This window comes from Amycolatopsis mediterranei (genome assembly GCF_026017845.1).
In the GTDB taxonomy this organism is placed as follows: Bacteria; Actinomycetota; Actinomycetes; order Mycobacteriales; family Pseudonocardiaceae; genus Amycolatopsis; species Amycolatopsis mediterranei.
The window spans coordinates 670995-778302 of record NZ_CP100416.1 but is presented as its reverse complement, the minus strand read 5'-3'; the positions used below and the strand labels follow the sequence as shown (position 1 = coordinate 778302).

Sequence of the window (107308 nt, the reverse complement as noted above, 5' to 3'; positions counted from 1 at the left end):
CGGCCCGCCCCCCCCCCACCCGGCTCTGTGTGTCTGGGTCGGCGGGGGGGTGGGGGGGCGCGGGGCGCGCCGCGGCCCCCCCCCCCCCCCACCCCCGTCCGTGTGCCGGCTTCGGATCGGGGTGGCGGGGGAGGTCTGGGTGGGGCGCCGGTCATGCCGTCAGCGTGCCGTTCACTGCCGGTGAGGCAGCTGGAGCGCTGGGACTTTGCCGGAACCGTGGCGGGTGGGGTGACCGCGAGCCGAGCGTTGCGGCGCGCCGGGGCGGCGGGCGAGCCGCGGCGGGGGTCGCACAGTAGGGTTCCGGACATGGCCAGCAAGCCCAAGCAGCTGCTCGCGGAGTTGACGCACCCGGGTCCGCACGAGGTCCTGCGCGGCGACCTCGCCCTGGTCGGGCTGCCCGGCGTGGTCTACACGCCGCGCGCCGGGCTCGGGTTGCCGGCCGTCGCCTTCGGGCACGGCTGGCTGCAGCCGCCCGATCGGTACCGGGAGCTGCTGCGCCACCTCGCGAGCTGGGGCATCGTCGCCGCCGCGCCGGCCACCCAGCGCGGGCCGCTGCCCTCGCACCGGCTGCTCGCCGCCGACCTCTTGACCACCCTCGACGTCGTCACGACCGTCCGGCTCGGCCCGGACGGCATCAGCGTCGACCCCGCCAAGCTCGGCCTCGCCGGCCACTCGACCGGCGGTGGCTCCGCCGTGCTCGCCGCGGCGCAGGACGCGCGGAGTGACCACCCGCGGATCAAGGCCGTCGCCACCATCACGGCAGCCCAGACGCTGCCGCCGGCCACCGAGTCGGCGCAAGCGATCACCGTCCCCGGCCTGCACCTCGCCGCCGAAGACGACCTGGTCGCCCCCGCTGTCGCGCACGCCGAAGCCATCGCGGGCGCCTGGGGCGGTGACGACGTCCAGCTGCGGTTCCTCGGCAAGGCGTCCCACCTGGGCGTCACCGAGGGCAGGCACTGGTCGCAGCTGTTCATGCACGGCAAGCCGCACCGCAAGACGCAGCAGCTCACCCGCGCGCTGTTCACGGCCTTCTTCCTGACCCACCTGACCGGCACCGGCAAGTACCGGCCCCTGCTCGAGGCGGACGTCAAGCGCGCCCCCATCGAGCGGGAAGAGGAACCCGCCCACTGACGCGGAAAGGGCCCGGCCAGAGCCGGGCCCTTTTCCTTTCAGACCAGCCAGCTGGTGCTGGAGAAGTCGTCCTCGTCGTCGGGCTGACGCGCGTGCCGCCCACGCTTCGGCGGTTCGGGTGCCGTCGGCGGTGGTTCCGGTGCCGGTTCCGGCCGGGGCTGGACCGCCACGGCCGGGGTTCCGTAGTTCGGCGTCGGGTAGTTCGTGTAGCCGGTGTCCGCCTCTTCCTCGTGGACGCCGAACTCCATCAGCGACTCGCGGGACTTGTCGGCCAGCGTCTTCTCCGTCGCCCAGCCGCCCGCGCTCTGCTTGCGCTTGTTGAGCTCGTCCATGTGCTCGGCGTACTTCTGCGCGGCGGCCAGCTCCTTCTGCATGCCCTCGCTGGCCTGCTGCTGGGCCTCGGCGAGCCGGCGTTCACGCAGCCCCCGCTGCTCGTCCTGCTCCCGCGCCGCCGCTTCCATCGTCGAAATCGCCGCCCGGTACCGGTCTTCGGCGCTGCTCATCGGCCCTCCTCGGCCCTCGTCACCGGTCGTACCGGATCGAACGGTCACCCTCGTCGTCGAGCGAGCCGCTGATGCGGCCCTTCGCGCCACTCGTCTCGAACACGCCGCCCTCGATGCGGTACTGGCTGGGCCCGCGCTGCTGGTCACCGCCGCCACCGCCGGGCGCGCCGCCCATGCCGCCCATCATCCCCATGCCGCCCATGCCCGACATCGCGCTCGAGCTCGACGAGCTCGCGGCCGCCTGGTGCACGCCGGGGTCGACCGGAGTCGCGCCGAGCCCGCCGCCGCCGTCGGACATCGGCAGCGAGGCGTCGCTGCCCGTCTGGGCACCCGGGTCGAGCGAGACGGCACCGGCGAAGTCCGGCGACCCGCCGCCGGTGACGGCCGAGCCGAAGTCGCTCGCGCCAGCCGTCGTGGTCGCGTCTGCGGAGGCGGCACCCGTCCCGGCTCCGACGCCCGCATCGGCCGTCGCCACCGCGGGCTCGGCCCCGACACCGCTCCCGCCGCCGAGGTCGCCCTCGAAGCCGCCGGGTGCGCTGAACCCGCCGGTCGCCGAGGCTGCATCGCTGCGCGTGAAGCCCGGGTCGGGGTTGGCCGGCGCGGGGTCCTTCGCCGGCGCGGACTCGGCGTTCGCGTCGTGCCGGATGTCCGAGCCCGCACCGTCGGACACCGGCTTGACGTCCGCCTTGAGGTCGTCCGCTTTGAGGTCGCCTGCCTTCGGGTCGTGCTTCTCGTCCAGGGTGTAGGTGGTCGGCTCGCCCTTTCCGTCGTCGACGGTCACGATCGTCGGCCCGTCCGGGCCCTCCGGCCGCTCGGCGGTGATCTTGAGGTTGCCGTCCTGGATGTGGATCTTGCCGTCCGCGCCCGGCTTGTAGGAGCCGTCGGCCGCGGGCTGTCCGTCCTTGACCGCCTGCTGGCTGCCCTGCGGCCCGAAGGAGGCCTTGTCCCCGGCGGCGGCGTCCTTGCCTGCGCCGTCCTTGGCCTTGTCGTCGTCACCCCAGTCGAGGTGGTAGTCCTTCTTGTGGCCGTGGCCGTCGTCCACGGAGATGTCCTGCTTGCCCTCCTTGTCGGGCTCGGACATCGAGATCGTGTTGTCGCCCTTCTTGACCGACACCGTGTCGGTGTCGTCGAGGTCCTTGATGGCCTCGCCGGTCTTCGGGTCGATCGGGTACGGCTGGCCGGTCGACGGGTCGACCTCCAGCGGCTTCCCGGTGATCGGGTTCTTGCCGTCTTCCGGCTTGGGCGGCTCTTCGGCCTTCGGTGGCTCGGCCGCCGACGGCGTCGTCGCGCCGCCACCGGTGCCACCGCCCCCGGTTCCGGTGCTGCCCGTCCCGGTGCTCCCGGTGTTTCCCGTGTTCCCGGTGTTGCCCGTGTTGCCGGTCTTGTCGCCGCCGCCTTCGTTCTTGGCCTCGGTCAGCTGGTTGCGGTAGCCGTCCATGTACCGCGCCAGCGCGCCGAACTGCTGGTCGATGGTCTGCTTGGCCGCCTGGCAGGAACCGTCGAACGCGGTGATCAGGCTCTTGTACTCGGTCGCGAACGCGCCATCGCGCCAGTAGCGGCAGACGTTGCGGCCGTATTCCTTGTTCTCGTCGTTGAAGCCGCAGTCGTCGTTCTGCAGGCGCTCGGCGAGGTTCGACGGATTGCCGTTCTTCGCGTTGACGGCGTCGATCCAGCCGGCGACCTTCATGAAGTCGTCGAATTCCCCGGTGTCGCCGTTGGCGATCTTGAGGACGTCCTTGGCCATCGGGATGTCGGCCTCGGCGATCACCGGGCGGTGCAGCTGCAGGACCTCGTCGACCTTCTTCTTGACCGCGGTGAAGACCTGCGTCACGGTCTGCGGGATCAGCTTCGCCGCCCCGTCGATCTGCTGCGACAGCTCCTTGGCGTGCGGCTTGATCGTCTCGTCGTACTTGATCTCCGCGGCGTTGGCGCCCTTGCCCTTCCACTCGCCGAAGAGGGTCTGGAGCTCGGTGTCGCTCTTGCCGAGGGTGTCCTCGACGACCTTGTGCGCCTTGCTCAGGTCGTCGGCGTCGCTGAGGAACTTCTGGTACTGGATCCCGCGGTTCTCGTGGAACTTGTCCTTGAGGTCGGTCTGGGAGTTCTTCTTTTCGCCCTCGCCGCCCTTGATCTGGTTCCAGACCTCGTCGGTCCACTTCGCCAGCAGGTCGACCGCGACATTGCCCTGGTCGAGCTGTTCGTCGGAACTCTTCGCGCCGACCCCCAGCGTCGGCGTGGCGATTCCGTCGAGGTTCTTCTTCGCCTGGTCGCGTTCGGCGGTCTGGCGCTGGTGTTCCTGGTTCTTGGCGGCCGACTCCTGCTTCGCCTCGGAGACGATCTCGTCGGTGTCGTCCGAGTCGAACGCGTCCCAGCCGCCGGCACCGTCGGAATAGTTTTCGATGTACTTCTTCGCGTACTCTTCTTCTTCGTCGTTGAAGTTGAAGGTGTTGCGGTCGTACTCCTCCATGAGCTTCGTCTTGGTGTCCATGGAGACGTTCGGGTCGTCGAGGACCTTCTTGATCTCAGCCCATTCGGCCATCAGCGGTTACCCCCGGCCTGGTTCGCGGTCGCGCCGGCGTTCGCTTCCTGCGTGGTGTACTTGCCGCCCGCGGTCCCGATTCCGCCGCCGAGGTTCATCAGCGCGTTCGACAATCCCGTCAGGCCCGCGCCGATCTCGTCCATCCCGGCCTTGTACTTGCCGAAGCTCTCCTGGTGCACGCGGCCGAAGTCCGCGGCGACGATCTCGGTCGGCGCGACCTTCTTGGCCTCGGCCGCCGGGTCGTCGGCGACGTCCGCCAGGCGGACCTGCGCCCGCGTCATCGCCTCCGAACTCGCTTCATACCCGTTCGGCATGGTCGCTGCCCCCTTCGATCCCCACAGGTCCCTACTGACGTTCCGGGACTGTGACGCGCCCGGACACCATTCGGTGCCGTCGCAGATGCACACAGAGTCTAGCGGTCGGCCGAGCGGCGGACCTGGGGTTCCGTCAACTGCACCCGGCCGGGACCTACCCGCCGGCGCGCTGCGCCGCGACCGCCTCGGAGATCACCTCGGCGACGCCGCGGATGTCCACCAGCCGGTCGAGCTCGTCGAGGTCGACCGACACGCCGTAGTTCACCTCGACCCGCGCCAGCAGCTGGATCCGCTGCCGGGACGTCATGCCGAGGTCGTCGAACGGCGTCGTGTCGGCGAGCCGCTCGGGCGGGAGCTCCAGGGCGAAGCTGATGATCCGCCGGATCTCGTCGACGTAGGTGCCCGGGTCAGCCATGCCGCTCATTCTCGCCCCACCAGCGCTCGCGGGCGGCGGTGCGGGACACCTTGCCGCTGGAGGTCCGCGGCACCTCGCCCGGTCGGACCAGCCACAGGGCGCGCAATGGCAGGTCGTGGGCGGCCGAGACGGCCCGCCGCACGGCCGTTTCGACCGAGGCGTCCGGCGCCGTGCACCCGGCCACGACCGCGACGCCTTCGCCGTGGCCGTCCCGCACGGCGAACGCGGCGACGCGCCGGATACCGGGGTGCGCGGCCTCGACGGTGGCTTCGATGTCCTGCGGGTGGTGGTTGCGGCCGTCGACGATGATCAGGTCCTTGAGCCGTCCGGTGACGTAGAGCTCGCCGTCGTGGACGAAGCCGAGGTCGCCGGTGCGCAGCCAGCCGCCGGGGGCGATCACGTCGTCCCGCCCCCAGTATCCGTCGGCGACGTTGGGCCCGGACACCTGGATCTCTTTGTCGACAATGCGAACGCGCTGACCGTACGGCCGCCCGACCGAGACGCGCTGCTCGCCGTCGAACACCCGTACGGTGGGCCCCTCGGCACCCGCGCTCGTGACGAACACCGTCGCCTCGGCCAGCCCGTAACACGGCTTGTGCGCGGCCCGCGGCAGCCCGAAGGGGGCGAAGGCCCGCTCGAAGGCCTCGACGGTGGCCGCGCGGACCGGCTCGCTGCCGTTGAGCACCGAGTTCACCCGCGAGAGGTCGACGGCTTCGAGGTCCTCCGCCGCTTCGGCAGCCAGGTCGAAGGCGAAGTTGGGCGCAGCGCTGACGACGCCCGGGAGCCCGGCCAGCAACCGGATCCAGCGCAGCGGGTCGCGCACGAACTCCATCGGTGTGAAGAAAACCGACCGCGAGCCGAGGAAGACCGGCGTGCCGATGAGCAGCACCAGGCCCATGTCGTGGAAGAACGGCACCCAGCCGGCCAGCGGCGTCGACGCGTCGGCGTGGTAGCACCGGGTGGTCTGCCAGCAGGCCGCCACCAGCGCGCGGTGCGAGATCACCGCGCCGGCCGGGCGGCGGGTCGAGCCGGAGGTGTACTGCAGGTACGCGGGATCGGTCATCGCCACGGCGGCGGGCGGCTCGGCGTCGCCGGGCTCGACGTCCGCGATGTCCTCGACGGCGAGCACGGTGGCCGGCGGGACCTGGTCCAGGAAGTCCTTCGAGGTCAGGCAGGCCGCGGGGGTGGCGTCCGCGAAGGCCGACTCGATCCGGGCGCGGCCGGTGCGGCCGGTCGGGACGGACAGCGGCACCGCGACGCGCCCGGCGTAGAGCGTCCCGAGGAAGGCGGTGACGTAGCCGAGGTCCTGCCGGGCGACGATCGCCACCCGGTCGCCCGGCCGGGTGACGCGCCGCAGCTCGCGGGCGACCCCGCGGACGCGCGCGAGCACCTGCGGCCAGGTCAGCGTGTGGTCGGCGGGCCCCGGGAAGGTGCGGCAGGTGAAGGCGGGGCGCTCAACGCCGGCGTTGCGGAGCAGGTAGTCCGTGAACGGCGTGGTGAGGACGTCATCCGGGACAGCTGCGGGCGGCACGGCCCCATCCTGCCCTACCGTGTCGAAGCGATGGACGAGTTCGAACGGCACGGCATCGAGGTGGTCTCCGGCCGCGACGCCTGCGCGCGAGCCCTGCGGTCGCCCGAGCTGACGTCGGATCCCGGCGGCGGCTCGCCCAGCGTGCTGCTGCGGGACGGCGCCGAGCACACCCGCCTGCGCGCGGTGCTGCGGGAGATCATCGCCGGGGTGGAGCCGTTTCCCGAGCCGCTGCGAGCCGGGATCGAAACGACCGTGGCCGGGCTGGGGACGTCGTTCGACCTGGTGCGCGACTTCGCGCGGCCAGTAGCGGGCGCGGTGACGTCGGCGGTCCTGGGCGTGCCCCTCGACGACGTGTTCCTGGACCACCTCGAGGCGACGACGGCGAACCTCGACGTCTCCGGCGGCACCGACCGGGCCGGGCAGGCGTCGGCGTTCCGGCTGGCGGTGCAGCTCAGCCGCACCCCGGCCGGGCCGGGCGGCCTGACGGCGCTGCGGGAGGCGCACGCGGCCGGCCGGCTGGACGACGACGAGCTGGCGCTGAACCCGGTGGTGCTGGCGCACGCGGCGTACGAGAACTCGCTGAACTTCCTGGCGTGCGCCGGCCTCGAACTCGCGAATTCTGGTCCGCGGAGCGTGCGGGAACTGGTGACGGCGATCTGCCCGGCCCGGTACGTCCTCCGGTTCGGCCCGGACGGCCCGGTGGCGATCTCCCTGGCCGGCGGCCTGCCGTTCGGCCTCGGCCGGCACGCGTGCCCCGGCTCCGGGGTCGCGGTGGCCGAAGGGGAGATCGCGCTCACGGCGCTGGCGAAAGTCCTCGCCGGCGGCTGCCGGGTGGGCGAAGTCCGCTGGAAGACCCACCCGGTGTTCCACGGCCTCGAGAAGGCCGTGGTCACCCTCGCGTCAGGAAACCGCTGAGACGACGCCGGCCAAGCGGTCGGCCGCGGCCTGCGCGGTGGACTGCGCCGGCGCCTCGACCATCACGCGGACCAGCTGCTCGGTACCGGACGGGCGCAGCAGCACCCGGCCCTCCTCGCCCAGCTCGGCCTCGACCTCGCCGACGGCGTCGCGGACCTCGGCCGAGCCCGCGACCGCGGCCTTGTCGGCGACCGGGACGTTGACCAGCACCTGCGGCAGCCGGTTCATCACGGCCGCCAGGTCGGCCAGGGACTTGCCCGTCTCGGCCATGCGGCTCATCAGCCGCAGCGCGGTCAGCAGGCCGTCGCCGGTGGTGGCGTGGGCCGGGAGCACGACGTGGCCGGACTGCTCGCCGCCGAGCGCGAACCCGCCGGCGCGCAGCTCCTCCAGGACGTACCGGTCGCCCACCGCGGCGGTGACGACCGCGATGCCGTGCGCCTTCATGGCCAGGTGCAGGCCGAGGTTGCTCATCACGGTCGCGACCAGGGTGTCCTTGGTCAGCTCGCCGGCCTCGGCCAGCGCGAGCGCCAGGACGGCCATGATCTGGTCGCCGTCGATCAGCTCGCCGGCGGAGTCGACGGCCACGCAGCGGTCGGCGTCGCCGTCGTGCGCGATGCCGAGGTCGGCGCCGTGGGCGACGACCGCTTCGCGCAGCTTCTCCGGGTGGTTGGAGCCGCAGTGCTGGTTGATGTTGATGCCGTCCGGGTCGGCGTGCAGCGCGACGACCTCGGCGCCGGCGCGGCGGTAGACCTCGGGCGCGGCGGCCGACGAAGCGCCATTGGCGCAGTCGACGACCACCTTGAGCCCGGCGAGCGGGCTCGGCGTGGCGTCGAGCAGGTGGGCGGCGTAGCGGTCGAGGGCGTCTTCGACGTCCGTGACGCGCCCCACACCCGCACCCGTCGGGCGGACGGCGTCGGCGGACACGCCGGCTTCGATCTCGTCCTCGATGCCGTCGGGGAGCTTGTGCCCGCCCGCGGCGAAGAGCTTGATGCCGTTGTCGGGCATCGGGTTGTGCGACGCGGAGATCATCACGCCGAGGTCGGCCTCGAGCGCGCCGACCAGGTATGCGACGGCCGGTGTGGGCAGCACCCCGACGCGGCGCACGTCGGCCCCGGCGGACGTGAGGCCCGCCACGACCGCGGCTTCCAGCATCTCGCCGCTGGCGCGCGGGTCGCGGCCGACGACCGCGACCGGCCGGTGGGAGCGGTCGTGCGCGGCGAGCACGCGGGCGGCGCTGGCCGCCAGCGCCAGCGCGAGCTCCGGCGTCAGCTCGGCGTTGGCCAGGCCACGGACCCCGTCGGTTCCGAACAGGCGTGCCATCGATCGACCTCCTCTGCGCGGTCACACCGGTGCGACCGCCACGACAACCTAGCGATCCCGGCGGACCGCGTTCCCCCACCCCGATGATGTCGCTGCCCGTCTGGAAAACGACACAGAGCCGAAGGACGAACACCGCCGGAAAAACGCCGGAGCGCCCATCCGATGGACGGATGGGCGCTCCGGTGGTTCGCGCCTGGAGGGCGCGATCAGCGCTTGCTGTACTGCGGGGCCTTGCGGGCCTTCTTGAGGCCGTACTTCTTCCGCTCCGTGGCGCGCGCGTCACGGGTCAGGAAGCCGGCCTTCTTGAGGGCCGGGCGGTCGTCTGCGTCGACCTCGATGAGCGCACGGGCGATCGCCAGGCGCAGCGCGCCCGCCTGACCCGAGACGCCGCCACCGTGGAGGTTGGCGAAGATGTCGAACGAGTCCGGCTTCTCGACCAGGACCAGCGGGTCCTTGATGAGCTGCTGGTGCACCTTGTTCGGGAAGTACTCCTCGAGGGTGCGGCCGTTGAGCTTGAACTGGCCGGTGCCCGGGACGACGCGCACGCGGACGACGGCTTCCTTGCGGCGGCCGACGGTCTGCGCGTTGCCACCCGCGGCGCGCGACGGGCGCGGCGCGGCGGCGCTCTCGCTCGTGGCGACCGGGGTCTCGCTGGTCGCAGCGGGGGTTTCGCTGGTCGCGACCGGGGTCTCGCTGGTCGCGGCGGCGCCGGACTCGGTCGCCTCGGGGGCCTCGACGACCTCGGGGGTCTCGGTCTCGGTGCTGGTCACAGACTGTTCCTCACTCACTGCGCGACCTGCGCGATCTTGGTGATCTCGCGCGCCTGCGGCTGCTGCGCGGCGTGCGGGTGCTGCGGGCCGGCGTACACCTTCAGCTTCTTCGCCTGAGCGCGGCCGAGCTTGTTCTTCGGCAGCATGCCCTTGACGACCTTCTCGACAAGGTGCTCGGGCTTGGTGTCCAGCAGCTCGCCGAACGAGCGCTTCCGCAGACCGCCCGGGTAACCGCTGTGCCGGTAGGCGAACTTCTGCTCGCGCTTGTTACCGGTGAGCGCGACCTTCTCGGCGTTGACGATGATGACGAAGTCACCGGTGTCCACGTGCGGGGCGTAGGTCGGCTTGTGCTTGCCGCGCAGCAGCGTGGCGACCTCGGTCGCCAGCCGTCCGAGCACGACATCCTCGGCGTCGATCACGTGCCAGGCACGAGTGACGTCGCCGGGCTTGGGGCTGTACGTGGGCAAGGGTCTACCTCGTCGTCAACATTGCGTGTGGGTTCTGTGCGGGCCTAGCGCTTACGCGCCGCAGCGCACAACGACATATGAAGATACCCCCACGGTCACCGCACCCGCGCATGGGGGGTGGTGGATGCGCCCATATTAGGCTCTCAGCGGCCCGGGCGCAGCCGGGACCCTACCGGATTTTTCCCGCCGAAGCGCCTGCGAACGCCACCGCGACACGCGAGGATGGGGCCATCCGGAGGCACCACGCGAGCAGGGGACGGCATGAGCAAACGACCGACGGCGATCTTCGTCATGGGCGCCCTGCTGGCCCTGGTCAGCGCCTGCGGCCAGGCGAAGGCGGGCACCGCGCTGCCGAAGGGCGACGACGCGGCGGACTACGTCGGCGCCAAGTTCGAGCAGGTCATCGGCAAGCTCTCCGACGCCATCACCGACACGCGCGACGTCACCAACTCGCTGGACGCCTACTTCAAGTTCGACGACAAGTGGATCCACAGCACCGTGACGTCGGCGCGCACCGGCAGCCCGGAGAGCCGCGCGGTGCGGCACCGGTCGCAGAAGAACCCCGACGAGATCATCGACACCTACACCCCCGCGGACGGCGCGGTCGAGTACACCTACCTCGGCCCGATGTACGTGCAGAAGGGCGTCTCGCCGACGGCGTGGGTCTCGATGCCGAAGCCGGAGGGCGGGCTGGTCGTGCCGTGCGCCTGGGGCGGCGTGCTGACGCCGTGCCGGATGGCGGACTCGACCGTCGAGGCGTACCAGGCCGACAAGCGGGCCGTCCGCGGGGCCAAGAGCCTCGGCGACGGCAAGACCGCGCTGACGGTGAACGTGCCGTTCGGGATCTTCGTCAAGGACAAGGTCGAGATCCTGCCGCCGAGCATCACCGGCCAGATCGGGCCGGAGCTGAAGAAGGCCGCGGTCCCGGCCACGATCACGCTGAACCCCGACGGCAGCCTCGTCTCCTTCGTGATGGAGGCCAAGTTCGCCGGCGACGGGCACCAGCTCGAACTCAAGTACGAGTTCCGGTTCACCGGCAAGGCGAGCGTGCAGGACATGCCGAAGCTGCCGGACGCGAGCCAGATCACGGTGCTGCCCGACCGGGCGGCGATGGACGACTTCTACCGCCGGCTCGGCGAAGCGCAGGGCAGCTGAGGCGTGACCACGACCCGAGGTGAGCTCCGATGACGCCACAGTCACCACCGTCCCAGCCACCCGACCCGCGGCAGCCGCAGTGGTGGCAGCCACCGTCGAGCCCGCCCGGCGCTCCCGCCGGATGGGCGCCGGAACAGCAGGCGACCGGCCCGCACACCGGGCAGTGGCAGCAGAACGCCGACCCGGGCGCGCCTCCCGGCTCCGGCACCACGGGGGCCTACACCGGCCAGTGGAACCCGGGACAGCCGTCGGGCTCGTTCTCCGGGCCCTGGCAGCCGGGACAACCGGGCGGCGGGCCGTGGCCGCCGCCGTCCCAGCCGACGCCGCACCAGCAGCCGCCGACGCCCGGGCACGGGCAGCAGTACGGCGGCGGGTTCCAGCCCACGCAGTACGGCGGTCTCGGCGCCTTCGCCGTCGAGCCGGAGAAGAAGCCGAAGTCGAAGAAGCCGTTGCTGATCGCTGCGGCGGCGGTCCTGGTGCTCGCGCTGGGCGGCGGCGCGGCCTGGCTGCTGGGCGCGTTCCGCGGAGACGTCCTGGCGCAACAGTCCCTTGAGGACGGTGTGGTCAAGGTCCTCAACGAGAACTACGGCGAGCCGGACGTGAAGGACGCGCAGTGCCCGGCGAACGAAGCCGCGAAGAACGGCACGACGTTCGACTGCACGGTGACCATCGGCGGGCAGCAGAAGAAGGTGACCGTGCGGGTGCTCAACGACCGGCCCGAGTACGAGGTCGGCGCGCCGCACTGAGCTTTCCGGCGGTCTCCGCCGGGTTGCCGTTGCCGCACAAAAGAAAACGGCGGGCCCCGCACCGGAGTGCGGGCCCGCCGTGGTTTCCGGGGCTACCGGCTCAGAACAGACCCTCGACGGCGCTGTCCGTGGACTGGTAACCGTCGGCGATCTGCGGCAGGGCGGCGGCGATCTGCGCCAGAACCTGCTTCAGGTCCTCGAACTTCTGGTCCCAGGTGCGCTGGGCGGCGTCGTACTGCTCCTTGGCGGAACCGGTCCAGGTGGTGGTCAGCGGCCTCAGGTCGTCCTTGAGGCGGTCGAAGGCGGACTGCAGCTCGCCCCCGGTCTGCGTGCAGTCATCCGCGGCCGCGCGGATGGTGGCGTAATTGACGACAATGCCGGCGCCATCAGGCATGACTTACTCCTTTTGAGCTGAAGATGCTGGGTGGTGGTGAAGGATTCGGAAAGTGTTCAGCCGAGGGCGTCGAAGCCGCGGTTCACGGCGCCGAGGATCTCCTGCTGCTGCTGCTCGGAACGCTCGTACTTGGAGCCGGCCTCGCGGAGCAGCTCACCGATGCGCTGCAGCGCCTGGTTCATGCCGCGAGCGTCCTCGTCGAAGCGCATCATCACGTGGTCGAAGGCCTTCTGCGCCTCACCCTGCCAGCCGGCGCGGGTGGCCTCGATGCGGTCGCGCAGCGTCGAGAGGTTCTGGTCCATCTGGGCCCGAACCTCGGTGACCTTGCCCTCGGCATCGGTGAACTGGGCAACTGTTCCTTGGAATCCCTGTCCGGCGCTCATACCGGTACCCCCTTCAGAAGAGTGGTGGTTGTCCGTACCAAGCTCGTTCGTACGGCCCTACGACGCAGACACTGCCACGTCCGGTTCCCCCTTGTCGTGGTTTGCCCGGAAGTAGTTGCTTGCGTTAACGCCCCCACCGGGAACCGGTCGCCACGGATATCCGGAGATCGCCCCGAACCAGTGGCGCATCACCCGGAAACGCGTTCCCCACCAGCGGGATTAGCACGCGCACAGCAACCGGCCGCGCAGTTTCACCGATCGCGCTGCATGATTCGCATCTGGGAAAAGTCTTCGTCGTCGTCACCCGATCGAGGGGATCGCGCCGGAGGTTGCGAACGCGAAGGAACCGGATCGGGCTCCGCGGGAACCGCCAGCCCGCGCGCGCGGCGGAATCGTTCGGCGGCCGCACGCAGCGTGCCGGGCGTCGGGTCGCCGGACTTCGTGCCGCGCCCGCTCTGCTTCAGCAGTTCGGCGTTCTCGCTGTGCCGCCGCCGGCTGCGCGCGAGCGCGTTCCCGGTGACGCGCCGGGAATGCGTCACCGCGTCCTGCCCGATCCGCGTGAAGGACGCCGCGGCGCTTTCGAACTCTTCGGACGGCACCGCGTGCCCTCCTCTCAGTTGAGGATTTCGACCGTGCGCACGGCTTGCGCGCAGGCGGCCGCGACACGGTCCCGCAGCGCGGAGGTGGCGTACTGGCAGCCGACGTGGACGCGGATCCGGCCCTTCGCCACGACGTACCAGTCCACCTGGAGATCGGGCCGGTCCTGCTTGCTCTCGTGGTACCCGATCACCGTCTTGCCGGCGTACGACAGGCTCGGGTTGAACGCGCTGTAGAGCGCGGGCTTCTCATCCGCTCTGCGCTTCAGCGCGTCGACGAGCCTCTGCGGGTCGGCGGTCGCGTCGTAGTCCATGACGTACTCCTGCGCGACCAGCAGGTCGTTGCCGTCACGGGACTCCTGCGGGTGGATCACGACCTGCTTGTCGGCGACCCGGTCGTCGGTCTGGACCCAGTCCTCCGGAGCGACGAACTTGAAGTCGTACTGCGAAAGCGTCCGGCCACTCTCGGCCTGGTTCCCCGAGTTCTCGAACACGAGCACCCCGGCGACGACGAGCGCGGCCACGACGACCACCGCGGCCGCGATCAGGCCCCACAGCTTGCGGCGGCTCTTCCCGGCCGGTTCCGGGGCGGGACGGGCACCGGCGGGCGGGCCCGGCGGGTTCGGCCGGGCGGGCGGCCCGGCGGGCGGCGGCCACGGCCGGGCCACCGGCTGACCCGACGGCGGCGACGGCGGGGGCGCCGGGCGGTTCGGGAACCCACCCGGCCCGGAGCGGGGCGGTGCCGGGCGCGGGGCGACGTCGCCGGGGCGGACGACCTCCGTGCGCTGCGCCGCCGGATTGAGGGCGCCGCCCGGGGCCGCGCCCAGCCGGGCCATCGCTTCGCCGGGCAGCGCGCCGGTGCGGTCCGGGTCCACCAGCACCGCCCGCAGCGCGCCGCGCGCGACGACCGTCTCGGGCTGGTCGAGGCTCGTCGGCACGACGCCGGTGCGTTCGTGCACCAGCCGCGAAATCATCGGGATCCGGCTCGACCCGCCGACCAGGAAGATCGCCGTGAGCTGCTTCGGCCGCAGGCCCGCGTCGCCGATCGCGGCGACCGTCAGCTCGACGGTCCGGCCCAGCGGCGCCGCGATCAGCCGCTCGAGGTCCTCGCGCGTGACGTGCGCGTCGGCGAACGGCGGCGGCATCGGCACGTCGGTGTAGGCGTGCCGCGACAACGTCTCCTTCGCGCCCCGCACGTCTTGGCGCAGCACGCGGCGCCGGCGCCGGTCGGCCAGCTCGCGGCCTTCGACCAGCTCGCGCCAGGCGGCCGGATCGGCCGCGGAAACGAGGGAACCGAGGTGCTCCAGCAACGCCTGGTCGATGTCCGCGCCGCCGAAGGCGGGATCGCCGCGGGTGGCGAGCACCTGGAAACCACCGCGCTGGGGACGGCCGGCGCGGTCCCGCGCGGGGTCCGGCGGCAACCGCCGCACCACGCTGACGTCGACCGTGCCGCCGCCGAGGTCCAGCACCGCCAGCGCCTCGCCGGGGCGGCCGCTGAACTCCACGGTGCGATCGTCCTTCACGTCCTGCGGCGCGAACGTCGCCGCGTGGTAGACCGCCGCGGCCACCGGCTCCGGCACCAGCGCGACTTCGCGCGCCAGCCCGCCCGCGGCCTGCCGCAACAGCCTGGTGCGGATCGCGCCCCAGTCCGCGGGGTGGGTCAGCACGAGCAGGTCCACCTCGGCGTCCCCGGCCAGGCGGCGCGCCTCGGACACCGCGCGCCCCAGCACCGCGTGCACGACGTCGGTCACCCGCAGGACGTTCTCGCCGAGCAGCAGCTCGCCCTCGTCGATCCGCCGCTTCGGGTTCGGCTCGTACCGCGACGGGTCGACCGCCGCCTGCCGCTCGGCCTCCTGGCCGACGAACAGCGTGCCGTCCGCCGCCGCGTAGACCGCCGAGGACATCAGCGGCTGGCCGTCGATCACCACGACCTGCGGCTCGCGCCCGTTCACCGAGGCGACGACGCAGGTGCTCGATGTCCCGAAGTCCACCGCAACCCGGACCGTCACCGGCAGCTCCCGCCCACTTCGTCGCGTTCCCCCGCGCCCGGCCGTCGGGGCGCGCCCTCGGAGAGGAACCTACTCACCTCGCCGGGAGCGCGTCCGGCCGCCTGTTCCCGATCCGGCCAAAAGCAGGCCGCCCCGCCGGACCACGTGACCGTTTCACGAAACCGTCCGGCCGTGACTGTGGCCGGATCGGGAACGAACGGCACGGTCAGTCGGGCTGGATCCACGACACCTGGATGAGCTGCTTGCCGTACTTGCGGGTGAGCATGTTGCCCCGGCCCGGCGGCATCGCGCCCGGCTTGATGTTGCCGACCAGCGCGCCTTCGTCGCGCGAGCCGTTCATCACCATGCCCGGCGCCGCGATCTCCTTGAGCTTGCCGATGATCGGGTCGTACATCGCCTTGCTCGCGCCACCGGTGCGCCGCACGACCACCAGGTGCAGGCCGACGTCCTTGGCCTGGGGCAGGAAGTCGGAGATCTTCCGCAGCGGGTTGTTGCTCGAGGTGGCGACCAGGTCGTAGTCGTCGACGAGGATGAACAGCTCCGGGCCCTTCCACCAGGACCGCGTCTTCAGCTGCTCCTGCGTGACGTCCGGGCCCGGCAGGCGGCGCGTCATCGAGTTGAAGACGTCGCCGACCATGCTCTCCAGCTGCGCGGCCGAAACCGCGTATCCGAGCAGCGAATCGCCCTGGATGAAGCCGAGCATCGTGCGCCGGTAGTCGACCAGCAGGATGAGCGCTTCCTTCGCGGTGTAGCGCTCGGAGATGCCCCGGGCGATCTGCCGCAGCAGGTTCGTCTTGCCCGACTCGCCGTCCGCGAAGGCGTAGAAGTGCGGTTCGGCGTTGAAGTCGAGGTAGACCGGCTGCAGGTCTTCTTCGTTGACGCCGATCGGGACGAGCTTGGAGTCCCGGGCGGAGTCGAGCTTGAGCACGTCTTCGTAGGTGATCAGCTCCGGCAGCAGGCGGACCTGCGGCGCGACGCGGCCGCGCCAGGCGCCCTTGATCTTCGCCACCGCGTCGGCCACGCCGGCCGCGACCGTCTCCGGGTCGCTGGAGCCGTCGATCCGCGGCAGGCCGCCCAGCATGTGCAGCTTCTCCCGGGTCAGGCCCCGGCCCGGCCGCCCGGCCGGGATGTTCACCGCGATGCGCCGGTCGATGTCCGACTCGGTCGGGTCACCGAGGCGCAGCTCGAACCGGGTGCCCAGCATGTCCTTGATCGCCGGGCGGATGTCGGCCCACCGGTTGGCGGAGATGATCACGTGCACGCCGTAGGACAGACCCTGCGTGGCGAGCCGGGTGATCGTGGTTTCGAGCTCTTCGAAGTCGTCGCGCAGCGCCCGCCAGTTGTCGACGACCAGGAACGCGTCGCCGAACGGGTCCTGGTCCGGCCGGATCTCGCCGCGGCGCTTGCGGTTGCGGAACTCGGTCATCGAGTCGATGCCCAGCGCCCCGAACCGGCCTTCCCGCTCGGTGAGCAGGGTGGTCAGCTCGGCCACGATCCGGCGGGCCTTGTCCGGCTCGCGCCGCGCGACCGCGACCCCGCCGACGTGCGGCAGGTCGGCCAGCCCGGCCAGGGTGCCACCACCGAGGTCGAGGCAGTAGAACTGCGCCTCCTCCGGCGTGTGCGTCAGCGCCATCGACATGATCAGCGTCCGCAGCATGGTCGACTTGCCGGTCTGCGGGCCGCCGACGATCACGCCGTGCCCCGCCGCACCCGAGAAGTCGGCCCACAGCGGGTCGCGGCGCTGCTCGTACGGCCGGTCGATGATGCCCAGCGGCACCTGCAGCCGCCCGTTGCCGAAGAAGCCGACCGGGGACAGGCCGCGGTCGTCGGTCGGGTTCAGGTTGGGCAGCAGGGTGTCGAGCGAGTTCGGGTCCTTCAGCGGCGGCAGCCACACCTCGTGCGCCGGCGGGCCCTGCCCGACCAGGCGCGACACGATGACGTCGAGCTCGCTGGGTTCGACCGCCTCTTCGGACTGCCGCTGCTCTTCCTTCGGCGCCGCCTCGATGAACTGCGGTTCCGGTTCCTTCGGCAGCTCGACGAAGTCCGGGACGAACAGCTGCGGCCGCTTGTCCGCGCGGACCACGGTCGCCGCCGGGCCCGCCGCCTTGAGGCCGGCCGGCCGGTACGGACCCGAGACGTAGGCGGCTTTGAACCGCACCAGGGTCGAGGTGTCGTACTTCAGGTAGCCACCACCGGGGACCGACGGCAGCTCGAACGCGTCCGGCACGCCGATCGCGGCGCGGGACTCCGCCGCCGAGAACGTCTTGAGGCCGATCCGGTACGACAGGTGCGAGTCGAGGCCGCGCAGCTTGCCTTCCTCGAGGCGCTGCGAAGCGAGCAGCATGTGCATCTGCAGCGACCGGCCCAGCCGGCCGATGGCGACGAACAGGTCGATGAAGTCCGGCTTCGCGCTCAGCAGCTCGGAGAACTCGTCGCAGACGATGAACAGCGCGGGCAGCGGGTCGAGGTCCGCGCCGTTTTCGCGCGCCTTCTCGTATTCCCAGACGTTCTTGAAGTTGCCGCCGTTCTTCAGCGCCTCCTGGCGCCGGTTCATCTCGCCGGCCAGCGCGTCCTTCATGCGGTCGACCAGCGTGACCTCGTCCGCGAGGTTGGTGATGACCGCGGAGACGTGCGGGGCCTTGTCCAGGCCCATGAACGTGGCGCCACCCTTGAAGTCGACAAGGACGAAGTTCAGCGTGCTCGACGAGTGCGTGGACAGCAGGCCCAGCACCAGGGTGCGGAGGAACTCCGACTTGCCGGAACCGGTCGCCCCGATGCAGAGGCCGTGCGGGCCCATGCCTTCGGCGGCGGCTTCCTTGATGTCCAGCTCGACCGGCTGGCCGTACTCGCCGACGCCGAAGGGGACGCGGTAGCGGTCGCGGATCGGCCGCGGCCGCCACGCCTGCTGGACGTCGAAGGTCATCGGGTCGCCGGGGATGCCGAGCAGCTCCAGCAGCGAGGGGTTGGACAGCAGCGGCTCTTCGTCGCCGACGTCCTGGCCGGCGGCGCCGCCGACGCGGTACGGCGAGATGAGCCGGGCCAGCGACTCGGTCTCGACCAGGCTGAGGGTGTCCGGGCGGCCGAACCACTCGACGCCGCCGGCGCTGCGGGCGCCCAGCCGGTCGGCTTCGACGACCAGCCGGAGGCCGCGGCGGGCGGCGAGGTTGCCGAGGGACTCGGACAGGTCGATCAGCGTGACGCCGACCAGGCCCTCCTCCAGCACGATCTGCTCTTCGCGGGTGACCTCGGCGTCGTCGATGATGATGACGACGTGCGGCTGGTCCGGCGCCGGCGTGGCGTTGCGGGAGAAGCGCTGGCGGTCACGCAGTTCTTCGTCGAGCCAGTCTTCGATCTGGGCCAGCGAGCCGGCCATCATCCGGAGCTGGCCGATGCCGTCGGACAGCGTGGGGTGCTGGACGTGCGGCAGCCACTTCGCCCACTCCCACTCCTCCTTCGCCCGGCCCGCGGTGGCGACCGCGATCAGCACGTCGTCGGGGCTGTGGAAGGAAACGAGCTGCGCGAGCATCGCGCGGGTCAGGCCCCGGGTCAGCGCGCGGTCGCCCTGCATGCTGACCGCGGCGAACCCGCGGAGGGTGATCTGGGTCGGCAGGTCGGGGACGATCGAGTGCGCGCGCACGAACCGGCGCAGCGCGAGGGTGGCGATCGGTTCCAGCTCGTCGACGGGCCCGGTCTGCGGCGGGACCAGGCGCGTGGCGAGCCGGTGCGAGCTGCGCCCGACGCGCAGGTGCAGGAAGTCCTGGTCGTTCTGGCGGCGTTCCCACATGCGGCGGCTGGCGGCCAGCGACCAGAGGGACTGCGGGTCGGGGTGCACCCATTCCAGGGCGGCGCGCTGGTCGACCATGGCCTCGCGGGCGCGGTCGCGCATCTGGCCCAGGTAGCGGAGGTAGTCCTTGCGGTCCTCGTCCATCTCGGCGCGCTTGGCGCCGCCGCCCTTGCCACCGCCGCCCGCCATCATCCCGAGCGTCCCGACGACCATCATGCCGCCCATGGCCATCATCATCGGGTTCCGGTTGCTGGCCTGGAACATGAAGACCATCATCCCGAGCGACGCGACGATCATGACGACCGGAAGCGCCTTCATGACGATGTTCCCGGGGATGACGCGCGGAACCTCGGGCGGCGGCTCGAGGTGCACCTCACCGCCCGGCGGCCGCGGTGCCGCCAGCCGCGGCGACTTCTTGAACTGCAGCGTGCTCATCGAAGGACCCCTCTTCAAACTCGACGATGGCGGCCACCGTTTAGTGCGCAAGGTGCGCGGAACAACCTATCGAACGCCGCGGTGGAATTCCGGCGGATGCCGTAACGCCCTCGTGAACCGGTCCTGACCTCGCTTGACGAGTGTACGGCGCAGCACCGACAGTAATCCCGTCGTCGGCACCGCGAGCTGCGGTCGGCGGCCGGTGCAGCCCGGGCGGCCCAGGCCAGGAGCTGCGGCTGCCGGTGAATTTCGGACGTTCGATGATGCCCATGCCGGGGTTCGGTATAAGTTCCCCCGGGAGCAGTATCGACCGAGCGGGGGCAGTGCAGTGGCTACGGGCACGACAGTATTCAGCAGGGTGACGGTCGTCGCGCCGTCCACCCGGATCGACGTGGCGCTGCCCGCCGACGTCGCGGTGGCCGATCTGCTGCCGATGCTGCTGGACATGGCCAAGGAGACCGCGCCCGACGGGGGTGCCCGCCACGGCGGCTGGGCGCTGGCCAAGCTCGGGGACGCGCCGCTCGATCCGAGCCGCACCCTCGCCTCGCTCGGCGTGGTCGACGGCGAACTGCTCCAGCTGCGCAAGCGCAACGAAAACCCGCCGCCACCGCTGTACGACGACGTCGTCGACGCCATCGCCGAGTCGTCCCCGGACAGCTTCCGGCCGTGGACGAAGGAGACCGCGAACCGGTTCGGGCACGTCGCGGGCGGGCTGGCGCTGTTCGCCGCCGCCGTCGCGCTGTTCATGAGCGGCTCGTTCTACGGCGGGAGCGCGCTGGGCGCGGCCATCGCCGGCGGGATCGGCGCGGTCGCCTGCGTCGCGATCGGCGCCACGCTCGCCAAGGGCTACCAGGCGGAGCCGACCGGCGTGCTGATCGCCGCGGCGGGTGGCCTCCCGCTGGCGTTCGTCAGCGGCTTCTACATCGTGCCCGGGCTGTCCCTGCGGGCGAACCTGCTGCTCGGCGCGGTCCTGGTGATCATCGTCGCCTCGGTCTGCATCATGGTCATCGGCGCCGGCATCACCACGTTCATCGCCGCGGCCACCGCGGGCACCTTCGGCGCGCTGGCCTTCCTGTTCGGCACGCTCGTCGCGCACCCGGCGGCCGGGATCGCGGCCGGCACCGTCGCGGTCGCCCTCGCCTGCATCTCGATCCTGCCCCGCGCCACGATCTGGCTCGCGAAGCTGCCGCTGCCGCACGTCCCGAGCAACGCCGAAGAGCTGAAGGAAGACTCCGGCTTCCCCGACTACCGGGCGATCGAGCGCCGCACGGCGATCGCGCACAACTACATGACCGGCCTGATGGTCGGCTGCGGCGCCACGGTGGCCGTCTCGGCGATCATCGCCGCGAGCGCGCCCGGGACGTTCGGGATCATCCTCGGCGTCGTCGCGACGCTCGTCCTGCTGCTGCGCGCCCGCGCGTACGCCAACGGCAGCCAGGCGATCGCCCTGCTCACCACCGGCCTGGTCTCGGCCACCGGGATCGCCGTCGGCTGGCTGATCTCGGCGAGCGCCCAGAACCGCCTGCTCTACGTCTTCGGCGTGCTGATCCTGCTCGCCGCGGGCGCGCTCGTCGTCGGCGTGATCTTCCCGAACCAGCGGTTCTCGCCGCCGCTGCGGCGCACGGTGGAGATCATCGAAGCGATCTGCATCGCCTCCGTGCTGCCCCTCGCCCTGGGTGTGATGGACCTCTACACCACCCTGCGGCACCTGAACTTCAAGTGACCGGATCGGGTGAATCTCCGATGGCAGCAGCACGGCGTCCCGGCGCCACTCGAAGGACCGCGACGGCCCTGCTGGCCGGCACGATCGGCCTCCTGTCGCCGCTGACGCTCGCGGTGCCGGCGTGGGCGCAGGCCGCACCGGCCGACGGCTACTTCGGGACGCCGCCGCCGGTCGACATGGACAAGCTGATCCCCGACACGCGCCAGCCCGACAAGACGTACACGCAAACGAAGGGCTGCGTGCAGCGCAGCACCCTCGGCCAGGACATCCAGATCAAGAACCGGCCGTGGGGCCAGGAGTACCTGCAGATCTCCAAGGCGCAGGAGATCGTCAAGGCGGTCAGGGGCAGCGCCGGCGGCGGCGTCCGCGTCGCGGTGATCGACACCGGCGTGACGAAGCACCCGTGGTTCCAGGACCGGCTCAAGTCCGGCGGCGACTACGTGGCCACGCCGACGAAGAACCAGCCACCGGGGCTCGAGGACTGCGACGGCCACGGCACCGAGGTCGCCGGGATCATCGGGGCGAAGCCGGACAACCCCGAGGTCGGGTTCGTCGGCGTCGCGCCGGACGCGACGATCGTGTCCTACCGCCAGCTCAGCGAAAACTACGAGCCCGCCAAGCAGAACTCGACCGCCAACTCGAGCACGCCGCCGTCGTCGAGCACCAACCCGCCGTCCGGGTCGAGCACGGAACTGCCGCCGGGCGGTGGCGGCGGCACCGCCGAAGGCGACGGGACGTCGCCCGGGCAGTCCAACGGCGGGCGGCAGCTGGAAAAGGCCGGCACCGCGGGCACGCTGAGGACGCTGGCCGAGATCATCCACGGCATCGCCGAGCGGCACGAGGCCGACGTCATCAACATGTCGGTCGACAACTGCCGCCCGGCCAGCGGGTCGATCACCGAAGGCGAGCAGCAGGTCCAGGCGGCCGTGCGGTTCGCGGCGGACGCCGGCATCGTGATCGTCGCCGCCGCCGGCAACGCGACCGACACCTGCCCCCAGAACGACCAGCCGGACGCGCGGAAGCCGAAGACGATCGTGACGCCGCCGTGGTTCGCCGACGACGTGCTGTCGGTCGGGGCGATCGACGAGTTCGGCAGCGTGGCGCCGTTCAGCGTGCACGGCCCGTGGGTCGGCGTCGCGGCCCCCGGCACGAAGATCGTCTCGCTCGACCCCGCCGAGGGGTCCGGAAGCTTGGCGAACCTGACGTTCGAGAACGGCGACAAGGCCAGCGAAATCCAGGGCACCAGCTTCGCGTCTCCGTACGTGGCGGGCCTGGCGGCGCTGGTCAAGGCGATGTACCCGAAGCTCACCGCCAAGGGCATCGTCAACCGGATCAAGGAGACGGCCCAGCACCCGGCGGCCCCGGGCGGCCGCGACAACTTCGTCGGCTACGGCGTGATCGACCCGGTGGCGGCGCTGACGCAGGTGCTGCCGTCGGAGGTCGGGAACCAGGCACCCATCCCGCCCCCGCAGATGGCCCAGCTCCCCCCGGCGAACGACCACAACTCGACGCCGATGATCGTGGCGCTGGCCGGCACGGCGGGCGGCGTGCTCGCCCTGCTGATCACGTTGTTCGTGATGCACACGATCCGCCGCAACCGCCCGGCCGAAACCGAGACCTCCCGCCGCTGACCCCCGAGGTCACGTCGCGGGCGGGGCCGTCGGTTTCTTCTGCTGCGGGGTTTCGTCCTCGCCGATCACCGGGGGTGCGACCAGGCCGGGCTCGCCCAGCAGGTCGGACGACGTCGTGGCGGGGCGGGTCTTCGACGGGCGGCGAACCTGGCCGCCCGAGCCGAACGCCCCGAACCCCATCATCGGCATCATCGGGACCCCGCCCGACGCGCTGTGGTCCTGCTCCGCGGGCGGCGCCTGCGGGACGGCGGCATCGGCGGGCTGGGCGGGGTCGGGAGTGCCCGCGCCGGTGTGCCGTCCCTCCGCCTGCCCCGCGGCCGAAGACGGCGTCAGGACCTCGTCGGCCGACGAGGGTGTCATGGCTTCATCGCCCGGCGACGGCGACGAAGCCGCGTCCGTGGCCTGCTCGCCCGCTTCGTTCAGGGCGTCGTCGTGCAGCTTGAAGCGCTCCGGCGGGTACCGGTGCCGGATCTCGATGGTGCGGGACGCCGCGTCCGGGTCGTCGACGCCGTCGCACAGCCGGTCGAACGCCTCCATGACGTCACGCGCGGTCTCGTGCAGCGCCTTCGCCGACTCCTGCGTCTCCTCCAGCTGGGCCCGCGCCCGCTTGGGGCCGCCGGCCGGGAGCAGCATCGTCTCCGACGTCAGCTCCGCCGCGTCCACCAGCACCTCGACGAGGTCGACGACCACGTGCCGCACGGTCGTCACCATCTCGTCCAGCGCGCCGGCCAGGATGTCGAGCGCCTCGTGGAGGTCACCGCCCGCCGCGCCGATCGCGCGGATGTAGGTGACGAACGAGTCCGCGTCCCGGCCCGCCCAGCCTGCGTCGAGCCGGCCGAGTTCGTCGTCCAGGCGCGCCGAAACCTCCGCCGCGACCGAAGCCGCCTGGCGCAGGCGATCCGCTTCGGCACCGAGATCGGCCCAGCGGCCGAGCAGCGGGCGGAAGTACGTCTCGACGGGGTCGATGACGCCGAGTTCCTGCGCCAGCTCCGTGAGGTACGCCAGGTACGGCTCGGCCGCCGCGGTGATGTCCTCGCCCGCGGGCACGGGCACCGAAGCCGCCAGGGAGTCGCTTCCGGCGCTCATCCGTCGAGCCTTCCGGCCCGCTTGATCAGCTCCGCGGCTTCCGCGTCCTGCCCGCCGTGGCGGATCGCCACCTGCCGCAGCGCCTCCGCGGCCGAACGCAGCGCCTCGGCGCCGTCGGCCAGCTGCCGCCGCAACGCCCCGGAGGCGCGCCCGTAGGACTCGGCGAGGCCGATCTGCGCGCCCAGCGTCCCGTAGGACTCCGCGGTGACGTCCCCGCCGACCTCGGCCGCCGCCGCGTCCAGGTCGGCCGCGGCGCCCTCGGCCGTTTCGGCGTACCGGGCGACGACGACGCCGTCCATCCTCAAGCCGGCCACGGCACCTCCGCTCACGAAAAAGACTTACGAGCGTGGGACGCCCACCGAGGTCCGGCGGTTCCGCTCAGTTCCCCGGCTGCGGGGTCGGGTACGCGCCGGCGTTCGGGTCGATCGGCACCGCGTCGAACTGCCGCAGCACGTCCTGGGTGTTCAGCGACGCCCCGGTCGGCAGCAGCCCGATGATCGACTCGGGCGCCGGCTGCCGGTTGTTCATGCCGATCGCGTCCGCGGTCTGGGCGTCCGGGACGCTGTAGCGGACACCCCGGTCGGAGATCAGCTGGATCTGGCCCTTGCCGAAGCTGGCCTTCCCGGTGGCCGACTGGACGACCGCGGCGAACCCGGGCTTGAGGTAGAACCCGTTGAGCGGCACCCGGTTCGGGCCCGGCGTGGTCACCGTCATCGGGACGAACTTTTCGCCGCCGGTCTTCTGGCCGGGCAGCTGCGTGTCGACGTACACCGAGGTGTGCGCGTCCTGGTCGGGGCCGGACCCCGCCAGCGACCAGCCCAGGCACGCGACCGACGAGTTCTTCGTCGCGTCGAGGACCGTCGGCACCGAGCGCGGGAAGTCGTCGACCGGGATGTAGTCGGGGTCGGTGGGCTGCATGGTGTGCACCCCGGCGAGCTTGTCGAGGCCCAGCGTCTGGATCCGGCCGGAGCTGCCGTTCTTCGCGACGCGGATGATGTCGGCGACGGCGTTGGAGACCCGCTGGATGCCGCTGCGGGTGATCGCCCAGTAGTTCAGCGTCGTCTCGCCGGCCTGCTGCGTGGCGAAGACGTCGCCCGCGGTCAGGCCGTCGAAGTCCCCCGGGGCCTGGCCGTTCTGGATCTTCGGCGGCGTCAGCTTCGCGACCTCGGGGATCGCGTTGAGCAGCCCCTGCGTGATCTTCCGCGGCGACGGCGGCAGCTGCAGCGCCGTCCGGACCGCGTCATTCGGGTTGTCGACGTCGATCTCGGCGCGCACGGTGTTCGCGTTCGGCCGGTTCCGGGAGCTCGGCAGCCGGTAGACGAGGTAGGTCTTCCCGTTGTCCGCCTTCGCCAGCAGCGCCTCGTTTTCGCGCAGCTCGGTGCCCAGGCCGCTCGGCGCGATGCCGCCGAAGACGTAGGTGTTGGTCCGGCCGGTGTCGGGGTTCGGCAGCGACGGATCCAGCTGAACCTGGTCGCAGACGGCCCAATTGGGGGAAATCCGCTGGGAATCGGTCGGGATCAGCTGCGGACCGTCCGGAATTCCGGTCAGTTTCTCGCGCGGAATGTCCTTCAGCTGCTCGTCGGAAACGACCGTGGGATTCTTCACACTCGCCGGGCTCGCCGCGGCGGGGGCCGGGGTAGCGGCCGCGCCGCCGGCGGCCGCGCCCGCAGCGGACGACTTCTGCTGGGCCAGCAGAAGTAGCCGCGCCGACGCGAGGTTGAACGTCGGGATCAGCTTCTTCGGGTTGCCCGTCACCACGTAGACCGTGCCGGACTGCTCGCCGATCACGATGTTCCCGGCCTCGGGCACCGAAGGCGCCGGGCTGAGCAGGCCCCAGACGACGAACACGATCATGCCGAGCGCGCCCAGCACGACCCCGACGATCGTGGCCCGCGTGTGGGTGCGCATCGGGTCGTGCAGCATCACGGCGTCCCGCCGGACCAGCGCCGACTGCATCCGCCGTAGGACGAACTGATACGCCTGGACCTGAGACTTAGTCGTCGGTGTTGATGGCATTCTCGACCTACAGCTCTCCCCGTCGCGGTACGGTTCCGCAGGATAGCCGTACGGGGACCGTCTGGTGTGGGGTTTCTACCAACTCCAGCTAGGGTCGGGCTCCCCGGGACCCGGCTTCCGGGTACGCAGCAAGCACGAGGGGAAGAGAAAGCGCGGATGTCCGTCACCACTCCTCCACGTCCGCCTGGCCCGCCCGGGCCCCCGCCGCCCGGTGGCCGTCCGCCGGGCCCGCCGCCGCGTCCCGGCAGACCCGGTGGTCCCGGCGGTCCGGGTGGCGTTCCCGGTGGCCCTGGCGGACCCGGTGGCCTTCCCGGCGGTGTGCCCGGCGGACCCGGTGGCGGTCCCGGCGGACCCGGCATGCCCCCGCGCGGTCCCGGCGGTCCCGGTCCCGGTCCCGGTCCCGGTCCGGGTGGGCCTGGAGGACGTCCGGGCGGCCCGGGTGGTCCCGGAGGCGGCGGTCCCGGTGGCCCGGGTGGTCCCGGTGGCCCTGGCGGCCCCGGAGGCGGCGGTCCCGGCGGTCCTGGCGGCGGTGGCCCGGGCGGTCCCGGTGGTGGCCCCGGCGGCCCTCAAGGGCCCGACGACAGCGGTTCCGCCACTCCCCCGCCCGGCCCGGCCCGGGTGGCTCCGCCCGCGCGGCGGCGCTCCGCCGGCGTCACCCTCGGCCCGCTGCCCGTGGCCAACCTGGTCGTGCTCGAAGTCGGCCTCGCGATCGGCCTGGTCCTGCTCGCGATCGACATGTCGCTCAAGTACGTCGGCATCGGCATCGCCGGCTTCGCCCTCATCGTCGCGCTGCTGCGCTGGCGCGGCCGCTGGTTCACCCAGTGGGTCGGCCTGACGCTGCGCTACACCTTCCGCTCGCACGACCGGGTCGCGGACCCGCTGCCGCCGAGCACCGTCGAAGCCATGACCGCCGAAGAGACCACGGTCACCGGCCCCGACGACGCCCGCGTGAACCTGCTCCGCATCGCCGTGCCGGACCTCGTCGTCGCGCACGGCGTCGACCACGAGCGCCAGCAGGTCGGCCTCGCCTGGAACGACGGCACGTGGACGGCGGTGCTGCTCGTCGAGCCGGCGCCGGCGTTGATCACCCAGGCCGACGGCGCGCCGAGCCTGCCGCTGTCGGCGCTGGCGCCCTGCCTCGAAGACCGCGGCGTGGTCCTCGACTCGATCCAGATGATCTGGCACTGCTACCCGGGCAGCGCGGCGCTGCCGTCGGACTCGCCGGCGCTGAGCTCCTACATGGAGGTGCTGGGGCCGCTGCCCGCGGCGGCCCGGCGCACGACGTGGGTGGCGATCCGGCTCGACCCGCGGCGGTGCCCGGCGGCGATCCGCGAGCGTGGCGGCGGCGTCGTCGGCGCCCACCGCGCGCTGATCGGGGCGCTGTCGCGGGTGCGCAACGCGCTGGAGTCCCAGGGCGTGCCGACCCGGCCGCTCGACCCGGACGAACTGCTGCGGGCGGGCATTTCCGCCGCGGAGCTGACGTCGGTGGCGGGCTCGCCCACCAAGGTGACGATGCAGGAACGCTGGTCCGGCGTGACCGCGGCCGGGATCGGCCACGCGAGCTACGCCATCACCGGCTGGCCGAAGGGCAAGGTCACCAACAGCCTGAACGCGCTGACGAGCGTCCGTGCGCTGTCGGCAACGCTCGCGATGTCGATTTCCCCGGCGTCCGACGAGGGCAAGATCGGGCTGCGCGGCGTGGTCCGGTTGAGCGCGCGCAACCCGCGTGAGCTCGACGCCGCCGACCAGCGGCTGCAGGGGCTGGCCGAGCGGCTGGGCGTGGACCTGACACCGCTGCGCGGCTTGCAGGTCTCCGCGTTCGCCGCGACTTTGCCGATCGGAGGGACAGCATGAGGGAGCTTGCGACCGAATCATTCAACACTGCGTCTTCGGCGAAGGCCGCGCCGAGCGTCAGCGAGGTGTGCGCATGAGTTCGCGCGTCCGCGATGCGGGGCAGAACAGCGGTGTGGCGCCGGAATTCACGGTGGATCCGGCGATGCTCGACGCGATCAGCCCCTCGGGTGACCGCGGCGGCATCGTGCTCGGCTCGGGCCTCAAGGGCGAGCCGCTGACGATCTCGGCGTTGCGCTCGACCCCCACCCGGATCGTGCTCGTGGGCGGGCTCTACCTGGCCCGCCAGGTGGCCATGCGCGCGATGGCGGTCGGCGCCTGGGTCGTCGTCGCCACCGGGCGCCCGACCGAGTGGCAGGTGCTCTCCCGGGCGGCCGGCCTCCGCGACGGGCGGCCGTCGCCGCTGGTGCAGATCCGGCGGCTGTCGCCGGTCGAGCTGCCGCGGCCGTCGGAGGACGCGCCGCTGCTGGTGGTGACCGACGGCGGCCCGACGCCGCAGGACCTGTTCCCGCCCCGCTCGCCCTGGCAGACGACGATCTACGTGCTCCCGTACCTGCACCCCCAGGCGGGCATGACGGCCAACGCGGCGGACCTGGTGCTGATGCAGCGCCTCCCGGCCGGCCAGGCCGAGCTGGCGGGCCGGATCTGGAACCTGCCGCCCCAGATGATGCGCCAGCTGACGACGTTGAAGGACGACCAGGTGGTGGCCTTGGGCCGCAACCTCTGGCGGCCGTTGCGGCTGGTCACGACGGGCAAGGAGCAGCAGCTCCTCGGCCCGGTCCGCCGCGGCGACTGACCCATGCAGTGAATGACTCATTCCTGGCGTCTGACGTCAGGAATGAGTCATTCACTGCATCGGGACGGGCTAGAGCGAGGTGCGGACGTTGCGGGTTTGCTCCGCGCGCGCGGCCAGTTCGGCGTCCGGGGGGTAGTCCACGCCCAGGAGGGTGAGGCCGTGGGCGGGCGCGACCGCGCTGTCGCGGATGCCACTCTCCAGGACCTTCGCGGGCCACGCGTCGGTGCGGCGGCCGTCGCCGACCAGGAGGAGCACGCCCACCAGGCTGCGGACCATCGAGTGGCAGAACGCGTCCGCCGAGACCCGGACCTCCAGCAGGTGCTCGTCCACCCGCGTCCATTCCAGGCGCTGCAGCTCACGGATCGTCGTGCCCGTCTCGCGCTGCTTGCAGTAGGCCGCGAAGTCGTGCAGGCCCAGCAGTTCCGCGGCGGCGGCGTTCATCGCGTCCGTCGAGAGTGGACGGTTCCAGGCCAGGGTGTCGTGGCGGCGCAACGGGTCCACGCCCCACGGGGCGTCCGAGACGCGGTAGCGGTAGTGCCGCCGCACCGCGGAGAACCGGGCGTCGAAGCCCTCGGGAGCGATCCGGGCACCCAGCACGCGCACATCTCCCGGCAGCAGGCGGTTCCAGCGGCCCGCCATGCGCGTCAGGTCCGGGATGCCCTCGGCGAAGACCGGAACCCGGCCTGCGGAGCCCGGAGCGAGCGGCACGACGTCGACGTGGACCACCTGGCCGGTGGCGTGCACCCCGGCGTCCGTACGGCCCGCCACGACGACGGACTTCGGCACCCCGGCCCCCGGTGGCTGCCGCTGCAGGGCCTCCTCCAGGACGCCTTGGACCGTCCGGCGGCCCGGCTGCCGGGCCCAGCCCGAGAAGCCCGTGCCGTCGTAGGAGACGTCCAGGCGCAGACGAACGAGCCCGCCCTCCCCGAGGGGAGTGGCGGGCTCGTCCGGTGTCGAATCGGCCGTCAGGACGTCAGTCCTTCTTGGCGTCGGCGTCGGTCTCCTCCGAGGCCGGAGCCTCGGTGGTCTCCTCGGCCTTGGCCTCCTCGGCAGCGGGAGCCTCCTCGGCCGGAGCCTCGGTGGTCTCCTCGGCAACCGGGGCGGCGGCCTTCTCGTCCTTGGCGAACTTCGTCTTGCGGGCGCGCTCGGCCTCGGACGTCACGGTCTTCTCGGACACCAGCTCGATGACGGCCATGGCGGCGTTGTCGCCCTTGCGCGCCATCGTCTTGGTGATCCGGGTGTAGCCGCCCGGACGCTCCGCGAAGTGCGGACCGATCTCGGCGAACAGCTTGTGCACGACGTCCTTGTCACGGACGACCTTCTGCACCTGACGGCGGTTGTGCAGGTCGCCCCGCTTCGCCTTCGTGATCAGCTTCTCGGCCAGCGGGCGGACCCGGCGGGCCTTCGCCTCGGTGGTCGTGATCTTGCCGTGCTCGAACAGCTGCGTGGCCAAGTTGGCCAGGATCAGCCGCTCGTGCGCGGACGACCCGCCGAGCCGGGCTCCCTTGGTAGGGGTGGGCATTGGTTCTCCTACTAGTTCAGCTCGCAGCGTCCAGGCACAGAGCCCTAGAGCTGCTCGGTCTCTGCGTAGTCCTGGCCATCGTCGTGGCCGTCCGAAATCCCGTCGGCGATGCCACCGACACCCTCCGACCAGCCTTCACCGTCGTAGCTGGCCGCAGCCGCGGTCGGGTCGAACCCGGGCGGGCTGTCCTTCAGCGCGAGACCGAGACCGACGAGCTTGAGCTTGACCTCGTCGATCGACTTGGCGCCGAAGTTGCGGATGTCGAGCAGGTCCGCCTCGCTGCGCGAGACGAGCTCGCCCACCGTGTGGATGCCTTCGCGCTTGAGGCAGTTGTACGACCGGACGGTGAGGTCCAGGTCCTCGATCGGCATCGCGTAGGCGGCGATGGTGTCCGCTTCCTGCGGCGACGGGCCGATCTCGATGCCCTCGGCGTCGACGTTCAGCTCGCGGGCGAGGCCGAACAGCTCCACCAGCGTCTTGCCGGCCGACGCGACCGCGTCGCGCGGCGTGATCGACGGCTTGGTCTCGACGTCCAGGATCAGCTTGTCGAAGTCGGTGCGCTGCTCGACACGGGTAGCCTCGACCTTGTAGGTCACCTTGAGCACCGGCGAGTAGATCGAGTCGACCGGGATCCGGCCGATCTCCGCGCCCGCCTGCTTGTTCTGCAGGGCCGGAACGTAACCGCGGCCGCGCTCGACGACGAGCTCGATCTCGAGCTTGCCCTTGCCGTTCAGCGACGCGATGTGCAGATCCGGGTTGTGCACGGTGACACCCGCCGGCGGCACGATGTCGGCCGCCGTGACCTCACCGGGGCCCTGCTTGCGCAGGTACATGGTGACCGGCTCGTCCTCTTCCGAGGACACCACGAGCTCCTTGAGGTTCAGGATGATGTCGGTGACGTCTTCCTTCACCCCGGGAACGGTGGTGAACTCGTGCAGCACGCCGTCGATGCGGATGCTCGTCACGGCCGCGCCCGGGATGGACGACAGCAGCGTACGACGCAGCGAGTTGCCGAGCGTGTAGCCGAAGCCGGGCTCCAGCGGTTCGATGGTGAACCGGGAGCGGGTCTCGTTGACCGTCTCTTCGCCGAGAGCCGGCCGCTGGGAAATCAGCATTTCTTCCTAATTCCTTTCCAGACGACGCCCGCCATATGACGTCGAAGGGATGGCGCGGCGGCGGCGCACCTGTTGCGCCGCCGCCCGTACTCCAGCCGAGGGCCAGACTACTTCGAGTAGAGCTCGACGATCAGCTGTTCCTGGACCGGAACGTCGATCTGCGCACGCTCCGGCAGCTGGTGGACCAGCACGCGGAGGTTGGACTGGACGACCTGCAGCCACGCCGGGATCGGGCGGTCGCCGAAGGACTCCTTGGCCACGACGAAGGGCAGCATCGAGAACGACTTCGGCCGCACGTCGATGATGTCCCACTTGGTGACCTGGTACGACGGGACGTTGACCTTGACGCCGTTGACCAGGAAGTGGCCGTGGCTCACCAGCTGACGCGCCTGACGGCGGGTGCGGGCGATGCCGGCGCGGTAGATCACGTTGTCCAGGCGGGACTCGAGGATCTGGAGCAGGTTCTCACCGGTCTTGCCAGGACGCCGGACGGCTTCCTTGTAATACCGGACGAACTGACGCTCGAGAACGCCGTAGGTGTAGCGAGCCTTCTGCTTCTCCTGCGACTGCAGGAGGTACTCGGACTCCTTGATGCGCCCGCGGCCGTGCTGGCCCGGCGGGTAGGGGCGACGCTCGAAAGCCTGGTCGCCGCCGATGAGGTCAACCTTGAGGCGACGCGAAATACGCGTCGCGGGGCCGGTGTAACGAGCCATTTCTTCTTACTCCTCCCCGTTCCTCAGACCCGGCGCCGCTTGGGCGGGCGGCAGCCGTTGTGAGGCTGCGGGGTCACGTCCTGGATGGTGCCGACCTCGAGGCCGGCCGCCTGCAGCGAGCGGATCGCCGTCTCGCGGCCCGAACCCGGGCCCTTCACGAAGACGTCGACCTTCTTCATGCCGTGTTCGGCGGCCTTGCGAGCAGCGTTCTCGGCGGCCATCTGCGCGGCGAACGGGGTGGACTTGCGGGAGCCCTTGAAGCCCACGTGCCCACTCGACGCCCACGCGATCACGGCACCGGTCGGGTCCGTGATCGAGACGATGGTGTTGTTGAAGGTGCTCTTGATGTGCGCGTGACCGTGCGCAACATTCTTCTTTTCCTTGCGGCGGACCTTCTTGGCCCCGGCCGCAGTACGAGACTTCGGTGGCATGTTGTGAGGGATCTCCTGTTAGCGCGCGTTCTCTTGGTGAGCGGCGACCGCTTCGGCCTGTCCGCGCCGGATGATCGAACCGGCGTCGGTGTACAGGTTGCGGAGCGCCATCGGGCGGGCGTAGAGCGCCTTGGGCGAGACACAAGCCGAGCCGCGGCGCTGAACGCCACCCATCTGCACGACCTTCTTGCCCTGGACGCTCACTTCTTGCCAGCCTTCTTCTTGCCGGCGACCGTCTTCTTCGGACCCTTGCGGGTACGGGCGTTGGTCTTCGTGCGCTGACCACGGACGGGAAGTCCGCGGCGCCAGCGAAGGCCCTCGTAGCACCCGATCTCGATCTTCCGACGGATGTCGGCGTTCACCTCACGGCGAAGGTCACCCTCGACCTTGAAGTTCTCTTCGATGTACACACGCAGCTTCGCGAGGTCGTCATCGCTGAGGTCTTTGACGCGGGTGTCCGCGTTGAGCTCGGCAGCCTTGATGAGCTGCTTCGAGCGGGTACGGCCGATGCCGTAGATGTAGGTAAGCGCGATCTCCAACCGCTTTTCGCGGGGGAGGTCTACGCCAGCGAGTCGTGCCATTGGCGTTGATGCTCCTTCTTCGGTTTCCTCTTCAGGTCTGCTCCCCGTCCGGTTCCGGGACCGACTCGCCTGTCGTGCCCTCGGCTTGCGCTTCGGGTGTCCCGGCCCCGGCCTGAAGCCCGGGGGTGAACCGGACCACTCGCGTGGCCCGGCAGGTGCGGGGAGGGTGTGTAGCCGTCAAGCCACTCTGCTTCGAGTGCTGGAGATCAGCCCTGCCGCTGCTTGTGCCGCAGGTTCTCGCAGATCACCATGATCCGGCCGTGACGGCGGATCACCTTGCACTTGTCGCAGATCTTCTTGACGCTCGGCTGGACCTTCACGTCTTCTGCTCTCCTGCTGTTGAGCTGCTCTTCGTGATCACTTGTAGCGGTAGACGATGCGACCACGAGAGAGGTCGTAGGGCGAGAGCTCCACGACAACCCTGTCCTCCGGCAGGATGCGGATGTAGTGCTGCCGCATCTTGCCGCTGATGTGTGCCAGGACCTTGTGGCCGTTCTCCAACTCGACGCGGAACATCGCGTTGGGGAGCGGCTCGACTACGCGGCCTTCGACCTCGATGGCCCCGTCTTTCTTCGCCATGTCCTCCGCATTTCCTTAGTCGACACTGCCTGTCGCTACACCTTGTGATCAACTTCGAGCACTAGTGCTGGGTTGGGTGTTGCGTGACACACTGGTGCCCGAGTCCCAGTACCGTGAATTCACGAGCGCGCAGGATCCGGGCGCGATAAGTGCGCCGACTTGACAGTGTACGCACGTCGTGTCGCGACCCCCAAACCGGGGGTGAACATGGTAGGAGATCACGGCGGCCAGGCGCCCCGAATGGGTGAAAGCGCAGGTCAGGCGTCTTCGGGGGCCGTGAGCACCCAGGGGCCGTCTTCGGTGATGGCGACGGTGTGCTCCCAGTGGGCCGCGCGGGAGCCGTCGGCCGTGACGACCGTCCAGCCGTCGTCCAGCTCGCGGGTTTCGCCGCCGCCGCCGGTCAGCATCGGCTCGATCGCCAGCGCCATGCCGGGCTTCAGCCGCGGGCCCTTGCCGGGCTTGCCGACGTTGGGCAGGAACGGGTCCATGTGCATCTGGCGGCCGATGCCGTGGCCGCCGTACTCGACGATCATCCCGTACTCGATGCCGTCGTCGCGGGCCGCGCGCTCGGCGGCGGACTGGACGGCGTAGGAGATGTCGGTGAGCCGGCCGCCGGCGCGGACCGCCTCGATGCCGGCCCACATCGCCGCCTCGGTCGCCGCGGACAGCGCCAGGTCGGCGTCGGAGACCTGGCCGATGGCCAGCGTCACCGCGGAGTCGCCGTGCCAGCCGTCGAGGATGGCGCCGCAGTCGACGGAGATGATGTCGCCGTCGGCCAGCACCTGGGTCTTCGCCGGGATGCCGTGGACGATCTGCTCGTTCACCGACGCGCAGATCGACGCCGGGAAACCGTGGTAGCCCTTGAACGACGGCACCGCGCCGGCGTCCCGGATCGTCTGCTCGGCCAGCTCGTCGAGCTCGGCGGTGCTGACGCCCGGCTTCGCCGCGGCACGGACCGACGCGAGCGTGCGGGCGACCACGAGGCCCGCGGCCCGCATCGCCTGCAGCTCGTCCGGGGTCTTGACTTCGATCATGCGCCCACGCCGGAGCACTTGCAGAACACGCAATCCTCCGAGGTTCACGTGCGGTCGCGCAGCGCTTTCAGCACCCGGCCGGAGATCTCTTCGACACTGCCGACACCGTCGACGGTCACCAGGATGTCGGCGTAGTACTCCAGCAGCGGCGCGGTGTCCGACACGTAGATCTGCTGACGGCGGCGGATGACCTCTTCGGTGTCGTCCGCGCGGCCGCGCGACATGAGCCGCCCGACGACGACGTCCTCCGGGACCTGCAGCTGGATCACCGCGTCGAGCGAGACGTCCGCGTCGCCCAGGATCTCGCCGAGGACCTCGGCCTGCTTGGTGTTGCGGGGGAAGCCGTCGAGCAGGAAGCCGACCTTGGCGTCCGGCTCGGCGAGCCGCTCGCGGACCATTTCGTTGGTCACCGAGTCCGGCACGAGCTCACCCGAGTCCAGGTAGCGCTTCGCTTCCTGGCCGAGCGGGGTCTCCTGGCCGACGTGCGCGCGGAACAGGTCACCGGTGGAGATGTGCGGGACACGCAGCTGCTCGGACAGGGCCACCGCCTGCGTGCCCTTGCCCGCGCCGGGCGGGCCCACGAGAACCAGGCGCGTCACTTCAAGAACCCTTCGTAGTTGCGCTGCATCAGCTGGCTCTCGATCTGCTTGACGGTGTCGAGACCGACACCGACCATGATCAGCACAGCCGTGCCACCGAACGGGAAGTTCTGGTTGTTCCCGCTACCGGTCAACGACAGGAAGAAGTTCGGAAGAATCGCGATGATGCCCAGGTAGAGCGAACCCGGCAGGGTGATCCGGCCGAGCACGAAGCTCAGGTACTCCGCGGTCGGGCGGCCCGGGCGGATGCCCGGGATGAAGCCGCCGAACTTCTTCATCTCTTCCGCACGCTCGTCCACGTTGAACGTGATCGTGATGTAGAAGTACGTGAAGAAGATGATCAGGGCGAAGTACAGCGCGATGTGCACCCAGCTGGACTGGTTCACGATGTAGTTCTTGATGAACACCTGCCAGCCGGAGTTGGCGTTCTGGTCGCCGACGAGGCGGCTGATCAGGTCCGGCAGGTACAGCAGGGACGACGCGAAGATGACCGGGATGACGCCGGCCTGGTTCACCTTGATCGGCAGGTAGGTCGACGTGCCGCCGTACATCCGGCGGCCGATCATGCGCTTGGCGTACTGCACCGGGATCCGGCGCTGCCCCTGCTCGACGAAGATGACGCTGGCGATGATCACCAGGCCGAAGACGCAGACGATCGCCAGGCCGACGCCACCGGCGTTGCTGAGGATGTTGCCGCCCTCGACCGGGATGCGCGCCGCGATGTTCAGGAAGATCAGGACGGACATGCCGTTGCCGACGCCGCGCTCGGTGATCAGCTCGCCCAGCCACATCATGACGGCGGTGCCCGCGGTCATCGTGATGACGATGATGGCCAGCGAGTAGACGCTGTTGTCCGGGATGATCGGCGACTGGCAGTCGGGGAAGAGCTGCTTGCGGTCCGCGAGCGCGACCACACCGGTGGCCTGCAGGATCGCCAGCGCGATCGTCAGGTACCGGGTGTACTGGGTCAGCTTGCCCTGGCCGGACTGCCCTTCCTTCTTCAGCTCCTCGAACCGCGGGATGACCACGGTGAGCAGCTGGATGATGATGCTCGCCGTGATGTACGGCATGATGCCGGTCGAGAAGAGCGACAGCTGCAGCAGCGCACCACCGCTGAACAGGTTCAGCAGCTGGTAGACGCCCTCCTGCTGCGCCTGTGAGCTACAGGCCTGTACGGCACCGTACGAGATGCCGGGCGCCGGAATGGTCGCACCGATTCGGTAAACCGCGACGATGGCTAGCGTGAACAGGATCTTCTTGCGTAGATCCGGCGTCGCGAGAGCCGAGCGGAAGGCGCTGAGCACGCGGGGGACCTCCTCGGCGTCGTCGGCTGTCCTAACCGACGATCGGCTTGGCCGGCACGGGGCCGGCAGGAACACACAGCACTACTGGCACGCAAGCCAGGAACGCTTCGGGGCACACTCGTCCCGAAGCGTGTCGCCGACTCTAACAGCTTCACAGGGCGTGTCCGCAGTCCGTGTGGGTTTTCCGTACCAAGGTTGCTCCGGCGGGTTGATCCACATCGCCGGACCCGCCGGAATCCTTGACAGATTGTGGATCAAGCGCTGGACGTCGCGAGCACGCCGGCCAGGCCGACGAGGACCACGCCGGTGCCTCGATCGACGTTGCGCCGGGCCCGCCGGGTGAGCTTGATCGTCTTCACCGCGGCGCCGGCGAAGACGTAGACCGAGCCGGCCAGGAACTCGGCCAGCAGGTAGCCCGCGCCGAGCAGCGCGAGCTGCCCCGAAAACGACCCGCGACCTGGGTCGATGAACTGCGGGACGAAGGCCGTGAAGATCAGGATCGCCTTCGGATTGGTGAGCGCGACACCGAACTCCTTGCGGGTGACACGCCACGCCGTCATGGGTGTCGCGGGCAGCTCGGTGGCACTGCTTTTCCCCCGAAAGGTGGACCAGAGCAGGCGGACGCCGAGGTAGAGCAGGTAGGCGGCGCCGGCCCACTTGATGATCGTCAGCGCGGTCTCGGACGCGGCCAGGAGCTGCCCCAGCCCGGCCGCCACGGCGGCGATCAACAGGGTGAAAGCGGCCAGCCGGCCGCCGAGCCCGGCGAGGCCACGGCGAACACCGTGCGTCATGCCGTGGTGGAGGCCGAGCAGGTTGTTCGCCCCTGGCGTAAGAGCGACGAGCACGGACGCGCCGAAGAAGACCCACACACCGCCACGGTAGCGGCGATCAGGGCTGTTCGTCGTCCGGCGGCAGGACGGTGATGGCGACCCCGGAGGGCGGCGTCGGGGTGTCGGCGTAGGCGAGCGCCGGATCGGCCCAGCCGGGCTGCTGCCGCCGGGGCAGGTACGCGACGACCGCGGCGGCCGCGGCCGCGACGGTGCCGCCGATCAGCAGCCACATGCCCGGCGCCGTGGTGACCGTCAGCTCGTCCCGACGGGCGAGGACGGACCACCCGATCCCGTTCGTGCCGACGGTGATCACCACGCCGGCGGTGAAGACGGCCCCCGCGGACACCAGCCACCGGCCGAGCCGGTGCTCCGGGCGCGTGAAGGCGGCGAGCGCGGCGGCGACCAGGAGGACGGCGGCGAAGAGGAGCGGGGCGCCGACCGGTGCGCCGGGCTGGTCGGTGACTTCCTGGTTCGGCATCACGTAGGTGTGGCCCCAGGCGGTCTCGGTGATGAGCAAGTCGGTGTCCAGGAACCGCTGGCCGTTGCCGATGTGTTCACGGATCTGGAAGAGCGGGAGGAACGACCCGAGCGCGGTCATGAAGGCGGCGACGACGGCGAGGACGGGCGGGGCGAACCGCAGGACGGATGCCGGGACGGGAGTCGGCAGCAGCTCGGCGGCCGGCGGCAGCAGCAGCGGAGGCGGCTCGGCGCCGGGCACGGCCCCTGCTCCCGATCCCGGGAGCTGGGCGACGGGGTACGGCAGCTCGGCGGGGTGGAAGGGCGCTCCGGTGGGCGCAGACGCGGCGCCGGGGAATGGGAGGGGCGGGGCTTGGAGCGGCGCATCGGCGGACGGGAATGCGGATTGCAGGGGCGCTTCGGGCCGCGGCGGCTCGGCGGGAACCCACAGCGGCTCATCGGCAGGCTGCGCAGCGCCGGGCGAGGATGCTTCAGGCCGCGAAGCCTCCGCCGGGAACCGCAGCGGCTCGGCCTGCGGCACGCCCGCTCCCGGCTCGAGGCCGGCGGGCGGCGGTGCCTCGACCGGGAAGCTCAGCGGCGACTCGGCGTCGTCGGGCTGTGCTGCGGGCTCCTGCGGCGGTCTGTCCACCCTGCGATCTTCCGTCCGGATTCCCTTCCCGGCAAGGAACCGCCGTCAGGAGCAGACGGCGAAGGCCCGCCTGGCAGAGCCAGACGGGCCTTCGAAACCAACGACCTCAGTTGGTGGTGGCGGAGCCACCGGCCGCTTCGAGCTTCTCCTTGGCGGAGCCGGAGAACGCGTCGGCGGTGATGTCCAGCTTGACGCCGTTCACGTCGCCGTTGCCGAGCACCTTCACCAGCTTGCCCTTGCGGACCAGACCGCCCTTGACCAGCTCGTCGGCGCCGATGGTGCCGCCGTCCGGGAAGACGCGGGCGATGTCGCCCACGTTCACCGGCTGGTACTCGGTGCGGAAGCGGTTCTTGAAGCCGCGCAGCTTCGGGAGCCGCATCTGGATGGGCATCTGCCCACCCTCGAACCGGGCCGGCACGTTCTTCCGGGCCTTGGTGCCCTTCGTACCGCGACCGGCCGTCTTACCCTTCGAACCCTCACCACGACCGACGCGGATCTTGTCGCGCTTGGCGCCCGGAGCCGGACGCAGGTGGTGGATCTTGATGGCCGTCATGCCTGGACCTCCTCGACCTCCACCAGGTGGCGGACGGTGTGGATCAGGCCGCGCACCTGGGGGGTGTCATCACGCACGACGCTCTGGCGGATCTTGCGCAGCCCGAGGGTGCGCAGCGACTCGCGGTGAGCGTGCTTCGTGCCGATCTTGCTCTTGACCTGGGTGACCTTGAGCTGAGCCATGTCAGACCCCCTGGCCCGCGCGCTGGCGCAGCATCCGGGCCGGAGCGACGTCCTCGAGCGGGAGACCGCGGCGGGCCGCGACCTCTTCGGGACGCTGCAGACCCTTCAGGGCCGCCACGGTCGCGTGCACGATGTTGATCGCGTTGTCGGAGCCGAGCGACTTCGACAGCACGTCGTGGACACCCGCGCACTCCAGCACGGCACGCACCGGGCCACCGGCGATGACGCCGGTACCGGCGGAAGCCGGGCGGAGCAGGACGACACCAGCGGCTTCCTCACCCGTGATCGGGTGGGGAATGGTGCCGCCGACGCGGGGAACGCGGAAGAAGTTCTTCTTCGCTTCCTCGACGCCCTTGGCGATCGCCGCGGGAACTTCCTTGGCCTTGCCGTAGCCGACGCCGACCTGACCGTCGCCGTCGCCGACGACCACCAGGGCGGTGAAGCTGAAGCGACGACCACCCTTGACGACCTTGGCGACGCGGTTGATCGTCACGACCTTCTCGAGGTGCGGGGTCTTGTCCTGGCCGGCCCCGCCACGGCCGCTGTCGCGCCGGTCCCGGCCGCCACCGCGACGTTCATTGCGGTCGTTGCCGCCCTGCCCGCCGGGTCCGCCCTGTCCGCCGCCGAATTGCCGTGTACGTCCCGGCATCAGGCTTTCCTTCCATTAACGAGCATCTGCATCAGAACTCCAACCCCGCCTCACGGGCGGCGTCGGCGAGCGCGGCGATGCGGCCGTGGTAGGCGTTGCCCCCACGGTCGAACACCACAGCCGAGATCCCGGCGTTCTTGGCCCGCGCCGCGACGAGTTCCCCGACCTTGGCGGCCTTGGCCTTCTTGTCGCCGTCGAACGACCGGATGTCCGCCTCGAGGGTGGACGCCGACACCAGCGTGTGGCCGGCGAGGTCGTCGATGACCTGCACGGCGATGTGCCGCGAGGACCGCTTGACGACCAGGCGCGGACGCTGCTCGGTGCCCGAGACCTTCTTGCGGAGCCGGAAGTGCCGACGGGCCTTCGCGACGCGGCGGCGGGTCGAGATGTCCTTGCCCACCGGCTTGCGCTTCGTAGTCGTGTCGCTCATGATCACTTACCCGTCTTTCCGACCTTGCGGCGGATCTTCTCACCCTCGTAGCGCAGGCCCTTGCCCTTGTACGGGTCCGGGCGCCGCAGCTTGCGGATGACGGCCGAGATCTGGCCGACCTTCTGCTTGTCGATGCCCGAGACCGAGAACCGGGTGGGGGTCTCCACCTTGAAGGTGATGCCCTCCGGGGCCTCGATCTTGACCGGGTGCGAGTAACCGAGGGCGAACTCGAGGTCCGAACCCTTGGCCTGCACGCGGTAACCCACGCCGTGGATTTCCATCTTCTTCTCGTAGCCGGCGGTGACGCCGACGACGAGGTTGTTCACCAGCGTGCGGGTGAGTCCGTGCAGCGCCTTGCTGGTGCGCTCGTCATCCGGGCGCTTGACCAGCAGCGTGCCGTCCTCGTCGCGCTCGACGGTGATCGGCTCGGCGACGGTGTGCTCGAGGGTGCCCTTGGGCCCCTTGACCTTGATCTGCTGACCGTCGATGGTCACCTCGACCCCGGAAGGGACGGCGACCGGCAGCTTTCCGATGCGTGACATGCCTGTTCCCCTTCCCTTACCAGACGTAGGCGAGGACTTCGCCGCCCACGCTGTTGCGCTTGGCCTGCCGGTCCGTCTGCAGGCCACCGGACGTCGAGATGATCGCGATGCCCAGGCCGCCGAGCACGGACGGCAGTTCGGTCGATTTTGCGTAGACCCGCAGACCGGGCTTGGAGACGCGCCGCAGGCCGGCGATGCTCCGCTCACGGTTGGGGCCGTACTTGAGCTCGACGACGAGGTTCTTGTGCTTCTCGCCCGGCTCGTCGTGGTAACCCGCGATGTAGCCCTCGCGCTTGAGGATCTCGGCGATGTTCGCCTTGAGCTTCGAGTGCGGGAGCTTGACCTCGTCGTGGTACGCCGAGTTCGCGTTGCGCAGACGCGTCAAGAAGTCTGCGATGGGGTCGGTCATCGTCATGGTGACCTGTCAACCTTTCTCGCCTGGTTCCCCGCCGCCCGGTGCACGGGCGGCGGGGCCTGTGGCGAAGTGGGAGTTAAGAAAGAAGCTCTTACCAGCTGGACTTGCGGACGCCGGGCAGCTCGCCCGCGTGCGCCATCTCGCGAAGGCAGATCCGGCAGAGCCCGAACTTGCGGAACACGGCGTGCGGGCGGCCGCACCGCTGGCAGCGGGTGTAGGCGCGCACGGCGAACTTCGGCTTCTTCGCGGCCTTGTGGACCAGTGCTTTCTTGGCCATCGGCTCAGTTCTCCTTGAACGGGAAGCCGAGCTTGCGCAGCAGCGCCCGGCCCTCGTCGTCGTTCGTGGCGGTCGTGACGACGGTGACGTCCATGCCGCGCGGGCGGTCGATGGAGTCGGGGTCGATCTCGTGGAACATCGACTGCTCGTTGAGACCGAAGGTGTAGTTGCCGTGGCCGTCGAACTGCTTCGGCGAAAGCCCGCGGAAGTCGCGGATACGCGGCAGCGCGATGGTCAGCAGCCGGTCGAGGAACTCCCACATGCGGTCGCCGCGCAGCGTGACGCGCGCACCGATCGGCTGGCCTTCACGCAGCTTGAACTGCGCGATGGACTTGCGGGCCTTCCGGACTTCCGGCTTCTGGCCGGTGATCAGCGCGAGGTCCTTGACCGCGCCCTCGATCAGCTTGCTGTCGCGGGCGGCGTCGCCGACGCCCATGTTCACGACGACCTTCGTCACGCCCGGGATCTGGTGGACGTTGGCGAAGGAGAACTCAGCCTGCAGCTGGCCCTTGATTTCCTCGCGGTAGCGCACCTTGAGGCGCGGCGAGGTCTTCTCTGCGGTGGTCATCAGATGTCCTTACCGTTCCGGCGCGAGATCCGGACCTTCTTGCCGTCCTCGCCGATGCGGTAACCCACCCGGGCCGGCTTGCCGTCCGAGTCGACGACCATCACGTTCGAGACGTGGATGGGCGCCTCCTGCGTGACGATGCCGCCGGACTGCGCGCCGCGCTGGGTCTGGCTGATCCGCGTGTGCTTCTTGATCCGGTTCACGCCCTCGACCAGCACGCGCTCGCGCTCCGGGTAAGCCTGGATGACCTTGCCCTTGGCGCCCTTGTCCTTGCCGGCGATGACGACGACCGTGTCGCCCTTCTTCACCTTCATCACAGCACCTCCGGCGCGAGCGAAATGATCTTCATGAACTTTCGGTCGCGCAGCTCACGGCCCACCGGGCCGAAGATGCGGGTGCCGCGGGGCTCGTTGTCGTTCTTGATGAGCACGGCGGCGTTCTCGTCGAACCGGATGTAGGAACCGTCCGGACGACGGCGCTCCTTGACCGTGCGGACGATGACGGCCTTGACGACGTCGCCCTTCTTCACCCCGGCAGCCGGGATGGCGTCCTTCACGGTGGCGACGATGATGTCGCCGATGCCGGCGTAGCGCCGCCCGGAGCCACCGAGAACGCGGATGCAGAGGATTTCCTTCGCACCCGTGTTGTCGGCTACCCGAAGCCGCGACTCCTGCTGGATCACGTCAACTCCTGTATGTCGCGCCGGTTCTCGCCCGCTTGTGAGGTTTCACGGTTTGTGAGCCTCACAGTGGCGAGCCTTGCGGAACTAAAGACTCTCGATGAGAGCCCTGCTTACTTGGCCTTCTCCACGATCTGCACCAGGCGCCACCGCTTCGTCGCCGACAGCGGGCGGGTCTCCATCAGGGTGACCCGGTCGCCCACGCCCGCCTCGTTGTTCTCGTCGTGCACCTTCACCTTGGTGGTGGAGCGGACGACCTTCGAGTAACGGGGGTGCTTCTTGCGGTCCTCAAGCTCGACCACGATCGTCTTGTTCATCTTGTCCGAGACGACGTAGCCCTCGCGGACCTTACGGTCGTTCCGGGCCGGCGTCTCGGTGGTGGGCTCGCTCATGCGGCACCTTCACTCTCGGCGTCGGGGGCAACGGACAGGCCGAGTTCGCGCTCGCGCATGACCGTGTAGATCCGCGCGATGTCCGTGCGGACGGTGCGCAGACGGCGGTTGTTGTCGAGCTGCCCGGTCGCCATCTGGAAGCGGAGGTTGAACAGCTCCTCCTTGTATTCCTTCAGACGCAGGACGAGCTCTTCCGCGGTGAGCTCACGCAGCTCCGATGCCTGTGCGGCACCTGCGTTAGCCATCAGAACTCACCACCTTCACGGGTCACGATGCGGCACTTCATGGGCAGCTTGTGGATCGCGCGGCGCAGCGCCTCGCGAGCCGTCTCCTCGTTCGGGAACGAGATCTCGAACATCACGCGACCCGGCTTCACGTTGGCGATCCACCACTCGGGCGAACCCTTACCGGAACCCATCCGGGTCTCGGCCGGCTTCTTGGTCAGCGGGCGGTCCGGGTAGATCGTCGTCCACACCTTGCCACCACGCTTGATGTGACGGGTCATGGCGATACGAGCGGACTCGATCTGCCGGTTCGTCACGTAGCTGTGCTCAAGCGCCTGGATGCCGTACTCGCCGAAGCTGACCTTCGTGCCACCCTTGGCGGCGCCGTGGCGCTTCGGGGAGTGCTGCTTCCGGTGCTTGACCCTGCGCGGGATGAGCACGTCTCAGCCCTCCGTCTTTTCTGCGGTCTCGGTGGCCGGAGCCGCCGGGGCCTCGGTCGTGGCCGCAGCGGCGGCGCGACCGGCTTCGGTCGAGGTGGCGGTCGTGCCCGAGGCGCCGGAACGACGCGGACGGGACGGCCGGTCGCTGCGGTCACGGTCGCGACCACCGCGCGGCGCGCGCTCGGCGGCGTCGCGGGCTTCGCGGGCCTTCAGGCCACCGACGAGCTCACCCTTGTAGATCCACACCTTGACGCCGATGCGACCGAACGTCGTCTTGGCCTCGAAGAAGCCGTAGTCGATGTCGGCGCGCAGCGTGTGCAGCGGGACGCGGCCATCGCGGTAGTGCTCGGAGCGGGACATCTCGGCACCGCCGAGACGACCGCCGCACTGCACGCGGATGCCCTTGACCTGCGGCGAGCGCATGGAGGTCTGGATCGCCTTCCGCATCGCGCGGCGGAACGCCACCCGGTTGGAGAGCTGCTCCGCGACCGCCTGGGCGACCAGCTGGGCGTCGGCCTCGGGGTTCTTGACCTCGAGGATGTTCAGCTGGACCTGCTTCTTGGTCAGCTTCTCCAGCGCGCCGCGGATCCGGTCGGCCTCCGCGCCGCGGCGGCCGATGACGATGCCCGGCCGGGCGGTGTGGATGTCCACGCGGACGCGGTCACGGGTGCGCTCGATCTCGACCTTGGAGATCCCGGCGCGCTCCATGCCCGTGGCGAGGAGCTTGCGGATCTTGACGTCCTCGGCCACGTACTCGGCGTACTGCTTGTCGGCGTACCAGCGCGACTTCCAGTCCGTGGTGATACCCAGGCGGAAACCGTGCGGGTTGATCTTCTGGCCCACTACCGGCCACCTGCCTTCTTCTTGCTCTGAGCCTTCTGCGCGACGGCCGGACGCGACTCCACCTCGACGGTGATGTGGCTGGTCCGCTTGCGGATCCGGTACGCGCGGCCCTGGGCCCGCGGGCGGATGCGCTTGAGGGTGGGGCCCTCGTCGGCGTACGCGTTCTTGACCCAGAGCGTCTCCGGGTCCAGCTGAAGGTTGTTCTCGGCGTTGGCCACGGCGCTGGCGAGCACCTTCGCGACCGGCTCGCTGGCCGCCTGCGGGGCGAACCGGAGCACGGCCAAGGCGTCGGCGGCGCTACGTCCCTTGATGAGCTCGATCACCCGGCGCACCTTGGTGGGCGAGTCCCGGACGAAGCGAGCCCGCGCGTACGCCGTAGGCAGTTCAGCCTCGGTCGTCGCGTCGTTCTGGGCGTTCATCGCTACTTCCCTTGTCTCTTATCGTGCCCGCTCAGCGGCGGCGCGACTTGCGGTCGTCCTTGATGTGGCCCTTGAAGGTCCGCGTCGGGGCGAACTCGCCCAGCTTGTGACCCACCATCGCCTCGGTGACGAACACCGGGACGTGCTTGCGGCCGTCGTGCACCGCGATCGTGTGCCCCAGGAAATCCGGGATGATCGTGGAACGCCGCGACCAAGTCTTGATCACGGTCTTCTTGCCCGATTCGTTCAGCGCGTCCACCTTCTTGAGCAGGTGGTCGTCCACGAACGGGCCCTTTTTGAGGCTACGTGGCATTTGGTTCTACCTCCCTGCTCAGCGCTTGTTCTTGCCGGTACGCCGGCGGCGGACGATGAGGGCGTCGGACGCCTTGCGGCGACGCGTGCGGCCCTCGGGCTTACCGTTCGGGTTGACCGGGTGGCGACCACCGGAGGTCTTACCCTCACCACCACCGTGCGGGTGGTCGACCGGGTTCATGACGACACCACGGACCGTGGGGCGCTTGCCGCGCCAGCGGTTGCGGCCGGCCTTGCCCCAGTTGATGTTGGCGTGCTCGGAGTTGCCGACCTCGCCGACCGTGGCGCGGTTGCGCACGTCCACGTTGCGGATCTCACCCGAGGGGAGACGCAGCTGGGCGTACGGACCGTCCTTGGCGACGAGCTGCACCTTCGCGCCGGCGGACCGCGCCATCTTCGCGCCGCCACCGGGGCGGAGCTCGATCGCGTGGATCACGGTGCCGACCGGGATGTTGCGCAGCGGCAGGTTGTTGCCCGGCTTGATGTCGGCCCGGGGGCCGTTCTCGACGGTGTCGCCCTGCTTCAGCTTCTCCGGCGCGATGATGTAGCGCTTCTCGCCGTCGGCGTAGTGCAGCAGCGCGATGCGAGCGGACCGGTTGGGGTCGTACTCGATGTGCGCCACCTTGGCGGGGATGCCGTCCTTGTCATTGCGACGGAAGTCGATGACGCGGTAAGCGCGCTTGTGGCCGCCACCCTTGTGCCGGGTGGTGATCTTGCCGGACGAGTTGCGACCGCCCGAACCGCTCAGCGGACGAAGCAGCGACTTCTCCGGAGTGGAGCGGGTGATCTCGGCGAAGTCCGAGACGCTCGAACCGCGACGACCCGGGGTCGTCGGCTTGTACTTGCGGATGCCCATTGTCAGCTCAGTCCTTTACGCGGTGGGTCCGCCGAAGATCTCGATCGCCTTGCTCTCGGGCGAAAGAGTCACGATGGCGCGCTTGGTGTCCTTGCGCTTGCCGAAGCCTGCGCGAGTCCGCTTCCGCTTGCCCTGGCGGTTGGCCGTGTTGACGCTGACCACCTTGACGCCGAACACCTTCTCGACCGCGATCTTGATCTGGGTCTTGTTGGCGTCCGGGCGGACGATGAACGTGTACTTGTGGTCCTCGAGCAGCCCGTAGGACTTCTCGGAGATGACCGGCGCGAGCAGGATGTCGCGGGGGTCCGGAATGGCGACCGAACTCACTTCTCGTCACTCCCTTCCGTGACCTCGCCCGACCGCGCGGAAGCCTTGACGGTCTTACCGCGGACGGGGCCGGCGACGAACGCGTCGTACGCGGCCTTGGTGAACACGACGTCGTCGTTGACCAGCACGTCGTAGGTGTTGAGCTGGTCGGCCCAGAGGATGTGCACCTCGGGCAGGTTCCGCAGGGAAACCCAGCTCAGCTCGTCGTCCCGGTGCAGCACCACGAGCACGCGCTTCGCCAGCGTGACCGCGGCGAGGGCGGCCTTGGCGACCTTGGTGTTCGGCTTCTCACCGGTCACCAGCTCGGTGACGACGTGCAGCTGGCCGGCGCGGGCCCGGTCGGAGAGAGCGCCACGCAGGGCGGCGGCCTTCATCTTCTTCGGGGTGCGCTGCGAGTAGTCACGCGGCGTGGGGCCGTGGACGACGCCACCGCCGGCGAACTGCGGCGCGCGGGTCGAACCCTGGCGGGCACGGCCGGTGCCCTTCTGCCGGTACGGCTTCTTGCCGCCACCGCGAACTTCGCCACGGGTCTTCGTGTCGTGCGTGCCCTGGCGCGCGGCGGCCTGCTGGGCCACCACGACCTGGTGCATCAGCGCGACATTGGCCTGCACGTCGAAGATCTCCTCGGGGAGGTCCACGGTGCCGTCGGCTTTACCGGCCGGGGTCTTCAGCTCGACGCTTGTCATTCGGAGTTACCACCCTTCGCGGCGCTGCGAACGAACAGCACGCCGCCCTTGGGACCGGGCACGGCGCCCTTGATCAGCAGCAGGCCGTCGTCGGCACGCACGGCGTGCACGGTCAGGTTCTGCGTGGTGACCCGGTCGTTGCCCATCCGGCCCGCCATGCGCAGGCCCTTGAAGACGCGGCCGGGGGTGGCACAGCCACCGATGGAACCCGGCTTGCGGTGCACGGCCTGGGCACCGTGGCTCGCGCCCTGGCCCTTGAAGCCGTGGCGCTTCATGACGCCCGCGTAGCCCTTGCCCTTGCTGGTCCCGGTCACGTCGACCTCGACACCGGCGGCGAACACCTCGGCGGTGATCTCCTGGCCGACCTCGTAGGTCTCGGCGTCGGTGGTGCGCAGCTCGGCGAGGAACCGGCGCGGCGTCACGCCCGCCTTGTCGAAGTGGCCGGTGCGCGGCTTGTTCACCTTGCGCGGGTCGACCGCGCCGAACGCCAGCTGCACGGCCGTGTAGCCGTCCTTGTCCTGGGTCCGAACCTGGGTGACCACGTTCGGACCGGCCTTCACGACGGTGACCGGGACAACCCGGTTCTGTTCGTCGAAGACCTGGGTCATGCCGAGCTTGGTGCCCAGGATGCCCTTCATCTGCCTGTCAGACATGAGTCTCTTACTCTCCGCCGCTCGCCCGCCGCTACTACTGGATGTTGACGTCGACGCTCGCCGGCAGGTCGATGCGCATGAGCGCGTCGACCGTCTTCGGCGTCGGGTCGAGGATGTCGATCAGACGCTTGTGCGTGCGCATCTCGAAGTGCTCGCGCGAGTCCTTGTACTTGTGCGGCGAGCGGATGACGCAGTAAACGTTCTTCTCGGTGGGCAGCGGCACCGGCCCGACAACACGGGCGCCGGTGCGCGTGACCGTCTCCACGATCTTGCGCGCCGAGGTGTCGATCGCCTCGTGGTCGTAGGCCTTGAGCCGGATGCGGATCTTCTGTCCCGCCATGGTGGCTGCTCGTTCCTTGTCGTCTCGTGCCGCTATCTCACAAACCCCGCTGGGTGTTGCCACCCTGAGCCTGGGTTTCCGCAGTTCAACGGCCCTGTCCCCGGTCCACGCGGTCGGGCGTGTCGCGCCCGACGCACAGACGGATCCCGCGGGATCGTCGTCTTGCCTGGTCTTCCTCAACGTGAGGAGGCTATGAGCCGGCTGACCGTCTCACCGCCCTTGCCCGCTCGCCTCACCCGAAGGAAAGAGCTCCGCGGACCGTGGCCACTCGCACCGGAGCGGCCGGATCCCCGAAGGGATCGGCCGCCCCAGGACGAGCAACCTGAATAGTGTCGCACACGTGATTTGACGCCCCGAACCCGGGGGTGTATTGCCCCCGGTGGGGCGCCTGAATCACTTGATGATCTTGGTAACCTGGCCCGCGCCGACGGTCCGGCCACCCTCGCGGATGGCGAAGCGCAGACCCTCGTCCATCGCGACCGGCTGGATCAGCGCGACCGTGATGTCGGTGTTGTCGCCCGGCATGACCATCTCGGTGCCCTCGGGGAGGGTCACGACGCCGGTCACGTCGGTGGTGCGGAAGTAGAACTGCGGGCGGTAGTTGTTGAAGAACGGGGTGTGACGGCCACCCTCGTCCTTCGACAGGATGTAGACCCGGCCCTCGAAGTCGGTGTGCGGGGTGGTGGTGCCCGGCTTCACGACGACCTGACCGCGCTCGACGTCCTCGCGCTTGATGCCGCGGACCAGCAGGCCGACGTTGTCGCCCGCCTGGCCCGAGTCGAGCAGCTTGCGGAACATCTCGACACCGGTGACGGTGGTCTTGGTCGACTTCTCGCGGATACCCACGATCTCGACCTCTTCGTTGACGTTGATCTGGCCGCGCTCGACGCGACCGGTCACCACGGTGCCACGACCGGTGATGGTGAAGACGTCCTCGATCGGCATCAGGAACGGCTTGTCGAGCTCGCGCACCGGGTCCGGCACGTTGTTGTCGACGGCGCTCATCAGCTCGAGAACGGCCTCGGACCACTTCTCGTCGCCCTCGAGGGCCTTCAGGCCGGAAACGCGCACGACCGGCGCGTCGTCGCCCGGGAACTCCTGCGAGGACAGCAGCTCGCGGACCTCCAGCTCGACGAGCTCGAGGATCTCCTCGTCGTCGACCATGTCGGCCTTGTTCAGCGCGACCACGATGTAGGGCACGCCGACCTGGCGGGCGAGCAGCACGTGCTCACGGGTCTGCGGCATCGGGCCGTCGGTGGCGGCCACGACCAGGATCGCGCCGTCCATCTGGGCGGCACCGGTGATCATGTTCTTGATGTAGTCCGCGTGACCGGGGGCGTCGACGTGCGCGTAGTGACGCTTCTCGGTCTGGTACTCGACGTGCGAGATGTTGATCGTGATGCCGCGCTGCTTCTCTTCCGGCGCGTTGTCGATCTGGTCGAACGCCCGCGACTCGTTCAGCTCCGGGTACTTGTCGTGCAGCACCTTGGTGATCGCCGCGGTCAGAGTCGTCTTGCCGTGGTCAACGTGACCGATGGTGCCGATGTTGACGTGCGGCTTGGTCCGCTCGAATTTCGCCTTCGCCACTGGAATGTCCTCCTGGACTGATTTCGCTTTGTGCTCGTGGGGCGGCGTGGCTGCCGCCCCACGATTGTTCCTTCGTCGGTGCTGCGGACGTTCAGGAGAGTCCCTTAATGCCCGCGAGCGCTGGGGGGAGAGTTACTCCCCCGTCGCCTTCGCGATGATTTCCTTCGCGACGTTCGCGGGAACCTCGGCGTAGGAGTCGAACACCATGGAGTAGTTCGCCCGGCCCTGGGTGCGGGACCGCAGGTCGCCGACGTAGCCGAACATCTCCGACAGCGGGACCAGCGCCTTCACGACGCGAGTGCCCGCCCGCTCCTCCATGGCCTGGATCTGACCACGACGGGAGTTGAGGTCACCGATGACGTCACCCATGTAGTCCTCGGGCGTGGTCACCTCGACCGCCATCATCGGCTCCAGGATCACCGGGCCGGCCTTCTTCGCGGCTTCCTTCATCGCCATGGAACCGGCGATCTTGAACGCCATCTCCGAAGAGTCGACCTCGTGGTAAGCACCGTCCAACAGGGTGAACTTCAACCCGACGAGCGGGTAGCCGGCCAGGACGCCGTACTGCATCGCGTCCTGCGCGCCCGCGTCCACCGACGGGATGTACTCCCGCGGCACGCGACCACCGGTCACCTTGTTGTCGAACTCGTAGAGCGCGCCGTCGGTGCGCTCGAGCGGCTCCAGCTTCACGATGACCTTCGCGAACTGGCCGGAACCACCGGTCTGCTTCTTGTGGACGTAGTCGAGCTTGTCGACCGTCTTCTTGATCGTCTCACGGTAGGCGACCTGCGGCTTGCCGATGTTCGCCTCGACCTTGTAGTCGGACTTCATCCGGTTCACCAGCACCTCGAGGTGCAGCTCGCCCATGCCCGCGATGATCGTCTGGCCGGTGTCCTCGTCCAGCTTGACCTGGAACGTCGGGTCCTCTTCGGCCAGCTTCTGGATCGCCAGGGACAGCTTCTCCTGGTCGGCCTTCGTCTTCGGTTCGATCGCGACCCGGATGACCGGCTCGGGGAACGTCATCGACTCCAGCACGATCGGGTTCTGCGGATCCGCCAGGGTGTCACCCGTGGTGGTGTCCTTCAGCCCGATGACCGCGTAGATGTGGCCGACCTGGGCGTCGTCGACCGGGTTCTCCTTGTTGGAGTGCATCTGGAAGATCTTCCCGATGCGCTCCTTGCGCTCCTTGGTCGCGTTGATGACCTGCGCGCCGGCGGCGACCTTGCCCGAGTACACCCGGATGTAGGTCAGCTTGCCGAAGAACGGGTGCGCGGCGATCTTGAACGCGAGCGCGGCGAACGGCTCGTCGACCGACGCCTTGCGGGAAGCCACGGTCTCGCCGTCGGGCAGCAGGCCCTCGACGGCCGGGACGTCCAGCGGGGTCGGCAGGTAGTCGATGACCGCGTCGAGCATGGGCTGCACGCCCTTGTTCTTGAACGCGGAACCGGCCAGCACCGGGAAGACCTGGCTGGTGATGGTGAGCTTCCGGATGCCGGCCTTGATCTCGGCCTCCGTCAGCTCCTCACCCTCGAGGAACTTCTCCATCAGCGCGTCGTCCGCCTCGGCGACGGTCTCGACGAGCTTCTCGCGGTACTCCGCGGCCTTCTCGGCCAGCTCGGCGGGGATGTCCTCGACCGAGTAGTCCTCGCCCTTCTGGACCTCGCCGCGCCAGGTCAGCGCCTTCATGCGGACCAGGTCGACGACGCCTTCGAAGTCGTTCTCGGCGCCGATCGGCAGCTGGATGACCAGCGGGCGCACGCCGAGGCGGTCCACGATGGTCTTCACGGTGTAGTAGAAGTCCGCGCCCAGCTTGTCCATCTTGTTGACGAAGCAGATGCGCGGGACGTCGTACTTGTCCGCCTGCCGCCAGACCTGCTCGGACTGCGGCTCGACGCCTTCCTTGCCGTCGAAGACGGCGACCGCACCGTCGAGCACCCGGAGGTTGCGCTCCACCTCGACGGTGAAGTCGACGTGGCCCGGGGTGTCGATGATGTTGATCTGGTGGTCGTCCCAGAAGGTGGTGGTGGCAGCCGAGGTGATGGTGATACCCCGCTTCTGCTCCTCCTCCATCCAGTCCATGGTGGCGGCGCCGTCGTGGACTTCACCGATCTTGTAGTTGACCCCGGTGTAGAACAGGATCCGCTCGGTGGTGGTCGTCTTGCCGGCGTCGATGTGGGCCATGATGCCGATGTTGCGGACCTTGTTCAGGTCGGTCAGCACTTCACGTGCCACGAGAGTGTTCCCCTGTTCTCAAGCTTGGGGCCCGGCATGGCTTGGTCGACAGCCGGGCGGTCATCACCAGCGGTAGTGCGCGAAGGCCCGGTTGGACTCGGCCATCTTGTGCGTGTCCTCGCGACGCTTCACGGAGGCACCGAGGCCGTTGGAAGCGTCCAGGAGCTCGTTCTGCAGGCGCTCGATCATCGTCTTCTCGCGGCGAGCCTGCGAGAAGGAGACCAGCCAGCGCAGCGCCAGCGTCGTGGAGCGGCCCGGCTTGACCTCGATCGGCACCTGGTAGGTGGCACCACCGACACGGCGGCTCTTCACCTCGATGGTGGGCTTCACGTTGTCGAGGGCGCGCTTCAGCGTGACGACCGGGTCGGTGCCGGTCTTCTCGCGAGCGCCTTCGAGCGCGCCGTACACGATGCGCTCGGCCAGGGACCGCTTCCCGTCCTTCAGCACCTTGTTCACCAGCTGGGTGACCAGCGGGGAGGCGTAGACGGGGTCGGAGATCAGCGGCCGCTTCGGGGCCGGACCCTTGCGGGGCATTAGCTCTTCTCCTTCTTCGCGCCGTACCGGCTGCGCGCCTGCTTGCGGTTCTTGACACCCTGCGTGTCGAGCGAACCGCGGATGATCTTGTAACGGACACCCGGAAGGTCCTTCACACGACCACCACGCACGAGCACCATCGAGTGCTCCTGCAGGTTGTGGCCCTCACCGGGGATGTAGGCGGTGACCTCGATGCCGCTGGTCAGCTTCACACGCGCGACCTTGCGAAGCGCCGAGTTCGGCTTCTTGGGGGTCGTGGTGTACACGCGAGTGCACACGCCACGCCGCTGCGGGCTCCCCTTGAGGGCCGCGGTCTTCTGCTTGGCAGCCTTGTCCTGGCGGCCCTTGCGGACCAGCTGCTGGATCGTGGGCAATGGACCAGCTTCCTGTCGTGATCTGCTTCTTCGTGTCTTCACCGGCCCCCGCGGTCGGGCGTGTCGGCCCGCGTCACGGTCTCGCGACCGGTAACTTCCCGGAGGGATTTCCGTCGGAACCCCGACCTGCCGAAGCCGGTGACCGGGTGCCTGAGCACCCCGTCCATGCGCACGGCACGCGGAGCGGCCCGACGCATGCCGGGCACGGTCTCCAAAGATACCCGCCCGGGTCCGGGAGGAACGCGGCGGGGGGTCTGTAGGTCGGCGAACCTCCAGCGTACCTCTCAACGGCCCGGTGCTGCGGGACATTCCACGCCTCGGGTCGCGACCGCTCGCCCGGGCGCCGAGGTGGTGGCCGGGTGCGGTCGGTTCGGTCCATCGCCGGAGCGGTCCGCTCTGGTTTCAACGCCCGGCGGGCGCGGGAGATTCCCCGGGTGGGGCGACGGTCTTGCTCGGCTGCCGGGGGGTTGGCTGCCGGGGGGTTGGCTGCCAGTGGGTTGGCTGCGCCGGGTGATGAGTGGTTCCGGGGAAAGCGGGCGACTTCGGCGGGGCCAGTGACGTGGCGCACCTCGCCCCGGTTCGCGGCGCCTCCGCATGGTGCGCGGCCGCCCAGACCGGGCGGACCGGGAAGGCCTCGCGCTCGCCGGCCGGCGAGCCGGTGCTCCGCGCCGAGCGGGTTGTCCGCCTCGCCGGCATCGAGCCGGCCGTCCGGCCGGAGCCGGGCGCCAGATCGCCGGCGGCGAGTGCTCCGCGAGCCGGCTCGCGCCGCCAAGACCTTCGGCGAGCGGGGGTTGGCCCGCTCGCCGACCCATCAGCCGATGCGCGGTCGCCGGAGCCGCCGTCGGGAGCGGTGGCGGGCGGCGCAGGCCCCCTCGGCGCGCCGCCTTTTCCGGCCCCGCTCCCCTCAGTCCTCGTCCGGCTTGGCGTGGTCCGGCTTGCCCGGGTTCGGGTCGCGGGACAGGTCGATCAGGGGGTGCACGCCGGCGCCCTCCGGGGCCGCGTGGCTGCCCGTCGACTTGGGTTCTTCGGCCGGGCCTGCGGCCCCTTCGGTGCTGGTCATCACACACTCCTCAAGCGTTGTCCCCTGCTTCCCTCTCGAGCCGAAACCTACCCATTACCCGGTCGGGTGATGCAGTGGGATCGGATCGGCCGTTCCGTGCGTCACAGTGCGGCCGGAGGGTCACGATGGGTGCACCACAAAACGGAGAGGCGGGTGCATGCCGGGCGAGTTCGAGCAGCTGGTCGCCGAATACGAGCGGTTCCAGGCGGGCGTCCGCCACGTCGACGACCGGTTCGCCGGGCTGGGCGCGATGCAGCAGCAGCTGACCGGGCTGCGGGCGAGCGCCGCGTCGGCGGACGGGGGCGTCACCGTCGTGACCGGGCCCGGCGGTGCCGTCCTGGACGTCGAGCTCACCGAGGCCGCGCTGGCCAAGGGCCCGCACGCCCTGTCGGCCACCTTGCTGGCGACGCTGCGGGAGGGCAGCTCAACAGCATGCTGATGAGCTTCGCCGAAGACTTGGTCAAGGCCATCCTCACCGAGTTCGTGACCTGGCTGATCCTGCTGTGGGTGCCCGCACTGGCCGCCGCGGTGCCGACCTGCGGGGCTTCGCTGTCCGCCGCTGCTCCGGTGACCGAGGTCAAGGCGGCGCAGACGACGGCGAAGACCACCCGAAAGGTGAACAAGCTGCGCGAGCTCCTGCAGAAGGTGCTCGACTGGCTCCGAAGCTGCAGCAGAAGTTCGCCTCGACGACGCTGGGCAAGTCGCTCACGAAGATCGCGGAGGAGAACGAGGGCACAGACCTCCTCCAGAAGGCCGTGGGCGACAAGGGCTTGATCGGCAAGCGCTGGGCGAAGGCCTTCGAGAACCCGGTGCTCGACGCCGCCGGCAAGGTCGGCTACCGGAAGACGATGCTGCAGGCGGGCGCCACCGAGGCGCTGAAGAAGGGCGGCGAAGCGGCGGTCCTACCGGAACTTCGACGACCACATCCGCTTCCGCGACCTCCACGTCACCCAGGTGCGCGTGCCGGCCGGCCCGGAGCTGTGGATCGGCCCGGGCCGGCCGGTGTCCATGCCGACGCTCCCGCCGGACTCGGCGCTCGACGCCGAGCTGGCCCGCCGGCTGGCGGCGAACCCGCGGTTCGGGCAGCGGGAGGTCGTCGTCGAAAACGGCTCCGCGCGCACCTGGGGGCCGGGCTGTGCGACGCGGCAGAACCTCACCGCCGAGGCCTCCTACCTCGCCGAGCTGGCCGATCACCTGCCCGCGGCGCTGTGGAACGTCAGCGGCGGCGCGTCGTGAGGTGGGTCAGGCCCGCCGACAGGGCGAACACCAGCCCGAGGCCGACGACGTAGGGCCCGGCCAGCAGGGCGAACCCCGCGCCGATGTTGGCGTCGGGCTGATCCGACGTCGCCCGGAAGCCGATCGCTCCCACCGCGAGCAGGACCGCGCCGGCCGTGATCAGCACGACGGCGACCACCGTGAGGCGTTTGGTGACGGGCGTCATGCCTCCATGGTGCCCGGGGCCGCGCGGATCCGCCGGATCAGCGGGCCCGCGCGGCCGGGCACTCCCCTACTGCTGGTTGCGCAGCTTCGCGGCCAGCCGGTCGATCTCGGCGTCCAGGTCCGACTCCCGCCGCGCCCGGGCGGAGCGATCGGCCTCCTCGATGCTGTCGACCCTGGTCCGGAGGTTGTACTCGGTCCGCTGCAGCCAGACGTCGTTGTCCGCGGTGTCCTGCCGCTCCCGCAGCGTCACGTGCTTCTCGTGCAGCCGGCGGGCGACCTCGATCTGCCGGGAAACGAGCACGTCGTACGCCGTCGAGCCGCTCATCAGCTTCGTCAGCACCGGCATGCAGTCGATCGCGATCAGCAGCAGCCGCACGAGCCACTGGGCCGCGAACACGAGCACGCTGCGGTCCGACAGCCGCCCGAGCGCTTCGTCCTCGTCGAGGATGCCGATCACGCCCTGGTGCTCGCGCATCGACGTGACCTTCGCGGTGATCGCGTCGCTGACCTGCTGGCCGGCGGTCTGTCGGGCGCTGCCCAGCTTCGCGGTCAACCCATCGATGTTCGTGTTGGCCGCGGTCAGGTCGGCCTGCCGCTTCTCGAGCTGGTTGTCGGTGCGGAAGCGGTCCGCCACCTGCCGGTTCCGATCGCACTCGGGACCGTCGCCCGCCACGCCGGTGAGGCCCTCGCCCCGGGCGCCGCTGCACTCCGCACGCGCCAGCTTCTCCAGCTGGTCCCACTGCGCGTAGAGGAAGTCGTACTCCGTCTTCGCCGCGTCCCGGTTCTTGCTCGCCTTGTCCAGCTCCTGCTGCGCCGCGTCCGGCGAGTTCTTGATGGTCAGCTGGAAGTTGGCGCACTCGGGGGTCTTGAGCGCCGGCGCCCCCTCGGGGTTGCAGGAACGGTACTGGCTTTCGTAGGCGGACAGCTCGTTCTGCCTGCCGTCGAGGACTTCCTTGTGGATGGCGGGCTGGAAGATCCACAGCAGCAACGGTTCCGCGATCACGGCCCCCATCAGCAGCGAGATCACCAGCCGGGGCACGAACACCCGGGTCTTGCCCGCGCCGAGCATGCCGTGCGTGCTGGAGATCAGCCAGCCGTCGAAGCTGATGATGACGTAGGCCCACAGCGCACCGGCGGGCAGCAGGAAGATCCACGGCACGGTCGACAGATCGCTGAGCGCCACCAGCAGCGACAACCCGGCCAGCAGGCCGGTGTTGAAGATGATCGCGCCGAGCCGCGTGTAGCGCGGCCGCTCTTCCGGCACCCAGTCGAGGATCTCTTCGCGGATCCCGGCCAGTGCCCGCAGCCGCCTGCCGAGCCCGCGGTGGGGGTCCACCGGCCGGTAGGTCCCCAGCGGGACGTCGGGGGGAAGGGCGCCCCGGGTGGGCGCCTCGGTCTCAACTGACATCCTCTTCCCTCACCCCGGTGTCGTCGTCTTCGGTGTCTTCCGGCTCGGCCCGCGGAGCGGACGAAGCCTGGTCCCCGGCGGCCGGCTCCGCCTTGCCGCCGCCCTCGAGCTGCTCCCGGGGCGGGGCGCCGGTCAGCTTGGTGATCAGCAGGTTCGGGTCGAGGTTCGTCATGTCGAGGTAGCCGTGCTTGCCGAGCTCCCGGATGACCTCGAGGGTGATCTCCTCCTTGCGCCGGGTTTCGGCGCGGGCCAGGCCGTGGTCTTCGCGCCGCCACTTGCGTTCCTCGCGGGACTGCTCGCGGCTCCAGCGGCGCTGCTCGTTCCGGTGCTCGATTTCGTAGAGCCGCGCTTCGTGCCGCCGGTCGAACTCGGCCTGCCGCTCGGTGCGCTCGACCTCGCCGCGGTAGCGGTTTTCGACGAGCAGCCGCTCGGCCATCTCGGTCGCGTCGAGCGAGCCGGCCACGTACGCGTTCGCCAGCGCGCTGTCCGGGTTGTTGCGGATGATCTCGGCCAGCGCGGTCATCTCCTCGCGGTCCTGCCCGCGCTGGTGCCGGTCGAACGCCTTCCGGTCGGCCAATCGGTCGAGCTCGTACCGCTGCTGCTCGATCCCGACGACCCCGGAGTGGTGCACGCGTTCCCACTCCAGCCGCTGCTCGTGCGCCAGCCGTTCGGTGGTCTGCCGGTGGTCGTGCCCGCTCCGGTCGCGCTCGAGGTACTGGTCGTGGTGCTGGCGTTCCGCGGTCAGCGAATGGTCCAGGCGCTGCTGCGTCGTGTTCAGCTCGTGCTGGTATTCGAGGCTGCGGCGGCTGCCCATCAGCTGCCGGTACTCGTCCGGGGTCAGCACCTCGACGCTGCGCAGTTCCACGGCGATGCCGGAGATCACCGGCGGCTTGAGCGTGGTGAAGGCCTTCACCTGCGCGTTGACGTCCCGGCGGACGTCGTTGATCTGCAGGAGCCGGTACTCCAGGCCGAGCTCGAAGATCCGGTGGTGGCTCTTGAGGTAGGCCCGCAGCAGCGTTTGCGCGTCACCCCGCCCCTCGCGCACGACGCTGACGGCGTTCGTCACGGTGCAGACGAAGGTGACGCGCATGGTGAAGTCGTCGGCTTCGGCGGACGGGATGGCCAGCTCGACGATCACCTCGGCGTCGCGGGTCAGGTCCACCAGGCTGACGTGGGTGGCGCGGACGACCTGTTCCTCGTCCAGGCGCCGCTGGGCGCTGTCGAGGACGTATTCGCCGTCGACGCGGTAGACGAAGACCTGGTGCGCGTTCGGCCTCGGCAGTTCGCCGTGTTCGCGGTATTCCTTGCGCCAGAAGAACTTCCCCTTGGTCTGCGCGGGATCCAGCGGGCGTTGTTCGACGATCGGGTACGGCTCGGTCATGGCAGTGCGGCAGCCTCTCGGTGCAGGTGGGAGATCGCGGCGAGCAGGTGCTCGACCAGAGGGGAACTGTCTTTGCGGGTTCGCGCCTCCAGTGCGAAGAAGTCCGCACGGAGGAGGTCGGCTTCGCCCGGGGGCAGGGCCGCCGAAATGGCCAGCCCGAGCGAAGTCGCGACGGCGACGGGGTCGTCGCAGAGGTGCTTGAGGTCGTCGAGGGCGGAGCGCAGGACGCTCAGCGCCCGCTTGCGCGTCGGCCGGTTGCGCAGGACCGTGGCCCAGAGCCGCCCTTGGACGGGCGCGGTCCGGTCCCCCACGCGGCAGAGGTGCGTGGTGGCGGCGTGCCGGCCGGAGATCCGGTCGCGCGCGGCGAGCACGCTGAGGGTCGCCCGGGTGGCCGCCCGGATGTACTCCGGTTTGGTGCCCGGCTTGTCCAGCCGCCGCACTTTTCCGTCGAGCAGCGTCAAGACGACGCCGGCGTCCTCGGTGCGGCGGGTCAACGTGACGAACAGGGCGGCGAGAGCGACGTGCGCGTCTCCCGTGACCGTGTGGCTCTGCAGGATGAGCTGCCAGAGGCGGTTGGCCGCTTCGTGCGGGTAACGGGCGCCGAGCTCGCCGCTCAGCGCGACCGCGCCCGTCCACCGTTCGGCGGGCGTGCCGCGCCCGGCCCACTGCGCCGCCAGCTGGAGCGCTTCCGGGGCGAGGGCTTCGTCGTAGCTCAGCAGCCACAGGACGTGGGTCGCGGTGGTCTGGCCCGGCCAGCCGCTTTTCCCGTCGGCCCACGGCGCCAGGATGTCGTCGACCTCGTCGAAGGCGTACCGCGCGAGTTCGGCGAGCCCGGCGGCGACCCGCAGGCCCTCCTCCGGCATCACCTCGTCGAGCCACGCGGAGACGCCGTCCCAGAAGGGCGCTTCTTCGCGGGCCCACAGCTCGGCGAGCACGAACCGCCGGTACCGCGGCTCCCGGAACCGGGGGCAGTGCCGGGCGACGCCGTCCGAGCCGGCCCGCTCGACCTTGATCAGGCTGTCGGGCGCGTAGAGCTTGAGCCGGTGTTGCCGCAGCAACTCGGGCTGCGGGCGCTCGCCGAGGTCCGGCTCGTCGCCGACGACCGCCTCGGCGAGCTTCGCCTCCAGCTTTCCCAGCGCCGACTCGAAGGTCCGTTGCCGCGCCCCGTCGAGGAAGGCCAGCGCGGTGGCGGCCAGGAAGTCCCGCTCGTCGCGCTCTTCGTCGAACCAGGTGCGGACCCGGTCGTGCAGGGACGCGTCCAGTTTGGGCAGCGCCTCCTCGACCGTCAGCCCCTCGCCGAGGTCGGCCGCGACGGCGACGAGGTCGGTCAGCTGCCCGCCGTCGGGCCAGGCGCGCAGGACCCGTTCGACGATCTCGTCGACGCCGTCGAGGCCGGCCAGCCGGACGCGCAGCACCTGCCGCGGGTCGGGCTGCGCCCACCGCACGTGGGTGACGGCGTCGACTTCGCCGCAAGCGGTCGGCGTGGTCGTGGTGACCACGAGGTAGGCCCCTTGGTCGCGGACGCGGTCGCGGACCGTCCGCCACGTGAAGTCGACGTCGGCGGCTTTTCGCTCCGCGATGCGGTCGGCGATGATGTAGCCGCTTCCCGCCGCGTAGTCGCGTTCGGCCAGGCTCTTGAGCCGGTTCATCGGGGACAGCAGGTACAGCGGCCCGTCGGTGACCTCGCGCAGCAGCGCGATCGCCCCCGCGCGCTTCCCGGTCCCCCGGTCGCCGTGCAGGCCGACGACGTGGTCCTTGCGCAGCGCGCCGAGCGCCGTGTCGTAGCAGGCGGGGGTGACGTAGTGGCTCAAGTCGGCCCGGACGTCGGTGTCGTCGAGCTTGCCGGCCGCCGCTTTCACGCGCGCCGGCCGCTGCGGCCCGATGCCGAACTGGGCGGCATCGGCGTAGATCGTGCCGTTGAACTGGTTCACCACACCCGCGAGCTGTTCGGTGTAGTCGTCGCCGGGTGCGGGCTCCGGCGTCTCGGCCGGCTTTTCCGCCGGTTCTTCCTCGCTCATGAGCCGTGCTTGATCCCGAAGACCGCGTTCGGCGCGTCGACGCTCCCGTTGACCACGGTGATCGCGTCGGCGCGGTAGCTGTGCCCGGCCGCGCCGGTCACCCGGGTGCCTGCCGAATCAGCCGGGACGCGGGGCGGATCGGCCGAGAGCTGCGCGCCGTGCACGTCGTGCCCCGGCACCCGGAGCCAGGCCACGTCGGTGAATTCCTTCTGCCGCACCACGACTTCCCGGAACTCCCCCGGCTTCAGCGAGGTGTGGCGCTGGGCCACGACGTCGGTGTAGATCTGCCGCGACACGAGCACGGCCAGGTCGGCGGCCGGGAACGCGCGGAGGGCGCCGCGGACGGGGGCGCTGTCGACGAGGCGGCTCACGCCCACCACGCCCTGTCCCGTCCAGCCGTTCGCGCCGGGCATCGCGACGCCGTGGTGGATGGCGATCCGGATGCGCATCCGGTTCTCCGCCGCGAGGTCGTGGTTGTGGTCGGCGAGCGCCGTGACCAGCTCACGGACGTAGTCGTCCACGACCGCCGGTTCGGGGGTGCCCGGCGGGAGGATCGCCAGTTCGCCGTCGCCGGCGCCCTGCCGGTGCCAGGTCGTCCGGTCCAGGCCGCACCGGCCGGCGGCGGTGTCCGCCACGGCGAGCAGGCCGGATTGGATCGAAGCGTGCTGCCGGTCGTCCCGGCCGCCGTAGCCTTGCACGTCCATGGAAACGAGGAGATGACGGGAAAAATCGCTGCCGCGAGCCAAGGTCATTGTCCTTTTCGGAGCCATTAGGAGGTGAGCGCAGAGTCTGCCTCCTCTGCGTGACCAAGACTCCGGAAAATTCCGTCATCTGCACCGGTTCGTTAGCCAGGATCAGCGAACGCCGCTAGCCCGTTCAGGTCAAGAATGGTTACTGTCCGGTATCTGTACGCGATGTAGTTCTTCTCCTTCAATTGGCGGACAGCCAATTGGATCGCGTCCCGGCCCGCACCGATCAGCTTGCCGAATTCCGGTTGGGAGAGCTGGATCCCCAGCCTGATCCCGGCCTCCCCGGGCGCACCGTGGTAATCGGCTAGTTCGAGCAGCACCCGGGCGAGCCGCACCGCCGTGTCGTACCCGGCGAAGTCGAGCCGGCGGCGGTTCGCCCAGTCGAGCCGGTCGGCGATCATGTGGCAGACCACCCGCCAGGCTTCTTCCCGGCGCCGCAGGAAGCTCCGGAAGTGCTCGAGCGGGATCCGGTGCACCGTCATCGCCCGGCACACCGTCACCGTGGCCGCGCGAGGGCCGTCCCGCAGCACGCCCATCTCGCCGACGAGATCGCCGCTCACCCTGATGCCCAGCAGGCTTTCGGTGCCGTTCCGGGCCGCCGCGGTGACCTTGACGCAGGCCAGCCTGGGCTGTTTCCCGTGGCCGAGCAGGAAAACGTGCGTGCTGGGTTCGCCCTGGTGCAGCAGCACGGTTCCGGCGGGGCACGGTTTCGGGCTGCCCAGTCTCAGCAGCTCACCGCCCAGCGCACCCGGGAGCCGCGACATGACCGTGCCGCCCGGCCATTCCGTGCCGTTTCCGCTCGCACCGTCGGCAGCCACGCCGCACCCTCCTCCACGAGTGCCGGAACGACCACCGTTCCGGTTCCGTGCCCGCGAGCCCCCCTCGCGCACCCTAGACAAATACCCGCGGCGAAGGCGGTTGTCGATGCCCGGGAAAGAGTACGGCCCGCATCGCGGGCCGCACGGGCAGAATCAGACGGAATTCGTGGGAAAGGGTGGTGATACGCCGGTTTCCGGAGTGGCCCGGCTCAGAGTTTGGTGCCGCAATCGGAGCAGAACAGCGCGTCCGGCTTGTTGCTCTCACTGCCACAGCCGCCGCAGGTCACCTTCATGGCCAGCGACGTGCCGCAGGACGAACAGAACTTGCCGCCGTCCGCTTTCAGGCCGCAGCCCGGGCAGCTGACCTTGGCCCGGGTGTCGAGGTCCAGGCCCGCCGTCCAGTCCTTGTCGCGGGCCTTGTCCCAGATCTGGTCCCGCTGGGCCGCGGCCTGGGCGCGCGAGATCTCCTCCGCGACGCTCGGCGAGCAGCGCAGGCACTGGCCGATCTCCTCGTTCCAGCACTGGTCCTGGCACATCCAGTCGCCGCAGCCGCGGCACTGGCGGAAGCTCGGGGTGATCTCCTCGACCGCCGCGGCCAGTGCCTTGTCCTTGGCCGGCGAGTTCGTCGCGCGATCGTAGCGCCACTGGTCGGCCGAATTGCTCAGGTCGCGCAGCGTCCCGCCGAAGAACGAGCCCACCGCGCGAAGCACGCTTCGGCCGGTCTCGACGTTGTCGCGCTGGAAGGCGGAGCGGAAGCCGTTGCCGCAACGCTCGCAACGGAACTCGAACTGGTACCCCTGCGTGTTCGAGAGGTCCGAAAAGTTGTCCGTGAAGGGCACAGAGTCAGCCACGGCCCATCTTCGCCGCCCGGCGTCGGCCGCCGGGACGAGAGATTTGCCGACAACGGCCCGGTTACCGGCCGTCACGGGCGGCGGAGAACGCCAGCGGGAGCACGGCCAGCACGCCGCCGACCACCGCGACCAGCCCGTACCCGCCGCCGGCGAACAGCGCCCCCGACCCCAGCCCGGCCAGCGCGGACGCCGACCAGACGACCGCGTCGACGGTGCCCTGCACCCGGCTGCGCGTCTCCGGCGCGAGGTCCCGGCTGAGCTGCGCGCTGCCGCCGACGAACACCAGGTTCCAGCCGTAGCCCAGGAGGAACAGCGCGATCGGCAGGCCGGAAGTGTGCGCCGTCGGTGCCGCGAGCGCGGTTGCGGCCGCCAGGGCGAGGACGCCGAGGCCCGCGTTGACGGCGACGTGCGGACCCCAGCGGTCGGCGATCCGCCCCGACAGCGGCGCCAGCGCGAACATCCCGAACAGGTGCGCGCTCAGCACCCAGCCGACGACGCCGAGGTCGTGCCCGTGTGCCTGCAGCTGCACCGGCGTCATCGTCATCACCGCGCTCATCGTGAGCTGCGCGAGGACCATCGCGACCAGCGGCCGCACGAACCCGGCCGGCCGCACCGGGCCGCGAGCGGCCACGGCGGGCTCCCGCGGCGGGCTTTTCGGGGGTTCTGGTGGCGGAGCCCCCGGCCCGGGCCGGAGGCCCGGTTGTCTCGGCGGGGGCACGTGCCGCGGGAGGAACGCCGCCGCCAGCGCCGCGCCCGCCGTGGCCAGGACCGCCACCGCGGCCGGCCCGGACAGCGACGGCCAGCCGAAGCCGGCCGCGGCACCGGCCGCCGGAACCATCAGGGCCGGCCCGGCGAGCGCGCCGACGGTCCCGCCCCAGACGACGGTCGAGAGCGCGCGCCCCCGGCGGTCCTGCGGGTACAGGTCCGCCGCCAGGTACCGCGAGAGCTGCGCACCGCCGTTGCCCAGCCCGACCAGCAGGATGCCCAGCAGCAGCGGCACGACCGACGTCGCCAGTGCGCCCGCGAACGCCACCAGCGCGCCGGCCGCGGCGAGGCCGTAGCCACCGGCCAGCACCCGGCGGCTGCCGTGGACCGGCAGCAGCCTCCCGGCGCCGAGCGCGCCCGCCGCGGTGCCGAGCACGTTCGCCACGCTCGGCAGCCCGCTCCAGACCGCGCCGCTGCCGGCGGCGACGATCAGCGTGGCCGCGGTGCCGAGGCCGACCGTGGCCGTGTTGAGCAGCGCGACACCGGCGAACAGTGCCCCCATCGACCGGGTCCGGCCGGTCACCGTCGAAGTCCCCATGACCGGCAACGTTAGGGAAATCCGGGCACCGTTCGAAGGGGCGGTGAACGGGATTTCGCTCGCCCCGCCCGTGCATCGGAAGGAGAATGAGGCCCATGACCTTCCGTTCGGAAAAGGCGCTGGACGACGTCGACTGGCGGCTGCTGGACCTGCTGCAGGCCGACGGGCGGCTGTCGTTCAAGGAGCTCGGGCGGCGGATCAACCTGTCGGCGCCGGCGGTGGCCGAGCGGGTGCGGCGGCTGGAGGAGACCGGGGTGATCACCGGCTACCGCGCCCAGGTCGACGCGCGGCGCGCGGGCCAGCCGCTGCAGGCGTTCGTCGAGATGCGGTGCGCGCTGAGCAGCTGCCTGCTGAAGACGTCGAAGTCCGAGGACTACCCGGAGGTCGTCGAGATCCACCGGCTGAGCGGCGACCACTGCACGATGCTGAAGATCCGGGCGGCGTCGCTCGAGCACTTCGAGGGGCTGCTGGAACGGCTGGGCAAGCACGGCGAGCTGCGGTCGTCGGTGGTGCTTTCCACGCAGTTCGAGGGACGGCCGGTGCAGCCACCCTCGGACGACTTCCTGCGCGCGACGACGTCCGAAGGCTGGTCGTGAGCGAAGCGCTGCCCGGAAGGCGGCTGTACGCCGGGGACCCGGGCTGCTAGACGAGAGGGATGCCGATCTTCACTCGCCGGGTGCGCGCGCTCGCCGTCACCCTCGCCGCGACGGCCGGTCTCGCCGTCCCCATGCCCGCGCAGGCCGCTCCCTCGAAGGCCTTCGTGGCGCTCTCCGACGTCGCGCCGTCGATCCTGCAGGACATCCGCTACGACACGCGGCACAACTTCGTCGGCCGCCGCATCGACGGGTACCGCCAGCCTCTGTGCATCCTGACCCGGCAGGCCGCCGAAGGCCTCCGGAAAGCACAGGCGGAGCTGCTCCGGCAGGGGTACACGCTCAAGGTGTACGACTGCTACCGGCCGCAGCGCGCCGTCGACCACTTCGTCCGGTGGGCCAAGGACCTCGCCGACGAGAAGATGAAAGCCGAGTTCTACCCGGACGTCGCCAAGGACCGGCTCTTCGCCGACGGGTACATCGCCGAGAAGTCCGGGCACAGCCGCGGCAGCACGATGGACCTCACCCTCGTCCGCCTGCCGCCGCCGTTCCAGCGGCCGTACGTCCCGGGCGAACCGCTCCAGGCGTGCTTCGCGCCGCGGGACCAGCGCTTCCCCGACAACACCGTCGACATGGGCACCGGCTACGACTGCTTCGACCCGCTCGCCCACACCGACAACCCGGCGATCACCGGCACCGCCCGGCAGCACCGCGACCTGCTGCGCTCGACGATGGCCGCGGCGGGTTTCCGCAACCTGCCCGAGGAGTGGTGGCACTTCACGCTGAACGGCGAGCCGTTCCCGGACACCTACTTCGACTTCCCGGTCTCCCGGGGCAGCCTGCACTGAACCGGGCGAAAAGCGCCCCCGGTCCACTGTGGACCGGGGGCGCTTCGCTTTCCTGCGTCAGATCGTGCGACGGCGACGGCGGGCGCCGAACACCAGGCCGCCGCCGAGCGCGAGGGCCAGCAGCGCGAGCGCGCCGAGCCCGATCGCGTCGACGCCGGTACTGGCCAGCCCGGAGCCGCCGCTCTGGCCGCCGCCGGTCCCGCCGTTCGCACCGGCCGCGCCGGTCGACGGTGTCGCCGGGGCGCCCGCCGTGCAGTCGGCCGGGTTGCCGGGTACCTCGGGCAGCGGCGCGTCACCCTGCTCGGCTCCGACCCGGAGCGTGACCGGGCGGTCCGCCGGGCCGCGGACGAAGATCTCCCAGGGGTTCCCGTCCTTGATCTTCCACCCCGCAGGCGGCAGGAAGAACACCCGGTATTCGGGTCCGGGGACCACGTCGTGGAACTCGAAGTGCCCCTTCTCGTCGGTCGTCTGCTCGGCGACGACCGGGCAGTGGCGGTCGGACACCAGCACGACCTTGGTCCCGGCGATGCCCTGCTTCACCTGACCCCGGTCGTCGTAGACGGCCACGTCGCCGACCAAGGTCGCCTTGGCCCCGGGCACCGCCGCCTGGGCGCCCACGTTCGGGTGCTCGTCGGTGCCGACCTCGCGGTAACCGAAGTCGCAGTCCGCCGTGACGATGCCGCTGGTGCGAGCCGCCTCCGGGACCCGCTCGGTGACGTCGAAGGTCCGCGTCTGACCGGGGGCGATCGCCACGCCGTCGGCGAAGGTGTCGAGGTCGCCCCAGCCGGGGCCGCCCTTCAACGCGAAGTCGGAGCCGAAGCGGTCGCACGCGGCCACGATGCCGGTGAGCGGGATCGGGCCGGAGTTGGACAGCGTCACGGTGAGGTGGGCGAGGTCGCCGGCCTGGTAGCTGTCCTGGGTGAACGCCATCGACGCCTTCAGCGCGCCGTGCAGCGGGGGCACCGCGCGGATGAGCAGGTCCGTGGAGTTCGCTCCGATGTGGATGTGCTGGAGCGGGATCAGCCAGTCGCCGACCGGCACGCCACCGAGGTAGTACACGGCCGACGGGACCTTGCCGAAGTCGACCTTCCCGTCGGGGCCGCTCGTGGCCGGGTACCGGTTCGAGCCGTTCAGGTACTGCAGCGCGAGCGGGATGCCGGCCAGCTGCTCGCCGTCGTCGAAGACGCCGTTGCCGTTCCGGTCGCCGTACACCGTGCCCCTGGCGGGCAGGATCTTCTGCTCGACCTTCGCCCGGCCGCCGAAGTCGGTGACGTAGCGGCCGTCGCTGTCGAACGCCTGGCCCTCGACGACCGTCTCGGGCTGGGTGATGTCCCGGATCTTCCCCGTGATCTGCAGCTCGAAGCTCTTCCCCGGGTCGAGGTCGACCCCCGGCTTCCGCACGAGCGGCCCCCAGCCACCGTCGTCGAACAGGACGACCAGGTCGGTCGGCTTGCTCAGGCTCTGGGCGATCTGGAGTCCCTTGGCGGGGACGGTTCCGGTGTTCGTCAGCGTGAAGGTGAAGTGGACGTCCTCATCGGACTGGTACACCTCTTTGCCGAGGACGACCGAGGCCTTGACCTGCGGTCGTTCGTCCGCCGCGGCCTGCGGCTGCGCCGCCGCGGGCTTGTTCTCCGGCTCGGTGGAGCTCGGCGCCGTGGTCGGCGCTTCCGAGGTGGACGGCGCTTCGGACGTCGCCGGTGCGGTGGTGGTCGGCGTCGGCTCGTCCGCGGCCGCCGGGCCGGCGAACACGCTGGTCAGCACGGCTGCGGCGGTGAGCGCGGCAAAACCGCGCGCGAGAGCTCTCGCGCTTCTGGATATGTTCACGAACAGTCACCCCTGATTACCCGTTGGAAACGCGCAAAGCCCCCGAACCGCGTGAACCTGGGTACTGTAGCGATCTCCGACCCGGGTGAATACCTGTTTGGGTGACAATCGCGAAACGCCGAAAGGCCCCCGCCGGAAACCGGCGAGGGCCTTTCGTCGAATCAGCTTCAGCGGAAGTCGCGGCCGAAGTCGTAGTCGTCCAGCGGAACCGCGGCACCGGTACCCGTACCGAACACGTCCGGGGTGTAGTAACCGTCGTCGTAGGACGGGATCGCGTACGCCGCGACCCGGGCCTCCTCGGTCGGCTGCACCTGGATGTTGCGGTACTTGTTGATGCCCGTACCGGCCGGGATCAGCTTACCGATGATCACGTTCTCCTTGAGGCCCACGAGCTTGTCCGAGCGGCCGTTGATCGCCGCGTCGGTCAGGACTCGCGTGGTCTCCTGGAACGACGCCGCCGACAGCCACGAGTCCGTGGTGAGCGACGCCTTCGTGATCCCCATCAGCACCGGACGGCCCGAAGCCGGCTCGCCGCCTTCGGCGACCGCGGCCCGGTTCGTCGCCTCGAACTTGGTCCGCTCGGGCAGCTCGCCCGGCAGGAAGTCCGTGGCCCCGGAGTCGATGATCGTCACCCGGCGCAGCATCTGCCGGACGATGACCTCGATGTGCTTGTCGTGGATCGACACGCCCTGCGCCCGGTACACCTTCTGGACCTCGTCCACCAGGTGGATCTGCGCCTCGCGCGGCCCCATGACCCGCAGCACCTCGTGCGGGTCCGGCGTGCCCTCGAGCAGCTGCTGGCCGACGTGCACGTGGTCACCGTCGCCCAGCGGGCCGTTCGGGGTGTTCGCGAGCCGCTGCCGCTTGGACAGCTTGTCGAAGACGATCTCCTCGCCCCCGTCGTCCGGGATGAGGGTGATCTTCCAGAACCGCTCGCTCTCCTCGATCCGCACGCGGCCGTCGACGTCGGCGATGGGCGCCTTGCCCTTCGGGACGCGGGCCTCGAACAGCTCCTGGACACGCGGCAGACCGGTCGTGATGTCGTCACCGGCCACACCACCCTGGTGGAACGTACGCATCGTCAGCTGCGTACCCGGCTCACCGATCGACTGGGCGGCGACGATACCCACCGCCTCGCCGACGTCGACGAGCAGACCGGTCGCCATCGAGCGGCCGTAGCAGGTCGCGCAGATACCGACGACCGACTCGCAGGTCAGCACCGAGCGGACCTTGACCTTCGAGATGCCGCTGGAGAGCAGCTTGTCGATGGCCGGGTCGCCGATGTCGTCGCCGGCGTTCAGCACGACGTTGCCCTTGGCGTCCACCGCGTCCGTCGCGAGGTTCCGCGCGTACACGGAGGTCTCGACGTGCTGGTCGCGCAGGACCTTGCCGTCGCCGATGTCCTCGCCGATCGGCATCATGATGCCGCGGGTGGTGCCGCAGTCGGTCTCGCGGACGATGACGTCCTGCGAGACGTCCACCAGACGCCGGGTCAGGTAACCCGAGTCGGCGGTCCGCAGCGCCGTGTCCGCCAGGCCCTTCCGGGCACCGTGCGTGGCGATGAAGTACTCCGCCACCGACAGGCCCTCACGGAAGTTGGCCTTGATCGGACGCGGGATGTACTCACCCTTCGGGTTCGACACCAGGCCACGCATACCGGCCAGGGACCGGACCTGCGTCATGTTACCGGCGGCACCCGACTTCACGATCATGGCGATCGGGTTGTCGTCCGGTAGCGCCGTCTCCATGATCTTGTGGACCTCTTCGGTGGCCTGCGTCCACACCTTGACGAGCTCGTTGTTCCGCTCGGCGTGCGACAGCTGACCACGCTGGTAGCGCTTCTCGACCTGGGAGGCCTTGCCCTCGTACTCGTCGAGGATGGCCTTCTTGCCCACCGGGGTGAGCACGTCCGAGATGGCGACGGTGACGCCCGAGCGGGTCGCCCAGTAGAAACCGGCGTCCTTGAGGCGGTCCAGGGTCTGCGCGACCTGCGTCATCGAGTACCGCTCGGCGAGGTCGTTCACGATCGCGGCCTGCCGCTTCTTCGGCATCGGCTCGTTGATGAACGGGTAGTCCGCCGGCAGCAGCTCGTTGAAGAGCACGCGGCCCAGGGTCGTCTCGGCCAGCCACGCCTTGCCCGGCTCCCAGCCCTTCTCCGCGAGCCGCGCCTCGTCGGCCTTCGCCGGCTGACGGTCGGTGATGCGGATCTTGACCGGAGCGTGCAGGCTCAGCGCCTTGCGGTCGTAGGCCATGATCGCCTCGGCCGGCGACGAGTACGCGTTGCCCGCGCCCTCGGCCGTCTCGGTGAGGCGGGTCAGGTGGAACAGGCCGGTGACCATGTCCAGCCGCGGCATGGCGAGCGGGCGGCCCGACGCCGGCGACAGGATGTTGTTCGCCGACAGCATCAGGATCCGGGCCTCGGCCTGCGCCTCGGCCGACAGCGGCAGGTGCACCGCCATCTGGTCACCGTCGAAGTCCGCGTTGAACGCCTCGCAGACCAGCGGGTGCAGCTGGATGGCCTTGCCCTCGACCAGCTGCGGCTCGAAGGCCTGGATGCCGAGGCGGTGCAGCGTCGGCGCGCGGTTCAGCATCACCGGGTGGCCGGTGATGACCTCTTCCAGCACGTCCCACACCTGCGGCCGCGAGCGCTCCACCATCCGCTTGGCGGACTTGATGTTCTGCGCGTGGTTCAGGTCGACCAGCCGCTTCATGACGAACGGCTTGAACAGCTCGAGCGCCATGTCCTTCGGCAGACCGCACTGGTGCAGCTTCAGCTGCGGGCCGACGATGATGACCGAACGGCCCGAGTAGTCGACGCGCTTGCCGAGCAGGTTCTGGCGGAACCGGCCCTGCTTGCCCTTGAGCAGGTCGGACAGCGACTTCAGCGGCCGGTTGCCCGGGCCGGTGACCGGACGCCCGCGGCGGCCGTTGTCGAACAGCGCGTCGACGGCCTCCTGCAGCATCCGCTTCTCGTTGTTGACGATGATCTCGGGCGCGCCGAGGTCGATCAGCCGCTTGAGGCGGTTGTTGCGGTTGATCACGCGGCGGTACAGGTCGTTCAGGTCCGACGTCGCGAACCGGCCACCGTCGAGCTGCACCATCGGGCGCAGGTCCGGCGGGATCACCGGGACGGCGTCGAGCACCATGCCGCGCGGGTCGTTGCCGGTGGCCTGGAAGGCCGCGACGACCTTGAGCCGCTTCAGCGCGCGGAGCTTCTTCTGCCCCTTGCCGTTGCGGATGGTGTCGCGCAGGTTGTCTGCCTCCGCGGAGACGTCGAACTCGGTGGCCAGCTTCTGGATGGCCTCCGCGCCCATGCCGCCGGTGAAGTACTCGCCGTAGCGGTCGACGAGCTCGCGGTAGAGCAGCTCGTCGGCGATCAGCTGGCGGGTGTCGAGCTTCGTGAAGGTCGTCCAGACCTCCTCGAGGCGGTCCAGCTCGCGGCCGGCGCGGTCGCGCAGCTGGCGCATCTCGCGCTCGCCGCCCTCCTTGACCTTGCGGCGGACGTCGGACTTGGCGCCCTCCGCCTCCAGCGCGGCCAGGTCGGCTTCGAGCTTCTGCGCACGCGCCTCGATGTCGGCGTCACGCTTGGTCTCGAGGTTCTTGCGCTCGACGCCGATCTCGTTCTCGAGGGTCGGCAGGTCGTTGTGGCGCAGCTCCGTGTTCACGCCGGTGATGACGTAAGCCGCGAAGTAGATGATCTTCTCGAGGTCCTTCGGCGCCAGGTCCAGCAGGTAGCCCAGGCGGGAGGGAACACCCTTGAAGTACCAGATGTGGGTGACCGGGGCGGCCAGCTCGATGTGGCCCATCCGCTCGCGGCGCACCTTGGCGCGGGTCACCTCGACGCCGCAGCGCTCACAGATGATGCCCTTGAAGCGGACGCGCTTGTACTTGCCGCAGTAGCACTCCCAGTCCCGGGTCGGACCGAAGATCTTCTCGCAGAAGAGGCCGTCCTTCTCGGGCTTGAGCGTCCGGTAGTTGATGGTCTCCGGCTTCTTGACCTCGCCGTACGACCACTGACGGATGTCGTCGGCCGTGGCGAGACCAATGCGGAGCTCATCGAAAAAGTTGACGTCCAGCACGTCTAGATCCCCTTGGGGTTGTTTCGGCTAGAGAGGGGGTGGCGGGCGAGGTGGGCCCTGTGTCTCACTCGGGAGGCAGGGCCCACCTCAGCTCGCGATCAGTGCACGACGTCGTCCACCGAGGGCGACTCGTTGCGGGACAGGTTGATGCCGAGGTTCGCCGCGGCGCGCTCGAGGTCCTCGTCGTCGGAGTCGCGCATCTCGATCGAGGAGCCGTCGCTGGAGAGCACCTCGACGTTGAGGCACAGCGACTGGAGCTCCTTGAGGAGCACCTTGAACGACTCCGGGATGCCCGGCTCGGGGATGTTCTCCCCCTTGACGATGGCCTCGTACACCTTGACGCGGCCGACCACGTCGTCCGACTTGATCGTCAGCAGCTCCTGCAGCGTGTAGGCAGCGCCGTACGCCTGCATCGCCCAGCACTCCATCTCACCGAAGCGCTGGCCACCGAACTGCGCCTTACCACCCAGCGGCTGCTGCGTGATCATCGAGTACGGACCGGTGGAGCGGGCGTGGATCTTGTCGTCGACCAGGTGGTGCAGCTTCAGGATGTACATGTAGCCGACCGCGACCGGGTACGGGTACGGCTCGCCCGAGCGGCCGTCGAACAGGTTGGCCTTCCCGTTCTCCTTGACCATGCGCTCACCGTCGCGGTTCGGCTTGGTCGCGCTGAGCAGCCCGGTGAGCTCCTCTTCCTTCGCGCCGTCGAACACCGGGGTGGCGGTGTTCGTGCCGGGCGCGACGTCGCGGAGCTCGGCCGACAGGTTCTTCGCCCAGTCGGGGTCGCCCTCGATCGTCCAGCCCTGCGACGCCAGCCAGCCCAGGTGCAGCTCGAGGATCTGGCCGATGTTCATCCGTCGCGGGACACCGTGGGTGTTCAGGATGATGTCGACCGGGGTGCCGTCCTCCATGAACGGCATGTCCTCGACCGGCAGGATCTTGCCGATGACACCCTTGTTCCCGTGCCGGCCGGCGAGCTTGTCGCCCGGCTGGATCTTGCGCTTCTGGGCCACGTAGACGCGGACCAGCTCGTTGACGCCCGGGGGCAGCTCGTCGTCGTCCTCGCGGGAGAACACCCGGATGCCGATGACCTTGCCGGTCTCGCCGTGCGGCACCTTCAGGGAGGTGTCGCGGACCTCGCGGGCCTTCTCGCCGAAGATCGCGCGGAGCAGGCGCTCCTCCGGGGTCAGCTCGGTCTCGCCCTTCGGCGTGACCTTGCCGACCAGGATGTCGCCGTCGCGGACCTCGGCACCGATCCGGATGATGCCGCGCTCGTCGAGGTCGGCCAGGACTTCTTCGGAGACGTTCGGGATGTCCCGGGTGATCTCCTCGGCGCCCAGCTTCGTGTCGCGGGCATCGATCTCGTGCTCCTCGATGTGGATCGACGTCAGCACGTCGTCCTGCACCAGGCGCTCGGAGAGGATGATCGCGTCCTCGTAGTTGTGGCCCTCCCACGGCATGACCGCGACCAGCAGGTTCTTGCCGAGCGCCACCTCACCGTTTTCGGTGGACGGGCCGTCGGCGATGACCTGGCCCGCTTCGATCCGGTCGCCCTCGTTGACGATCGGGCGGTGGTTGAAGCAGGTGCCGTGGTTCGAGCGGCGGAACTTGTAGAGGCTGTAGCTCTTCCGCGTGCCGTCGTCGTGCATGACCGTGATCAGGTCCGCCGACAGCTCCTCCACCACGCCCGACTGCTCGGCGACCAGCATGTCGCCGGAGTCGATCGCGGCCCGCAGCTCCACGCCGGTGCCGACGTACGGCGCCTGGCTGCGCAGCAGCGGCACGGCCTGACGCTGCATGTTCGCGCCCATCAGCGCGCGGTTCGCGTCGTCGTGCTCGAGGAACGGGATCATCGCCGTCGCGATCGAGACCATCTGCCGCGGCGACACGTCCATGTAGTCGATGTCGAGCGGGTCGATCAGCTCGACCTCGCCGCCCTTGCGGCGGGCCATGACCCGGTCTTCGATGAAGGTGCCGTCGTCCGAGATCGGCGCGTTGGCCTGGGCCTTGACGAACCGGTCTTCTTCGTCCGCGGTCAGGTAGTCGATCTGGTCGGTGACCCGGCCCTCGACGACCTTGCGGTACGGCGTCTCGATGAAGCCGAACGGGTTGACCCGCGCGTAGGAGCAGAGCGAGCCGATCAGGCCGATGTTCGGGCCTTCCGGCGTCTCGATCGGGCACATCCGGCCGTAGTGCGACGGGTGGACGTCGCGGACCTCCATGCCGGCGCGCTCACGCGACAGACCACCCGGGCCCAGCGCGTTGAGGCGGCGCTTGTGGGTCAGGCCGTCGATCGGGTTCGTCTGCTGCATGAACTGCGACAGCTGCGAGGTGCCGAAGAACTCCTTGATCGCCGCGCCGATCGGGCGGATGTTGATCAGGGTCTGCGGGGTGATCGCCTCGACGTCCTGCGTGGTCATGCGCTCGCGGACGACGCGCTCAGTGCGCGACAGGCCGACCCGGATCTGGTTCTGGATCAGCTCGCCGACGGTCCGGATCCGGCGGTTGCCGAAGTGGTCGATGTCGTCGGTCTCGACCGGGATCTCGGTGTTGTTCGCCGCGGTCATCTTGTCCTCGCCGGCGTGCAGCCGGACCAGGTACTCGATGATCGTGACGATGTCCTCTTCGGTCAGCGTGCCGTTCTCGATCGGGGTCGAGAGGCCCAGCTTCTTGTTGACCTTGTACCGGCCGACCTTGGCCAGGTCGTAGCGCTTCGCCTTGAAGAACAGGTTCTCCAGCAGGGTCTGCGCGCTCTCCTTGGTGGGCGGTTCGCCCGGGCGGAGCTTGCGGTAGATGTCGAGCAGCGCCTCGTCGGTGCCGGCGGTGTGGTCCTTCTCGAGGGTGGCGAGCAGCGTCTCCGAGAAGGAGAAGCGCTCGCGGATCGCCTCGGTGGTCCAGCCGAGCGCCTTCAGCAGCACGGTGACCGGCTGGCGGCGCTTGCGGTCGATGCGGACGCCGACGGTGTCGCGCTTGTCGACGTCGAACTCCAGCCAGGCACCGCGGCTCGGGATGACGCGGACGCTGAAGACGTCCTTGTCGCTCGTCTTGTCGATGTCCTTGGAGTAGTAGACGCCCGGCGAGCGGACCAGCTGGGACACCACGACACGCTCGGTGCCGTTGATGACGAAGGTGCCCTTGTCGGTCATCACCGGGAAGTCGCCCAGGAAGACCGTCTGGCTCTTGATCTCGCCCGTGTTGTTGTTGACGAACTCCGCCGTGACGAACAGCGGGGCCGCGTACGTCATGTCCTTGTCCTTGCACTCCTCGATCGAGGCCTTGACCTCGTCGAAGCGCGGGGCGGAGAAGGACAGGGACATCGAACCGGAGAAGTCTTCGATCGGGGAGATCTCGTTGAGGACCTCTTCGAGGCCGCCGACCGGGTTCTCTTCACCTTCCTCGACACGGCGCTGGAACCACGCTTCGTCCCCGGTGAACCACTGGAACGACTGGATCTGGACGTCGAGCAGGTTGGGGGTGTTCAGGGGTTCGCGAATCTTTGCGAAGGAAACCCGCTTGGGCGCGCCGGGGATTCCCGTGGCCTCCGAGCGAGATTCAGCCGAGGTGGTCGCAGCAGTGGCCTGGTTCGCGGGAGAGACTGCCAAGATGCGTCCTTCCGGGGACAATGAGCGGTGACGGCCGCCATAGCAACAGCTATGAGCGACTGTCAAGGGTGCCGTGTGCCCACTATCCTAACTACCGGCTCCGGGCAGCCTGAAAGAGGGCAGCGCAAAGAGACAGTCTAGCCCGAACGTCGCGGCTTGTCCAGGGGGCGCTCCCGATGGGGCCCAGCCTGCTTCGCAACGTCTTCAGGTATGCCTCCGGGCGAGCCGGTGGTCCCTCCCGCAAGGGCCCCGGTTTCGCCGTCGGGAGTAAGCGTGACCCCACCGGCGCTTCCAGTCAAGATGCCACACGGGGGTCCCGCCGGTTGGCGCAGCGTGGAAGAGGTTCAGCGGAGCGTGAGCGGCCGAATATCATTCCAGCTACCAGCCGGTAACGCCACCTTGGCGGCTCTACCTGCGGTTATGCCGAGGTCGAGGGGTATGGCGCAGGCCACCGGGGTGGCGGGAAATCAGGCGGGCCGGGGAGCGGGGTTTCACGGATCGGGGGATTCGGGGGCGCGGTTGGAGGCGCGGGAGAGCGCTTACGGACGCCCTGCGGCGGCGCAAGCGTGCGAGGGCGCGCGGTGGCATCCACGACCGGCGCGCCACCCACGGCGGCGTGAGCGCGTGCGGCCGGCACAACGGACACAACTGCCCGCGGCGCGAGCGCGCGCGGCCGACACACCGGGGACCACCCGCCCGCGACGGCGTGAGCGCGCGCGGCCGGCACACCGGGGCACCACCGCCCGCGGCGGCGTGAGCGCGCGTGGACACCGCGGTGCCCACCGCCGAGGCGCCGGACACCACTGAGCCCGTCGGGGGCAGACGGCACCCTCCCCGACGGCTCGGCTCGCCGGCCGACCACCCGGCCGCCCCGAAGCCTGGGGCAGCCGGACCTCCGGGGCCCGCGCCGCCCTCCCCGGCGGCGTGAGCACCCTTCGTGCCCGCTCGGCTACGCGGACCCGGTCGTCACTCCCGTCACGGCACCCAACCGCCCGGGGAACCACCGGCCCCGCCGCCGCGTCACCGGCCTACGAGAACACCTTCCACGCCGCCGCCAGCTCGACCCTGGAGGTGAGGTTCATCTTCTGGAACACCTTCTTCAGGTGGAACGCCACCGTGTGCCGGGAGATGAACAGCTGCCGGCCCACCTCGTTGTTGGTGTGGCCCTGGCTCACCAGCTCCGCCACCGCGAACTCCGTGTTCGTCAGCCCGTGCGGGACGGTGCCTTCGCACTCGACCGTCCGGGTCGTGCCGCGGCGGACGCCGTACTCGCGGAGCTTGTTCACCACCCGGGCCGAGTCGCGGGTGGCGCTCACCGACGTGTACGTGTCCAGGACCGACTCGAGGATCCTGATCGTCCGGTCGCGTTCGGAACACCGGACGGTCAGCAGGCTCGCCAGGTCCTCGCGCGCCGAGGCCGCGCACCAGCGGTCGGGGTGGATGTCGGCCGCCTCGTGGAGCTTGGCCGCGTCCTGCTCCAGCAGGCCCGCCGCGTGCAGGGCGGAGCCGCGGATCACGCTGAACTCCGGCTGCTCGGCGGCCAGCGCGGCGGACTCCGCCGCCGAAGCCTTCGCCAGGTCGTGCGCGCCGAGCTTGACGCACGCGCGGACCAGCCAGGACGCCGCCGCCGGTTCCGACACCAGCAGCTGCCGGAGCACCACCGGGTTCGTCACGATCCCGGCGATCAGGCTCGCCGCGCTCTCCACGCCGCTGCGGGCTTCCACGGCCTGCGCGGCCACCCACGCTCCCGGCGCCTGCCCGAAGTAACCGAGCAGCGCTTCGTCCGACAGCTTGTCGACGAAGTGGCGGCACGCCCGCATGTCCGCGCGGCGAAGGGCACCCAGCGCCAGCACGACGTAACTGGGCGGCCGCAGCGACCGGTCACCACAGCGCTCGGCGATCCGCAGCCCGGTGCTGATTTCCGCCATCGCGTCGTCGACGCTGCCCATGGCGAACAGCAGGCTGCCCCGCACGTTGTGCTCGACGGCGGTCATGCGGTCGGAGGCTGCCCCGCCCCGATCCGCCTCCGCCGACTCGAGCACCCGGCGGCCCGCGTCGAGGTCCCGGGCCTTGATCAGCAACCCGACGTACCAGAACCGAGCCAGCTGGCTGAGTTCGTCGGATTCCCGGCGGTTGCCCGTGGCCGCTGCCCTGGCACAGTGCAACCCCGTGTCGAGCCGCCCGTTGAACCACGACGAGGCCGAGCGGCGGAGGAAACCAGCGGTGTCACAGGACCGCTGCATCAAATCGTCCCCGAATCCGGTGAACGGATTCGATGGCATTTGCAAGTTTGGTACGTCCAACATCGATCGGCTATCCCCCAGATATAGACGAAGCGGAATCGATTGCGGCGTGCCGCGCTTGAGCGGAATTTTTTCCCGGCACCGAGCATGAACGGCACGCCCCCGTAAGGGCCCGTTCCCCCTCAATGTAATGCGCGCCGTGTCAAACAAGTGTTCACACGACAGCACCGAATGTTAAGTCAGTGTGTGGTGACGTCCCGGCCGAGTACGCCGAGCCTGCACCACCACAACCTCCCCAGGTTGGCATGTCAAAAACTAACATCTTGCTTGGCCCACAGTAGCTTCGGCGGGACCCTTCGTCCTAGGCCATGTGACCCCGATCACATTCAGTGAAACACCAGGTGAGCTTGGCATTCCTTGGCACACAAGGAGAATCTCCGACACGCGAGGATTCGAATCAGTCCGATGGACTAGCGGGCAAACGGTTAGTAGTCAACAAACCATCCGGTCTGCCGATGTTCACGGTAACGATGGACTGGACCATGAGAGAGCACCAGGTCACGGGTCGATACCCGGAAAAGCGCCGTTACCGGTCCGGCTCCGACCGCCGGGAGGCACTGCCGCAATCAGCGGAGCCCATTCGGCGATTCGGCGGACAGGTGCAGCAACGCCTGTGCGGCCAGGCGGTAGCCGAAGGCGCCGAGGCCGACCACCACCCCGCTCGCCAGCGGGGCGATGACCGAGTCGTGCCGGAACTGCTCGCGCGCCCACACGTTGCTCAGGTGGACCTCGATCCACGGCGGCTCGTAGCTGGCCAGCGCGTCGCGCAGGCTCCAGCCGGCGATCATCAGCGCACCGGGGTTGACGATCGCGCCGACCGTCGTGTCGCGGTGCTGGTGGATCGCGCCGACCAGCTCGCCCTCGCCGTCGCGCTGGACCGGGACGACGGTCCAGCCGCGGGGCCGCACCTCCTCGGCGACCGCCTTTTCGATGTCGGCGAGCGTGTCGGTGCCGTAGATCTCGGGCTCGCGCCGGCCCAGCACACCCAGGTTGGGACCGTTCAGCAGCAGGACGTCGGGCAACGGGACACACCTCGTTCGGCAGGGGGCCTGGACCACCTCATGCTCTCGACGCGGTTCCGGGGGCACCACCCCAACGTTGATAGTTGCGCCCGGTGACCTATCAGACCGAGGGATGCCCAGCCGGCCGCGGGGAACTTAGGCTCCGGCGGAGGCTTGTCCGGCGATCCGGGAATGGAGTTCCTCCGCAGTGACGACCAAAGTGACCGAAAACGCGCCCAGCACCGAATCGCTGCGCTCACCACTCCCTCCGGAGTTCGTCCGGCGCGAAGACCCGTTCCACGTGCCGCCCGCTTTGGTGGCCGTCTCCGAACGGGGTCCCGTCGCCCGGGCGACACTGGCCGCCGGCGACCCGTTCTGGCTCGTGTCCGGGTACGAGGAAGCGCGCGCGGTGCTGTCGGACCCGCGCTTTTCCTCCGACCGGTTCCAGTACCACCCGCGGTTCAAGGAACTGTCGCCCGAATTCCGGGAGCGCCTGCGGGACGACAAAGCGCGCGCGGGGTCGTTCATCAACATGGACCCGCCGGAGCACACCCGGTACCGGAAACTGCTCACCGGGCAGTTCACCGTCCGGCGGATCCGCGAGCTCGGCGCCCGGATCGACGAGATCGTCGCCGGCCGGGTGGACGCCATGCTGGCCGGCGGGACCACCGCCGACCTGATGACCGAATTCGCGTTTCCGGCGCCTTCGCTGATGATCTGCGAGCTGCTCGGGGTGCGGTACGAGGACCGGGCGGAGTTCCAGCAGCGCGCGTCGGCCCTGCTGCAGATGAACGCCCCGGTCGCGGAGGCGGTGAAGAACGCCGACGCCCTGCGCGCGTTCATGCAGGCGCTGGTCACGGACAAGCGGGCGAACCCGGCGGGCGACATCATCTCCGGCCTGATCCACCACGCCGGCGCCGACCCCGCGCTCACCGACGACGAGCTGATCAACATCGCCAACCTGCTGCTCATCGCCGGCTACGACACCACGGCGAGCATGCTGGGGCTGGGCATCTTCGTGCTGCTGCAGCGCCCCGCCCAGCTCGCCACGCTGCGCGACGACCCGTCCCGCATCGCCGACGCGGTCGAGGAGCTGCTGCGCTACCTGTCCGTGGTGAACCCGGGGATCTTCCGCTTCGCCAAGGAGGACCTGGAGTTCGCCGGCGAGCACATCCCGGCCGGTTCGACGGTGGTGGTCTCCGTGGTGGCGACCAACCGCGACGCGCGGCACTGGCCGGACCCGGACCTCGACCTGACCCGCCCCCGCGGCCCCCACCTGGCGTTCGGCCACGGCGTGCACCAGTGCCTCGGCCAGCAGCTGGCCCGGATGGAGATGCAGGCGGGCTACGCCGAGCTGCTGCGCCGCCTGCCGAACGTTCGCCTGGCGGTGCCGCCGGAGGAGGTTCCGCTGCGCAACGACATGCTGACTTACGGGGTGCACTCGCTTCCGATCGCCTGGGACGCTCCCTAAGACACGGAGAAGCCAAGGCCCGGACCGTCGACGGCGGTCCGGGCCTTGGCCTTTGTGCGGGGTGTGCGGCCTCCGGGGAGGCACTACGTGTGATCGGCGGGGCATCACGCGTGATCAGAGAGGCATCACGTGTGATTGAAGGGGCATCACGTGTGATTGAAGGGGCGACACGGTGGGGTGGTACGGCGAAAACCGGCTCCACGCCACACCGCCTGGGGGCGAACGGTGCAGCGTGGAGCCGGTGGGATTCCGCTCGTGGCTCAGCCGACGAAGCGGGCGATCGAATCCGCCAGCGACTCGGCGTCCACGCCGAACAGGCGGTCGTGTTCCTCGGGCGTTCCGTAGACGCGGGCTTCGCGGTCGCGCCAGGTTCCGAACGAGCGCAGGCGGTGCGGGACGTCTCCCAGAGCCTCGGTCACCTCGAACGCCGACGTCCCGCGCAGGTACGGCTCGACCAGCACCACGTTCGGGGCCGCCGCGGCCACCGCCTCCCGGAGGCCCGCGTGGTCGAACGGGCGGATCGTCGAGGCGTACAGCACCGTCACGTCCGCCGTGGCCGTGGCCGCCAGGACCTGGTCCAGCACCGGGCCGACCGCGAGCACCACGCCCGCCTTGCCCCGGCGCAGCACCGTGAACTTCTCCGACACCGGCACCGCTTCGCTGTTCGCGCGTTCGGACAGCCGGACGTAGACCCGGTTGTCACCCGCGATGGCCTTGCTCAGCAGGGGCGCGACCTCGTCCTCGTGGCCCGGGACGTGCACCGTCCAGCCCGGCAGCGTGTCCAGCAGCGCCACGTCGCCCGGGGCCTGGTGGGTGCGGCCCCACGACGGGTCGTCGTAGGAGGCGCCCACGCTGACCAGCACCGCGCCGACGTCCTGGTGGCCGAGGCCGATCTTGATCTGCTCGAACGGCCGCTCGACCAGGAACGGCGCGTACGTGTGCACCACCGGCCGCTGGCCGGCCAGCGCGAAGCCGCCGGCGATGTCGATCATCGCCTGCTCGCGGATGCCGAAGTTGTGGACGCGGTCCGGGAAGTCCTTCTTGACCTCCCAGAAGAACCACGACGAGATGTCGGCGGTCAGCATGACCACGCGCGGGTCCGTGGCCAGCGACTCGATCACCGTCTCGGCGAAGACGGTCCGCATCTGCTTCCTGGTCACCTGGGCGGTCATGCGGTGCTCCCTTCCTCGATCGGGAGGATCTCCGCGATGACCGCGCGCGGCCGCCCGTCGGTCTCCCCGGTCAGCGCCTTCTCCAGCGCGTCGTGGTCGCGGCCGTCGACCGTGGTGGCGGCCCAGCCCTCCTGTTCGAAGCGCCCGGCGATGCCGCCCGGCCAGCCGAGGCTCGCCGTCTTGTTGTCGATGACGACCGCGGTGAGGCTGCCCAGCCCGAGCCGTCCGGCGATCGCCATCGTCTCGTGGTTGCTGCCCTCGTCGAACTCGCCGTCGCCCATCAGGACGACCACGCGGGCGTCGCGGCCCTGGGCGCGCAGCCCGAGCGCGGTGCCGACGCCGAGCGGGAGCCCGTGGCCGAGGGAGCCGCTGCTGATCTCCACGCCGGGCGCCAGGTTGCGGTCCGGGTGCATGCCCAGCGGCGAACCCCACTGCCGCCAGGTGTCCAGCGTTTCCGGCTCGATGAAGCCCTTCGCGGCGAGCACCGCGTAGTAGGCCATCGGGCCGTGTCCCTTGGAGAGGTAGAACCGGTCCCGGCCGGGGTCGTCGATGTTCGACGGCGACACGTTGAGCACGCGTTCGTAGAGCACCCAGATCGCGTGCAATGTCGACGCCGCGGCCCAGCCGTGCTTCTCGTCCCCCGTCATCCGGCCGAACAGGCCGCGGAGGTTCTCTTCGGTCATCTGCATGGTTTCGGGCTTCCTCAGTCGGGCTTGCGCGCGGTCAGCAGGACGTACCCCAGCGACGGTTCCTCGCTGAACGCGCGGAACCGGCCGAGGGTGACCTCGAACTGCGCGGCCTCGATGTGCTGCAGGGCCTGTTCCCGCAGTCCTTCGAACCGCTCCGCCGCCTTGGTCCACGACGGCCGGGTGTACTGGCTGACGTCCTCGGCGGATTCGGGCTCCAGCCCGGCCTCGCGCAGGTGCGCCTGGTACTCGTCGAGCGAGACGACCGCCACCACGCCCTTGCCCACCTCGCGCACGCGCTCGGCGTCGGCCTCGAGGCCGGCCGGGCTCGGCACGAGCAGGAAGTCGCCGAGCGCCAGGCGGCCGCCCGGCCGCAGCACCCGGGCCGCCTGGCGGATCACGTGCCAGCGGTCCGGCATGTGGTGCAGGGACTCCAGCGCCCAGACGACGTCGAACGACGCGTCCGGGTACGGCAGCTCCATCGCGTCGGCGTACTCGAAGACGACCCGGTCGTCCACGTCGGCCTTGTACGCGCGGTCGTTCGCCCGTTCCACCTGCTTCTCGCTGATCGAGATGCCGGTGACCATGACGTCGTTCGCGGTGGCCATCCGGATCGCCGGTTCGCCGTTGCCGCAGCCGATGTCGAGCAGCCGGTCGCCGGCGCGCAGCGGGAGCATCCCGGCCAGCCGGTCGGTCAGCCGCGTGGTGGCCTCTTCGAGCGTCGCGGACTCGTCGTCCCAGTATCCGTGGTGCAGGTTTTCACCCCAGAGCTGGTCGAGCAGGTCCGCGAAAGCGTCGTAGCCCTTACCAATCTCGTTCGGAGTCGGCTTCGTCACCAGTACCCCTAAGCATCGTTTCGCGTGACCGCGTGTCGATCAACGCCTGGCCTGCAAGGTCTTCGGCGAGACTAGGTCAGGTCCGCCCGGCCGGGCATCCCTCGTTCTGATAGCGCCGAGGCGGCCTCAGACCGTCCACAAGGGACACAACAGCGAGCACTGTCAGGTTGGGGGATGCTCGACCGGGCGTCCCTTGCCTACCGTCCGAAACCGGGCCTGCCGCACGCGAGCGGGCCGCCCGCGTCGGCACCAGGAAGGGATGGCCATGACCGCCACCGCCAAGCCTTCGGCCAAGCCGGTCGACCTGTTCTCACCGGAAGTGGTCGCCGACCCGTTCGGCTGGTACGCGCGGTTGCGCGAAGAACCGTTGCCGCACACCGGGACGCTGAACCTCGGCACCATGATGGGCGGGCCGGACATGTGGCTGGCCACCCGCTACGAGGACGTGCTCACGGTCCTCACCGACCCGCGCTTCCTCACCAACCCGCCCGCGGACTCGCCCCTGGCCGACATCCGCGACGGCGTCTTCAAGGCGATGAACTTCCCCGAAGACCTCATCCCGTGGATGGCCAACAAGCTCAACACCGCCGACGGCGAGGACCACACCCGGCTGCGCAAGCTGGTCTCGTACGCGCTGACCGCGCGCCGCGTCAACGCGCTGCGGCCGCGCGTCGAGAAGATCACCGAGGACCTGCTCGACCGGATGGCGGAACAGGGCAAGGACGGGTCGCCGGTCGACATCGTCGAGGAGTTCTGCTTCCCGCTGCCGGTGACGGTCATCTGCGAGCTGGTCGGCATCGACGAACCCGACCGCGCGGCCTGGCACGCCTGGGGCAACGCGATGGCGACCATGGACGGGCCGAAGATCCCGCCCGCGCTGCGCGAGTGCATCGCCCTCTCGCGCGAGCTGATGGCCCGACGGCGCGTCGAGCCGAAGGACGACCTGGTCACCGCCCTGGTGCAAGCCCAGGCCGACGACCCGGGCCGGGTGTCCGACGACGAGATCGTCGGCATCCTGTTCAGCCTCGTCACGGCCGGGCACCAGACGACGACCTACCTGATCGGGAACTCGGTGCTCTTCCTGCTCGAGCAGCCGGAGCAGCTCGCGCGGCTGAAGGCCGAGCCGGCGCTGTGGGCGCAGGCCGTGCGCGAGCTGCAGCGCCTGGGCCCGCTGCAGTTCACGCAGGCCCGCTTCCCGTCCGAGGACGTCGAGCTCGGTGGCGTCACGATCCCGCGGGGGACGCCGGTCGCGCCGCTGCTGCTGGCCGCCAACACCGACCCGCGCAAGTTCCCGGAGCCGGACAAGCTGGTCGTCGACCGGCTGAGCGTCGCCAACGAGATGCACCTTTCGTTCGGCAAGGGCATCCACCGCTGCCTGGGCCAGCACCTCGCCTACCAGGAGGCCGAGGTGGCGCTGCACGGGCTGTTCACCCGGTTCCCGGACCTGGCTCTGGCCGTGCCGCGCGACGAGATCCCGTGGATCCTCCGGCCGGCGTTCACCCGGACCAAGACGCTCCCCCTGAAGCTCGCTTAGCCCGAAAGGCAGTCCCGCCGTGCACCGACCAGAAGCCGAGAAGTGGTTGCGCCGTTTCGAACGGGCACCGGACGCGCGAGCCCGGCTCGTGTGCCTGCCCCACGCCGGCGGCTCGGCCAGCTTCTTCTTCCCGCTCGCCAAGGCCCTCGCTCCCGCGGTGGAGGTCCTGGCGGTCCAGTACCCGGGCCGCCAGGACCGGCGGCACGAGCCGCCCGTCGACAGCATCGGCGGGCTGACGAACCGGCTGCTGGAGGTGCTGCGCCCGTTCGGCGACCGGCCGCTGGCGTTGTTCGGGCACAGCATGGGCGCGATCATCGGCTACGAACTGGCGTTGCGGATGCCCGAAGCCGGGCTGCCCGCGCCGGTGCACCTGTTCGCGTCCGGGCGGCGGGCGCCCTCGCGCTACCGCGACGACGACGTGCGCGGCGCGTCGGACGAACGGCTCGTAGCCGAGCTGCGGAAGCTCGGCGGTTCCGACGCGGCCATGCTCGCCGACCCCGAACTGCTGGCCATGGTCCTGCCCGCGATCCGCAGCGACTACCGCGCGGTGGAGACCTACCGGCACGAGCCCGGACGGCGGGTGGACTGCCCCGTCACGGTGTTCACCGGCGACCACGATCCGCGCGTGTCGGTCGGCGAGGCCCGCGCCTGGGAAGAGCACACCACCGGGCCGGCCGACCTGCGGGTGCTGCCGGGCGGTCACTTCTTCCTGGTGGACCAGGCCGCCCCGATGATCGCGACGATGACGGAGAAGCTGGCCGGCCCCGCGCTGACCGGATCCACGGGAGGGAACTCGTGACGCGAGCGGCTGTCCGGCGCGCGCTGGCGCCCAGCGAGAGCATCCACGCCGTGAAAGAGGCCTACATCGGGTACACCGTGCGTGCCGAGGGCCGGCTCGACCCCGAGGCGCTGACGACCGCGTTCGAAGCGGTCACTCGCGCCTACCCCCAGCTTTCGGCCTGCGTGGAGTTCACCGGCGAGGGCGCGGTGCTCGCCGAGTCCGACGCGCGGCCGGAGATCCGGTTCGCCGACGGCGATCCCGGCCGGCCACTCGAGGGATTGGACCTCGACCAGAGCCGTTCGCTGAGCGCGCTCAACGTCGTCCGCGACGGCGACGAAGCCAGTGTCTGCCTGGCGATCCAGCACAGTGTCGCCGACGCCCACCACGCCACCGCGATCCTCTCGGCGCTCTGGTCCTGCTACACCGACGTCATCGAGGGCGTGCCGCTCGACCTGGGCCGGCACCCGTACCCGCGGTCGCTGGAGGACCTGCTGGCCGAACGCGGCATCCACGCGAGCGTCCCGGCGGCGCCCTCGGTCCCACCGGCGGCACCGCCGCCCGCGTCCCGGCCGGACCCCGTCATCCGGCACGTCGTCCAGCACCGGCTGACCGAAGCCGAAACGACGGCGCTGGCGGAACTCGGCCACCGGGAGAAGGTGACGATCAACGGCCTGGTGTCGGGCGCGGTCCTGCTCGCCGAGGCCGAGATCCGTGACCTCCCGCTGACCGACCTCGTCTACCGGTACTCGGTGAACCTGCGCAGCAGGCTGACGCCCCCGGTCGGCGCGACCGAGGGCACGAACGTGCTGGGCGGGGTCGGGTTCAAGGTGACGGACGGGATCGCGCACGACGCCGTCGCGATCGGCCGGGCCATCGGCGAGCAGCTGCGGGCCGGCCTCGCCGACGGGTCCGTGCAGCGCAGCATCCTGGACATGTTCGCCCGGCCCGCCGCCGCGAAACCGTGGGACCCGAAGCTCGCCCTCGCCGTGGTCAGCATCATGAACTGGGGCGTCGCCCCGCCGATGCGCACGCCGGACGGCCTGCGGCTGACCAACCTGCACTCGGCGTCGCGGATGCGGGAAACCCTCGCGCTCGGCGGTTACGTGATGAGCAGCTTCGGCGGCCGGGTGGGCCTCGACGTGGGCTGGCCCGAGGGCGATCCTTCGCTGCCGCAGCGGCTGGACTGCCTGCGCGAACGGCTGGCCCGCCTGACTCGTGACCTGTGACCCTGTGAGGTTCTCTTGACGGACACGGACGTCGTCATCGTCGGAAACGGCCCGATCGGCGCCACGCTGTCGGTGCTGCTCGCGCAACGCGGTTGGCGGGTGACGGTGCTCGAACGCCGGCCCCGGCCGTACAAGCTGCCGCGGGCGACCAGCTTCGACGGCGAGACGGCCCGGCTGCTGGCCGCCACCGGCATCGGCCCGGACCTCGGCCGGATCACCGCGCCGGCCAACGGCTACCAGTGGCAGACCGCCGACGGGCAGACGCTGCTCGACATCGCCTTCACCACCGACGGCCCGTACGGCTGGCCGGACGCCAACACCATGCACCAGCCCGCGCTCGAGGAGCTCCTCGCGGCCCGGGCGGCGGACCTGCCCGGGATCACCGTGCTGCGCGGGCACGAAGTCGTGGCCATCACCGACGGCGACTCGTTCGTCCAGGTGACCGCCACCGGCGAAGACGACGTTCCGCGGACGATCTCGGGCCGGTGGGTGGTCGGCTGCGACGGTGCCAACAGCTTCGTGCGCGAGCACCTCGACGTGCCGGTGACCGACCTCGGCTTCTCCTACGAGTGGCTACTCTGCGACGTCCGGCTGAACGAGCCGCGCGAGTTCGTGCCGACGAACGTGCAGATCTGCGACCCGGCCCGGCCCACCACGCTGGTGGGCAGCGGGCCCGGCCGCCGTCGCTGGGAGTTCATGCGCCTGCCGGGCGAAAACGCGGCGGAGCTCAACAAGGACGAGACGGCGTGGCGGCTGATGGCCCCCTTCGGCGTCACCCCCGAAACCGCCACCCTGCTGCGCAGCACCACCTACATCTTCCAGGCCCGCTGGGCCGACCGGTGGCGGGTGGGGCACGTCCTGCTCGCCGGCGACGCGGCGCACCTGATGCCGCCGTTCGCCGGGCAGGGCATGTGCTCCGGCATCCGCGACGTCACCAACCTGGCGTGGAAGCTCGACCTCACGCTCCGCGGCTTGGCTCCGGAGTCCCTTTTGGACAGCTACGGGGACGAGCGGCGCGAGCAGGCGCGCGAGGCCATCCTCGCGTCGGTCCAGCTGGGCCGGGTGATCTGCGTGACGGACCCGGCGGCCGCCGCCGAGCGGGACTCGACCGTGCTGGCCAACCGCCGCGGCAAGCCCGCGGGCCGGCCGGAACCGGCGAAGCCGCTCACCGGCGGGCTGCGCCACGAAAGCCCGGGCGCGGGCGTGGTGGTGCCGCAGGGCCGGGTGCAGGTCGGCGACGCCACCGGGCTCTTCGACGACGTCATCGGCCGGGGTTTCGTCCTGCTGACCACCGAGGAGACCCACTCGGACTTCCTCACCGAACTCGGAGCCCACGTCGTCCGGCTCGACGAGGGGGTGGACGTCGACGACGTCTACCGGCCGTTCCTGGCCCGGTTCGGGGCGGCTTCGGTGCTCGTGCGGCCGGACTACCACGTCTTCGGCACGGCCGGGCCGGGCGGGCTCGAAGCCCTGGTCGGCGCCCTGCGCGACCGGCTGCGCGCCGCGGTGCCCACCGGCTAGCGCCCCAATGTGGCCTTGGTTGCGTTGAACGCACCCAATGTGGCCTTCGGTGCGTTGAACGCACCGAAGGCCACATTGGGGCGCTTGAGGCGGGTCAGAAGCTGCGCATGCCCGCCATCAGGCTCCGCAGTTCCACCGTCAGGTAGTTGCTGTGCGACAGCAGCGACATCAGCTGGTTCAGCGTGGTCCAGAGGAACCGGTCGTCCGGCTCGGCGGCGAAGTCGTCCTCGACCTCGATCACCAGGTAGCGGTTCTGCGCGTGGTAGAACCGGCCGCCTTCCTCGGAATGCACCACGTCCAGCCGGACGCGTCCGGTGGCGGCGGCCAGCGCGTAGTCGAGGTAGGGCGGGCGGTACTCCGCCGGCGCGTCGGCGTAGTTGCCGGGCTGGCAGTGCACCGTCGCGGTGAGCTCGGCGATGTTGAGCGTGCCCGCGTCACTGCGGGCCTGCACCAGAGCGTGCAGCGTGCCGCCGATCCGCTTGACCAGCAACGCGAGCAGGCCGGACTGCCGGGGCGCCACCAGCGGCTGGGTCCACGCGGTGACCTCGCGGTTGCTGGCTTCCACGGCCACCGCGACGACGTCGAAGTACTTGCCGTCGCGGTGGTCGATGACGTCGTGACCGAGCCGCCAGCCGTCTTCGACGATCTCCTTGAGCGGCACCCGGCGCTGCACCAGCTCCTGGCGGGCGCGCACCTCGGTGAGCCAGCTGAGGATGTGGCCCGGGTCGTGCACGGCCCGGCCGCGGCCCGAGAGCGAACGGTGGACCGCTTCGACGAACGAGCCGTCGCCGGTCGTCCGGTCGTCGGGCCGCGCCAAGGCGGGCGGGACGCACGCGAGAACCGTCCGGGAGTCCATGTTCACCATGTGGTCCAGCCGCAGCAGGCGCCGGATCTGGTCGAGCGTCAGCCAGCAGAAGTCCTCGTCCAGCGGGACGTCGTCGTCGGTCTCGACGACGATGTTGCGGTTGCGCTTGTGCAGGAACCACGACCCCTGCTCGGACTGCAGCCCGTCGAACAGCACGCGGCCGCGGGAGCCGGGCCGGAAGTACTCCATGTACTTGGTGGCCGCGCCGCCGTGGACCTTCATGTAGTTGCTGCGCGTGGCCTGCACGGTCGGCGAGATCTGCAGGCCGTTGATGTTGCCCGGCTCCATCTTCGCCTGCATCAGGCAGTGCGGGACCCCGTCGAACCGCTTGACGAGGATGCCGAGCACGCCGATCTCCGGCTGCACGATGATCGGCTGGGCCCACTCGCTCACCCAGGGCCGGTCGGTCCGGACGCGCAGGCCCTCGACCGAGAAGAACCGGCCGCTGGCGTGCACCAGGTTGCCCGTGTCCGGCTCGAAGTCCCAGCCGGACAGCTCCAGGAACGGAATCCGGTCCACCTGGAAGCGGTTCGCGCGTGCTCGCGCGTTGAACCAGGAGTGGAAGTCCGCCATGGACATGACCGCGTCGTCGGCCACGGCGTCGGAGCGTCCGTCCCGTGCCGTGTCCTCGTGTATCGCGCTGTGGACCACGTCACTCCCTTCCTCGGCTGCGGCGAGCCTAAGCCGGGCGGGACGCGGCAGGCATCCCCCGACCTGATAGGAACGGGTGGTCAGCGGAACGCGGGCATGACCTCGGCGGCGAAGAACTTCAGCAGCTTCTTCATCTCCTCGAGCGGCATCTGCCGCGTCGAGCCGAAGTCGCACAGGAGGTTGCCGTAGCCCATGTCCTGAATGGACCGGATCTGCCCGATGACGCGCTCGGGGTCGCCGATGACTTCCAGCTGGTTCCAGGCGAAGTCCTTCTCGGCCGAGAGGTCCTTGAGCCGTTCCAGGTGGTACTCGTAGCTCCTCGCGGCCCCGCCGGTCTTCAGGTCGATCGGCGCGTTGCCCGCCAGGAAGACCCGGGTCCGGTCGAACGCCGCCTCGAACCGGGCCTGCTCTTCGCGGGCCCGCTCGTCGGACTCGGCGACGTACACCACGCGGCTGGCGACGAGTTCGGCATCCCCCGCGTCGACGCCGTGGGCGGCGGCGGTCTTGTGCCAGGTCTCCGCGGCCTCGGCGATCCGCGCGAAAGGAGCAGCCGGGTCGGCCAGGATCGGCAGGCCGCGGGCGGCGTACTTCCGCACGGTCTCGGGGCTGATGGCGGCGACGTGCAGCGGCGGGTGCGGCCGCTGCACCGGCTTGGGCCACAGCGTCAGCGGGTGGGTGGTCTGCTGGAACCGGCCCCGGTACTCGAAATCGTCCGTGGTGAAGAGGCCGAGCAGCACGTCGAGGCACTCGTCGAACCGGTCGCGGGATTCGGCGAGGTCGAGCCCGAAGTTCTCGAACTCGATGCTCTGGTAGCCGCGGCCGAGGCCCAGCTCGAGCCGGCCGCCGGAGAGCAGGTCCACCATCGCGGCCTCCTCGGCCACGTGGATCGGGTCGCGCAGCGGCAGCACCACGATCCCGGTGCCGAGCCGCAGCCGTTCGGTGCGGGCCGCCAGGTGGGCGAGCATGGTGAGCGTGTTCGGCACGGTGCCGAAGTCGTGGAAGTGGTGCTCGGCCAGCCACACGCCGTCGAAGCCGAGCTCCTCCAGCAGCTCGACGAGCTCGACGTGGTAGCCGTAGACCTCCGGCGCGCTCATCCCGGCGAACTGGTGGAAGAGGTGGAAGGTGGAGAACTTCATCGGGCGGTTCGCCACGGGCGGGCTCCCTTCGTCGTGGTCCCCTACTTCCCGTGCAGGAGATCGATGACCGGGGCAAGCGCTTCGAGGTTGTGCTCGAGCACGGTGAAGTAGCTGAACCCGTAGCGCTCCCGGTGGGTTTCGAGCTGTTCGGCGATCTGCGCGGCGGTGCCGACGAGCACGGTCGGCAGTTCGGCGAGCTGGTCGACCGTGCGCTCGGGCATCCGCCGGTGTAATGCTTCCAGGCCGGCCCGGCGATCGGCGGTGACGTCGATGTAGTGGGCGAAGACGTTCAGTTCGACCTCGGCCGCCCGCGGGCCGAGCGCGGCCTTGGCGAACCCGACCCGGTCGGCGAGCTCGGCGGCGTCGGCCAGCAGCATCTTGTGCGAAGCGGTGGCGCCGATGAACGCGATGGTGTCCGCGTGCGCGGCGGCCAGGGTGAGCAGGCCGTTCCCGCGCCCGCCCAGCAGCAGCGGCGGGCCGGACGGCTGCGCCGGCCGCGGCTGGTGCGCCGGATCGGCGTAGCTCTTCTTGAGCTGCTCGATCGTCCGTTCCAGGTGCTCGAGCCGTTGCCGGGCTGTCGGAAAGGGAATTCCGGCGGCCTCGAATTCCGCTTCGACGTATCCCGCACCGAGGCCGAGTTCGAACCGGCCGCCGGTGAGCTGGTCGGTGCCGGTGACTTCCCGCGCGAGCAGCACGGGATTGTGGAAACCGGCGTTCAGCACGAACGTCGTGAGCCGGACGCGTTCGGTGTTCTCCGCGGCCAGCACCAGCGCCGGAAACGGCGCCGGCATGCCCAGGTGGTCACCCACCCCGATGACGTCGTAGCCGAGATCCTCGGCCTTGCGGCAGCTTTCGACCCAAGCCTGCCGCGGTGCGGGTGTGATGAGGTCGACCCCGAACCGGAACGGCTTCCTCCCAGTGGCCATAACGGCAAAGTACCAAGCATCGGACCGGTTGTCCGGCCGGTTTTCCCACCAGCGAGCGCTATCAGGACGAGGGATGCCCACACGGACTCGCCTGTCCTAGCGTGGGGAACGAACCGTGCCGCCGACCGCGCCCGTGAAGGAGATCCCGTGGCCCCACTGCGCATCGGGATCATGGGCTGCGCGAGCATCGCCGTCCGGAAGGTGCTTCCCGCCATGGCCGCCTCGCCCCGCACGGAAATCACGGCGATCGCCAGCCGGAACCCCGGCAAGGCCGCGGAAATCGCGCACGCCTACGGGTGCCGCGCGGTCGAGGGCTATTCGGCGCTGCTGGACCTCGACGAGGTCGAGGCCGTCTACATCCCCCTGCCGAACGCCGCGCACGCGGGCTGGATCGAGCTGGCGCTGACCGCCGGCAAGCACGTGCTGGCCGAGAAACCGTTGACCACCAGCGTTTCCCGAACCTGTGAGCTGATCGCCGCGGCCGGTGCGGCCGGGCTCGTGCTGATGGAGAACGTCATGTTCCTCCACCACAGCCAGCACACGGCGGTCCGGGACCTGCTGGCCGGCGGCGCGATCGGCGAGCTGCGGGCGTTCCACGCCGCCTTCGCCGTGCCGGCCCGCCCAGCCGGCGACATCCGCCACCGCGCCGAGCTCGGCGGCGGTGCGCTGCTGGACACCGGCGTCTACCCGGTGCGCGCGGCGATGTCCTTCCTGGGCAGCGAAGTCGACGTCGTTTCGGCGGTGCTCACCCGGCGCCACGGCCGGCCCGTCGACTCCGCCGGGCAGGCGCTGCTGTGCACCGCCGACGGGGTGAGCGCGTCCGCGACCTTCGGGATCGACCACGCCTACCGCTCCGGATACGAACTTTGGGGCAGCGAAGGGCGGATCGTCCTCGACCACGCCTTCACCCCGCCCGCCGACCACCTCCCCGTGGTCCGCCTCGAACGGCGTTCGGGCGTCGACGAAATCCCGCTGCCGCCCGACGACCAGGTGGCGAACACGCTCACCGCCTTCGCCGCGGCCGTCCGTTCGGGACGGCTGCCCGACAACGACGACGTGGCCCGCCAAGCCGTGCTCGTCGACGACATCCGCACCAAGGCGAGGCTTTACGTCGATCACGCCCCCGAGCCGGTGGGCTGAGGCCAGGAGGAACAGATCGTGACGATGACCGTGCAGAAAGCGCCGTCCCAGCTGCTGGCGGCCAAGCTGCAGATCCCCCCGATCCCCTACAGCCACGCCGCCGGGTCCTGGGTGTACGCCTCCGACGGCACGCGCTACCTCGACGGCGCCAGCGGGATCGTCAACGTGAACATCGGCCACGCCCACCCCACGGTGGTCGCGGCCCTGCGGGACCAGGTCGGGATCTGCACCTACGCCAGCCCCGGCACGTTCGCGCCCGACCTGATGGAGCAGCTGGCCGCGGCCGCCGCCCGGGCGGTGCACCGCCCGGACGACCGGGTGATGTTCACCCCCACCGGCACGCACGCAACGGAATCCGCCATCGCGCTGGCCCGGCTGGTGCAGCGGGCCCGCGGCGAAGAGGGCAGGCACAAGATCCTGACCTCGACGCTGGGCTACCACGGCAACAGCGCGTTCGTGCTCGCCCTGTCGGGCCACCGGTCCCGGCGGCCGCACGAGGACGACAGCTTCGGCCTCGCTCCGGCGTTCAACCCGCCCTACCCCGGCCAGCACCTCGGCTGCCCGTTCGACGCCTGCCGGGTCGAGTGCGTGCGCGCGGTGCGCGACGCGATCGTCGCGGCCGGCCCGGAGAGCGTCGCCGCGGTGCTGATGGAGCCGGTCAACGGCACGACCGGCGGCGGGTACGTCCCGCCGGCGGGCTACCTGCGGGCGCTGCGCGAGGTCTGCGACGAGTTCGGCGTCCTCGTCATCCACGACGAGGTCCTCACCGGGCTGGGCCGCTGCGGGCTCCCGCTGGCCTCGCACCACACGCCGGGCTCGGCGGCGGACATCGTCACGCTGTCGAAGGGCCTCGGCGCGGGGTACGTCCCGCTGGCGGCCACGATGCTCTCGCCGGACCTGGCCGAGGACATCATGACCAGCGGCAAGTGGCTGCCGCTGATGGGCACGATGTCGGCGACCCCGCTGCAGGGCCGGGCCGGGCTGGCGGTGCTTTCGGTGCTGGAGGAGCTCGGCGCCCTCGACCGCGACGAAGTCCGCGGCGCGGCCCTCGGCCGGCTCGTGGCCGACGCCGTGCGCGGCCGGCAGGTGGTGACGGACGTCCGCGGGCTCGGGTACTTCTACGGCATCGAGCTGGCTCCCGGCACGCTCGGCGACGTCATGCGGATCACCCGGAGCCGGGGCCTGCTGCTGTACCCGTACGTCGGCTTCCGCCCCGACCGCACGGGCGAGGGCCTGCTGGTGGCCCCGCCGCTCAACGCGACCGACGGCGATCTCGGCTTCCTCGGCGAGACGCTGGGCGCGGCACTGGACCAGCTGAACTGACGACCGACGCGGAAAGGCCCGGGACGACGCGGTCCCGGGCCTTTCGCCGTAAGTGCTTCAGGAAGCCACGGACACTTCGAGCCGCACGCGCGCCTCCCGCAGCGCGAGGCACTCCTCGTACCGCGGCAGCAGGCCCAGCTCGCCGGCCTCCCGCAACGTCGGCGCCGCCGCGTCGCGCTCGGACAGGATCGGCTCGCCCGGCAGGTTCAGCGGGAGGCCGATTTCCGGGTCCAGCGGCTGCACGGTGAGCACCTCCGCCGGCCGGTAGAGGTCGGACAGCAGGTACTGGACGCACGTGTCGTCTTCGAGGGACACGAACGCGTGGCCGAGGCCTTCCTCGACGTACACCGCGGTCCCGCCGTGCTGGTTGAGCACGATCATGTCCCACTGGCCGAACGTCGGGGAACCGGTCCGCACGTCGACGACGAAGTCGAGCAGCGAACCGCGCAGGCACGTCACGAACTTCGCCAGGCCGGGCGGGGTCATCGCCCCGTGCACGCCGCGCACGACGTTGCGGCACGACGTCGAGACGTTCGTTTGCAGGAACCGCGGCCGGTAGCCGAGCGCCTCGGTGAGCACGTCCTGGCGGTAGACCTCGAAGAAGTCGCCGCGCTCGTCGCCGAACGACTGGGACGTGACCACGTGTGCGCCGTCGATGGCCAGCGGCTGAACGGTCATGCTGCGGGTGCTGACGCTACCCATGTCCTTTTAGGACGCTTCCCGGACGAGCTGCTCGATGCGCAGCGCCACTTCGTTCGGCGAGGGCAGCTCGGCGATCTCCCGGGCGAGCCCGCCCGCGGCCGCCTTGAACGCCGGGTCGGCGACCAGCTCGCCGCACGTCTTCGCGATGACCTCGCTCGTGGCTTCCTCGGGCGAGAGCACGACCGCGGCGCCGGTGTCGGCGAGCCGGCGGGCCATCGCGTTGGCGCGGAAGAGGTTGGGGTCCGGGAGCAGCACCTGCGGCACGCCGAAGCTCAGGCCCGTCATCATCGTGCTGCCGCCGGTCTGGTGCACCAGGACGTCACAGGTCGGCGCGACGACGTCCAGCGGGATCCAGCCCGCCCGCACGTTCTTCAGCCGCTCACGCAGTTCCGGCGCCGCGTCTTCGGTGACGGCCACGACGACTTCGGCGTCCAGGGTGGCGACCTGTTCGACGACGGCCTGCAGGAAGTCGTACTGGTTGTAGTTCGCGACCCCGGTGCCGATGGTGACGCCGATCCGGGTGCCCGCGCTCTTGGTGTACATCCACGGTTCCAGCACCGACTGCGAGTTGCCGGGGATCCACCGCATCGGCTGGCCGCCCTTGAGGTCGTCCGGCAGCAGGCTCGGCGGCGCGATCTCGATCGTCATGGCGGGCTCGGGCAGGCCGTCCAGGCCGAGTTCCGTCAGCTGCTCGCGCAGCTGGTCCTCGGCACCCTGATCCATCAGCCGCGGGGTGTGGATGTCCCAGGCGTGGCGCACGTACGGCACGCCGAGGTGGGCGGCCAGCAGCGGGCCGGAGTAGGAGGTGACGCCGCTGACGATGACGTCCGGGCGCCAGTCCTTGCTGAACGCCAGCAAGGCGTCCAGGGTCACGTACTCCATGTGCGCGTACCAGCGGCCGGCCATGACTTCGCGCTCTGCCGGGTCTTCCGGCACGTGCGTCAGGCCGCTTTCGGCGATGACCTGCCGCGGGGTGACGCCCGGCGCCGTGGTCCGCACCGCGGACAGCCCGACGCCGGCGATCGTGTCGACCATCTCGTCGACCGACGCCGTGGTCATCACCTGGTGCCCGGCGTTGCGCAGGGCGTTCGCGAGCGGGACGTGGCTGAACACCGTCGACGGGGCGACCCCGGCGAGATTTAGAACCTTCACAAGATCGTCCTCCCAGGGGTGGCTCGTGGTCGGCTCCAGCTTGCCCACGGAGAAGCCCGGGGCCATCACCAACGCGGGTAGTCTCCGCCGTTCGCCCCGAGCGGCCTACCACGTTGAGGGATGTCCCGTCACGCAGGCGCTTCTAGCGTGACAGGAGCGTCAGGTCCGCAATCCGCACTCGAGGAGCAGGGATCGATACGACATGGTCGACTCAGCCCGATCGGACCTGCTGACGCAGGTTCGCGACTACCACGACGCCCAGTCCCCCGGGCCGGCGCCGTTCATCCCGGGGCAGACACCGATCCTGTCGTCCGGGGCGGTGCTGGACGCCGCCGACCGCGAAGCCCTGGTGGCCGCCGCGCTCGACCTGCGCATCGCCTCCGGCACCATCGCGACGAAGTTCGAGTCGTCCTTCGCCCGGAAACTCAAGCGGCGCAAGGCGGTGCTGACGAACTCCGGCTCGTCGGCGAACCTGCTGGCGCTGAGCACGCTGACGTCCCCGACGCTGGGCGACGAGCAGCTCAAGCCGGGCGACGAGGTCGTCACGGTCGCGGCCGGCTTCCCGACCACGGTGAACCCGATCCTGCAGAACGGCATGATCCCGGTGTTCGTCGACATCGAGCTCGGCACGTACAACACGACCGCCGAACGGGTCGAAGCGGCGATCTCCCCGCGCACGCGCGCCATCATGATCGCCCACACGCTGGGAAATCCTTTCCCGGTGGCGGAAATCGCCGAAATCGCCCAGCGCCACGGCTGCCACCTCATCGAGGACAACTGCGACGCCGTCGGCTCCACCTACCAGGGACAGCTCACCGGCACGTTCGGCCGGTTCTCGACGGTGTCCTTCTACCCAGCCCACCACCTGACCATGGGCGAGGGCGGCATGCTGCTGTCCTCGGACATCAAGCTGGCCAAGCTGGCGAAGTCGTTCCGCGACTGGGGCCGCGACTGCTGGTGCGAGCCCGGCGAGGACGACCGCTGCCTGAAGCGGTTCGACCTGCACCTCGGCACGCTGCCGGAGGCCTACGACCACAAGTACGTCTTCTCCGAGGTCGGCTACAACCTCAAGAGCACCGACATCCACGCCGCGCTCGGGCTGAGCCAGCTGGCGAAACTGCCGGACTTCGTCGACGCCCGCAAGCGCAACTGGCGTCAGCTGCGCGAAGGCCTCGACGGCCTGCCCGGGCTGATCCTGCCGGAGGCCACGCCGGGCAGCGACCCGAGCTGGTTCGGGTTCATCATCACGGTGAAACCCGACGCCGGCTTCGACGTCCCGGAGGTCGTCGAGTACCTCGAGGCGCGCAACATCCGCACCCGGCGGCTGTTCGCGGGCAACCTGACCCGCCACCCCGCCTACATCGGCAAGCCGCAGCGCATCGCCGGCCCGCTGACCAACAGCGACATCGTCACCGAGCGGACGTTCTGGATCGGCGTCTACCCGGGGATCACCACGGAGATGATCGAGTACGTGATCGGCACGCTCAAGGAGTTCGTCGCCACGCACTGACCGAGTGCGGTCCACAGTGGACTTTGACGGACCGGCCGCGCGCTGCCGATTTCAACACGAAAGGAAGGACCCCATGACCACCACTGCCGAGACTTCGGCCGAACCGGTCGACCTGTTCTCCCCGGAAGTGGTCGCCGACCCGTGGGGAGCGCACGCGGCGGTCCGCGAGGCGCCGACGCTGCAGATCGGCGGCTTCATGGGCGGGCCGCCGATGTACCTGGCCGCCCGCTACGAAGACGTCCGCCAGGTCCTGATGGACCAGCGGTTCCAGTGCAACCCGCTGGCCGATTCCCCCGCCGAGGACATCCGCAACGGCGTCTTCCGGCACCTGGACATGCCGGAGGAGCTGATCCCCTGGCTGAAGAACCTCATCAACGCCTCCGACGGCGAGGAGCACGCCCGGCTGCGCAAGCTGGTCTCCTACGCGCTCACCGCGCACCGGGTCGGCAAGTTCCGCCCCCGGGTCGAAGAGCTCACCGCGGAGCTGCTCGACAAGCTGGAAGCGGCGGGCGGTGACGGCACGCCGATCGACCTCGTCGAGTCGTTCTGCTACCCGCTGCCGGTCACCGTGATCTGCGAGCTGGTCGGCGTCGACCACGAAGACCGGCCGCAGTGGCGTGCGTGGAGCGACGCGATGGCCACCCTGGACGGCAAGCGGCTCCCGGAAGAAGTGCGCAAGACCCTCGCCGCCGCCCGCGGGATGATCGAGCGGCGCCGCGCCGAGCCGAAGGACGACATGGTCACCGCGCTCGTCGAGGCGCAGGCCAAGAACCCCGGCATCGCCACCGACGACGAGCTGGTCGGCGTCCTGTTCAGCCTGGTCACCGCCGGGCACCAGACGACCACCTACCTGATCGGCAACTCGGTGCTGGCCCTGCACGAGCACCCCGACCAGCTCGCGCGGCTCAAGGCCGACCCGTCGCTGTGGCCGCAGGCCGTGCGCGAACTGCAGCGCCTGGGCCCGATCCAGTTCGGGCAGCCGCGGTTCGCCACCGAGGACATCGAGGTGGGCGGCACGGTGATCCCGCGCGGCATGCCCGTGGTGCCGCTGATCATGGCCGCCAACAGCGACCCGCGGAAGTTCCCCGAGCCGGAGAAGCTGCAGATCGACCGGCTCGCCGTCGGCAGCGAGAGCCACCTCGGCTTCGGCAAGGGCATCCACCGCTGCCTCGGCCAGCACGTCGCCTACCTGGAGGCGGAAGTGGCCCTGCGCGGCCTGTACACCCGGTTCCCGGACATGACGCTGGCGGTGCCGCGCGAAGAGATCCCGTGGATCCTGCGGCCCGGCTTCACCCGGACCAAGGACCTCCCGGTGCGGCTCGCCCGGCCGGCGTCCTGAGCCAGCTCGTCGCTCGAGGAGGATTTTCCCTTGACGGAGACCGTCGCCTTCCCGCAAGACCGCACCTGCCCGTACCAGCCGGCGCCGGGTTACGAACCGCTCGCCGACCGGCGCCCGATCGCCGAGGTCACCCTCTACGACGGCCGCAAGGCCTGGGCGGTCACCGGGCACGAACTGGCCCGCAAGCTGCTGTGCGACCCGCGCATCTCCAGTGACCGGACCAATCCCGCGTGGCCGATGGTCAGCGCGGCCGCGGCCGTCGAGTTCACCGACGTCCAGCAGAAGGTCATCAAGCTGCTCACCGCGCTGGTGGGCGTCGACGGCCCGGCCCACCGGGCGCGGCGCAAGCTGGTGCAGGCGGGGTTCACGGTCAAGCGGATCGACTCCCTGCGGCCGAAGATCCAGGCGCTCGTCGACCGGCAGATCGACGAGATGATCGCCGAAGGCGCTCCGGTGGACCTGCTCAAGAAGTTCGCTTCGCCGGTGCCCCTGATCGCGTTGTGCGATCTGCTCGGCATCCCGCACGAGGACCAGGACTACTTCGAGAAGAAGGCGCACCAGATCCTGTTCGGGCCGGACGCCGGCGGGGCCTACGACGAGCTGATGGCCTACCTGACGAAGCTGATCGACAAGGCCGAGCAGAACCCGGGCGAAGAGGGGTTCCTGCAGGCCCTGCTCGCCGAGCGCGACCCGTCGAGCGACGTGGACCACGAGGAAATCCTGCAGATGTTCCTCATCGTGCTGGTGACCGGGCACGACACGACGTCGAGCTCGATCGGGCTCGGTGCCTTCACGCTGCTGCAGCACCCGGAACGGCTGGCCGAGCTGCGGGCGGACCCGTCGCTGATGCCCGCCGCGGTGGACGAGCTGACCCGGTTCGTGGTCGTCCCCGACGGCCTGCAGCGGGTGGCCGCGGACGACATCGAGGTCGACGCGGACACCACCATCCGCAAGGGCGACGGTGTGTTCTTCCTGTTCTCGCTCATCAACCGGGACGAGGAAGCCTACGAGGACGGCGACCGGCTGGATTGGCACCGCCCGACGTTCCGCGACCACCTGACCTACGGGTTCGGGACGCACCAGTGCGCGGGGATGAACCACGCGCGCGCCATCATGGAAATCGCTTTCCGGCGGCTGATCGACCGGCTGCCGGGATTGCGCCTGGCGGTCCCGGCCGACGAAGTCCGGGTCAAGCCGGGGGACGCGTTCCAAGGACTGGCCGAGCTGCCCGTCACTTGGTAGCGCGTCGTCAGCCGCTTCGGCCGGCCGGGTTCCGGCCGGCCGAAGCGGCTTTTCGGGGAACGACCACGTCTGGAGGGGACCGCGGTGGACCTGAGCATGACCGAGAAGGAAGAGCAGGAGTTCCTGGCCGGCAAGCACATCGGCGTGCTGGCGGTGCACCGGCGAAGCGGCCCGCCGCTGGCGGTACCGATGTGGTACGGCTACTCCCCCGGCGGCGACGTGCTGTTGTGGACCGACGGCGAGGACACCTTGAAGGGCAGGCTGATCAAGAAGAACGGCGCCTTCACCTTGGTGGTCCAGAACGAGGATCCGCCCTACCGGTACGTTTCCGTGTCGGGTCCGGTGACGGCGTGGGAAGAAGCCACCGTCGAGGCCGCGTATTCGGTGGCGTCGCGGTACCTGCCAGAGCGGCAGGCGCGGGAGTTCGTCGAGGCGTTCAACGCGGGCCACGTGATCATCCGGATGACGCCGGACCGCTGGCGCAGCGTCGACTACGGCAAGACGTCGAACGTCCTCACCGACCGCGAAGGGACCCGGCTGCGGGAACACGTGCAGACGGCCCGGCGTGGGCGCGGGCGCGACTGAGCCGCGTCACCCGCCGGCGACCATGCCGGTGAACAGCCAGTTCAGCCCGCGGTCGAAGTCCCGGTCCCGCAGCTGCTCCATCGACTGGTCGCCGTCCCGCTCCAGCAGGCCGCCCTGCTCCAGCGTCGAGGACATCGCCGCCATGCTGCCCGTCACCTCGGCGGCGAACTCCTCCGCCGTGCGGCCCGTTTCGGCGAGGTGCTCCAGCCAGCGGCTCTCCGTCGCCGTGAAGCCGTAGACGTACTGGAAGACCACGTTCAGCGCCGCCGAGCGGTCCTTCAGCGGCAACGGTGAGCAGGCCATCACCGCCTGGGCGCACTCGGTGAAGCGGAGGCTGCTCGGGCCGATGTTCAGGTACTCGCCGTAGCAGCGGATCGCCCACGGGTGGGCCACCATCGTGCGGCGCCACGCGCGGGCGAGCGCGCGCAGGTCCTCGCGCCAGTCGTTGCCGTCGTCGAGCGACGGGAGCTCGATCTCGCCGGCCACCGCATCGAGGGCCAGCTCGAGCAGGTCGTCCTTGTTCGCGACGTACCAGTACACCGACATCGGGGTCACGTTGAGTTCCTCGGCCAGCAGCCGCATCGAGAACTTCGCGTCGCCCTCGGCGTCGAGGACGCGGACCGCGGTGGCGACGATCTTTTCGCGGTCGAGCTCGGATTCGCCGGCCCGGTGCTTGCGGGCCGGCCGCGGGGAAAGCCACACGCTCTCGCGGGGCTGCGAGGCCCGTTTGCCCATCGTGGCCCTCCCTTCTCACCGGAGGTCAACGGTAAAGGGGGCAGGGTGCGTGGCGCCACGCACCCTGCCTGATCGTGGGGCCGCCTCAGGCCGCCTGGTGCGCCTCCGACCGGGCCGCCCGGCGCAGCAGCAGGCCGGCGAGCAGGCCGCCGAGGACCACGGCCAGCGCCCCGATCAGCTCGCTGGCGCGCACGCCGCCGGCGAAGGCGTCGCGCACCTGCGCCTGCAGTGCGGGGGTCCGCGCCTGGAGCAGCGCTTCGTGCAGCGAACCGGCGGCGCCGGCACCGAGGCCGATCGGCAGCAGCGCGGCGAACCGCGAGTTGAGCACGGCGCCGAGGATGGCGACGCCGAGCCCGCTGCCGAACTGGTTCACGGTGCCCTGCACCGCGGCTCCCGCCCCCGCCTTCTCGGCCGGGATCGAGGTCATGATGGCGTTGGCCATGGCGGGCATGGCCAGCGCGATACCGCCACCCATGACGAGCAGGCCGGCCAGCATTCCGCCGTACCCGCGATCGGGCGTGCCCAGCACGGCCACCATGGCGAGCCCGACGGCGTTCAGCGTCATCCCGACGGCGATCGTCATGGCGATGCCCAGCTTCTCGAGCAGCTTCGCGCCGAGCCCGGCGACGTTCAGCGCGACGACCACCAGCGCGAGCGGAGCCGTCCGGAGCCCGGCCTCCAGGGGGTCGTAGCCGAGCACGAGCTGCAGTTGCTGCGTCAGCAGGAAGACCGAGCCGCCCATCCCGAAGGCGACCAGCAGGCCGCCGGAGATCGCGCCGTTGAACCGGCGGTTGCGGAATAAACCCATGTCGAGCATGGGGTGCGGCACGTGCAGCTCCCACCGGACGAACGCGGCCAGCGCGGCCACGCCGATGCCGGCCGCCACCAGGACGGTGGCCGAGGCCCAGCCGTGCTCCGGGCCGGAGATGATCGCGTAGACGATCCCGGCCATGCCGATCGTGGAGAGCGCGGCACCGACCAGATCGGGCCGGGCGCCTTGCGGGTCCTTGGATTCCGGCACGAGTTTCGCCACGGCGACGCAGCCGAGCAGCGCCACCGGGATGTTGATGAGGAAGATCGAGCCCCACCAGAAGTGCGCGAGCAGCGCGCCGCCGATCAGCGGGCCGCTGGCGTAGCCGAAGGAGCTGACCGCGCTCCACAGCCCGATCGCCTTCGGCAGTTCTTTTTCGTCGAAGACCTGCATGACGACGGCCAGCGTGGTGGTGGTCAGCAGCGCACCGCCGATGCCCATCCCGGCCCGCGCGGCGATCAGCTGCCCGGACGACAGGCTGAACGCCGCGGCCAGCGAACCCACGCCGAACAGCAGGAGCCCGGCGAGCAACGACCGTTTCCGGCCGTACCGGTCACTGAAACTGCCGGCCGTCAAAAGCAGCCCGGATTGGACGAGGGCGTAGGCGTTGATCATCCATTGGATATCGGCGGTGGTGGCGCCGAGATCTTCGGTGAGCTTGGGGATGGCCAGGTTCAAAACCGTGTTGTCGACCAGGACGACCAGCTGGGCCAGCGAGATGACGGCCAGAATCAGCCAGCGCCGTGGATTCCGGGTTTCGGTCACCGCCGCCGTGGCGTGCATTTCGCGCAAGAGGACTCCCCCGGTAGCGAATTGCGTCCGACAAGTTCTTATACACCATATAAGGGTCGGTGGGCGGAGCGCAAGGGCGGGGGTCGGGAGGGTTTCGGCGCCTGCGGTGACCAGCGATGACGACGCCGGAGGTGACCACGCTGCTGGGGGCGGTCGCCAGGCGCGCGGCCATCCAGGCGTGGCTCAGCGGCCGGTCACCGGGCGGAACGGCGAACGGGACCGCACCTGGCAGCCGCCGCCGGGCGCGCGGCCGCCGCCGATCCGGCGAGCCACCCCGGCGCCAGGCTTCAGCGGCCGGTCACGTGCCGCAGGACCGCGAACTGCTCCTCCTGCTCACGCCGGCTGATCGCCGCGTCCGTGCACCGGGCCGAGCCATGAAACGTGCCCGGGAACAGATGCAGCTCGACGTTCACCCCCGCCGCCTGCATCGCCACCGCGTACGCGATCCCTTCGTCCCGCAGCGGGTCGAACTGCTTCACCGCGACGTATGCCGGCGGCAGCCCGCTCAAGTCGGTCGCGCGGGCCGGGGCTGCGTAGTACGGCACCGCGTCCGTAGCCCGGACACCCGGTCCGAGGTAGGCGTCCCAGCTGATCTCGGCCTGCGGCCGGTTCCACAACGGCGTGTCGACGAACTCGCGCATGCTCGGCGTCTCGAGCCGGTCGTCCAGGACCGGGGCGTTCAGGAACTGGTAGGCGATGGGCGGCCCGCCGCGGTCGCGGGCCAGCAAGGCCAAGCCGCCGCTGAGGCAGCCTCCCGAGCTGATGCCGTACGTGACGATCCGCCTCGGGTCCACGCCCAGCTCCTCCGCGTGCCCGACGAGCCAGCACAAGCCGGTGTAGACGTCCTCGAGCGGGCCGGGGTAGCGCGTCTCCGGTGCCAGCCGGTAGTCCACCGACACCACCGCGATCCCCAGCGCCCGGACCAGCTCGACGCAGGGCACCAGGGCGACGTCGAGGTCGCCGACCACGAACCCGCCGCCGTGGACGAAGTACAGGGCCGCCGGCGTCCGTGGCCGGACCGGGCGGTAGACGCGCAGCGCCACCTCGTGCCCGTCGCCGGGGACCCGGACGTCGTCGATCCGCAGGCCCGCCGTGTCCGGCCTCGGCAAGCGCTCTCTGAGCTCGCGGACGCCCGCCCGGGCCAGGGCGAGGTCGCCGAGGTCGGTGACCGGCAGGGCCGGCACTGCGGTGGCGAGCTCGGGGTCGAACGCATAGACCATGGTGCCTCCGTGACAAGACGGGGCCGCACGGCGCGGGCGGGTGCCCGTGCGGTGCGGCCCGGAGAGAAGAAAGCGGTTACGCCATCAGGTCGGTTTCGGTGATGCCCGGCCCCTGACCGGCGCGGATGAACCACTCGGTGCCGAACATGGTGCGGAACGTGTCCTCCGGCAGGTCCGTGAACAGCGTGGACTGCGGGGTGATCTGGCTGGCGTGGGCGAGCAGCGCCTTGCGCTTGTACTCGGTGTACGCGGAGACGTCGACGCGGCAGGTGAGCTCGGCCTCCGGGGTGCCGAAGTCCGGGCCCGCGGGCAGGTCGACGCCGGCCTGCTCGGCGAGCACGCGCTGGTTCGCCTTGATGTGCTCGCGGTTGATCGTGGACTGGAAGACCTTCGCCGTGCCCGCCAGTTCCGCGGCCCGCGTGCCGACGCGGTGCACCTGGATGTGGTCGGGGTCGCCGTAGGTGCCCTTCTCGTCGTACACCGTCAGCACGTCCGCCCGCTCCTCGCGCAGGATCGCGGCGAGCTTCCGCGCCGCTTCCTCGACGTCGGCGGTCTGGAACGTGCCGGCGCCGTCGGCCGCGGCCGTCATCCCGGAATCGGTGTAGCCGAGGAACTCGAGCCGGTCCACCCCGAGCACGTCGGCGGCCGCCCGGGCTTCGACGGCCCGTCGGTCGCCCAAGGTCTCGCCCTCGGCGAGGAGACCGTCCGGGTTGTAGCCGAGTTCGCCGCGGGTGGCGAGCACGAGGACGACGCGGTGGCCGTCCTCGTGGGCCTTGCGCAGGACGCCTCCGCAGGTGGTGGTGTCGTCGTTGGGGTGTGCGTGGAAGGAAACGAGAGTGCCCATGGCGCCGAACCTACGCACGCGAGACGCGCGCGGGATCCCGCAGGTGAGCAGTGCTGCGAGGCCGGCTCACGGCACTTCCCCCGCCGCCACCAGCCCGGCGAGGGCCACCGCTCCCCGCAACGACGACAGCCCGCCCAACGCGGCCGGTTCCACCGGCAGCGGCGCCTGACCCTGTCGCACCAGATCCGCCAGGAACCCCGACACCGACGGCACGATCTCCGGGATCCCCGCCGCGAACCCGCCGCCGATCAGCACGCGGTCCGGGTGGACCAGCTCCTGGACGCCGGTCACCGCGGCCGCCAGCGCCCGGGTGCTTCCTTCCAGCGCGTCGGCCGCCCACGGCTCTCCGTTGCGCAGCGCCCGCTGCAGCCGGTAGTAGGTGACGTCCGCTCCGCGCAACAGGCTCGCGCGGCGGAGGGTCGCCGGGCCGGAGGCGAGTGCCTGCAGGCAGCCGCGGCGGCCGCACACACAGCGGACGCCGCCCATCTCCACGATCACGTGGCCGATCTCGAACGAACCGCGGCCGAGGCCGGGGCACGGCACGCCACCCAGGACCAGGCCGCCGCCGATGCCGGTGCCGATCCCGATGTACAGCAGGTTCTCGCAGCCCGACGCCCGGGACTCGGCGAGCGCGCCGAGATCGCCGTCGTCCGCCCAGGCGACCGCCGCTTCGGGGAACAGCGAGTGCAACGCCGTTTTCAGGTCCACCCCGGTCCACTCCGGGCGGCTGGGCCAGGTCGCGACCCGGCCGTCCGCGCCGACGGTGCCGGGCATGGCGACCCCGACCGCCTCCAGCGGCGTGCCGATGCGCTCCCGCAGCCGGGCCACGTGGCCGGCCAGCTGGGCGAGGTCGTCCTCGGCACTGTGCCGGGCTCCCCAGCTGAACGAGGTTTCCTCGATACAGGCGGAGCCGGACTCGACGCGGAAGGCGACTTTCGTGCCTCCCACGTCGATGCCGAGGTGGTACGGGGTGCCCACGCCGTCAGCGGCCGGGCACCGACGGACAGAGCGCGAGCAGGTCGGCCGGCTGTCGCAGCACCACGTCGGGACCGGCGGCGAGCAGCTCGCCGATGTCGTCCGGGGGCGCCCACAGCGCGGCGGCCGACGCGACGCCGGCGCCTCGGGCGCTGGCCAGGTCGGTGGGGGCGTCGCCGATCATGATGGCCGCCTCCGGCGGGACGTCCAGCAGGTCCAGCGCGTGGCGCACGATGTCGGGCGCCGGCTTGGGCCGGGCGACCTCGTCGGAGCCGATGACGTGCTCGAAGAACGGGAGCAGGCCGAGGTTGTCGAGCAGGGACCGGGCCCGCGGCCCGCTCTTGCCGGTGGCGATGGCCAGCCGCAGGCCACGCGTCCGCAGCGTCAGGAGCAGCTCGGTGACCCCGTCGAAGACCTGGACTTCGCCGGCGAGGCGGTAGCTCTCGCGGACGAAGGGTTCCTCCATCTCCAGTGGAAGGTCCATGATCCGCATGATATCCGGAAAGTATCGACCGAGGTGGCGCCGATACTCCTCGAAGGGCGCGGGCCCGTCGCCGACCACCTCGGCGTAGGCGATGGCGAAGGCCTCGCTCATCACCGCGAAGCTGTCGACGACGACCCCGTCGAGGTCGAAGATGACCGCGTGCCGGACCGGTGCCGAGGGATCGGCCCCGGTGTCCGGCCGGTCGACGATCGGGAATGTCATGGAGCGCTCCTTCATCACTGGTACGCCGGAACCGCACCCCGGCCGCGCGCCGAGCCCGCGGAGGCGTAGAAGTTCTCGATCATCGAGACGATCGGCCGCGCTTCGGCGACGGCCCGGCCGCGGTGGCCGGGATCGGCCAGCATCGCGGCGAGGTCGCTCACCTGGCGCGTGTATTCGACGCCGATGCGCTCGAGCGGCACGGGCAGCCGGGTGGTGGTGCCCTCGCGGGTCACCGACAGCACGGGCTCGGGCTCGCGGTTGGGGCTGAAGCCGAAGGTGCACCGCAGGTCCGCGGTGCCGGCGCTGCCCTCGACGTGGATCACCGAGACGTCCCGCGCCTGGTGCGAGGCCCAGCTCGCCCGCAGGGAGACCGAGACGCCGTCGTCGCGGACCAGGAAGCCGCGCGCGGTGTCCTCGACGTCGGCGGCGTCCGCGCCGAGCTGGTCCTGCCGCCACGCCGCACGCCAGGCGCCGGCGTTGACGAAGTCGTCCGACGTCACGCCGATGACCTGGGTGAAGGCGGCCGGGCCGAGCAGGAACGCGAGCGTGTCGAGCAAGTGCCAGCCGAGGTCGTACAGCGCTCCCCCGCCGGCCTTCTCGCGCTGGGTGAACCAGCCGCCCGCGCGCGGGACACCCCGCGCCCGGATCCAGCCCAAGGCGACGTGCCGGATCTCGCCCAGCTCCGGCAGGAGCCGCCGCAGCGCACCGACGTCACCGCGGTAGCGGGCGGCACTGCCGGCCAGCAGCATCCCGCCGCTGCGTTCGGCCGCCGCGAGGACGTCGATCTCGGCGGAGTTCAGGCACACCGGCTTCTCGAGGAAGACGGAGATCCCGGTGGCGAGCAGCGCGCCCGCCACCTCGGTATGCAGGTAGTTGGGCACCGCGACGACGGCGAGGTCGACCTCGCGCGCGGTCAGCGCGGACACCGCGGCGTGCGTGGGGATGCCGGTCGCCTTCGTGAACGCCTGCCGCGACGCCGGATCGGCGTCCACCGCGGCGACCACCTCGAAGTCAGCGTGCTCGCGCAGCAGGGGCAGCCACAGTTCCCGGCCGGCCCAGCCGAGCCCGACCACCGCGGCCCGGACGCTCATGCGCACCCCTCGCTGACGCTCGGCGTGGCCTGAGCGGCACGCGCTGTGTTGGATGATTCGCTCGCGAGCTCGCTCATGCGCACCCCTCGCTGACGCTCGGCGTGGCCTGAGCGGCACACGCTGTGTTGGATGATTCGCTCGCGAGCTCGCTCATGCGCACCCCTCGCTGACGCTCGGCGTGGCCTGAGCGGCACGCGCTGTGTTGGATGATTCGCTCGCGAGCT

At 70.3% G+C, this 107308-nt stretch carries 108 protein-coding genes; 24 read left to right on the top strand and 84 right to left on the bottom strand.

Annotated features, from left to right (window positions below; genetic code table 11):
- The first annotated feature begins 306 nt into the window (after nt 1–306).
- Nucleotides 307–1131, top strand: coding sequence for a dienelactone hydrolase family protein (locus tag ISP_RS03765; protein WP_013222650.1), 825 nt, complete (start codon nt 307–309; stop codon nt 1129–1131).
- 38 nt (nt 1132–1169) lie between these two features.
- On the opposite strand, the gene ISP_RS03760 is transcribed toward ISP_RS03765, so the two are convergent.
- The 5 genes from ISP_RS03760 to ISP_RS03740 all read right to left on the bottom strand — a co-directional run bounded on the left by ISP_RS03760 (nt 1170) and on the right by ISP_RS03740 (nt 6430).
- Nucleotides 1170–1634: a hypothetical protein gene (locus ISP_RS03760; protein ID WP_013222649.1), complete on the bottom strand. Its 465-nt coding sequence runs from the start codon at nt 1632–1634 to the stop codon at nt 1170–1172.
- Nucleotides 1635–1653: 19 nt separating this feature from the next.
- Nucleotides 1654–4170 (bottom strand): WXG100 family type VII secretion target, encoded by a 2517-nt coding sequence (locus ISP_RS03755; protein WP_013222648.1) that lies wholly within the window; start codon nt 4168–4170, stop codon nt 1654–1656.
- Complete coding sequence (locus ISP_RS03750; RefSeq protein WP_230468703.1) at nt 4170–4484, bottom strand: hypothetical protein; 315 nt, start codon at nt 4482–4484, stop codon at nt 4170–4172. The genes ISP_RS03755 and ISP_RS03750 overlap by 1 nt, the downstream gene beginning before the upstream one ends.
- A gap of 154 nt (nt 4485–4638) precedes the next feature.
- A complete protein-coding gene (locus ISP_RS03745; protein WP_013222646.1) occupies nt 4639–4899 on the bottom strand; it encodes an acyl carrier protein in 261 nt (86 codons plus the stop codon).
- Nucleotides 4892–6430 carry a fatty acyl-AMP ligase gene (locus ISP_RS03740; protein ID WP_013222645.1) on the bottom strand — a complete coding sequence of 513 codons (1539 nt, stop codon included), beginning with the start codon at nt 6428–6430 and terminating at the stop codon, nt 4892–4894. The genes ISP_RS03745 and ISP_RS03740 overlap by 8 nt, the downstream gene beginning before the upstream one ends.
- A 30-nt stretch (nt 6431–6460) precedes the next feature.
- Here ISP_RS03740 and ISP_RS03735 point away from each other — a divergent pair, with 30 nt between their 5' ends.
- Nucleotides 6461–7345: a cytochrome P450 family protein gene (locus ISP_RS03735; protein ID WP_013222644.1), complete on the top strand. Its 885-nt coding sequence runs from the start codon at nt 6461–6463 to the stop codon at nt 7343–7345.
- On the opposite strand, the gene glmM is transcribed toward ISP_RS03735, so the two are convergent.
- From glmM to rplM, 3 genes are all read right to left on the bottom strand, one after another.
- Complete coding sequence (gene glmM, locus ISP_RS03730) at nt 7331–8665, bottom strand: phosphoglucosamine mutase (protein WP_013222643.1); 1335 nt, start codon at nt 8663–8665, stop codon at nt 7331–7333. The genes ISP_RS03735 and glmM overlap by 15 nt on opposite strands.
- 206 nt (nt 8666–8871) lie before the next feature.
- On the bottom strand, nt 8872–9435 hold the full coding sequence (gene rpsI, locus ISP_RS03725; RefSeq protein WP_013222642.1) for a 30S ribosomal protein S9: 564 nt from the start codon (nt 9433–9435) through the stop codon (nt 8872–8874).
- A gap of 14 nt (nt 9436–9449) precedes the next feature.
- A complete protein-coding gene (gene rplM / locus ISP_RS03720) occupies nt 9450–9902 on the bottom strand; it encodes a 50S ribosomal protein L13 (RefSeq protein WP_004560141.1) in 453 nt (150 codons plus the stop codon).
- Between the two features lie 261 nt (nt 9903–10163).
- Here rplM and ISP_RS03715 point away from each other — a divergent pair, with 261 nt between their 5' ends.
- Both ISP_RS03715 and ISP_RS03710 read left to right on the top strand, forming a co-directional pair.
- The gene (locus tag ISP_RS03715) at nt 10164–11057 is read left to right on the top strand and encodes a hypothetical protein (RefSeq protein WP_013222641.1); all 894 of its coding nucleotides are present in this window, start codon (nt 10164–10166) and stop codon (nt 11055–11057) included.
- Between the two features lie 29 nt (nt 11058–11086).
- Nucleotides 11087–11803 carry a DUF4333 domain-containing protein gene (locus tag ISP_RS03710; RefSeq protein WP_013222640.1) on the top strand — a complete coding sequence of 239 codons (717 nt, stop codon included), beginning with the start codon at nt 11087–11089 and terminating at the stop codon, nt 11801–11803.
- Between the two features lie 100 nt (nt 11804–11903).
- On the opposite strand, the gene ISP_RS03705 is transcribed toward ISP_RS03710, so the two are convergent.
- The 5 genes from ISP_RS03705 to ISP_RS03685 all read right to left on the bottom strand — a co-directional run bounded on the left by ISP_RS03705 (nt 11904) and on the right by ISP_RS03685 (nt 19404).
- Nucleotides 11904–12197, bottom strand: a complete 294-nt coding sequence (locus tag ISP_RS03705; protein WP_013222639.1) for a WXG100 family type VII secretion target — start codon at nt 12195–12197, stop codon at nt 11904–11906.
- Nucleotides 12198–12253: 56 nt separating this feature from the next.
- The gene (locus tag ISP_RS03700; RefSeq protein WP_013222638.1) at nt 12254–12580 is read right to left on the bottom strand and encodes a WXG100 family type VII secretion target; all 327 of its coding nucleotides are present in this window, start codon (nt 12578–12580) and stop codon (nt 12254–12256) included.
- 251 nt (nt 12581–12831) lie between these two features.
- Nucleotides 12832–13179: a hypothetical protein gene (locus tag ISP_RS03695; RefSeq protein ID WP_013222637.1), complete on the bottom strand. Its 348-nt coding sequence runs from the start codon at nt 13177–13179 to the stop codon at nt 12832–12834.
- A gap of 14 nt (nt 13180–13193) precedes the next feature.
- Nucleotides 13194–15185: a type VII secretion-associated protein gene (locus ISP_RS03690; RefSeq protein ID WP_013222636.1), complete on the bottom strand. Its 1992-nt coding sequence runs from the start codon at nt 15183–15185 to the stop codon at nt 13194–13196.
- A 205-nt stretch (nt 15186–15390) separates the two neighbouring features.
- Nucleotides 15391–19404, bottom strand: coding sequence for a type VII secretion protein EccC (locus ISP_RS03685; RefSeq protein WP_013222635.1), 4014 nt, complete (start codon nt 19402–19404; stop codon nt 15391–15393).
- Between the two features lie 358 nt (nt 19405–19762).
- On the opposite strand from ISP_RS03685, the gene eccD reads away from it, so the two are divergent.
- Both eccD and ISP_RS03675 read left to right on the top strand, forming a co-directional pair.
- Nucleotides 19763–21127 carry a type VII secretion integral membrane protein EccD gene (gene eccD / locus ISP_RS03680; RefSeq protein WP_013222634.1) on the top strand — a complete coding sequence of 455 codons (1365 nt, stop codon included), beginning with the start codon at nt 19763–19765 and terminating at the stop codon, nt 21125–21127.
- A 20-nt stretch (nt 21128–21147) separates the two neighbouring features.
- Nucleotides 21148–22758 (top strand): S8 family serine peptidase, encoded by a 1611-nt coding sequence (locus ISP_RS03675; RefSeq protein WP_013222633.1) that lies wholly within the window; start codon nt 21148–21150, stop codon nt 22756–22758.
- Nucleotides 22759–22767: 9 nt separating this feature from the next.
- Here the strand turns inward: ISP_RS03675 and ISP_RS03670 are convergent, their stop codons facing one another.
- The 3 genes from ISP_RS03670 to eccB form a co-directional block, all read right to left on the bottom strand.
- A complete protein-coding gene (locus ISP_RS03670; RefSeq protein ID WP_013222632.1) occupies nt 22768–23844 on the bottom strand; it encodes a WXG100 family type VII secretion target in 1077 nt (358 codons plus the stop codon).
- Nucleotides 23841–24158, bottom strand: a complete 318-nt coding sequence (locus ISP_RS03665) for a hypothetical protein (protein WP_230468702.1) — start codon at nt 24156–24158, stop codon at nt 23841–23843. Before ISP_RS03665 ends, ISP_RS03670 begins: the two co-directional genes overlap by 4 nt.
- 64 nt (nt 24159–24222) lie before the next feature.
- Nucleotides 24223–25860 (bottom strand): type VII secretion protein EccB, encoded by a 1638-nt coding sequence (gene eccB, locus ISP_RS03660; protein ID WP_071831447.1) that lies wholly within the window; start codon nt 25858–25860, stop codon nt 24223–24225.
- 672 nt (nt 25861–26532) lie between these two features.
- Here eccB and eccE point away from each other — a divergent pair.
- Both eccE and ISP_RS03650 read left to right on the top strand, forming a co-directional pair.
- On the top strand, nt 26533–27714 hold the full coding sequence (gene eccE, locus ISP_RS03655) for a type VII secretion protein EccE (RefSeq protein WP_034285947.1): 1182 nt from the start codon (nt 26533–26535) through the stop codon (nt 27712–27714).
- A 73-nt stretch (nt 27715–27787) separates the two neighbouring features.
- Entirely contained in the window at nt 27788–28507 is a 720-nt protein-coding gene (locus ISP_RS03650) for a hypothetical protein (protein WP_013222627.1), read from the top strand.
- A 69-nt stretch (nt 28508–28576) separates the two neighbouring features.
- On the opposite strand, the gene truA is transcribed toward ISP_RS03650, so the two are convergent.
- From truA to ISP_RS03450, 40 genes are all read right to left on the bottom strand, one after another.
- Nucleotides 28577–29407, bottom strand: coding sequence for a tRNA pseudouridine(38-40) synthase TruA (gene truA, locus ISP_RS03645; RefSeq protein WP_080582959.1), 831 nt, complete (start codon nt 29405–29407; stop codon nt 28577–28579).
- Between the two features lie 73 nt (nt 29408–29480).
- Nucleotides 29481–30029, bottom strand: a complete 549-nt coding sequence (gene rplQ / locus ISP_RS03640) for a 50S ribosomal protein L17 (protein WP_013222625.1) — start codon at nt 30027–30029, stop codon at nt 29481–29483.
- Nucleotides 30030–30073: 44 nt separating this feature from the next.
- The gene (locus tag ISP_RS03635) at nt 30074–31144 is read right to left on the bottom strand and encodes a DNA-directed RNA polymerase subunit alpha (protein ID WP_004558887.1); all 1071 of its coding nucleotides are present in this window, start codon (nt 31142–31144) and stop codon (nt 30074–30076) included.
- A 107-nt stretch (nt 31145–31251) separates the two neighbouring features.
- Nucleotides 31252–31857, bottom strand: a complete 606-nt coding sequence (gene rpsD, locus ISP_RS03630) for a 30S ribosomal protein S4 (RefSeq protein WP_013222624.1) — start codon at nt 31855–31857, stop codon at nt 31252–31254.
- Between the two features lie 23 nt (nt 31858–31880).
- Entirely contained in the window at nt 31881–32288 is a 408-nt protein-coding gene (gene rpsK / locus ISP_RS03625; protein WP_004558885.1) for a 30S ribosomal protein S11, read from the bottom strand.
- A gap of 18 nt (nt 32289–32306) precedes the next feature.
- Nucleotides 32307–32492: a hypothetical protein gene (locus ISP_RS03620; protein ID WP_013222623.1), complete on the bottom strand. Its 186-nt coding sequence runs from the start codon at nt 32490–32492 to the stop codon at nt 32307–32309.
- Nucleotides 32489–32869 carry a 30S ribosomal protein S13 gene (rpsM, locus tag ISP_RS03615; protein ID WP_034285908.1) on the bottom strand — a complete coding sequence of 127 codons (381 nt, stop codon included), beginning with the start codon at nt 32867–32869 and terminating at the stop codon, nt 32489–32491. Before rpsM ends, ISP_RS03620 begins: the two co-directional genes overlap by 4 nt.
- 206 nt (nt 32870–33075) lie before the next feature.
- A complete protein-coding gene (gene rpmJ, locus ISP_RS03610; RefSeq protein ID WP_004558882.1) occupies nt 33076–33189 on the bottom strand; it encodes a 50S ribosomal protein L36 in 114 nt (37 codons plus the stop codon).
- Between the two features lie 37 nt (nt 33190–33226).
- Nucleotides 33227–33448 carry a translation initiation factor IF-1 gene (gene infA, locus ISP_RS03605; RefSeq protein ID WP_004558881.1) on the bottom strand — a complete coding sequence of 74 codons (222 nt, stop codon included), beginning with the start codon at nt 33446–33448 and terminating at the stop codon, nt 33227–33229.
- Between the two features lie 257 nt (nt 33449–33705).
- A complete protein-coding gene (gene map, locus ISP_RS03600) occupies nt 33706–34482 on the bottom strand; it encodes a type I methionyl aminopeptidase (RefSeq protein WP_013222621.1) in 777 nt (258 codons plus the stop codon).
- Nucleotides 34483–34526: 44 nt separating this feature from the next.
- Nucleotides 34527–35081 (bottom strand): adenylate kinase, encoded by a 555-nt coding sequence (locus ISP_RS03595; protein ID WP_013222620.1) that lies wholly within the window; start codon nt 35079–35081, stop codon nt 34527–34529.
- Entirely contained in the window at nt 35078–36385 is a 1308-nt protein-coding gene (secY, locus tag ISP_RS03590; RefSeq protein WP_013222619.1) for a preprotein translocase subunit SecY, read from the bottom strand. Before secY ends, ISP_RS03595 begins: the two co-directional genes overlap by 4 nt.
- Nucleotides 36386–36639: 254 nt before the next feature.
- On the bottom strand, nt 36640–37254 hold the full coding sequence (locus ISP_RS03585; protein WP_013222618.1) for a LysE family translocator: 615 nt from the start codon (nt 37252–37254) through the stop codon (nt 36640–36642).
- A 19-nt stretch (nt 37255–37273) separates the two neighbouring features.
- Nucleotides 37274–38320 (bottom strand): hypothetical protein, encoded by a 1047-nt coding sequence (locus ISP_RS03580; protein WP_230468701.1) that lies wholly within the window; start codon nt 38318–38320, stop codon nt 37274–37276.
- A gap of 106 nt (nt 38321–38426) precedes the next feature.
- Nucleotides 38427–38873 carry a 50S ribosomal protein L15 gene (rplO, locus tag ISP_RS03575; protein WP_013222616.1) on the bottom strand — a complete coding sequence of 149 codons (447 nt, stop codon included), beginning with the start codon at nt 38871–38873 and terminating at the stop codon, nt 38427–38429.
- On the bottom strand, nt 38870–39055 hold the full coding sequence (gene rpmD / locus ISP_RS03570) for a 50S ribosomal protein L30 (RefSeq protein WP_013222615.1): 186 nt from the start codon (nt 39053–39055) through the stop codon (nt 38870–38872). The genes rplO and rpmD overlap by 4 nt, the downstream gene beginning before the upstream one ends.
- Before the next feature lies 1 nt (nt 39056).
- Entirely contained in the window at nt 39057–39704 is a 648-nt protein-coding gene (rpsE, locus tag ISP_RS03565; RefSeq protein ID WP_013222614.1) for a 30S ribosomal protein S5, read from the bottom strand.
- A 31-nt stretch (nt 39705–39735) separates the two neighbouring features.
- Nucleotides 39736–40134: a 50S ribosomal protein L18 gene (gene rplR / locus ISP_RS03560; protein ID WP_034285945.1), complete on the bottom strand. Its 399-nt coding sequence runs from the start codon at nt 40132–40134 to the stop codon at nt 39736–39738.
- 2 nt (nt 40135–40136) lie between these two features.
- Nucleotides 40137–40676: a 50S ribosomal protein L6 gene (rplF, locus tag ISP_RS03555; RefSeq protein WP_013222612.1), complete on the bottom strand. Its 540-nt coding sequence runs from the start codon at nt 40674–40676 to the stop codon at nt 40137–40139.
- 16 nt (nt 40677–40692) lie between these two features.
- Nucleotides 40693–41091 (bottom strand): 30S ribosomal protein S8, encoded by a 399-nt coding sequence (gene rpsH / locus ISP_RS03550; protein WP_004558871.1) that lies wholly within the window; start codon nt 41089–41091, stop codon nt 40693–40695.
- 91 nt (nt 41092–41182) lie between these two features.
- Entirely contained in the window at nt 41183–41368 is a 186-nt protein-coding gene (locus ISP_RS03545) for a type Z 30S ribosomal protein S14 (protein ID WP_004558870.1), read from the bottom strand.
- 4 nt (nt 41369–41372) lie between these two features.
- Nucleotides 41373–41936 (bottom strand): 50S ribosomal protein L5, encoded by a 564-nt coding sequence (gene rplE / locus ISP_RS03540; RefSeq protein ID WP_013222611.1) that lies wholly within the window; start codon nt 41934–41936, stop codon nt 41373–41375.
- Nucleotides 41936–42250 (bottom strand): 50S ribosomal protein L24, encoded by a 315-nt coding sequence (rplX, locus tag ISP_RS03535; protein ID WP_013222610.1) that lies wholly within the window; start codon nt 42248–42250, stop codon nt 41936–41938. The genes rplE and rplX overlap by 1 nt, the downstream gene beginning before the upstream one ends.
- Nucleotides 42250–42618, bottom strand: a complete 369-nt coding sequence (gene rplN / locus ISP_RS03530) for a 50S ribosomal protein L14 (RefSeq protein ID WP_004558867.1) — start codon at nt 42616–42618, stop codon at nt 42250–42252. The genes rplX and rplN overlap by 1 nt, the downstream gene beginning before the upstream one ends.
- A gap of 110 nt (nt 42619–42728) precedes the next feature.
- Entirely contained in the window at nt 42729–43007 is a 279-nt protein-coding gene (gene rpsQ / locus ISP_RS03525) for a 30S ribosomal protein S17 (RefSeq protein ID WP_013222609.1), read from the bottom strand.
- Nucleotides 43004–43252, bottom strand: coding sequence for a 50S ribosomal protein L29 (gene rpmC / locus ISP_RS03520; protein WP_013222608.1), 249 nt, complete (start codon nt 43250–43252; stop codon nt 43004–43006). Before rpmC ends, rpsQ begins: the two co-directional genes overlap by 4 nt.
- Complete coding sequence (gene rplP, locus ISP_RS03515) at nt 43252–43671, bottom strand: 50S ribosomal protein L16 (RefSeq protein WP_004558864.1); 420 nt, start codon at nt 43669–43671, stop codon at nt 43252–43254. The genes rpmC and rplP overlap by 1 nt, the downstream gene beginning before the upstream one ends.
- Before the next feature lie 3 nt (nt 43672–43674).
- The gene (gene rpsC / locus ISP_RS03510) at nt 43675–44514 is read right to left on the bottom strand and encodes a 30S ribosomal protein S3 (protein ID WP_013222607.1); all 840 of its coding nucleotides are present in this window, start codon (nt 44512–44514) and stop codon (nt 43675–43677) included.
- The gene (rplV, locus tag ISP_RS03505; protein ID WP_013222606.1) at nt 44514–44933 is read right to left on the bottom strand and encodes a 50S ribosomal protein L22; all 420 of its coding nucleotides are present in this window, start codon (nt 44931–44933) and stop codon (nt 44514–44516) included. The genes rpsC and rplV overlap by 1 nt, the downstream gene beginning before the upstream one ends.
- 31 nt (nt 44934–44964) lie before the next feature.
- On the bottom strand, nt 44965–45246 hold the full coding sequence (gene rpsS / locus ISP_RS03500) for a 30S ribosomal protein S19 (RefSeq protein ID WP_003102083.1): 282 nt from the start codon (nt 45244–45246) through the stop codon (nt 44965–44967).
- Nucleotides 45247–45264: 18 nt separating this feature from the next.
- Nucleotides 45265–46101, bottom strand: coding sequence for a 50S ribosomal protein L2 (gene rplB, locus ISP_RS03495; RefSeq protein ID WP_003102084.1), 837 nt, complete (start codon nt 46099–46101; stop codon nt 45265–45267).
- A gap of 15 nt (nt 46102–46116) precedes the next feature.
- Nucleotides 46117–46428, bottom strand: coding sequence for a 50S ribosomal protein L23 (gene rplW, locus ISP_RS03490; protein WP_003102087.1), 312 nt, complete (start codon nt 46426–46428; stop codon nt 46117–46119).
- Nucleotides 46425–47114 (bottom strand): 50S ribosomal protein L4, encoded by a 690-nt coding sequence (gene rplD, locus ISP_RS03485; protein ID WP_013222605.1) that lies wholly within the window; start codon nt 47112–47114, stop codon nt 46425–46427. The genes rplW and rplD overlap by 4 nt, the downstream gene beginning before the upstream one ends.
- Nucleotides 47111–47767 (bottom strand): 50S ribosomal protein L3, encoded by a 657-nt coding sequence (gene rplC, locus ISP_RS03480; protein ID WP_013222604.1) that lies wholly within the window; start codon nt 47765–47767, stop codon nt 47111–47113. The genes rplD and rplC overlap by 4 nt, the downstream gene beginning before the upstream one ends.
- A 34-nt stretch (nt 47768–47801) precedes the next feature.
- Complete coding sequence (gene rpsJ / locus ISP_RS03475) at nt 47802–48107, bottom strand: 30S ribosomal protein S10 (RefSeq protein WP_003102098.1); 306 nt, start codon at nt 48105–48107, stop codon at nt 47802–47804.
- A 393-nt stretch (nt 48108–48500) separates the two neighbouring features.
- Nucleotides 48501–49694 (bottom strand): elongation factor Tu, encoded by a 1194-nt coding sequence (tuf, locus tag ISP_RS03470; protein WP_013222603.1) that lies wholly within the window; start codon nt 49692–49694, stop codon nt 48501–48503.
- Between the two features lie 132 nt (nt 49695–49826).
- Nucleotides 49827–51926 (bottom strand): elongation factor G, encoded by a 2100-nt coding sequence (gene fusA / locus ISP_RS03465; protein ID WP_013222602.1) that lies wholly within the window; start codon nt 51924–51926, stop codon nt 49827–49829.
- A 63-nt stretch (nt 51927–51989) separates the two neighbouring features.
- Nucleotides 51990–52460 (bottom strand): 30S ribosomal protein S7, encoded by a 471-nt coding sequence (gene rpsG, locus ISP_RS03460; protein ID WP_003102106.1) that lies wholly within the window; start codon nt 52458–52460, stop codon nt 51990–51992.
- Nucleotides 52460–52834 (bottom strand): 30S ribosomal protein S12, encoded by a 375-nt coding sequence (rpsL, locus tag ISP_RS03455; RefSeq protein ID WP_003102113.1) that lies wholly within the window; start codon nt 52832–52834, stop codon nt 52460–52462. The genes rpsG and rpsL overlap by 1 nt, the downstream gene beginning before the upstream one ends.
- A 904-nt stretch (nt 52835–53738) precedes the next feature.
- Nucleotides 53739–53894 (bottom strand): hypothetical protein, encoded by a 156-nt coding sequence (locus ISP_RS03450; RefSeq protein WP_013222601.1) that lies wholly within the window; start codon nt 53892–53894, stop codon nt 53739–53741.
- A 157-nt stretch (nt 53895–54051) separates the two neighbouring features.
- Here ISP_RS03450 and ISP_RS03445 point away from each other — a divergent pair, with 157 nt between their 5' ends.
- The 3 genes from ISP_RS03445 to ISP_RS03435 all read left to right on the top strand — a co-directional run bounded on the left by ISP_RS03445 (nt 54052) and on the right by ISP_RS03435 (nt 55130).
- Complete coding sequence (locus ISP_RS03445) at nt 54052–54333, top strand: YbaB/EbfC family nucleoid-associated protein (RefSeq protein WP_013222600.1); 282 nt, start codon at nt 54052–54054, stop codon at nt 54331–54333.
- Entirely contained in the window at nt 54333–54668 is a 336-nt protein-coding gene (locus ISP_RS03440) for a hypothetical protein (RefSeq protein WP_141748446.1), read from the top strand. Before ISP_RS03445 ends, ISP_RS03440 begins: the two co-directional genes overlap by 1 nt.
- A gap of 180 nt (nt 54669–54848) precedes the next feature.
- The gene (locus ISP_RS03435; protein WP_230468700.1) at nt 54849–55130 is read left to right on the top strand and encodes a hypothetical protein; all 282 of its coding nucleotides are present in this window, start codon (nt 54849–54851) and stop codon (nt 55128–55130) included.
- Here ISP_RS03435 and ISP_RS03430 read toward each other — a convergent pair.
- From ISP_RS03430 to ISP_RS03395, 8 genes are all read right to left on the bottom strand, one after another.
- A complete protein-coding gene (locus tag ISP_RS03430; protein ID WP_013222598.1) occupies nt 55111–55335 on the bottom strand; it encodes a hypothetical protein in 225 nt (74 codons plus the stop codon). The genes ISP_RS03435 and ISP_RS03430 overlap by 20 nt on opposite strands.
- A 66-nt stretch (nt 55336–55401) precedes the next feature.
- A complete protein-coding gene (locus ISP_RS03425; RefSeq protein ID WP_230468699.1) occupies nt 55402–56742 on the bottom strand; it encodes a DUF4407 domain-containing protein in 1341 nt (446 codons plus the stop codon).
- Entirely contained in the window at nt 56732–58123 is a 1392-nt protein-coding gene (locus tag ISP_RS03420) for a hypothetical protein (protein WP_013222596.1), read from the bottom strand. Before ISP_RS03420 ends, ISP_RS03425 begins: the two co-directional genes overlap by 11 nt.
- Entirely contained in the window at nt 58120–60141 is a 2022-nt protein-coding gene (locus tag ISP_RS03415; protein WP_013222595.1) for a hypothetical protein, read from the bottom strand. The genes ISP_RS03420 and ISP_RS03415 overlap by 4 nt, the downstream gene beginning before the upstream one ends.
- On the bottom strand, nt 60138–60845 hold the full coding sequence (locus ISP_RS03410; protein ID WP_013222594.1) for a hypothetical protein: 708 nt from the start codon (nt 60843–60845) through the stop codon (nt 60138–60140). Before ISP_RS03410 ends, ISP_RS03415 begins: the two co-directional genes overlap by 4 nt.
- Before the next feature lie 140 nt (nt 60846–60985).
- Nucleotides 60986–61654 (bottom strand): Crp/Fnr family transcriptional regulator, encoded by a 669-nt coding sequence (locus ISP_RS03405; RefSeq protein ID WP_063606963.1) that lies wholly within the window; start codon nt 61652–61654, stop codon nt 60986–60988.
- A 263-nt stretch (nt 61655–61917) separates the two neighbouring features.
- Nucleotides 61918–62559: a zinc ribbon domain-containing protein gene (locus ISP_RS03400; protein WP_230468697.1), complete on the bottom strand. Its 642-nt coding sequence runs from the start codon at nt 62557–62559 to the stop codon at nt 61918–61920.
- Nucleotides 62560–62620: 61 nt separating this feature from the next.
- The gene (locus ISP_RS03395) at nt 62621–63862 is read right to left on the bottom strand and encodes an MFS transporter (protein WP_013222591.1); all 1242 of its coding nucleotides are present in this window, start codon (nt 63860–63862) and stop codon (nt 62621–62623) included.
- Nucleotides 63863–63957: 95 nt separating this feature from the next.
- Between ISP_RS03395 and ISP_RS03390 the strand changes: the two genes are divergently transcribed.
- Together ISP_RS03390 and ISP_RS03385 are read left to right on the top strand one after the other, a co-directional pair.
- Entirely contained in the window at nt 63958–64458 is a 501-nt protein-coding gene (locus ISP_RS03390; RefSeq protein ID WP_013222590.1) for an Lrp/AsnC family transcriptional regulator, read from the top strand.
- A 59-nt stretch (nt 64459–64517) separates the two neighbouring features.
- Entirely contained in the window at nt 64518–65303 is a 786-nt protein-coding gene (locus tag ISP_RS03385; protein WP_013222589.1) for a M15 family metallopeptidase, read from the top strand.
- A 57-nt stretch (nt 65304–65360) separates the two neighbouring features.
- Here the strand turns inward: ISP_RS03385 and ISP_RS03380 are convergent, their stop codons facing one another.
- From ISP_RS03380 to ISP_RS03360, 5 genes are all read right to left on the bottom strand, one after another.
- Nucleotides 65361–67127, bottom strand: a complete 1767-nt coding sequence (locus ISP_RS03380; RefSeq protein WP_235190558.1) for a hypothetical protein — start codon at nt 67125–67127, stop codon at nt 65361–65363.
- A gap of 167 nt (nt 67128–67294) precedes the next feature.
- Entirely contained in the window at nt 67295–71206 is a 3912-nt protein-coding gene (locus tag ISP_RS03375) for a DNA-directed RNA polymerase subunit beta' (RefSeq protein ID WP_013222587.1), read from the bottom strand.
- A gap of 98 nt (nt 71207–71304) precedes the next feature.
- Entirely contained in the window at nt 71305–74808 is a 3504-nt protein-coding gene (gene rpoB / locus ISP_RS03370; protein ID WP_014466582.1) for a DNA-directed RNA polymerase subunit beta, read from the bottom strand.
- A gap of 1028 nt (nt 74809–75836) precedes the next feature.
- The gene (locus ISP_RS03365) at nt 75837–77051 is read right to left on the bottom strand and encodes a helix-turn-helix transcriptional regulator (RefSeq protein WP_013222585.1); all 1215 of its coding nucleotides are present in this window, start codon (nt 77049–77051) and stop codon (nt 75837–75839) included.
- Nucleotides 77052–77677: 626 nt separating this feature from the next.
- Nucleotides 77678–78133, bottom strand: coding sequence for a type II 3-dehydroquinate dehydratase (locus ISP_RS03360; RefSeq protein WP_013222584.1), 456 nt, complete (start codon nt 78131–78133; stop codon nt 77678–77680).
- A gap of 187 nt (nt 78134–78320) precedes the next feature.
- Between ISP_RS03360 and ISP_RS03355 the strand changes: the two genes are divergently transcribed.
- Entirely contained in the window at nt 78321–79583 is a 1263-nt protein-coding gene (locus tag ISP_RS03355) for a cytochrome P450 (RefSeq protein ID WP_014466580.1), read from the top strand.
- Between the two features lie 260 nt (nt 79584–79843).
- On the opposite strand, the gene ISP_RS03350 is transcribed toward ISP_RS03355, so the two are convergent.
- Genes ISP_RS03350 through ISP_RS03340 form a run of 3 tightly spaced genes read right to left on the bottom strand, consistent with a single transcriptional unit; the run spans nt 79844 to nt 82277 of the window.
- Nucleotides 79844–80755, bottom strand: a complete 912-nt coding sequence (locus ISP_RS03350) for a transketolase family protein (RefSeq protein WP_013222582.1) — start codon at nt 80753–80755, stop codon at nt 79844–79846.
- On the bottom strand, nt 80752–81444 hold the full coding sequence (locus tag ISP_RS03345) for a thiamine pyrophosphate-dependent enzyme (protein WP_013222581.1): 693 nt from the start codon (nt 81442–81444) through the stop codon (nt 80752–80754). Before ISP_RS03345 ends, ISP_RS03350 begins: the two co-directional genes overlap by 4 nt.
- Nucleotides 81445–81458: 14 nt before the next feature.
- Nucleotides 81459–82277: a 27-O-demethylrifamycin SV methyltransferase gene (locus tag ISP_RS03340; protein WP_013222580.1), complete on the bottom strand. Its 819-nt coding sequence runs from the start codon at nt 82275–82277 to the stop codon at nt 81459–81461.
- Between the two features lie 259 nt (nt 82278–82536).
- On the opposite strand from ISP_RS03340, the gene ISP_RS03335 reads away from it, so the two are divergent.
- The 4 genes from ISP_RS03335 to mhpA are packed head-to-tail and all read left to right on the top strand — an operon-like array spanning nt 82537 to nt 87339.
- Complete coding sequence (locus tag ISP_RS03335) at nt 82537–83811, top strand: cytochrome P450 family protein (protein WP_013222579.1); 1275 nt, start codon at nt 82537–82539, stop codon at nt 83809–83811.
- Between the two features lie 46 nt (nt 83812–83857).
- Complete coding sequence (locus ISP_RS03330) at nt 83858–84610, top strand: thioesterase II family protein (protein WP_013222578.1); 753 nt, start codon at nt 83858–83860, stop codon at nt 84608–84610.
- Entirely contained in the window at nt 84607–85818 is a 1212-nt protein-coding gene (locus tag ISP_RS03325; RefSeq protein WP_013222577.1) for a phthiocerol/phthiodiolone dimycocerosyl transferase family protein, read from the top strand. Before ISP_RS03330 ends, ISP_RS03325 begins: the two co-directional genes overlap by 4 nt.
- Before the next feature lie 15 nt (nt 85819–85833).
- On the top strand, nt 85834–87339 hold the full coding sequence (mhpA, locus tag ISP_RS03320) for a bifunctional 3-(3-hydroxy-phenyl)propionate/3-hydroxycinnamic acid hydroxylase MhpA (protein WP_013222576.1): 1506 nt from the start codon (nt 85834–85836) through the stop codon (nt 87337–87339).
- A 94-nt stretch (nt 87340–87433) separates the two neighbouring features.
- On the opposite strand, the gene ISP_RS03315 is transcribed toward mhpA, so the two are convergent.
- From ISP_RS03315 to ISP_RS03305, 3 genes are all read right to left on the bottom strand, one after another.
- On the bottom strand, nt 87434–88855 hold the full coding sequence (locus tag ISP_RS03315; RefSeq protein WP_013222575.1) for an NDP-hexose 2,3-dehydratase family protein: 1422 nt from the start codon (nt 88853–88855) through the stop codon (nt 87434–87436).
- An 80-nt stretch (nt 88856–88935) separates the two neighbouring features.
- Nucleotides 88936–90006, bottom strand: a complete 1071-nt coding sequence (locus tag ISP_RS03310; protein WP_013222574.1) for an LLM class flavin-dependent oxidoreductase — start codon at nt 90004–90006, stop codon at nt 88936–88938.
- A 26-nt stretch (nt 90007–90032) separates the two neighbouring features.
- A complete protein-coding gene (locus ISP_RS03305; RefSeq protein ID WP_013222573.1) occupies nt 90033–90917 on the bottom strand; it encodes a TIGR03621 family F420-dependent LLM class oxidoreductase in 885 nt (294 codons plus the stop codon).
- 147 nt (nt 90918–91064) lie between these two features.
- On the opposite strand from ISP_RS03305, the gene ISP_RS03300 reads away from it, so the two are divergent.
- Together ISP_RS03300 and ISP_RS03295 are read left to right on the top strand one after the other, a co-directional pair.
- Nucleotides 91065–92057, top strand: coding sequence for a Gfo/Idh/MocA family protein (locus ISP_RS03300; RefSeq protein WP_013222572.1), 993 nt, complete (start codon nt 91065–91067; stop codon nt 92055–92057).
- A 24-nt stretch (nt 92058–92081) separates the two neighbouring features.
- Nucleotides 92082–93380 carry a class-III pyridoxal-phosphate-dependent aminotransferase gene (locus ISP_RS03295; RefSeq protein ID WP_034285933.1) on the top strand — a complete coding sequence of 433 codons (1299 nt, stop codon included), beginning with the start codon at nt 92082–92084 and terminating at the stop codon, nt 93378–93380.
- Between the two features lie 57 nt (nt 93381–93437).
- Here the strand turns inward: ISP_RS03295 and ISP_RS03290 are convergent, their stop codons facing one another.
- Both ISP_RS03290 and ISP_RS03285 read right to left on the bottom strand, forming a co-directional pair.
- Nucleotides 93438–94058 carry a dTDP-4-dehydrorhamnose 3,5-epimerase family protein gene (locus ISP_RS03290; protein ID WP_013222570.1) on the bottom strand — a complete coding sequence of 207 codons (621 nt, stop codon included), beginning with the start codon at nt 94056–94058 and terminating at the stop codon, nt 93438–93440.
- Nucleotides 94059–94088: 30 nt separating this feature from the next.
- Nucleotides 94089–95300 carry a glycosyltransferase gene (locus ISP_RS03285; protein ID WP_014466577.1) on the bottom strand — a complete coding sequence of 404 codons (1212 nt, stop codon included), beginning with the start codon at nt 95298–95300 and terminating at the stop codon, nt 94089–94091.
- A 136-nt stretch (nt 95301–95436) separates the two neighbouring features.
- Here ISP_RS03285 and rfbH point away from each other — a divergent pair, with 136 nt between their 5' ends.
- The 4 genes from rfbH (at nt 95437) to ISP_RS03265 (ending at nt 99910) form a co-directional block, all read left to right on the top strand.
- Nucleotides 95437–96744 (top strand): lipopolysaccharide biosynthesis protein RfbH, encoded by a 1308-nt coding sequence (gene rfbH, locus ISP_RS03280; RefSeq protein ID WP_013222568.1) that lies wholly within the window; start codon nt 95437–95439, stop codon nt 96742–96744.
- A gap of 73 nt (nt 96745–96817) precedes the next feature.
- Nucleotides 96818–98083: a cytochrome P450 family protein gene (locus ISP_RS03275; protein ID WP_013222567.1), complete on the top strand. Its 1266-nt coding sequence runs from the start codon at nt 96818–96820 to the stop codon at nt 98081–98083.
- 30 nt (nt 98084–98113) lie between these two features.
- Nucleotides 98114–99325: a cytochrome P450 gene (locus ISP_RS03270; protein ID WP_013222566.1), complete on the top strand. Its 1212-nt coding sequence runs from the start codon at nt 98114–98116 to the stop codon at nt 99323–99325.
- 96 nt (nt 99326–99421) lie between these two features.
- On the top strand, nt 99422–99910 hold the full coding sequence (locus tag ISP_RS03265; RefSeq protein WP_230468694.1) for a pyridoxamine 5'-phosphate oxidase family protein: 489 nt from the start codon (nt 99422–99424) through the stop codon (nt 99908–99910).
- 6 nt (nt 99911–99916) lie between these two features.
- Here ISP_RS03265 and ISP_RS03260 read toward each other — a convergent pair whose 3' ends face one another.
- The 7 genes from ISP_RS03260 to ISP_RS03230 all read right to left on the bottom strand — a co-directional run bounded on the left by ISP_RS03260 (nt 99917) and on the right by ISP_RS03230 (nt 107084).
- Nucleotides 99917–100645 (bottom strand): TetR/AcrR family transcriptional regulator, encoded by a 729-nt coding sequence (locus ISP_RS03260; RefSeq protein WP_013222564.1) that lies wholly within the window; start codon nt 100643–100645, stop codon nt 99917–99919.
- A gap of 85 nt (nt 100646–100730) precedes the next feature.
- A complete protein-coding gene (locus tag ISP_RS03255) occupies nt 100731–102239 on the bottom strand; it encodes an MFS transporter (RefSeq protein ID WP_014466576.1) in 1509 nt (502 codons plus the stop codon).
- A 296-nt stretch (nt 102240–102535) separates the two neighbouring features.
- On the bottom strand, nt 102536–103468 hold the full coding sequence (locus ISP_RS03250) for an alpha/beta hydrolase (RefSeq protein ID WP_013222562.1): 933 nt from the start codon (nt 103466–103468) through the stop codon (nt 102536–102538).
- Between the two features lie 76 nt (nt 103469–103544).
- Nucleotides 103545–104312 carry a PIG-L deacetylase family protein gene (locus ISP_RS03245; protein WP_013222561.1) on the bottom strand — a complete coding sequence of 256 codons (768 nt, stop codon included), beginning with the start codon at nt 104310–104312 and terminating at the stop codon, nt 103545–103547.
- A 66-nt stretch (nt 104313–104378) separates the two neighbouring features.
- Entirely contained in the window at nt 104379–105290 is a 912-nt protein-coding gene (gene rifN, locus ISP_RS03240) for a kanosamine kinase (protein ID WP_013222560.1), read from the bottom strand.
- A 4-nt stretch (nt 105291–105294) separates the two neighbouring features.
- A complete protein-coding gene (locus ISP_RS03235; protein ID WP_013222559.1) occupies nt 105295–105993 on the bottom strand; it encodes an HAD-IA family hydrolase in 699 nt (232 codons plus the stop codon).
- A 14-nt stretch (nt 105994–106007) separates the two neighbouring features.
- On the bottom strand, nt 106008–107084 hold the full coding sequence (locus ISP_RS03230) for a Gfo/Idh/MocA family protein (RefSeq protein ID WP_013222558.1): 1077 nt from the start codon (nt 107082–107084) through the stop codon (nt 106008–106010).
- Nucleotides 107085–107308 lie beyond the last annotated feature (224 nt).

What these genes read in the sequence shown, in the direction of transcription:
- ISP_RS03765 (WP_013222650.1), top strand. Translation starts at nt 307, where the DNA reads ATGGCCAGCAAGCCCAAGCAGCTGCTCGCGGAGTTGACGCACCCGGGT.
- ISP_RS03760 (WP_013222649.1), bottom strand. Translation starts at nt 1,634, where the DNA reads ATGAGCAGCGCCGAAGACCGGTACCGGGCGGCGATTTCGACGATGGAA.
- ISP_RS03755 (WP_013222648.1), bottom strand. Translation starts at nt 4,170, where the DNA reads ATGGCCGAATGGGCTGAGATCAAGAAGGTCCTCGACGACCCGAACGTC.
- ISP_RS03750 (WP_230468703.1), bottom strand. Translation starts at nt 4,484, where the DNA reads ATGCCGAACGGGTATGAAGCGAGTTCGGAGGCGATGACGCGGGCGCAG.
- ISP_RS03745 (WP_013222646.1), bottom strand. Translation starts at nt 4,899, where the DNA reads ATGGCTGACCCGGGCACCTACGTCGACGAGATCCGGCGGATCATCAGC.
- ISP_RS03735 (WP_013222644.1), top strand. Translation starts at nt 6,461, where the DNA reads ATGGACGAGTTCGAACGGCACGGCATCGAGGTGGTCTCCGGCCGCGAC.
- glmM (WP_013222643.1), bottom strand. Translation starts at nt 8,665, where the DNA reads ATGGCACGCCTGTTCGGAACCGACGGGGTCCGTGGCCTGGCCAACGCC.
- ISP_RS03715 (WP_013222641.1), top strand. Translation starts at nt 10,164, where the DNA reads ATGAGCAAACGACCGACGGCGATCTTCGTCATGGGCGCCCTGCTGGCC.
- ISP_RS03710 (WP_013222640.1), top strand. Translation starts at nt 11,087, where the DNA reads ATGACGCCACAGTCACCACCGTCCCAGCCACCCGACCCGCGGCAGCCG.
- ISP_RS03705 (WP_013222639.1), bottom strand. Translation starts at nt 12,197, where the DNA reads ATGCCTGATGGCGCCGGCATTGTCGTCAATTACGCCACCATCCGCGCG.
- ISP_RS03700 (WP_013222638.1), bottom strand. Translation starts at nt 12,580, where the DNA reads ATGAGCGCCGGACAGGGATTCCAAGGAACAGTTGCCCAGTTCACCGAT.
- ISP_RS03685 (WP_013222635.1), bottom strand. Translation starts at nt 19,404, where the DNA reads ATGAGCACGCTGCAGTTCAAGAAGTCGCCGCGGCTGGCGGCACCGCGG.
- ISP_RS03675 (WP_013222633.1), top strand. Translation starts at nt 21,148, where the DNA reads ATGGCAGCAGCACGGCGTCCCGGCGCCACTCGAAGGACCGCGACGGCC.
- ISP_RS03670 (WP_013222632.1), bottom strand. Translation starts at nt 23,844, where the DNA reads ATGAGCGCCGGAAGCGACTCCCTGGCGGCTTCGGTGCCCGTGCCCGCG.
- eccB (WP_071831447.1), bottom strand. Translation starts at nt 25,860, where the DNA reads ATGCCATCAACACCGACGACTAAGTCTCAGGTCCAGGCGTATCAGTTC.
- ISP_RS03650 (WP_013222627.1), top strand. Translation starts at nt 27,788, where the DNA reads ATGAGTTCGCGCGTCCGCGATGCGGGGCAGAACAGCGGTGTGGCGCCG.
- rplQ (WP_013222625.1), bottom strand. Translation starts at nt 30,029, where the DNA reads ATGCCCACCCCTACCAAGGGAGCCCGGCTCGGCGGGTCGTCCGCGCAC.
- ISP_RS03635 (WP_004558887.1), bottom strand. Translation starts at nt 31,144, where the DNA reads ATGCTGATTTCCCAGCGGCCGGCTCTCGGCGAAGAGACGGTCAACGAG.
- rpsD (WP_013222624.1), bottom strand. Translation starts at nt 31,857, where the DNA reads ATGGCTCGTTACACCGGCCCCGCGACGCGTATTTCGCGTCGCCTCAAG.
- rpsK (WP_004558885.1), bottom strand. Translation starts at nt 32,288, where the DNA reads ATGCCACCGAAGTCTCGTACTGCGGCCGGGGCCAAGAAGGTCCGCCGC.
- rpsM (WP_034285908.1), bottom strand. Translation starts at nt 32,869, where the DNA reads ATGGCACGACTCGCTGGCGTAGACCTCCCCCGCGAAAAGCGGTTGGAG.
- infA (WP_004558881.1), bottom strand. Translation starts at nt 33,448, where the DNA reads ATGGCGAAGAAAGACGGGGCCATCGAGGTCGAAGGCCGCGTAGTCGAG.
- map (WP_013222621.1), bottom strand. Translation starts at nt 34,482, where the DNA reads ATGATCGAAGTCAAGACCCCGGACGAGCTGCAGGCGATGCGGGCCGCG.
- rplO (WP_013222616.1), bottom strand. Translation starts at nt 38,873, where the DNA reads ATGACGGCCATCAAGATCCACCACCTGCGTCCGGCTCCGGGCGCCAAG.
- rpmD (WP_013222615.1), bottom strand. Translation starts at nt 39,055, where the DNA reads ATGGCTCAGCTCAAGGTCACCCAGGTCAAGAGCAAGATCGGCACGAAG.
- rpsE (WP_013222614.1), bottom strand. Translation starts at nt 39,704, where the DNA reads ATGCCGGGACGTACACGGCAATTCGGCGGCGGACAGGGCGGACCCGGC.
- rplR (WP_034285945.1), bottom strand. Translation starts at nt 40,134, where the DNA reads ATGAGCGACACGACTACGAAGCGCAAGCCGGTGGGCAAGGACATCTCG.
- rplF (WP_013222612.1), bottom strand. Translation starts at nt 40,676, where the DNA reads ATGTCACGCATCGGAAAGCTGCCGGTCGCCGTCCCTTCCGGGGTCGAG.
- rpsH (WP_004558871.1), bottom strand. Translation starts at nt 41,091, where the DNA reads ATGACGATGACCGACCCCATCGCAGACTTCTTGACGCGTCTGCGCAAC.
- ISP_RS03545 (WP_004558870.1), bottom strand. Translation starts at nt 41,368, where the DNA reads ATGGCCAAGAAAGCACTGGTCCACAAGGCCGCGAAGAAGCCGAAGTTC.
- rplE (WP_013222611.1), bottom strand. Translation starts at nt 41,936, where the DNA reads ATGACCACCGCAGAGAAGACCTCGCCGCGCCTCAAGGTGCGCTACCGC.
- rplX (WP_013222610.1), bottom strand. Translation starts at nt 42,250, where the DNA reads ATGAAGGTGAAGAAGGGCGACACGGTCGTCGTCATCGCCGGCAAGGAC.
- rpsQ (WP_013222609.1), bottom strand. Translation starts at nt 43,007, where the DNA reads ATGAGCGAGCCCACCACCGAGACGCCGGCCCGGAACGACCGTAAGGTC.
- rpmC (WP_013222608.1), bottom strand. Translation starts at nt 43,252, where the DNA reads ATGGCTAACGCAGGTGCCGCACAGGCATCGGAGCTGCGTGAGCTCACC.
- rplV (WP_013222606.1), bottom strand. Translation starts at nt 44,933, where the DNA reads ATGAACGCCCAGAACGACGCGACGACCGAGGCTGAACTGCCTACGGCG.
- rpsS (WP_003102083.1), bottom strand. Translation starts at nt 45,246, where the DNA reads ATGCCACGTAGCCTCAAAAAGGGCCCGTTCGTGGACGACCACCTGCTC.
- rplB (WP_003102084.1), bottom strand. Translation starts at nt 46,101, where the DNA reads ATGGGCATCCGCAAGTACAAGCCGACGACCCCGGGTCGTCGCGGTTCG.
- rplD (WP_013222605.1), bottom strand. Translation starts at nt 47,114, where the DNA reads ATGACAAGCGTCGAGCTGAAGACCCCGGCCGGTAAAGCCGACGGCACC.
- rplC (WP_013222604.1), bottom strand. Translation starts at nt 47,767, where the DNA reads ATGTCTGACAGGCAGATGAAGGGCATCCTGGGCACCAAGCTCGGCATG.
- rpsJ (WP_003102098.1), bottom strand. Translation starts at nt 48,107, where the DNA reads ATGGCGGGACAGAAGATCCGCATCCGGCTCAAGGCCTACGACCACGAG.
- rpsG (WP_003102106.1), bottom strand. Translation starts at nt 52,460, where the DNA reads ATGCCCCGCAAGGGTCCGGCCCCGAAGCGGCCGCTGATCTCCGACCCC.
- ISP_RS03450 (WP_013222601.1), bottom strand. Translation starts at nt 53,894, where the DNA reads ATGACCAGCACCGAAGGGGCCGCAGGCCCGGCCGAAGAACCCAAGTCG.
- ISP_RS03445 (WP_013222600.1), top strand. Translation starts at nt 54,052, where the DNA reads ATGCCGGGCGAGTTCGAGCAGCTGGTCGCCGAATACGAGCGGTTCCAG.
- ISP_RS03440 (WP_141748446.1), top strand. Translation starts at nt 54,333, where the DNA reads ATGAGCTTCGCCGAAGACTTGGTCAAGGCCATCCTCACCGAGTTCGTG.
- ISP_RS03430 (WP_013222598.1), bottom strand. Translation starts at nt 55,335, where the DNA reads ATGACGCCCGTCACCAAACGCCTCACGGTGGTCGCCGTCGTGCTGATC.
- ISP_RS03425 (WP_230468699.1), bottom strand. Translation starts at nt 56,742, where the DNA reads ATGTCAGTTGAGACCGAGGCGCCCACCCGGGGCGCCCTTCCCCCCGAC.
- ISP_RS03420 (WP_013222596.1), bottom strand. Translation starts at nt 58,123, where the DNA reads ATGACCGAGCCGTACCCGATCGTCGAACAACGCCCGCTGGATCCCGCG.
- ISP_RS03415 (WP_013222595.1), bottom strand. Translation starts at nt 60,141, where the DNA reads ATGAGCGAGGAAGAACCGGCGGAAAAGCCGGCCGAGACGCCGGAGCCC.
- ISP_RS03410 (WP_013222594.1), bottom strand. Translation starts at nt 60,845, where the DNA reads ATGGACGTGCAAGGCTACGGCGGCCGGGACGACCGGCAGCACGCTTCG.
- ISP_RS03405 (WP_063606963.1), bottom strand. Translation starts at nt 61,654, where the DNA reads ATGTCGCGGCTCCCGGGTGCGCTGGGCGGTGAGCTGCTGAGACTGGGC.
- ISP_RS03395 (WP_013222591.1), bottom strand. Translation starts at nt 63,862, where the DNA reads ATGGGGACTTCGACGGTGACCGGCCGGACCCGGTCGATGGGGGCACTG.
- ISP_RS03390 (WP_013222590.1), top strand. Translation starts at nt 63,958, where the DNA reads ATGACCTTCCGTTCGGAAAAGGCGCTGGACGACGTCGACTGGCGGCTG.
- ISP_RS03385 (WP_013222589.1), top strand. Translation starts at nt 64,518, where the DNA reads ATGCCGATCTTCACTCGCCGGGTGCGCGCGCTCGCCGTCACCCTCGCC.
- ISP_RS03365 (WP_013222585.1), bottom strand. Translation starts at nt 77,051, where the DNA reads ATGCAGCGGTCCTGTGACACCGCTGGTTTCCTCCGCCGCTCGGCCTCG.
- ISP_RS03350 (WP_013222582.1), bottom strand. Translation starts at nt 80,755, where the DNA reads ATGACCGCCCAGGTGACCAGGAAGCAGATGCGGACCGTCTTCGCCGAG.
- ISP_RS03345 (WP_013222581.1), bottom strand. Translation starts at nt 81,444, where the DNA reads ATGCAGATGACCGAAGAGAACCTCCGCGGCCTGTTCGGCCGGATGACG.
- ISP_RS03335 (WP_013222579.1), top strand. Translation starts at nt 82,537, where the DNA reads ATGGCCATGACCGCCACCGCCAAGCCTTCGGCCAAGCCGGTCGACCTG.
- ISP_RS03305 (WP_013222573.1), bottom strand. Translation starts at nt 90,917, where the DNA reads ATGGCCACTGGGAGGAAGCCGTTCCGGTTCGGGGTCGACCTCATCACA.
- ISP_RS03295 (WP_034285933.1), top strand. Translation starts at nt 92,082, where the DNA reads ATGACCGTGCAGAAAGCGCCGTCCCAGCTGCTGGCGGCCAAGCTGCAG.
- ISP_RS03290 (WP_013222570.1), bottom strand. Translation starts at nt 94,058, where the DNA reads ATGACCGTTCAGCCGCTGGCCATCGACGGCGCACACGTGGTCACGTCC.
- ISP_RS03285 (WP_014466577.1), bottom strand. Translation starts at nt 95,300, where the DNA reads ATGGCCCCGGGCTTCTCCGTGGGCAAGCTGGAGCCGACCACGAGCCAC.
- rfbH (WP_013222568.1), top strand. Translation starts at nt 95,437, where the DNA reads ATGGTCGACTCAGCCCGATCGGACCTGCTGACGCAGGTTCGCGACTAC.
- ISP_RS03275 (WP_013222567.1), top strand. Translation starts at nt 96,818, where the DNA reads ATGACCACCACTGCCGAGACTTCGGCCGAACCGGTCGACCTGTTCTCC.
- ISP_RS03265 (WP_230468694.1), top strand. Translation starts at nt 99,422, where the DNA reads ATGACCGAGAAGGAAGAGCAGGAGTTCCTGGCCGGCAAGCACATCGGC.
- ISP_RS03260 (WP_013222564.1), bottom strand. Translation starts at nt 100,645, where the DNA reads ATGGGCAAACGGGCCTCGCAGCCCCGCGAGAGCGTGTGGCTTTCCCCG.
- ISP_RS03255 (WP_014466576.1), bottom strand. Translation starts at nt 102,239, where the DNA reads ATGCACGCCACGGCGGCGGTGACCGAAACCCGGAATCCACGGCGCTGG.
- ISP_RS03250 (WP_013222562.1), bottom strand. Translation starts at nt 103,468, where the DNA reads ATGGTCTATGCGTTCGACCCCGAGCTCGCCACCGCAGTGCCGGCCCTG.
- ISP_RS03245 (WP_013222561.1), bottom strand. Translation starts at nt 104,312, where the DNA reads ATGGGCACTCTCGTTTCCTTCCACGCACACCCCAACGACGACACCACC.
- ISP_RS03235 (WP_013222559.1), bottom strand. Translation starts at nt 105,993, where the DNA reads ATGACATTCCCGATCGTCGACCGGCCGGACACCGGGGCCGATCCCTCG.
- ISP_RS03230 (WP_013222558.1), bottom strand. Translation starts at nt 107,084, where the DNA reads ATGAGCGTCCGGGCCGCGGTGGTCGGGCTCGGCTGGGCCGGCCGGGAA.